The sequence below is a fragment of the Streptomyces sp. NPDC055140 genome, from assembly GCF_053607285.1.
Genome location: NZ_JBSGTG010000001.1, coordinates 780709 through 865213 on the forward strand (window position 1 = coordinate 780709; position 84505 = coordinate 865213).

The 84505-nt window shown below is 71.4% G+C and carries 64 protein-coding genes, 3 tRNA genes, 1 rRNA gene and 1 pseudogene (1 of these 69 cut by a window edge); 37 read left to right on the top strand and 32 right to left on the bottom strand.

Features of this window, described 5'->3' with window-relative positions; genetic code table 11:
- The 5 genes in view from ACWFR4_RS03650 to ACWFR4_RS03670 are tightly spaced (at most 23 nt apart) and all read left to right on the top strand, a layout consistent with a single transcriptional unit that may run on beyond the window.
- Positions 1 to 1168, top strand: the 3' portion of a protein-coding gene (locus ACWFR4_RS03650) for a condensation protein (protein ID WP_453650560.1). It extends 131 nt beyond the left edge of the window; 1168 of the gene's 1299 nt are visible here — the last part of the coding sequence; the start codon falls outside the window, past its left edge; its stop codon occupies positions 1166 to 1168.
- Complete coding sequence (locus ACWFR4_RS03655; protein ID WP_453457715.1) at positions 1165 to 1896, top strand: class I SAM-dependent methyltransferase; 732 nt, start codon at positions 1165 to 1167, stop codon at positions 1894 to 1896. Before ACWFR4_RS03650 ends, ACWFR4_RS03655 begins: the two co-directional genes overlap by 4 nt.
- A gap of 14 nt (positions 1897 to 1910) precedes the next feature.
- Positions 1911 to 2840: a hypothetical protein gene (locus tag ACWFR4_RS03660; RefSeq protein ID WP_382998196.1), complete on the top strand. Its 930-nt coding sequence runs from the start codon at positions 1911 to 1913 to the stop codon at positions 2838 to 2840.
- The gene (locus ACWFR4_RS03665) at positions 2827 to 3057 is read left to right on the top strand and encodes a Trm112 family protein (RefSeq protein ID WP_356272668.1); all 231 of its coding nucleotides are present in this window, start codon (positions 2827 to 2829) and stop codon (positions 3055 to 3057) included. The genes ACWFR4_RS03660 and ACWFR4_RS03665 overlap by 14 nt, the downstream gene beginning before the upstream one ends.
- Positions 3058 to 3080: 23 nt before the next feature.
- A complete protein-coding gene (locus tag ACWFR4_RS03670) occupies positions 3081 to 3689 on the top strand; it encodes a hypothetical protein (protein WP_453650562.1) in 609 nt (202 codons plus the stop codon).
- Here the strand turns inward: ACWFR4_RS03670 and ACWFR4_RS03675 are convergent.
- Together ACWFR4_RS03675 and ACWFR4_RS03680 are read right to left on the bottom strand one after the other, a co-directional pair.
- On the bottom strand, positions 3679 to 4581 hold the full coding sequence (locus ACWFR4_RS03675; protein ID WP_453457719.1) for an ATP-grasp domain-containing protein: 903 nt from the start codon (positions 4579 to 4581) through the stop codon (positions 3679 to 3681). The genes ACWFR4_RS03670 and ACWFR4_RS03675 overlap by 11 nt on opposite strands.
- A gap of 71 nt (positions 4582 to 4652) precedes the next feature.
- Complete coding sequence (locus tag ACWFR4_RS03680) at positions 4653 to 5363, bottom strand: FadR/GntR family transcriptional regulator (RefSeq protein ID WP_382997973.1); 711 nt, start codon at positions 5361 to 5363, stop codon at positions 4653 to 4655.
- Between the two features lie 168 nt (positions 5364 to 5531).
- Between ACWFR4_RS03680 and ACWFR4_RS03685 the strand changes: the two genes are divergently transcribed.
- Complete coding sequence (locus tag ACWFR4_RS03685; protein WP_453650564.1) at positions 5532 to 6980, top strand: acyl-CoA synthetase; 1449 nt, start codon at positions 5532 to 5534, stop codon at positions 6978 to 6980.
- The gene (locus ACWFR4_RS03690; RefSeq protein WP_453650566.1) at positions 6973 to 8325 is read left to right on the top strand and encodes a carboxyl transferase domain-containing protein; all 1353 of its coding nucleotides are present in this window, start codon (positions 6973 to 6975) and stop codon (positions 8323 to 8325) included. The genes ACWFR4_RS03685 and ACWFR4_RS03690 overlap by 8 nt, the downstream gene beginning before the upstream one ends.
- Positions 8326 to 8704: 379 nt before the next feature.
- On the opposite strand, the gene ACWFR4_RS03695 is transcribed toward ACWFR4_RS03690, so the two are convergent.
- Both ACWFR4_RS03695 and ACWFR4_RS03700 read right to left on the bottom strand, forming a co-directional pair.
- A complete protein-coding gene (locus ACWFR4_RS03695) occupies positions 8705 to 9577 on the bottom strand; it encodes an LLM class flavin-dependent oxidoreductase (RefSeq protein WP_453457727.1) in 873 nt (290 codons plus the stop codon).
- A 433-nt stretch (positions 9578 to 10010) separates the two neighbouring features.
- A complete protein-coding gene (locus ACWFR4_RS03700; protein ID WP_453650567.1) occupies positions 10011 to 13685 on the bottom strand; it encodes a S8 family serine peptidase in 3675 nt (1224 codons plus the stop codon).
- 257 nt (positions 13686 to 13942) lie between these two features.
- Between ACWFR4_RS03700 and ACWFR4_RS03705 the strand changes: the two genes are divergently transcribed.
- The 4 genes from ACWFR4_RS03705 to ACWFR4_RS03720 are packed head-to-tail and all read left to right on the top strand — an operon-like array spanning position 13943 to position 21678.
- Positions 13943 to 14287 (top strand): CU044_2847 family protein, encoded by a 345-nt coding sequence (locus tag ACWFR4_RS03705; protein ID WP_382997967.1) that lies wholly within the window; start codon positions 13943 to 13945, stop codon positions 14285 to 14287.
- Positions 14284 to 15996, top strand: a complete 1713-nt coding sequence (locus ACWFR4_RS03710; RefSeq protein WP_453650569.1) for a VMAP-C domain-containing protein — start codon at positions 14284 to 14286, stop codon at positions 15994 to 15996. The genes ACWFR4_RS03705 and ACWFR4_RS03710 overlap by 4 nt, the downstream gene beginning before the upstream one ends.
- Before the next feature lie 41 nt (positions 15997 to 16037).
- Positions 16038 to 17069, top strand: a complete 1032-nt coding sequence (locus ACWFR4_RS03715) for an AAA family ATPase (protein WP_453457735.1) — start codon at positions 16038 to 16040, stop codon at positions 17067 to 17069.
- On the top strand, positions 17059 to 21678 hold the full coding sequence (locus tag ACWFR4_RS03720) for an SAV_2336 N-terminal domain-related protein (RefSeq protein WP_453650571.1): 4620 nt from the start codon (positions 17059 to 17061) through the stop codon (positions 21676 to 21678). Before ACWFR4_RS03715 ends, ACWFR4_RS03720 begins: the two co-directional genes overlap by 11 nt.
- 131 nt (positions 21679 to 21809) lie before the next feature.
- Here ACWFR4_RS03720 and ACWFR4_RS03725 read toward each other — a convergent pair whose 3' ends face one another.
- On the bottom strand, positions 21810 to 23087 hold the full coding sequence (locus ACWFR4_RS03725) for an MFS transporter (protein WP_453457750.1): 1278 nt from the start codon (positions 23085 to 23087) through the stop codon (positions 21810 to 21812).
- Positions 23088 to 23293: 206 nt separating this feature from the next.
- On the opposite strand from ACWFR4_RS03725, the gene ACWFR4_RS03730 reads away from it, so the two are divergent.
- Positions 23294 to 24331, top strand: coding sequence for a rod shape-determining protein (locus ACWFR4_RS03730; RefSeq protein WP_453457741.1), 1038 nt, complete (start codon positions 23294 to 23296; stop codon positions 24329 to 24331).
- Between the two features lie 315 nt (positions 24332 to 24646).
- Here ACWFR4_RS03730 and ACWFR4_RS03735 read toward each other — a convergent pair whose 3' ends face one another.
- The 4 genes from ACWFR4_RS03735 to ACWFR4_RS03750 all read right to left on the bottom strand — a co-directional run bounded on the left by ACWFR4_RS03735 (position 24647) and on the right by ACWFR4_RS03750 (position 28357).
- Positions 24647 to 24859, bottom strand: a complete 213-nt coding sequence (locus ACWFR4_RS03735; protein ID WP_453650573.1) for a hypothetical protein — start codon at positions 24857 to 24859, stop codon at positions 24647 to 24649.
- An 837-nt stretch (positions 24860 to 25696) separates the two neighbouring features.
- Complete coding sequence (locus tag ACWFR4_RS03740) at positions 25697 to 26611, bottom strand: hypothetical protein (protein ID WP_453650575.1); 915 nt, start codon at positions 26609 to 26611, stop codon at positions 25697 to 25699.
- 562 nt (positions 26612 to 27173) lie between these two features.
- Positions 27174 to 27761, bottom strand: coding sequence for a hypothetical protein (locus tag ACWFR4_RS03745; RefSeq protein ID WP_382997956.1), 588 nt, complete (start codon positions 27759 to 27761; stop codon positions 27174 to 27176).
- Between the two features lie 362 nt (positions 27762 to 28123).
- Positions 28124 to 28357: a hypothetical protein gene (locus ACWFR4_RS03750; RefSeq protein WP_453458004.1), complete on the bottom strand. Its 234-nt coding sequence runs from the start codon at positions 28355 to 28357 to the stop codon at positions 28124 to 28126.
- An 859-nt stretch (positions 28358 to 29216) separates the two neighbouring features.
- Between ACWFR4_RS03750 and ACWFR4_RS03755 the strand changes: the two are divergent.
- Positions 29217 to 30051, top strand: a pseudogene (locus ACWFR4_RS03755) (IS5 family transposase).
- An 814-nt stretch (positions 30052 to 30865) separates the two neighbouring features.
- Here ACWFR4_RS03755 and ACWFR4_RS03760 read toward each other — a convergent pair.
- Positions 30866 to 31414 (bottom strand): hypothetical protein, encoded by a 549-nt coding sequence (locus ACWFR4_RS03760; RefSeq protein WP_453650577.1) that lies wholly within the window; start codon positions 31412 to 31414, stop codon positions 30866 to 30868.
- A gap of 133 nt (positions 31415 to 31547) precedes the next feature.
- Here ACWFR4_RS03760 and ACWFR4_RS03765 point away from each other — a divergent pair, with 133 nt between their 5' ends.
- Positions 31548 to 31820, top strand: a complete 273-nt coding sequence (locus ACWFR4_RS03765; RefSeq protein ID WP_383005256.1) for a chaplin — start codon at positions 31548 to 31550, stop codon at positions 31818 to 31820.
- Positions 31821 to 32095: 275 nt separating this feature from the next.
- Here the strand turns inward: ACWFR4_RS03765 and ACWFR4_RS03770 are convergent, their stop codons facing one another.
- The 5 genes from ACWFR4_RS03770 to ACWFR4_RS03790 all read right to left on the bottom strand — a co-directional run bounded on the left by ACWFR4_RS03770 (position 32096) and on the right by ACWFR4_RS03790 (position 33584).
- Positions 32096 to 32593, bottom strand: a complete 498-nt coding sequence (locus ACWFR4_RS03770; protein WP_453458009.1) for a tyrosine-type recombinase/integrase — start codon at positions 32591 to 32593, stop codon at positions 32096 to 32098.
- On the bottom strand, positions 32496 to 32897 hold the full coding sequence (locus tag ACWFR4_RS03775) for a hypothetical protein (protein ID WP_355685758.1): 402 nt from the start codon (positions 32895 to 32897) through the stop codon (positions 32496 to 32498). The genes ACWFR4_RS03770 and ACWFR4_RS03775 overlap by 98 nt, the downstream gene beginning before the upstream one ends.
- Positions 32898 to 33174: 277 nt before the next feature.
- A tRNA-Ile gene (locus ACWFR4_RS03780) sits at positions 33175 to 33248 on the bottom strand.
- A gap of 185 nt (positions 33249 to 33433) precedes the next feature.
- Positions 33434 to 33506, bottom strand: a tRNA-Asn gene (locus ACWFR4_RS03785).
- Between the two features lie 5 nt (positions 33507 to 33511).
- Positions 33512 to 33584: transfer RNA gene (locus tag ACWFR4_RS03790), tRNA-Asn, on the bottom strand.
- A gap of 136 nt (positions 33585 to 33720) precedes the next feature.
- On the opposite strand from ACWFR4_RS03790, the gene ACWFR4_RS03795 reads away from it, so the two are divergent.
- The 4 genes from ACWFR4_RS03795 to ACWFR4_RS03810 all read left to right on the top strand — a co-directional run bounded on the left by ACWFR4_RS03795 (position 33721) and on the right by ACWFR4_RS03810 (position 39351).
- Positions 33721 to 34029: a YtxH domain-containing protein gene (locus ACWFR4_RS03795; protein ID WP_453458012.1), complete on the top strand. Its 309-nt coding sequence runs from the start codon at positions 33721 to 33723 to the stop codon at positions 34027 to 34029.
- 85 nt (positions 34030 to 34114) lie between these two features.
- Entirely contained in the window at positions 34115 to 35554 is a 1440-nt protein-coding gene (locus ACWFR4_RS03800) for a xylulokinase (protein ID WP_453458014.1), read from the top strand.
- Positions 35555 to 35689: 135 nt separating this feature from the next.
- On the top strand, positions 35690 to 37423 hold the full coding sequence (locus tag ACWFR4_RS03805) for an ABC transporter ATP-binding protein (RefSeq protein WP_453650579.1): 1734 nt from the start codon (positions 35690 to 35692) through the stop codon (positions 37421 to 37423).
- A complete protein-coding gene (locus ACWFR4_RS03810; RefSeq protein ID WP_453458019.1) occupies positions 37423 to 39351 on the top strand; it encodes an ABC transporter ATP-binding protein in 1929 nt (642 codons plus the stop codon). Before ACWFR4_RS03805 ends, ACWFR4_RS03810 begins: the two co-directional genes overlap by 1 nt.
- Before the next feature lie 134 nt (positions 39352 to 39485).
- Here the strand turns inward: ACWFR4_RS03810 and ACWFR4_RS03815 are convergent, their stop codons facing one another.
- The 3 genes from ACWFR4_RS03815 to ACWFR4_RS03825 all read right to left on the bottom strand — a co-directional run bounded on the left by ACWFR4_RS03815 (position 39486) and on the right by ACWFR4_RS03825 (position 44247).
- Positions 39486 to 40877 carry a sigma-70 family RNA polymerase sigma factor gene (locus ACWFR4_RS03815; protein WP_453650581.1) on the bottom strand — a complete coding sequence of 464 codons (1392 nt, stop codon included), beginning with the start codon at positions 40875 to 40877 and terminating at the stop codon, positions 39486 to 39488.
- Between the two features lie 162 nt (positions 40878 to 41039).
- Positions 41040 to 42938 (bottom strand): DNA primase, encoded by a 1899-nt coding sequence (gene dnaG / locus ACWFR4_RS03820; RefSeq protein ID WP_453458025.1) that lies wholly within the window; start codon positions 42936 to 42938, stop codon positions 41040 to 41042.
- Positions 42939 to 42972: 34 nt separating this feature from the next.
- The gene (locus ACWFR4_RS03825; protein WP_453458027.1) at positions 42973 to 44247 is read right to left on the bottom strand and encodes an NAD(P)/FAD-dependent oxidoreductase; all 1275 of its coding nucleotides are present in this window, start codon (positions 44245 to 44247) and stop codon (positions 42973 to 42975) included.
- A 251-nt stretch (positions 44248 to 44498) separates the two neighbouring features.
- Here ACWFR4_RS03825 and ACWFR4_RS03830 point away from each other — a divergent pair, with 251 nt between their 5' ends.
- Complete coding sequence (locus ACWFR4_RS03830; RefSeq protein ID WP_453650583.1) at positions 44499 to 44723, top strand: ArsR/SmtB family transcription factor; 225 nt, start codon at positions 44499 to 44501, stop codon at positions 44721 to 44723.
- Here the strand turns inward: ACWFR4_RS03830 and ACWFR4_RS03835 are convergent.
- Both ACWFR4_RS03835 and ACWFR4_RS03840 read right to left on the bottom strand, forming a co-directional pair.
- Positions 44704 to 46074 (bottom strand): deoxyguanosinetriphosphate triphosphohydrolase, encoded by a 1371-nt coding sequence (locus ACWFR4_RS03835; RefSeq protein ID WP_453650585.1) that lies wholly within the window; start codon positions 46072 to 46074, stop codon positions 44704 to 44706. The genes ACWFR4_RS03830 and ACWFR4_RS03835 overlap by 20 nt on opposite strands.
- Before the next feature lie 33 nt (positions 46075 to 46107).
- Complete coding sequence (locus ACWFR4_RS03840; protein ID WP_453650587.1) at positions 46108 to 47010, bottom strand: sirohydrochlorin chelatase; 903 nt, start codon at positions 47008 to 47010, stop codon at positions 46108 to 46110.
- A 240-nt stretch (positions 47011 to 47250) separates the two neighbouring features.
- On the opposite strand from ACWFR4_RS03840, the gene ACWFR4_RS03845 reads away from it, so the two are divergent.
- The 3 genes from ACWFR4_RS03845 (at position 47251) to ACWFR4_RS03855 (ending at position 51121) form a co-directional block, all read left to right on the top strand.
- The gene (locus ACWFR4_RS03845; RefSeq protein ID WP_453650652.1) at positions 47251 to 47865 is read left to right on the top strand and encodes a SanA/YdcF family protein; all 615 of its coding nucleotides are present in this window, start codon (positions 47251 to 47253) and stop codon (positions 47863 to 47865) included.
- Positions 47866 to 48385: 520 nt separating this feature from the next.
- Positions 48386 to 50491, top strand: coding sequence for a molybdopterin oxidoreductase family protein (locus tag ACWFR4_RS03850; protein WP_453650589.1), 2106 nt, complete (start codon positions 48386 to 48388; stop codon positions 50489 to 50491).
- A gap of 78 nt (positions 50492 to 50569) precedes the next feature.
- On the top strand, positions 50570 to 51121 hold the full coding sequence (locus ACWFR4_RS03855) for a DoxX family protein (RefSeq protein ID WP_453458041.1): 552 nt from the start codon (positions 50570 to 50572) through the stop codon (positions 51119 to 51121).
- Positions 51122 to 51375: 254 nt separating this feature from the next.
- On the opposite strand, the gene cutA is transcribed toward ACWFR4_RS03855, so the two are convergent.
- A complete protein-coding gene (gene cutA, locus ACWFR4_RS03860) occupies positions 51376 to 51702 on the bottom strand; it encodes a divalent-cation tolerance protein CutA (RefSeq protein WP_453650591.1) in 327 nt (108 codons plus the stop codon).
- Between the two features lie 165 nt (positions 51703 to 51867).
- On the opposite strand from cutA, the gene ACWFR4_RS03865 reads away from it, so the two are divergent.
- A complete protein-coding gene (locus ACWFR4_RS03865) occupies positions 51868 to 53508 on the top strand; it encodes a M4 family metallopeptidase (protein WP_453650592.1) in 1641 nt (546 codons plus the stop codon).
- 65 nt (positions 53509 to 53573) lie between these two features.
- Here ACWFR4_RS03865 and ACWFR4_RS03870 read toward each other — a convergent pair whose 3' ends face one another.
- Positions 53574 to 54200 (bottom strand): NADPH-dependent FMN reductase, encoded by a 627-nt coding sequence (locus ACWFR4_RS03870; protein ID WP_453458050.1) that lies wholly within the window; start codon positions 54198 to 54200, stop codon positions 53574 to 53576.
- Positions 54201 to 54492: 292 nt separating this feature from the next.
- Between ACWFR4_RS03870 and ACWFR4_RS03875 the strand changes: the two genes are divergently transcribed.
- The 7 genes from ACWFR4_RS03875 to ACWFR4_RS03905 all read left to right on the top strand — a co-directional run bounded on the left by ACWFR4_RS03875 (position 54493) and on the right by ACWFR4_RS03905 (position 61540).
- Positions 54493 to 55005, top strand: a complete 513-nt coding sequence (locus ACWFR4_RS03875; RefSeq protein ID WP_453650594.1) for a hypothetical protein — start codon at positions 54493 to 54495, stop codon at positions 55003 to 55005.
- Between the two features lie 134 nt (positions 55006 to 55139).
- Positions 55140 to 55784 carry a class F sortase gene (locus ACWFR4_RS03880; RefSeq protein WP_453650596.1) on the top strand — a complete coding sequence of 215 codons (645 nt, stop codon included), beginning with the start codon at positions 55140 to 55142 and terminating at the stop codon, positions 55782 to 55784.
- Positions 55785 to 55882: 98 nt separating this feature from the next.
- Positions 55883 to 57106, top strand: a complete 1224-nt coding sequence (locus ACWFR4_RS03885) for an NAD(P)/FAD-dependent oxidoreductase (RefSeq protein WP_453650598.1) — start codon at positions 55883 to 55885, stop codon at positions 57104 to 57106.
- A gap of 1 nt (position 57107) precedes the next feature.
- Complete coding sequence (nirB, locus tag ACWFR4_RS03890; protein ID WP_453650600.1) at positions 57108 to 59654, top strand: nitrite reductase large subunit NirB; 2547 nt, start codon at positions 57108 to 57110, stop codon at positions 59652 to 59654.
- Positions 59651 to 60013, top strand: a complete 363-nt coding sequence (gene nirD, locus ACWFR4_RS03895; RefSeq protein WP_453458065.1) for a nitrite reductase small subunit NirD — start codon at positions 59651 to 59653, stop codon at positions 60011 to 60013. Before nirB ends, nirD begins: the two co-directional genes overlap by 4 nt.
- A gap of 54 nt (positions 60014 to 60067) precedes the next feature.
- Positions 60068 to 60652, top strand: coding sequence for a TetR/AcrR family transcriptional regulator (locus ACWFR4_RS03900; protein ID WP_453650602.1), 585 nt, complete (start codon positions 60068 to 60070; stop codon positions 60650 to 60652).
- A gap of 120 nt (positions 60653 to 60772) precedes the next feature.
- A complete protein-coding gene (locus ACWFR4_RS03905; RefSeq protein ID WP_453458070.1) occupies positions 60773 to 61540 on the top strand; it encodes an SDR family NAD(P)-dependent oxidoreductase in 768 nt (255 codons plus the stop codon).
- 20 nt (positions 61541 to 61560) lie between these two features.
- On the opposite strand, the gene ACWFR4_RS03910 is transcribed toward ACWFR4_RS03905, so the two are convergent.
- From ACWFR4_RS03910 to ACWFR4_RS03920, 3 genes are all read right to left on the bottom strand, one after another.
- Complete coding sequence (locus tag ACWFR4_RS03910) at positions 61561 to 62400, bottom strand: carbohydrate ABC transporter permease (RefSeq protein WP_453650604.1); 840 nt, start codon at positions 62398 to 62400, stop codon at positions 61561 to 61563.
- Entirely contained in the window at positions 62397 to 63266 is an 870-nt protein-coding gene (locus tag ACWFR4_RS03915) for a carbohydrate ABC transporter permease (RefSeq protein WP_453458111.1), read from the bottom strand. Before ACWFR4_RS03915 ends, ACWFR4_RS03910 begins: the two co-directional genes overlap by 4 nt.
- Positions 63267 to 63376: 110 nt before the next feature.
- Entirely contained in the window at positions 63377 to 64624 is a 1248-nt protein-coding gene (locus ACWFR4_RS03920) for an ABC transporter substrate-binding protein (RefSeq protein ID WP_453650606.1), read from the bottom strand.
- A gap of 211 nt (positions 64625 to 64835) precedes the next feature.
- Between ACWFR4_RS03920 and ACWFR4_RS03925 the strand changes: the two genes are divergently transcribed.
- On the top strand, positions 64836 to 65393 hold the full coding sequence (locus tag ACWFR4_RS03925; protein ID WP_453650608.1) for a hypothetical protein: 558 nt from the start codon (positions 64836 to 64838) through the stop codon (positions 65391 to 65393).
- An 11-nt stretch (positions 65394 to 65404) separates the two neighbouring features.
- On the opposite strand, the gene ACWFR4_RS03930 is transcribed toward ACWFR4_RS03925, so the two are convergent.
- The 4 genes from ACWFR4_RS03930 to ACWFR4_RS03945 form a co-directional block, all read right to left on the bottom strand.
- Positions 65405 to 66319, bottom strand: coding sequence for an oxidoreductase (locus ACWFR4_RS03930; RefSeq protein WP_453650610.1), 915 nt, complete (start codon positions 66317 to 66319; stop codon positions 65405 to 65407).
- A 106-nt stretch (positions 66320 to 66425) separates the two neighbouring features.
- Entirely contained in the window at positions 66426 to 68810 is a 2385-nt protein-coding gene (locus ACWFR4_RS03935) for a galactose-binding domain-containing protein (RefSeq protein ID WP_453650612.1), read from the bottom strand.
- Positions 68811 to 69008: 198 nt separating this feature from the next.
- A complete protein-coding gene (gene ppdK / locus ACWFR4_RS03940; protein WP_453458087.1) occupies positions 69009 to 71726 on the bottom strand; it encodes a pyruvate, phosphate dikinase in 2718 nt (905 codons plus the stop codon).
- A gap of 394 nt (positions 71727 to 72120) precedes the next feature.
- A complete protein-coding gene (locus tag ACWFR4_RS03945; RefSeq protein WP_453458090.1) occupies positions 72121 to 73374 on the bottom strand; it encodes an ROK family protein in 1254 nt (417 codons plus the stop codon).
- A 108-nt stretch (positions 73375 to 73482) separates the two neighbouring features.
- Between ACWFR4_RS03945 and ACWFR4_RS03950 the strand changes: the two genes are divergently transcribed.
- Positions 73483 to 74958, top strand: a complete 1476-nt coding sequence (locus tag ACWFR4_RS03950) for an MGH1-like glycoside hydrolase domain-containing protein (RefSeq protein ID WP_453650614.1) — start codon at positions 73483 to 73485, stop codon at positions 74956 to 74958.
- Entirely contained in the window at positions 74955 to 76922 is a 1968-nt protein-coding gene (locus ACWFR4_RS03955; protein ID WP_453650616.1) for an amylo-alpha-1,6-glucosidase, read from the top strand. The genes ACWFR4_RS03950 and ACWFR4_RS03955 overlap by 4 nt, the downstream gene beginning before the upstream one ends.
- 104 nt (positions 76923 to 77026) lie before the next feature.
- Here the strand turns inward: ACWFR4_RS03955 and dusB are convergent, their stop codons facing one another.
- A complete protein-coding gene (dusB, locus tag ACWFR4_RS03960) occupies positions 77027 to 78157 on the bottom strand; it encodes a tRNA dihydrouridine synthase DusB (RefSeq protein ID WP_453458098.1) in 1131 nt (376 codons plus the stop codon).
- Positions 78158 to 78259: 102 nt separating this feature from the next.
- Here dusB and ACWFR4_RS03965 point away from each other — a divergent pair, with 102 nt between their 5' ends.
- Positions 78260 to 79729 carry an MFS transporter gene (locus ACWFR4_RS03965; protein ID WP_453650618.1) on the top strand — a complete coding sequence of 490 codons (1470 nt, stop codon included), beginning with the start codon at positions 78260 to 78262 and terminating at the stop codon, positions 79727 to 79729.
- Here ACWFR4_RS03965 and ACWFR4_RS03970 read toward each other — a convergent pair.
- Positions 79699 to 80595 carry a helix-turn-helix transcriptional regulator gene (locus ACWFR4_RS03970; protein ID WP_453458114.1) on the bottom strand — a complete coding sequence of 299 codons (897 nt, stop codon included), beginning with the start codon at positions 80593 to 80595 and terminating at the stop codon, positions 79699 to 79701. The two genes, ACWFR4_RS03965 and ACWFR4_RS03970, sit on opposite strands and share 31 nt — an antisense overlap.
- Before the next feature lie 191 nt (positions 80596 to 80786).
- On the opposite strand from ACWFR4_RS03970, the gene ACWFR4_RS03975 reads away from it, so the two are divergent.
- The 3 genes from ACWFR4_RS03975 to ACWFR4_RS03985 all read left to right on the top strand — a co-directional run bounded on the left by ACWFR4_RS03975 (position 80787) and on the right by ACWFR4_RS03985 (position 84091).
- Entirely contained in the window at positions 80787 to 82229 is a 1443-nt protein-coding gene (locus tag ACWFR4_RS03975; protein ID WP_453458103.1) for an MFS transporter, read from the top strand.
- A gap of 221 nt (positions 82230 to 82450) precedes the next feature.
- Positions 82451 to 83476 (top strand): aldo/keto reductase, encoded by a 1026-nt coding sequence (locus tag ACWFR4_RS03980; RefSeq protein WP_453650620.1) that lies wholly within the window; start codon positions 82451 to 82453, stop codon positions 83474 to 83476.
- A gap of 24 nt (positions 83477 to 83500) precedes the next feature.
- Positions 83501 to 84091 carry a TetR family transcriptional regulator gene (locus ACWFR4_RS03985; RefSeq protein WP_327577577.1) on the top strand — a complete coding sequence of 197 codons (591 nt, stop codon included), beginning with the start codon at positions 83501 to 83503 and terminating at the stop codon, positions 84089 to 84091.
- Positions 84092 to 84226: 135 nt separating this feature from the next.
- On the opposite strand, the gene rrf is transcribed toward ACWFR4_RS03985, so the two are convergent.
- Positions 84227 to 84343: ribosomal RNA gene (rrf, locus tag ACWFR4_RS03990) — 5S ribosomal RNA — on the bottom strand.
- Positions 84344 to 84505: the final 162 nt, after the last annotated feature.

Consider the following 84505-nt stretch of genomic DNA (forward strand, 5'->3'; position numbering starts at 1 on the left):
CCCCGCTCGGCTGACGACCGCCTTCGCCGAGGCGCTGCGCCGCCATCCGCGCATCCTGATGCGGGAGGCGGCGGGCCCCTGGTACCGGCGGCGCTACGAGTGGGAGCTGACCCGTGGCCCCGATGTGGACGTGGTCACCTTCCCGCCGCCGGGACCGGACGCGCTCAAGGAAGCCCGGACGCGCGCGCTGACGCACGCCCCGCCGCTGACCGCGTCGCCGCCGATCCGTCTGGAGGTGGTGCGGGAGCGGAAGGACGGTGCCGCGGTCCTCTTCCTCACCATCAACCACACCGCTCTGGACGGCCCGGCCTGTCTGCGCGTCCTCGCGACGGCGGCCGAGATCTACGGGGGCCACGACGACGCCCCCGGCGCGCCTGCGCCACACCGGGCGCCGCCGGGGGCGCCGGGGCCCGCCCTGCGCGGACCCTCGCCGTGGACCCCGCCGGCCCGCGTCGCCCCCGGCACCCCCGACACCTCTCCCGCCGTCCCGCCCGGCAACGGCCTCCTGGTCGCGGACCTGCCCGTGCCGCACCGGCCCGCCGGCGCCCCGTACACCGTCAACGACCAGCTCATGGCCGCCACCGCCCTGATGATCACGCACTGGAACCGGGAGCACGGCGCGCGCCCGCGCCCCCTGCGCATCACGATGCCGGTGGACGACCGGCCCCGGGGCGCGGACATGCCCATCGGCAACGGCACCCGTCTCGTCGAAGTCACCTTCGAACCACAGGAGTTGACCTCCACGGGCATTCCGCTCCTGCTGCACCGCACCTCGGTCCGCACGCGCGCGCTCAAGGCCCTCGACCGGCCCCAGCTCGGTCACGGCGCCGCCCTCCTCACCGCTCCGCTCGCCCCGGTCGCCTGGCGCGCCGCGGTCACCCGCGGGCTGCGCAGGGCAGCCGCACCCTGGACGTCGACCACGCTGCTCAGCAACATCGGCCGCGTCCCCTACCCGCTCGACTTCGGCGACGCGGGCCGCGCCCGCGCCGTCTGGTTCTCGGCCCCCGCGCGCATGCCGCGCGGCCTGACCGTGACGACCGCGTCCACGGCGGGCCGGCTGCACCTCGCCCTGCGCTGGTCGCGCACCCTGCTCGGACCGGGCGACGGCGACCGGCTGCGAGACCTGTTCGAGCACTACCTGCACGCGACGCAGGAGGCGACGCCATGACCACCACGTCCGCCCCGCCCGGGCTGCGGGACTTCTACGAGGACCCGGCAACCCCGGTCGCCTCCGGCGAACAGCGCTCCCACCGCCAGGCCCGCGCGCTCGCCGCCGCGCTCGGCCGGCCCGCGCCCTTCCCCGCCACGGTCGTCGACATCGGCTGCGGCGACGGACAGGCCGCGGCCACCGCGGCACCGCTCCTCGGGGGCCACCGCATCGTCGGCGTCGACTGGTCACAGGACGCCCTCAAGCGGGCCAGGGCCCGTATCCCGGACGTGGTGCGCGGTGAACTCACCGCGAGCGGGCTGCCGTTCGCGGCGGGATCCGCCGACGCCGTCCTGTTCAGCGAGGTGATCGAGCACCTCGTCGACCCCGATGCCGCGCTCGACGAGATCCGCCGGATCCTGCGCCCGGGCGGCCATCTCATGCTGTCCACGCCGAACCTCGCCGCCTGGTACAACCGGGCGCTGCTGCTCGCCGGGGTGCAGCCCGTCTTCTCCGAGGTCAGCCTGCGCGCCGTGCACGGCCGCCCGGGCAGCGAGGTCGTGGGCCATCTGCGGCTGTACACGGCCCGCGCGCTGCGCTCGTTCGTCGCCGCGGCGGGCTTCGACGTCGTACGGGTCACGGGCGCGCCCTTCCACGGGGTGCCGCGCCCGCTGCGCCCCCTGGACCGGCTGGCCTGCGCGGCGCCGTCCCTCTCCTCGATCCTCCTGCTGCACGCCAGGAAGTCGTGAGCGGGATGACCGCCATGTGGTGGGGCGTCGGCGCGGCGCTGCTCGCGAACGTCCTCTACAGCACCGGGTTCGTCCTGGAGAAGCGGGCACTCGCCGCGCTGCCTCAGGTGAGCGTGCGCCGCCCGGCCCACCTGGTGCGCCTCGTCGCCGGCAGCCCCCTGTGGCTCGGCGGCTCCCTGGCCCTGGCCGCCGGGTTCGGGGCACAGCTCGCGGTCTACCGAACGCTTCCCATCGCTGCCGCACAGGCCATCTTCGTCTCCGGCCTCGTCCTCCTGCTGCTCCTGTCCTCGGCGCTCCTCGGGGAGCGCACGACGGGCCGGGAGCGGTACGCGATCGGAGCGATCCTCGCCGCGCTCCTGATGGTCGTACTCTCCCTGCGCCAGGGCAGCGACACGGTCAGCAAGGGCGCACCCGCCGCGCTGATCCTCGGGGTGTGCGTGCCGACGCTCGCGGCGGGGCTCCTCCTGTACGGCCTCGCCGAGCGCAGAACGCGCCGCCGGCACCGCCTCCCGACGACCGGCGTCGAGTACGGGGTCGCGGTGGGCCTGCTCTACGGCGTGAGCTCACTGGCCATCAAGGGGGTGGCGGGGTATCTGACCACGGACCGGCTCGGCGCGGCCGCGCTGCACCTGCTGACCTCGCCGTACCCCTATCTCCTGCTGTGCACGGGCGGGTTCGGGCTCGTCATGTCGCAGGCGGCGCTCCAGCGGTGCCGCGCCTCCCTGATCGTGCCGGTGTGCTCGACGGTCACGTGCCTGTTCACGGCCGTGCTCGGCACGCTCGCGTTCGGCGAGTCACTGCCGCGCGAGCCGGTGCCCCTGGCCCTGCGCCTGACCGGCACGGTCCTCGCCGTGTCCGTACTGCTCCTCATGCCGAAGCACGACGACCAGCCGCCCCCACCACCCTCGCCCACCAAGGAGTTGGCCCACCGTGAAGCCCGATGACCCGCTGCTGAGGATCCTGGCCTGCCCGCTCGACAAGGGCCCGCTGCACCTCCTCCCGCCCGAGGAGGACGCCCTCTTGTCGGGCGAGGCGCTCTACAACCCCCGGCTGCGGCGCCGCTACCCGATCGTCGACGGCATCCCCCAGCTCCTGCCCTCGTCGGGCGAGCAGATCCCGGAGGACGAGCACGAGCGGCTGCTCGATCGGATGTCGCCCTGACGGCGCGGCCGCCGTGCGCGACCATGGGCCGTATGTCAGCGCGACGCGGGCCCGCCCCCACCGGTGAGCCCTTCACGGTCACCGACTTCCAGCTGGTCCTGCTGCGCCGCATGGCGGACCACAACCCGGGGCTGGTGGAGGAAGCGCGCCGGGAACTCGGCGCGTCGGTGGCGCAGATGCGGGAGGCGAACCGCCGCTACCAGGCCAGGCGCCACGTGAGGGGCCCGCTCACCACCCGGTCCCTGTACCGCTCACTCCTCGGCACCCCCGAACAGACCGTCACCCGGCAGATCGGGGACCTGACCTGCGAGGCCCTCCAGTGGCGAGTGCCGCTCTGGCCCGGTCTGCTCTTCGAGGCCCTGGCCGGCCCGAACGGCGTGGTGTGGAACGAGTGGCTGGTCCGGGCCCCCGGCGCGCCCGCGCCCACGCTCCGCACCCTCGACGACCTCGTCCCCTGGTCCTGCACCGTGGACGAGGTGTCCGAGGCGTTCCCGCCCGCCCGCCCGCTGGAGGGCTCGGCGCCCACGCGCTGGGGCCTCGCCTTCGCGGCGCCGGACGCGCAGGGGACGCTTCGGGAGGTCAGGGCGGAGTTCACCTACGGGCTGCTCCAGCGCTGGACGCTCAGCGGCTGACGCCGGCGGCCACCTCGATGATCGCGTCGGCGACGACCGGCAGGGAGCCGGGGTGGACCGTGCCGAGGAACAGGTTGGGTTCGACGAGCTCCAGCTCCATGACGCACGGCTTCCCGTCGTTCCCGTCGACCAGGTCGACGCGCGCGTAGAGCAGGTCGGGGGCGCCCGGCACGGCGGCCAGCGCCCGCTCCGCCACGTCGAGTTCGGCGGCCGTGGGCTCCCAGGGCTCCAGCGCCGGGTGGGGCGTCTTGTGCGCGTCGTAGGCCACACCCTCGGCGAGGACGGCGCCCTTGCGGATGGCGTGCAGGAAGCGTCCGCCGCAGAAGACGACGGCGCGCTCGCCGGTGACGTCGATGTTCGTGACGTAGGGCTGCACCATCGCGGTGAGGCCTTCACCGTGCATGCGGTCGAGCTGGCGCAGGGCGGTGTCGCTCTCTTCGGGCCGGTAGCGGCCCGCGAGCCGGGCGCCCGCGCCCGCGGTCGGCTTGATCACGTACTCGCGGTCGGCGGGCAGCTCGGGGGTGTCGCCCGGCGCGAAGTAGCGGGTGGGGACGACGGGCACCCCGCGTCCGGCCAGTTCACCCAGGTACCGCTTGTCGGTGTTCCAGCGCACGACGTCCGCCGGGTTGGCGAGCCGGGTGAGTGTCGAGCACCGGTCGGCCCACGCGACGAACTCGGCGGTGCGCCAGCTGTAGTCCCAGGTGGAGCGGATGACGGCGAGGTCGAACGAGGCCCAGTCGACCTCGGGGTCGTCCCAGAACACGGTCTCGGCCTCGGCGCCCCGCTCACTCAGCGCCTTCACGAGCGGCGGCAGGTCCCCGTCGATCTCGATGCCGGGCCGGCTGGTCACCAGAGCGATCCGGCTCGTGCTGTCGTCGGGGGCGTCTGCCACGGGAACTCCATGCGTCGGTGGGGTCGTACGAATAGCGCTCCGCACGCTAACAACCCCCTGGCGGGTACCGGCTACTCGCCCTCGTCCGGGTCCCAGTCCAGGAGCCGCACCTTCGCCACGGTCCGTACATGGCGGCGCATCGCCGCCGCGGCCTGTGCGGGGCGGCCCGTCTCGATCGCTTCGAGGATCGCCCGGTGCTGGGCGAGGGAGCGGGCGGGGCGGCGCGGCTGGCGCAGGGACTCGGTGCGGGACTCGGTGACCTGGTCGGCGATGGACCGCATGAACTCGGCGAGGAGCGCGCTGTGGGCGGCCGCGGTGACGGCCGCGTGGAAGAGCCGGTCGCCCTCGACGCCGTGGCCGCCCTCCTCGATGTCGGCGGCCATGCGGTCGAGCGCCTTGTGCAGGGCGGCGAGGTCCTCGTCGGTGCGGCGTTCGGCGGCCAGTTCGGCGAGCTTGGTCTCCAGGGCCTCGCGGGCCTCCAGGACGTCGGGCAGCCGGCGCCTGCGTTCCACCATGTGCTCGACGGGCTCCGCGTCGAGGCTGTCGCGCATGAGGTACGTGCCGCCGCCGTGCCGGGCCTCCACCAGGCCCTGGACCTCCAGGACGACGATGGCCTGCTTCACGGAGGCGCGGCTCACGCCGAGGCGGGCGGCCAGGTCGCGCTCGGGCGGGAGGCGGTCACCGGCGCGCAGGCCGCCCTCGGCGACGTAGGCGCGCAGCCGGTCGAGGACCTGCTCGTACAGGCGCGGTCTGGCCGTCATCGGCCGCAGTGCGTCGGTCATGGGGCCCTCCTCCCTGGGGTTCCGCAGCGTAACAGCGGACCGAAGAAATGGCCCAGTGGCTGAACCAATCTTCTGGCGCGTCCTTGACGTACGGGCAACGCCACCCCCACATTGGTTCAGCCACTTGGCCACTGCCGTCACTGTCGACCGCCGCTAGGAGCGCCACCCGTGTCCAGTCTCTTCCCCGCCCTGGCCCACGACCCCGACCGCCCCGCCCTGCGCTTCGGCGACCGTTCCCTCACCTACGGGGAGCTGGCCTCGGCGGCCGGAGCCCTGGCCGCGCGCCTCGACGGCGCGAGCCGGGCCGCCGTGTGGGCGACGCCCACCCTGGAGACCGCCGTCGGCGTCGTCGCGGCGCTGCTCGCGGGCGTGCCCGCCGTGCCGCTCAACCCGAAGTCCGGCAGCGGCGAACTGGCGCACATCGTGGCCGACAGCGCCCCGGACGTCGTGCTCGCCGCGCCGGGGACCGAACTCCCGGACGCGCTCGACGACCTGCGGTTCGTCGCCATCGACGTGGACGCGTCGGGTCCGGCCGGCGAGTGGCCCGAGCCGGACGCGTCGGCGCCCGCGTTCGTCGTCTACACCTCCGGCACGACGGGCCCGCCCAAGGGCGCGGTCCTGCCGCGCCGCGCGGTCACCTCGACCCTGGACGCGCTCCGGGACGCCTGGGAGTGGACCGGCGACGACGTCCTGGTGCACGGTCTGCCGCTGTTCCACGTGCACGGCCTGATCCTGGGGATCCTCGGCCCGCTGCGCCGCGGCGGATCGGTGCGCCACCTGGGCCGGTTCAGCACGGAGGGTGTGGCGCGCGAGCTCGGCAGCGGGGCGACCATGCTGTTCGGGGTGCCGACGATGTACCACCGCATCGCCGAGGCACTGCCCGCCGAGCCGGAGCTGGTGAAGGCCCTGTCCGGGGCGCGGCTCCTGGTGTCCGGTTCCGCGGCGCTGCCCGTGCACGACCACGAGCGGATCGCCGCCGCGACGGGCCGCCGCGTCATCGAGCGGTACGGGATGACGGAGACCCTGATGAACACGAGCGTGCGGGCGGACGGCGAGGCGCGGGCGGGCACGGTCGGCGTGCCGCTGCCGGGCGTCTCGGTGCGGCTCGTGGAGGAGGACGGCGTCACGGAGATCCCGGCCGGCGACCCGGAGGCGGTCGGCGAGATCCAGGTCAGGGGCCCGAACCTCTTCACCGAGTACCTGAACCGGCCCGACGCGACGGCCGGCGCGTTCGCCGAGGGCGGCTGGTTCCGCACCGGCGACATGGCGGTCCGCGACCCGGACGGCTATGTCCGCATCGTGGGCCGCAAGGCCACCGACCTCATCAAGAGCGGTGGCTACAAGATCGGCGCGGGCGAGATCGAGAACGCGCTCCTGGAGCACCCCGGGGTGAGCGAGGCCGCCGTCACCGGCGAGCCCGACGACGACCTCGGCGAGCGCATCGTGGCCTGGATCGTCCCGGCCGACGCCGAACAACCCCCGGCTGCCGACGAGTTGGCCTCCCATGTCGCAGACCGTCTCGCCCCGCACAAGCGCCCGCGCGTGGTGCGCTACCTGGAGGCGCTGCCCCGCAACGACATGGGCAAGATCATGAAGCGGGCGCTCCCCCGTGGCTGACACCGTGAGACTCTCCGCCCGCGAGGCCCTCGCCGCGGTCACCGACCCGGGCACCTTCACCGAACTGCCCGCCCCCGACGGCACGTACGCGCCCGACGGGCCGCTCTCCTGGGACGGCTACGACGCGGCGCGGGCACGGGCCACCGCCCGCACCGGCGAGGCCGAGTCCGTCGTGTGCGGGACGGCGTCGGTCGGCGGGACCAGGGCCGTACTGGTCTCCTTCGAGTTCGGCTTCCTCGGCGGCTCGCTCGGCGAGCGCACCGGCGACCGCATAGAGGCCGCGTACACGTTCGCCCGCGCACACCGGCTCCCTGTCGTGCCGCTGGTCGCGACGGGCGGCAGCCGGATGCAGGAGGGCATGCGGGCGCTGGTCCAACTCCAGCGCGTGGCACGGCAGTCGGCTCTCACCCGGGAGGCCGGCCTGGCGCAGGTGGCGGTGCTGCGCGACCCGACGACGGGCGGCGGCTGGGCGACGCTCGGCGCGGGCGCCGATGTGATCCTGGCGCTCGAGTCGGCGCAGGTGGGCTTCGCGGGCTCGCGGGTCAGGCCGGCGGACGCGGACCCGGCGGCGTACTCGGCACACGGCCAGTTCGCGGCCGGCGCCGTCGACGCGGTGGTGCGCCAGGACGACCTGGCGGGGACCCTCGCCGGGTGGCTGCGGCTGCTCACGCGCCCGTCCGACGACCCCGCCCCGGTCCCGTACGCGCTCGGCCGTGGCGATCTGCCCGCCACGGGCCGCGACGCCGTACGCCGCGCCCGGGCCACCGAACGGCCCCGCGCGGACGCCTACTTGGACGCCTACTTCACATCCCGGGCCACGGTCGGCGGCGACCGCTGCGGCGGTACCGACGACGGCGTGCTGTGCGGTTTCGGGGAGAGCGCGCGGGACGGCAGGACGGTCGCATACGCCGCGCAGCTCGGCACGGCGACGCGTCCGGCCGGCTACCGGACAGCGGCGCGTCTGGTGCGGCTAGCCGGGCGGCTCGGTGTGCCCGTGCTGACGCTGGTGGACACGCCGGGCGCGGCCAACGACGCGGAGGCGGAGCGGTCCGGGGCAGGCGCTGCCATCGCGGACCTGTTCACGGCGCTCGCCGCGTCTCCGGTCCCGGTCACCACGCTGGTCGTGGGCGAGGGCGGCTCGGGCGGGGCGCTCGCCCTGGCAGCGCCGGAGAACACCTGGGCGACGCCGGACAGCTACTTCTCCGTCATCGCGCCCGAACTCGCCGCCGCGATCCTCAAGCGCGACCCGGGCGAGACGGACGCGACGGCCGACCAACTCCATCTCAGGCCGCAGGACTTGGTGGAGCTGGGCGTGGTGCGCGGCATCGCGGAGACGGCACCGTGAGCATCTCCGCACGGCATGACGAGGCATCATGAGGCCTCGCAAATACGAACAGGGGAGCAGTTGTTCCCTGGAACAGGTGATCGTGCCGCCAGGAATTGCATGAGACATCGGTGACCAACAATGCTTACGGTGCGCAACCAACGGGCTGCAGACCGTAATTGCGAACCCGGCCCATGTCCCATACGTGGCCGGGAAGTTGGTCCCACACATGCAACACCGCTAGGAGAAAGCGCCACCATGAACCTGATCACCGACATCCTCGCCGGCCTCGCCCACTTCATCGGCTGGCTCGTCTGACGCCAGACCGCGCAGGTCACGCGGAGTCAACCGCGGCGGCGCCGTCTCCCCCGGTCCCACGGGGAGGCGGCGCCGCCGCGCGTCACGCCCCGCACACCGCGGCCGCGTCCGTGAGGGCACGCAGCCGCGGAAGGATCTCACCGGCGACGCGGGCCGGCTCGCCGGGACCCGTACAGCCGTAGAGGACGAACTCGTCGATGCCGAGCTGCCGGTAGGCGAACAGCCGCCGCGCCACCTCGTCGTACGTACCGACGACCGCGTCCCCCGCCGGTCCGCTCCTGCCGTCGTCCAGGATCCGGTCCGCCGCGTCCCGCGCCTCGGACACCTCGGCGCGGCCCACCAGGCGCAGGCGGAGCCCGTACCGCAGCCGCGGATTCCGGTCCCGCGAGCGGGCCACGCGCTCCGCGACGACGGCCGGCGGCGCGCTCCTCACCAGCCGCACATCGGCCCGCCGGGCCGCGATGCCGTCGGCAGCCTTGGATTCACCCCCGAAGTAGAGCGGCACCGGATGCTCGACGGCCGGGTCGCTCAACTGGGCGCCCTCGACCTGCACATGCTCGCCCTGGAAGTCGATACGCCTGCCGTCGAGCAGGTCGCGCACGACGGCCATCACCTCGTCGGTGCGCCCGTAACGCTGGTCGTGGGTCAGCCCGGCGCCGTGCGCGCCGACGTCGAGCCTGAGGCGGCCGCCCGCGAACCGGCGGAACGCGTCGGCCTGCTGGGCGATGACGGTGGGGCCCGCGCTGCCGGTGGGCAGCGCGACGAGGAAGCCGATCCGCTCGGTGCGTCGACAGAGCCCGGACGCGAGCGCCCACGGGTCGGGGCCGCCGGCCGGCATCGAGAGCGAGTCGAACCCGGCGCGCTCCGCGGCCAGGGCCGTGGGGGCCAGCGAGTCGATGTCGGCCGGCCGCCGGGCCGGCAGGTACCAGTGCAGCAGAGGGTGGTTCTCGGGCATGACGACACCTCGGGAATCGCGCGGGGGCGTGGACTACTGCGGGAACGGACACGGGGCCGCGGGAGCGGCATACGGGACAGGGACGCGGGCGGACCGGGCGAGGGGATGCCTCGCCGGAGTGCCTCAGGAAAGGGCGTCGGTGCCGGAAGCGGCCGGACAGAGCATCGTCGACACACGCAGAAGATCCACGTGGCGGCGCGAGACGAGCACGCGCGAGACGAGTACCGGAGCCATGCACGCATCCTGTCCGCGGCCACAGCGCCCCCACAAGGGCGTTCCCGCATGGCGGACAGCGGCGTATCACTGGGTGGACGGAAAGGGGGCTGAGACGCACGCGAAGGCCCGGCGCAGCTGGCTGCCGCACCGGGCCTTCGGTCAGACATCCGTACAGGTCAGTACACCCGTACAGGTCAGAACATCCTTACCGGAAGGGCTACTTCACCCCCACCGCCCGGATGATCTCCTGGGTGACCTTGCCACCCCGGTCGTCGCTCGCCGAGGCGCGCAGGGACACGTACTCCGCGTCGCCCGGGACCTTCAGCGTGCCCTTCCAGGACGCGCCGTGCCCGTCGAGCGCGACCTTCGTCCAGGTCTTGCCGTCGTCGTACGAGGCCTCGAGGGAGCCGCCGCCGATCTTCCCGGTGTCCGGGGCGCCCTTGACGTACTCGGAGCTGATCCCGACGGAGACCTGGTGTCCGCCGCGGACATTGCCCGCGAGGTCGGTGTCGACGTCGAAGCCGAGGTTGAGCAGCGGCAGGAACGTCCACCGGTCGTCGGGGGTCTCGGCGGACTTGAACGTCCACTCGGAGTGGCCCTTCGTGGCCAGCTTCCAGCGCGCGGGGTCGAGAGTCGTGTCGGTGACGACCTTGTAGGTGTGCTCGGCCGGGTCGGCGTCCCGCACGTACACGGCGGAGCTCTTCTTGCGGTCCTTGAGCACCCCGTCGACGTACGCCTCGGAGGTCTGCGTCTGAGTGCTGTCGCTCCACACGTCGCCGAAGCCGGTGTGGTCGGGACCGGAGTCGCCCCAGCCGGGCACGTTGAACTGGAGGTTGTTGCCGGCACGCTGCTGGCCCCAGCCGAGACCGGTACCGAGCCACGGGTGCCAGACCGGCTTGAACCAGTCGAGCTCCTTGTGGGTGCCGCCCTTGTAGGTGACGAGGCCGCCGCGCTGCTCCAGGTCGGTCGGGCCCGTCTGGACGGACTCGTGCCACTTCTGACCGGTACCGGTGGAGACGTAGTCGGTGCGCTCGGCCGGGTAGTCGATCTTCTGCAGGAAGCCGAGGCCGATGCGGAAGGTGTCGGTGATGGAGTAGCGGAACTCGCCGCCCGCCTGGGGCTTCACCGCGTGGAACTTGGCGTCGATGACGGCCAGGTCGGACTTGCCGGGCCGGTAGGTCAGGTCGCCGCTCGGGACGGCTCCCTTGTGCTCGTCGGTGAGGTCGTACACCCAGGGCGTGTTGCCGGTGCCGGTCATCGTGACGCTGCGGCCCGCCTTCGCGGCCGCGGCGAGCTTCGCGCCGTCCGCGGCGTCGACCGTGGCGATCTGGAGCGGCCGGTCGGTGTAGTCGTCCGTGCCGAACCAGGCGTTGAGCCGGCCCGCGGCGCCGTCGGTGACGAACAGCGCCTTGGCGCCCGCGTCCTGCGCGGCCTGGGCGAGCTGGGCCGGGGAGAGCGCGTCGGTGCGCCGTACGAGGACGGCCTTGCCGCGCACGTCCTTGCCCGCGTAGTCGGCGGGCGCGCCGGCCCCGGCATCCACGACCGCGAGCCTGCTGCGGCCCTCGGTGAGGCTGCTGCCGGGCTGGACGACTGCCTCGCGCAGGCCGTCCACCTGGAGCGTGGGCTTCCCGAGGCGCCACACGGTGCGGTACTCGAAGGACCCGTCGGTGACCTTGTGGGTCGGGGCCGCGAAGATGCTGTCGTACTTGACGGGCAGCTGGACCGCGCTCATGTAGTCGGCGCCGCCCGCCTTCCGGTCGGCCTCCATGAGCAGGTGGCGGGTCTCGGTGGTCCGGCCGACGTCGGCCTTGACCTCCTTCAACTGCCGCCCGTCGAGGGTGATCTCGCGGTCCCGGTCGAGCTTGATCTCGGGGTCGGCGAGGTAGCCGAGTCCGAGGGAGTCCTTGCCGTGGCTGCCGTGCACGTCGAGGTAGGACTCGACGTAGTACGAGCCGGGCTTCAGGCGCAGCTGGAGGGTGCCGGAGTCACCGACCGTGGCGGGGAACGGATCGGTGTTCCCGACGAGCCGCTGCACGCCGAGATACGCGGCCGTCGCGGCGCCGTCCCGGTCCTTCACATGGACGGTGAGCGTGTACCGCTCCTCCTCCTTGACCAGGCCGAACGCCGTGTGCGCGACGGGCTTCCCGGCCACGGACGCGACGATGCGCCCGCTGGTGTTCCCGACGGCGGCCTTGGCGCCGTCACCGGTCACGGTCGTGGAGGCGGTGCCGTGCGCCGGCACGGTCAGCTTGCTGTCGGCGAGCGAGACGACGCCGTCGGCCGCGCCCTCCGCGGCCAGCGTCAGCTCCACCGCGCTGTCCGAGGAGTTGCTGTAGGTGACCGTCTTCGTGACCGGCTTGTTGCTCTCGTACGGCCACTTGTAGTAGCCGAGGTCGGCGCTGCCGGTCGCGGTGACGTCCGCGGTCACGGCGTCGGGCACGCTGACGCGCCCCGAGCCCAGGTCGTAGGCGGAGTCGGCGAGCTCCTTGGACGTCGACATCAGCGCGTCCTTGAGCTGCGCGCCCGTCCAGTCGGGGTGCTTCTGGGCGAGCAGGGCCGCGACACCGGCGACGTGCGGCGTCGCCATCGACGTACCGCTCATGCTGGTGTACGCGCCACTGCCGGGGACCAGCGAGGAGCGGGCGGCGAGGATGCCGACGCCGGGCGCGGACAGGTCGGGCTTGAGCCCGTTGTCCCCGAAGCGGGGGCCCTTGCTGGTGAAGTAGGCGGCCTCGTCGGCGGAGTCGACGGCGCCGATGGTGAGAGCGGAGTCGGCGGCGCCGGGCGAGCCGATGGAGCCGGGGGCGCCGGAGTTGCCCGCGGCGATGACGAAGAGGGCGCCGGTCTCCTTGGACAGGGAGTTCACGGCGGCGGCCATCGGGTCGGTGCCGTCGCTGGCCTCGGACGAACCGAGGCTCATCGAGACGACCTTGGCGTGGATGTCCTTGGCGGCCCACTCCATACCGGCGATGATCTGCGACTCGCTGCCGGATCCCTGGTTGCTGAGGACCTTGCCGACGGCGAGGGTCGCGTCGGGGGCGACGCCCTTCTCCTTGCCGTCGGAGGCTGCTCCGCTGCCGCCCACGGTCGAGGTGACGTGGGTGCCGTGGCCGTTGCCGTCCGCGACCTCCTGGCCCTCGATGAAGGACTTGGACTCGGTGACGCGGGACGCGAGGTCGGGGTGCGTGGCGTCGTAGCCGGTGTCGAGGACGGCGACCTTGACGCCCTTGCCGGTGAGCCCGGCCTCCCAGGCCTTCGGGGTGCCGATCTGCTCGTTGCTCTCGGCCATGTCGGCCTTGACGCGGCCGTCGAGCCAGATCTTGCCGATGCCGTCGGCGAAGTCCTTGCCCTCGGGGGCGGTCACGGCGTTCCAGAACGTGCGGCCCTTGCCGGCGTCCACGGCGGCGCCGCCGATGCTGGCGAGAGCGCGGGTCCGGTCGGCGCCCTTCGGGGTGCGCGCCGCGGAACGGGCGCTCTTCCCGCTGTACGACACGATGAGCGGGGTCGCGTCGGCCTTGCTGTCGGCAAGCCCCTGACGTATCAGCTCACTCACGTCGAAGAGCCGGGCGTCCAGCGTTCCGGCCGCGAGGTAGGGGCGCGCCTCGTCCGGTACGACGCTGATCTTCCCGTCGTTCACCTGGGTCCTGACGGCGCCGGTCGCGCCCTTCGCGCGGTCGACGGTGACGGCCTTCTTGTCGCCGCCGAGGTCGGTGACGGTCACCTTGTCGCCGGTCACCAGGGTCACTGTGTGAGCGGCGCGGGCGGCGGGCGTGGTGGCACGGGCCGCCGGGGTGGTGGTGTCACCGGCGACGGCCTGTCCGCCCGGAAGCAGCGCTAGCGCGAGCCCGGCCGACAGCAGGGCCGCGCCCCGTCTCGCTGGTCCTCTGGTCATCGTTGCCTCTCTTCGTAAGCCTCGGGTCGGGGTGTTACCCGAGCACTGCGAAGAGTGTGAAGTGCCCACTGTTACGGCGACATTGACGGGACCTGGCGGGAAGCTGCCCTGGCGCCTTCCCGCCAGGAAGCGATCCGGACACGATCCGGCCGGCATCCCGATGCCGGCGTCCGGGTGCGGCTGACAGCCCCAACGCCCCTCGGCCACAATGGCGTTAGGCATGTGCCACACGTTTCGACCGGTTTCACGGGGGCGGCATGGACGGTTTGGTGGAGTTCGAGACCGAGGACGGCGCGCCCGTCGTCTTCGAGGCGTCCGACGAGACGGGGTCCGGGGTACGGCTCGTCTCGCGCGGGGGCCTTCCCACGGCGCAGGCCGTCGGCACGTTCGAGTCGGCGCTCGACGGGGCGCGCTCGGCGGCCGAGTCGGCGCTGCGGGTCTTTCGCGAGGGGCCGCTCAAGCCGGACGGCGTGGAGATCGAGTTCGGCGTGAAGATGTCCGCCGAGGCGGGCGCGGTGATCGCCAAGGGCACGGCCGAGGGCCATCTGGTGGTGAAGCTCAGCTGGTCCGCGACGGACCGCGCCGCCACGGACGGCGCGTGAACAGCGCGCGCTGGCACGCCAGGATCGAGTGCGGGCGCCAGATCGGGGCCGGCTTCCTGGTGACCGGCCGCAACATCGTGACCTGCGCCCATGTGATCGCGGACAGCGGCGCCGCACCCGTCACGGTCACGTTCCCGCACGAGGCGGGCGCGGCGGCCGTACCGGCGCGGGTCGTGTCGCACGGCGGCTGGGGCGGCCGCCCCACCGACCCCGGCGACCTCGCCGTCCTCGAACTCGACGAGGACGCGCCGGTCGACCCGGCCGCCTTCGCCCCGGCCGACGCCGCGTTCGGCGAGCCGCCACGCAAGCTCGTCGCGTACGGCTTCCCGCGCGGCTACGACGAGGGGACGCTCGCCGAATACCGGGCCACCGCCGCCCAGTTGATCGGCGGCGAGTGGATCCAGCTGGAGGCGTGGAACGGGCACGGCCAGCCCCTGGAGGCCGGGTTCAGCGGCGCCGCGGTCGCGCTCGCCGGCACCGGCGAGGTCGTCGGAATGGTCACGGCCACCGGCGGCCGCGGCGTGCGCAACGGCCGGATGCTGCCCACCCACGTCATGGCCCGCTACTGGCCCGAGCTCGGCGAGCGCCTCCCCACCCCGGCCCACGAGGACGCGGACCGGGACCGGCTGCGCGTCCTCGTCGCGAAGGCGGCGCGCGCGGGCCTCGAGTGCTCGCCGCAGCGCCTCTACCTGGACGCGGCCGGCCCGTTCGGCCCGCCGGTGCCGCCCGACGGCTTCGACTCCCTGTGGGCCGCGGCCTGGTACGTCCTGTGCGAGCTCGACGACCCGGAGTCGGTGACCCGCTTCGCGGACCGGGTCGAGGCCCTCCTCGACGCGCCGCGGACGGGTGCGACCGCGCGCCACGCCCTGCCCGACTGGTCGCCGATCCTCGTCGAGATCGACCGCAGCGGGGCGGGCGGCGACCAGGTGGTGGTCGAGGTGTCGGCGTACAGCGCGGGCCGCCGCCACCCGGTGGACTCGTGCACCCTGGCGCACCGCGAGCTGCGCCCGTACGTCCGCGAGCGCATCGACGAGGCCTTCTCCCATCTCACCCCGGACACCGACGAGTTGATCGCGTTCGCGCTGCCCCGCGAGTGGCTGAACTGGGACGTCGACCAGTGGGAGAGCGGCCCCGACGACCCCACGCCGCTCGGCTGCTCGTACCCGCTCGTCGTCACCGACCACGCGCGGCGCAGGGGCGGCCTGCGGCACCGGCTCACCCGCCGGTGGCAGGGGATCGACGCGGGCGCGAACGCACTGGTGCACCGCGTCGAGTGCGACAGCGGCGAGGACCCGAGGAAGCTGCGGCTGCGGCTGCGCGCGGCCGACGTCGCCGGGTTCGCGGCGCCGCCCGCTGCCGAGCACTCCCGCCCCCGCTTCGACACGGCGCTGACCAAGCCGGTGCCGGTCCTGCTGTGGCCGCGCTCGGGGTGCGGCGGCGAGCACACGGGGGCATGGACGGACGAGGCGGCGGGCAAGGGGCACGGCGGCTGCGCGGGCTCGGCGTTCCTCGACGCGATCGGCCCGTACGTCGCCGGGGTGACGCCCGCCGAACTACCGCGCCACATCCTCTCGTTGCGCGAGACGGCCGACGCGGCGGACGACCCGGACGGACACTGGGCGAGGGACGTCCAGCTCCTGTGGGACGACCCGCGCTGCTTCCCGGACCCGCACGCCACGACCACCCACCTCCACTCACCCGTCGCCTGAACACGCCTGACCGACCCGCCCCCCTTACGGAGATCCGGATCATGCCCCTGTGGCCCGTCTACACCGGTACGACCGAGCCGCACGACGGCATCGACCAGCTCCCCGCTCCCCCGCCGTGGCGCGCCTTCGACGGCGGCCCCGCCCTGCCCGCCCCGGCCGACGGCGACGACACGGCGGCGGTCTCCCCGGACCGCGTGCACCGCGCCCACACCTACCGGGCCACCCCCGAGAGCGTCCAGCTCGTCAACGCCGCGCTCTACTTGCGCCGCCCCCTCCTCGTCACGGGCCCGCCCGGCACCGGCAAGTCGTCCCTCGCGTACGCGGTCGCCCGCGAGCTGTGCCTCGGCCCGGTCCTGCGCTGGAACATCACGAGCCGCAGCACACTCGCCGACGGCCTCTACCAGTACGACCCGCTGTCACGCCTGTACGCCGCCCGGGGCACGGACCGGCCCCGGCCCGGCAGAGACAGCTACGGCGACAGCGGCGTCGAGGACCATCTGCGCCTCGGCCCCCTCGGCACGGCGCTCCTCCCCTACACGCGCCCCCGGACGCTGCTCATCGACGAGATCGACAAGAGCGACCTCGACCTGCCCAACGACCTCCTGAACATCCTGGAGGAGGGCCAGTACGAGATCCCGGAGCTGGCCCGCGCCGCACGGCACACTCCGGACGCCGGCGCCGAGGTGATGGCGCACGGCACGGACGCCCGGGTCCCGGTCGTGCGCGGCAGGGTCCGCTGCCGCGCGTTCCCGTTCGTCGTCCTGACCAGCAACGGCGAACGCGAGTTCCCGCCGGCGTTCCTGCGCCGCTGCGTCACGCTGCGCCTGCGCCGCCCCGACGAGGCCCACCTCGCCGAGATCGTCCGCGCCCACCTCGGCGAGCCCGACGAGCACGCCCGGCCCCTGATCGCCCGCTTCCTGGCCCGCGCGGGCAGCGGCGAACTCGCCACGGACCAGCTCCTCAACGCGATCTACCTGACGGGCGCGGCGGGCCTGGACGAGACCTCCCGCGATGAGCTGGCGGAGCGCCTGATGCCGTATCTGAGCCGGGCGGCCGACCCCGATGCGCACTGAACTCGCCCAACTCGCCGACCTCGCAGCCGCCCTGACAGCGGCGTCGGGCGGCACCGCACCGACACCGGTGGAACTGGCGGAACTGCTGTGGCTGGCGGGGCGGATGGAGGAGGCCGACCGCCACTCCGGCCCGCCGGCCGATCCCCCGCCCGAAAGCCCGCCACCGGATCCGGCGACCGGGGACGCACCGGTCCCACACCCCCAGCCGCCCACCCCCCGTACACCCCCGAAGGCACCCGCGCCCTCGCACCGCACACCCCGAAGCCGCGACCGGGTCCCCCTGTACATGGACCAGCAGGACGATCCCGCAGGGGCCACCCCCGCCTCCCTGCTCGCCCCGGCACCCCCGATGCTGCGTCACCCGCTCCCCCTCCAACGGGCGCTGCGCCCCCTGAAGCGCAGCGTCCCGTCGCTCACGGGCGGGCGCGTCCTGGACGAGCGGGCCACGGCCGACCGCATCGCCCGCCTCGGCGCGCACCCCTCGTCCTGGGTGCCCGTCCTGCGCCCCGCCCCCGAACGGTGGCTGCGCCTGATCCTGCTCCACGACACCGGTCCGACGATGCCGGTGTGGCGGCCGCTGGTCCGCGAACTGCACGCCGCGCTCGCCCAGTCGGGCATCTTCCGCACGGTCACCGTGCACCGCGCGACCCCCGACGGCCGCGTCGAGCATCTGGCCGTCCCGCACGACGGCCGCACGGTCGCCCTCCTGCTGAGCGACTGCACGGGCCCGCAGTGGCGGCAGGGCGCGGCGGGCAGGCGCTGGTTCCGCACGCTTCACACCCTCGCGTCGCGCATGCCTGTGGCCGTGATCCAGCCGCTGCCCGAACACCTCTGGCGCACCACGGCGCTCCCGGCCCGCCCGGGGCGCCTCACCGCGCCGCACGCCGCGGCCCCGCTCTCCTCTCTCGGCTTCACCCCGTACGACGGCGGCGAACCCGGCCCGCCCCGGCACCCGGACGCGGTCCCCCTGCCGGTGCTCGAACCCGCCCCGGCCTGGCTGGCGAACTGGTCCCGCCTGACCGCGACCGCGGGAGGCGTCCACGTCCCGGGCGCGGCCGCCTGGCTGGCCCCGTCACCGGTCATGGACGAGCCCCGCGAGGACATCGCGTCGCTCACCCCCGAGGACCTCGTCCTGCGGTTTCGCGCGACGGCGTCCCCGCAGGCCTTCCGCCTTGCGGGCCACCTGGCGGTCGGGGTCCCGCACCTGCCGGTGATGCGCCTGGTCCACGCGGCCCTGGAACCCGAACCGCGCCCGCAGCATCTGGCCGAAGTGATCCTCAGCGGCATGCTCGCGACGACTCCGGGGCCCCCGGGCTCGTACGTGTTCCGGGACGGCGTACGGGACCTGCTGCTGCGCTCCCTGCCCCGTACCGCCCGCGGCCGCACGTCCGAACTCCTCGGCCGGGTGGGCGCGTTGATCGACGAGCGGGCCGGCGTGGCGGCCGGGGAGTTCCGGGCGGCGACGCGGGGGGCGGACGGGGAGGCGTTCGCGACGGTCAGCGAGGAGAGCGTACGGAGGCTGTCGGGCGGGACACCCTCGCCCGGACTCGGCAGCCGGTACCGGTTGCTGCGGCGGCTCCGGCCCGCCGGAACGGTGTGGGAGGCCAGGGACGAGGAGCTGGACCGTGTCGTGGCGGTGAAGCTGTACGGGCAGATGCCGGCGCGACAGCGCCGCGCGTTCCTCGACGCCTCGCGCGTGCTGACCCGCATCGACCACCCGAACGTGGCGAAGGTCCACGACTTCGGCGTCGAGGAGGACGGCACGGCGTTCACGGTCATGGAGTTCCTGGAGGGTGTCGCGCTCAACACCCTCTACTCGATCGGGGGTTACCTCTTCCCGGCGCCTCTGCGCGCCTCCGTCGTGATCCAGCTCGCCCGCGCCGTCGAAGCCGTGCACGCCGCCGGAATCACCCACGGCGCAATCGGCATGCCCAAGGTCGCCCTGCTGCCGGACGGCACGGTCAAACTCACGCCGTTCGCCTCGGGGTCGAGCCGCCCCGACGGCATCGCGGATGACCTGCACCAACTGGGGGTCGTTCTCAACCTGTTGAACATCGGTGCGGCAGTCGACGACGACGGCCTGATGCAGCTTCATGTCCTCGCCGCGGAGGGCCTCATGTCAGGGGACGCCGCCCGCCAGCGAGAAGCTCTCGAGGTACTGCTCGGGAACCTGCCGTCCGACGACCTCGAACCCACCCCCGCGGACCGACGCCACTACCGCCTGCTCGGCCCCCTGACCGTCACCCGCAACGGCGCGCCCCTCACCCCGTCCGCCCCCGCGCTCCAGTCCATGCTCGCCATGCTGCTGCTCAGGCACGGCAACCCCGTCAGCCGCTTCGAGCTGACGGAAGGACTGTGGGCCGCCGGCAAACGCCCGGACCGTTCCGACGCCCTCCTCGGCACCTACGCCTCCCGCCTGCGCAACGCTCTCGGCCCCGGCACCCTCGCCACCCTCTCCGACGGTTACGCCCTGCACACCAGCACCGACACCCTCGACATCCTCCAGTGCCAGGAGCTGGTCACCCTCGCCGAGTCCGAACGCGCGGCGGGCCATCTGCACACGGCCCGCACCCACATCGCGGCGGCGCTCTCCCTATGGCGGGGCACCCCCCTGGACGGAGTCCGCGGCCCCGCCGCCCGCGCCGCCCGCACGCGCCTCACCCAGCTCCACCTCACGCTCCACCGCACCCGCGCCGAACTGGACCTGGACCTGGGCGACTTCGAGCGCGCCGCCGCCGATCTGGCGGACCTCGTCCGCGACCACCCCTCCCGCGAGGACTTCCGCCGCCTCCAGATGATCGCCCTGCGCCAACTGGGCCGTATCGACGAGGCGTTGGAGGCGTACGAGGAATACGAGGCGGTCGGCGGCCGTACGGGGCCCGCCCTGGAGGAGCTGCACCGCGACCTGCGCGAGGCCCAGGGCGACGCGCGGGCGGCGGCCCGCGCCCATACGTCGGTCATGTTCCGGTTCGCCGAGGATCCCGTGCACCCGGACGCGCACACCGCGCTCGGCCGGGCCGTGGCGCTCCTGATCACCGAGGCGGGTCTGGGCGCCCGCGAGCACGGCCTGCAGCCGCGCCCGGACGGCCACGAGGTCCTGGTGAAGACGGAGGACGCCACGCGCCGGCTGCTGACCGCGACCGTGGGCCACTTGCAGGCCCGCCTGTGGGAGGTGCCGGGCTGCCCGCGTCTGCTCGTGACGTTCTGGCCCGCCACCGGGCCGGACCGGCCGGACGCCGACACCCTGCGCGCGGACCTCGACGCCGACGACGCGGACGCCGTGGTCGTCGTCTCCCCCGCGCTGCGCGCCACGCTCCCCGAGAACGCCTCCACCGGCGCCGCGGGCACGTACTGGCGCTGGTTCCAGTATCTGTCGCAGACCGTCGTCGAGGAGAGCACGCAGAACCCCGTACGCGGCCCGCTGTCCATGCCCCCCGACGGCGAACCACCGCGCCCCGCCCACGCACACACCGTCGTCGTCTACCGCCGCCCGGACCGCAGCCTCACGTTCACCCCGCCCGACGAGACCGAACTGACGTGGGAGTACTACGAGGTCGACGTCAGGCAGCAGAGCCTGTTCATCGACGTGGGCCCCGGTGCCCGGGCCTCCGTCCGCGTCGCGGACCCCCAGGAGGCCGTGCTCCACACCGGCCTGGACCTGACGGACGAACTGACCCACCGCCTGGACACGGAGATCAGGCGCCTGCCCACCCCACTGGACCGGGCGGAACTCGAACGCCGCCTCGCGAGCCGCCCCCTGCCCGGCTACGCGGTCCGCTGGCACCTGCTCGACGCCGAGCCACCGCCCTCCTCCCGCGGTCTGAGCTTCACCGAGGCACTCGATGTCGCGGAGTCCGAGGACGTCCACGCGCTCGACCTGACCCTCGGCATGCAGACGCGCCGCCCGCCGTCCCTCGCCGACACACTCGCCACCGCCGAGGCGTTCCTCCTGGGCTTCGACGGCCCGCTCCTCCAGCTCTACGCCGGTGCCCGGGCTGCCCGGGACGCTGCCAGGGAACTCACCGAACTGGCCACCGAACTCCGCCACCCGGACGAGGCGCTGTCCGGCGACCCCCTGCGCGCCGTCGACACACCCATGGAGGTCGACATCCACCCCCTGGACGTCCTGCGCACCTTCGCCGGCCATCGCCGCCTCGCCCAGCCCCTGCGCGAGCGCCTCGACGCCATCGAACTGCGCGCCCTGCGCACGGCCCGGCCCACCCGCGACGCGGACCTCCTGATCCGCACGCTCAACTCCACCGGCCGCCCGGTGTCCGTGGTCAGCGACGTGTCACCGCACGTCGTCTCGGCCCACCTCCAGAACCGTGCCCTCGCCGTCAGCGCGGGCGTCCACGGCCGCTCCGAAGACCCCCGCCTCCTCATGCCGAACCCGGACGCCCTGCACCGCGCCCTGCATCAGCCGGGCTCCCCCACCCCGCACGGCGTACTCATCGGCTCGTCCCCCGGGGAGCTGGCGGCGGCCCGGACGACAGGCCTCCCTTTCATCGGCTACGCCCCGAACCGCCGCACAGCCACCCGCCTGACCGACGCCGGCGCCCGCCACCTGGTCCACAACCTGACCGACCTCCTCGACGCCCTGCACCGCTGACGCCCCTCAGGCCCCGGGCGGCGCCACCGGCAAGTGACTGATCCCCGGCTCGAAGTGCGACCGCACGTAGATCCGCGTCCGCTCGTCGGAGTACCGATGCGCGATCCGCCTCCGTAACTCCCCGACCGCCTTCACGCCGTCGGCTTCCTGGCGTCGTAGCTCAGGAACTTGCGCCATTTCAGGGCGAGGAGCAGGACCGCCACCACGCAGGCCGTGCCGCCACCCGTGACCGCCACCGTGGGGGACGCGAGGTCGGCTGTCGAGCCTGCGACGAAGTCGCCGAGGCGGGGGCCGCCCGCCACGACCACGATGAAGACGCCCTGGAGGCGGCCGCGCATCTCGTCGGGGGCCGCGACCTGGAGCATCGTGCCGCGGAAGACCATCGAGACCGTGTCCGCGCAGCCGGCGAGCGCGAGGAAGAAGAGGCCGAGCCAGAGGTTTCTGGTGAGGCCGAAGACGGCGATGGCGAGGCCCCACCCGCACACGGCGATCACGATCGCCAGGCCGTGCCGGTGCACGCGGCCGAGCCAGCCGGAGAACACCCCGCCCAGCAGCGCGCCCACCGCGGGAGCGGCGACGAGCAGGCCGGTGGTCCGGGCGTCGCCGCCGTACCAGAGCAGCGCGACAGCCGGGTACAGCGCCCGTGGATACGCGAGGACCATCGCGCACATGTCCGTGAAGAAGGTCATCCGGAGGTTGGGCCGCCCGGCCAGGAACCGCAGGCCGTCCACCACGGAGGCCCGCTTGCGCCGCTCCCCCTCCGGCCCGTCCGGCAACATCGCCGGCAGCCGCCACATCGCGTACAGAGCCGCCGAGAAGGCGACCGCGTCGATCAGGTACGCCGTCTGGTAGCCCCACAGACCGACCACGACGCCACCCACCATGGGGCCGATGAGGGTGCCGGCCGTGGTCGTCATGGAGCCGAGCGCGTTCGCCGCCGGCAGGTGTTCCGGCGGCAGCAGGCGGGGGATCATCGACGTGCGCGCCGGGGAGTTGAGCGCCCCGCACACCGCTTGGAGGGACACGACCGCGTAGAGCAGCCACACCCGGTGATAGCCGGCGAGCGCCGCGACGGCCAGTGCCACGGACAGCGCGCACGAGCCGGACGCGCTGTACAGGCCGAGCTTGCGCCGGTCCATCGTGTCCGCGATGGCGCCCCCGTAGAGGCCGAAGACGACCAGCGGGACCAGCGAGAACAGGCCGACGAGGCCCACGGAGAAGCTGGAGCGCGTGATGTCGTACACCTGGAGGGACACCGCGAGCGCGGTCATCGCCTGGCCCGTCCAGGACACCGTGTTGCCGACCCACAGGCGCCGGTAGTCGACGGAGATACGCAGCGGGGTGAGATCGGCGAGAATCCGGCGGCGACCACCCGGCGCGGGGTCCTTCACCGGTGCGGGGGCGGATATCGCGGGGGGATCGGAAGCGTCTGCCTGGTCCGGCGAGGAGGGGGTGCTGGTCACACGGGATGCTAACAACGCCCGGCAAGACCACCCGTCCGGCGGAACCCCGCCCGGCTCATTCCAGCGCGCGCCCGGAGCCGCCCCGCCGCAGGATTCCAGGAGGGCCGTTATTTGACGACCCGTCACGGTCTGCGCTCTCGGGAGGATCTGCCATGACCGTCAGTCTGGAGCAGTTGCGCCGCTGCCATCTCGCCGTCGACCTGGGGGCCGCGCGGACCCGGGTGTTCGTGAAGGGCGCGGGCCTCGTCGTCGACGAGCCGAGCGCCGCCGCCGTCAACACCCGCACCGGCGCCCTGATCGCGGTCGGTGAGCTCGCCGAGAAGATGACGGGCCGCACCCCTGACTTCATCCGCGTCATGCGCCCCGTCTCCGGCGGCACCGTCGTCGACATCGACATGGCCCAGCGCATGCTGCGCCACCTCATCGGCGAGAAGCTGCGCCGCACGCTGCGCCGCAAGCCCCGGCTGCGCGCCGCCGCCTGCACCCCGCACGACGCCGACCCGCTCGCGCAGCGCGCCGCCGTCGAGACCCTGGTCGGACTCGGCGCGCGCCGCGTCGAACTCGTCGACACCCTCATCGCCGCCGCCGTCGGCTGCGGCCTGCCCGTCGAGCGCCCCGAAGGCACGATGATCATCGTGTGCGGGGCGGCCACGACGCAGATCGCCGTCCTCTCCCTGGGCTCGATCGTGACCGCCGTGCGCATCCCGGTCGGCGGCGACGCCATCGACCACGCGGTGGTCCAGCACCTGCGCCAGTACCACGAACTGATGCTCCCGTCGCAGTCCGTACGTCCCCTGCAGATCGCCCTCAGCGGCAACGGCCTCACCCCGTACGGCCCGGAGTCGACGGAGATCCACGGCCGGGACGTGGCGACGGGCCTGGCCCGCTCGGTGCACGTCGACACGGCGGCCGTGCGCCACGCGATCCACACACCGCTGACCGCCGTCCTCGACGGCATCGGCAAGGTCCTGCGGGACTGCCCGCCCGACCTGGTGGCCGACCTCGCGGACCGCGGCATCATGATGGTCGGCGGCAGCGCGCTGCTGCCAGGTTTCGACCAGATGCTGCGCGACGCCACGGGAGTGCCGGTCCATATCGCCGAACGCCCGGACATCTGCGCGGTCCTCGGCCTCGGCGCGATGCTGGAGGGCAAGGTCCAGCCCCTCACCCTCACCCCGGTGGCCGGCTGATTCCGGCGACCGGGTTCGACGCGGCGCGGGGACGTCCTTTGATGTTGCGTGTCACGGTCCTCGGTCACGTCGTCCGTGCACAGCAGGAGTTGATCCCCCCCCGGCGCGGAGTCGACCTGATGCGGGCGAGCCGGTTCACCGCCGTGCGCACCGAGCCCCAGAGCCGGTGCGCAGGCGGGCGAGCTCGGGCAGCCCACGGAGGCGTCGCGACGCACGAACATCGGGGCCGGCACGGGACGGCTCACCTCCGCACACGCGGAGAGTCATGGCTGAGGAGGCCGGAAGACTCGCTTGCCCTCGGCGGGTCCACGATGTTCATCGTGCCGCGTAGTGGTGGGCTCGCCCTCCCCGCCACTTCACCCATGTCTCGTCATCGAGAAGAGCGCTGTGAACCGTCACGCCGGCCTGCCAGAGGAATTCGACGAGGTCGGCATCACTCCGGGCGATCCCGGCGACGTGCCCCTGGATTGCTACCCGCCGGCCCCCGGTGGGGGTGGGCGGGTGCACGACGATCGGAGTGGAGTCCATACGGCGAACGGTGCTACGGACCCGCCGATTCCGCGCGCGTGGGCTCCGGTGGGAACGATGCGCTGTTCGCGTGACTGGACACGTCAACAGTGACGCGAGGCCGCGCCGCGACCGGTGTCGGGGAACGGCCTGTCCCGGGGGCCGGCGGACTGCGGCGGCGTCCGGCCGTCCCGTCGCACGCCCCCATGCGCCTTGCCCACCAGGCGGGTTCGCCCACGGACACAGCTCCCGGGACCGCCTCATCACCTGGTGGCTCGCCAGGCCGCTTGCACCGCTCAGTTCGGCCGGGCCGAGCCCCTGTGCGTGACGGACGCAAGGGCTCGCCGAGCACTTCCGCTCAGCCGATCGGCTGACTGCGTCCCCTCGATGCGCGAGTGCTGCCGGTTCAGCCGCGAGGCAGCCAGGGGCGGGTGAGGTGATCCGCTCGGTCTCCGGGGCCCACGTCGATGAACAGGCTCCGCTGCCCGACGTCGACCTCGTGGTACTCCCACGTCGGTTCGGTCTCGTCGGCCGGGGTGGAACGGTTTCGGTGCCAGGGCCGGGCAGCCGGCCTTGCGGCGGATGTGCCGAAAGTCGCGGCGGACCCGGGCGGGGTGCCGGCGGATCCTGCCGGGCGTCGTGATCCAGCAGACTCACCCTCACGGGCTTCGTGCTGGACATGTGTGTTCCTTGGTCGGAGCACAGGTTCAGCCGAAGGCCGTCTCCGCGTACGCCGGTTACCGAACCGAGTGATCAAGTTCGACTGCCGTTGGACGACGGGCGTAAAAGCTCAAGCTCAGGAGAGGGCAGCCATTCGGCCGGCCCCGCACGACTCGTCGTTCGTGCCCGGACACACCGTCATGAACGGCTGAATCGTCGCAGTGGCCCCGCCGGACCGGACAGCTTCGAGAGAAGCGCCTGAGATGTTGCCGTGAGGCGGTTTTCGTCACGCCTTCCCGAGTCCGAACTCCGTGAGGTGTCGAATGGCAAGGCGGGCTGCCAATGCTGTTCGAGGCGCCCTGTCGAACCCTGCTCGCAGATCTCGGGCTGAAACGAAGACGGGCGACAAGCGAACTCCGCTGTCGAATCCTGATTCTGCGACGCCACCTGATTCGCCACGAGGTAGATGAGCGTGGCGACCGCGTCCTGATCCACGACCACTGTACGACCGCTGCCCACCGGAGCCGCGGGTGCCGAATTCCTTGCATACCTTCTCGGTCCGATCGGAACGGCCGGCTCTCGCCGCCCGAACTCGCCGGCCAGCGGAACACCGAATGTGCTCACCCTTGAGGGAATGGGGCGAATTCCGAGGGAGTCTCTGCGTTCCTCGATGTAGTCGAACTGTTGGTAGAACCCGGACAGTTGAGACGTGTTCTGCGCGAGTCCCTCGGCGATCTGCTCTCTGCCGCGCAGGAGTTCGCGATGCATTTCCCCGTACGCACTGCCCAGCTTGATGGAGTCCTCGCCGCGATCGCTCAGGCCGCTCGCATAGGGGGCGGCAACGGCCAGCGCCGCCAGGCCCGACAGCCCGGAGATGAGAACCTGCGCCGTGAGCATCGAGGACTCGGCGACCAAAGGCCAGGCCAGAAGGCCGGTGAGGAGGCTGACGCCTCCTGCGGCGACGCCGTAGAGGCGCTCCTTGCGCACCAGGCGGACGGCTTCGCGCGGCATCCTTCTTGCCCAGTACTCGGAACTTTCGATGGTCTCTTCAAATCTTTGCGAGATTGCTGCGGCGGCCGGAGTCTTCGATTTTCTCAGCGAGCTGTGCGGCATTTTCATGCATCCCTCGAGTCCAAAGGGGCAGATTCGGCGTCACGGATCGACGGAGCAAGGCGGTCCGCGGAGGTCGGCCATGACGCCGTTTCGTATACCCCCGTCCGTATACGAAATGTGCAACATGACCGACGACAGCCGACGTGACTTTGACAGTTAACTTTCCGAAGATCCGAACGTAAGTGTGGGCGTACAGCTCACCCGCGCTTACGACTTCCTGAAGACTCTGCACGTTTCCGGCGAACGAGTCGGCATGGAAAGGTGCGAAGCCCTTCAGGGGGCCGGACCCCTGTGAGGCATCCCGATTCGGAAGGCTCGATCGAGGCCCTTTGTCAGGCCTCGATCGAGCCGGAAGAACTGGACATACCTCGGCGCGCCTTCGACGAAGCGCGACATGCCCATGGGAGCGCCCGAAATCACCTTCATGCGGGCACGGACGTAAGGCCATCCGTGCAAGCATTAAGCCATCTCGGGCGCGGCGTGCCCGGCTGGGTTAAACTTTCGTTGACCGCCCCGGCCCGATTCCGACGGGCCGGGGCCTCAACTATTCCGGCGGCAGGTACTACCACTTGCCGCCGTCGTCGCCGCCGCCGTAGCCGCCGCCGCCGTAGCCGCCGCCGCCGTAGCCGCCGCCGCCGTGGCCGCCGCGGAACTCGTGGACTACACGGAAGCTGCCTACGACGCCGTGCTTGACGAAGACGCCACCACGGACCCGGTGGGGAGAGACGCTGTTGCTGGTGCTCCACGGTCCGACCGTGGCCACGGGAGCCCCGTTGTCGCAGGTCGCACCGCGGAAGACCTCAACCGTCTTCCAGCTGTCGTTGCGGACGTTGAAGCTGTTCGCACCCAGGCCGCTGACCACGGTGATGCAGCCGTCCGAGCCGGCCGAGTAGGACCGCTCGTTGATCTGGATCCGACCCTCGTACCTGTAGTGGTCGTTGCCCCCCTTGTTGTAGTCGTTGTCCTTCTCCTTGCCCTGGCCGGAGTCGCCACCGAGGGGCGCCGCCGCGGGAGCAGCCGCCTGACGAACAGCCGGAGCAGCAGCCGGGGCCGCCTCCGTGCCGGCAGCAGCGGCGTAGTTGATGCCGGTGGCAGCAAGGGCTGCAGCACCCGCGATGGCGGCGGTGACAGCAATGGAACGCTTGCTCATGTCAGTTTCTTCCTTCTCGGAGAGATCGGCCGGACAGCCGCTCTATGAAGAAGATACAGAAATCACACCATTCGTCACTTATCAGACGGGCTGAAAATGCGAGAAATAAGCCGTGTGGCCGTATGGCCGCAAAGACGCCAGTCGGCAGCGGCATCCGCATCGGCTCCCAATTGCCACCATTTGTAGGGCAGTTGACGCCTCGTAAGCCCCACCCGGCGACCCGCTGACAGCTGCTCAAAATTTCTGATGCCGTGTCGCAGTCACCGCGTGGCGCGCCGTCGCTCGCGGCTCCTGCCGGTCGGGGCGAGGCTCGCCGACGCCACAGAGACCGCGCTTGAGGGCGGCAGCCTCGTCCCAGACCTTCAGTTCGACGACACGCGAAGCCGGCACCTGGCCCCCGCACCGTCGCCGTGGTCACCGGCGTTGCCACCGTCGCCGCCCGAGATCCTCAGGGCGTCCGGAGCGTCCCGGACATGCCGGGCGCCTTCGACGGCCAGGGCCATCACCACGTAGACCGACCCTGTTCGCGACACGCCGTCCCCGATGCCGACGTTGACGGTGCCCTTCTCCCCAGGTGAGGGAGAACGCCGCCTCACCCGATCCGCCGCTCTTCGGACACCCGCTGTGGCGCGCGAAGCCCCGTCCGGGCAGGCGCAGCACTCGGCGGCGAACCCGCTGCGGGGCGACCGCCGGGAAGCCGCGGCGAAGCAGGGCAGCCGACGCGTGGGCCGACGGGACCGACAGCGCGGAAGGAACTGAACGAACTGAAGGAGCGAGAAGGGGGGAGGAAGGGGCGGATCGGTCAGATCACCGAGTGCACACCAGCCCGGCGCACCCTTGAACACACCCTTGAACACACCCTTGAACACACCCTCCCCAACAGTGACGGGGCGGCGGCCCGCCCAAGGCCTCAAGCCCTAGCCCTCTCCCCCTGAGGCGCCGGAGGCCATCGTCATTGATGACCCGCTCGACCGGCTCGGAGGCCTCCCCCGAGCCGGGTGACGGAGGTTGCACCCAACGGCTTGATCGCCGGCCGCTCGGGCCGGCAGCGGGTGACTGACGGACCACCTGACGGGTCATCATGTCCGCCGAACGACGGACGCTCCGTTGTGTCGCAGGTCAAAACGTTCCTGCATCGGAAACCCTGGGTGGGGCGGGTGGAACTCGAACCCACATCAGTGATGCACCTCAGCACCCCACATCGGCACCCACGAGAGGGATCGTGACGGGACCCTCCTCCTGGCGCTCCAGAACCCGCCGAATCCGGCTACGCTGCGTGACGACGGAGAGCGGCGGCTCGGCGATGCGGTCACGAGCACCCCATCTGACACCCGTTGCGGCCGAACCAAGTCGCAGCCCGCCCCCACGAAGGGCGTCCGGCCTGGATCCACGGCATGACCGCCACCGACCCGGCCTAGGCGGTTTTCGTTCAGATCATCTGATCGTTGGTCCGGTGTGTTGACTGATGCCCAGTGGGCACGGATCGAGCTGTTGCTCCCGTACCGGACACCGAAGCGTGGTGGCCGGTGGCGTGACCACCGGGAGGCAATCGACGCGATCGCCTTCAAGTCAAGGGGCTGCACCCGGTTGCGAATGTGTGCCGTGGACACCTGGGAGCGGGTCTTCACTGCGCCGATGGCTCAGGCCGACGTCGACGGGGACCTCGACTGGGCCGTCTCGGTGGACTCGACGATCGTGCGCGCTCACCAGTATTCGGCCGGGGCCCACAAAAAAAGGGCCCCGGTCGACGAACCCGACGCCCACGCCATCGGCCGATCCCGCGCCGGACCGACCACGAAGATCCACCTCGCCGCCGGCGGCCGCTGCGACCACTGGCATTCGTTCTCACCGCCGGACAGGCTGGCGATGCGCCCGTCCCTACCGACGTCATTCGCCGCCTACGCGCGCCCTGGCAGCAGGGGCGGCCCCGCACAAGACCGGACATCATCTTGGCCAACAAGGCATACTTTCCCGCGCGATCCGCGATCACCTGCGCAAACGCGGCATCCAGACGGTGATCCCGGTACCGGCGGATCAGCGTGGCCATAGACTGCGTCGCGGCAGCCATGGCGCAGGCCACCTGCCTTCGACCGCGAGGCGTACAAGGAGCGCAACACCGTCGAACGGTGTATCAACCGGCTCGGGCAATGACGCGGCATCGCCACCCGCCATGAGAACAGCCACGATCTACCCGGCCGGGCTCCACATTGCAGGCGTCCTCCTCTGGTCCGCCAGGTGCGGTGGTGCTGCGCTCAACCGGAGATGCCGCTCATCCTGGCGGCAGCTTTGACTGAGTCACCAGTCCGGATGGGCTGGTCCACTTCAAAGTCATGGCCGGTCAGGCCACTCTCTCTTCCTCAACGATGCGAGCGATGAGACAGGCCAAGTCCATTACGGGCCAACGCTGCTGACCCCGAGTGGTGGTACGTCACCTCGATGTTGGCCGTGTCCCCGCATCAGTCGAGCTGCACGCGCCCCGGCGGCCCCACCGTCTCAAGGATCGGGCTGTACAGGTACTGCTCGGACTCGCCAGATCCGATCTCCCGCGAGACTTGGTCCAGGATGCGATCCCGGTCAGCACTGCTCGTCGGTAAGTCGGAGCTGGGGAAGGTCCGCATCGGGATCGAAGCCGGCGTTGAGGTGGTCAAGCGTCTGCTGAAGCGTCAGTCCCGGCTGGACTCGCACGAACGTGATGTCGTAGGGCGCCGAGTGAACCTACGAAACTTCCGACTCCGCGGCGACAGCATCGGCTCAGCCTCAGAGCGCACTCTCCAACGAGCATGTCACCGAAGAGGCGATCCAGACGAAACTGCCCAGTCGGGTCTGCGAGGGGAGATCCGACTCCGGGCAGGCAGAGTTCCGGGACCGCCCACGAGCCCATCTCGAGTCAGTGCCGCGAACCGGCACTGCCTCGACGCGTCTTCGATGAAGCGCGGCGCGGCCCGGGGAGCGCCCGAAATGACCTTCATGCGGGCACGGGGCGCGAGGCGAACCGTGCAAGCATTAAGCCATTTCGGGCGCGGCGTGCCCGGCTGGGTTAAGCTAGTTGACTGCCCCGGCCCGATTCCGACGGGCCGGGGCCTCAACTATTCCGGCGGCAGGTACTACCACTTGCCGCCGTCGTCGCCGCCGCCGTAGCCGCCGTAGCCGTAGCCGCCGCCATGGCCGCCGCGGAACTCGTGGACTACACGGAAGCTGCCCACGACGCCGTGCTTGACGAACACGCCACCACGGACCCGGTGGGTAGAGACGCTGGTGCTGCTGCTCCACGGTCCGACCGTGGCCACGGGAGCCCCGTTGTCGCAGGTCGCACCGCGGAAGACCTCAACCGTCTTCCAGCTGTCGTTGCGGACGTTGAAGCTGCGCGCACCCAGGCCGCTCACCACGGTGATGCAGCCATCCGTCTCGGCCGAGTAGGACCGCTCGTTGAACTGGATCCGACCCTTGTAGTAGTGGTGGTTGTTGTTGCCCTTCTCCTTGCCCTGGCCGGAGTCGCCACCGAGGGGCGCCGCCGCGGGAGCAGCCGCCTGACGAACAGCCGGAGCAGCCGGAGCCGCCTCCGTGCCGGCAGCAGCGGCGTAGTTGATGCCGGTGGCGGCAAGAGCTGCAGCGCCCGCGATGGCGGCGGTGACAGCAATGGAACGCTTGCTCATGTCAGCTTCTTCCTTCCGGAGAGATCGGCCGGACAGCCGCTCTGTGAAAGAAGATACAGAAACCACACCATTCGTCACTTATCGGACGTGCTGAAAATCCGAAAATTAAGCCGTGTAGCCGTATCCGGCAGAGATGCCCGTCGATTACGACGTGCTCTTTGACTCTCAATTGCCGTCATTTACAGAGCAGTTGACGCCTCGTGAGCCCTGCCCGGCGACTCGCCGTCAGCTGCTCAAAATTTCCGATGCCGTGTCGCAGGTTCCGCGTGGCGCGCCGTTGCCCACGGCCCTGACCGGTCGGGGCGAGGCTCGCCGACGTCATGTCGACTGCGGCAACACCGTCAACGTCATCGGCCTGCTCGACCCGGCCTTCGGCAACAGCTGCTCCAACGGATCGGGCAACTGAGGCGACCGCCCCTCGAACAAGGGCCTCATGGGCCAGCACGGCTCCATGAACCACGGTGGCGACAGGGGCTACAGCGACGACATGGGCATGTGAAGGTAGCCCTCTGCTCCCCCACGAGATCCACGAGCTCGTCACGGGCAGAGACGTCATCCGTGTTGTCCTCACTCAAGCCCTCCATGGCCTCGAACAGTCAGACCCTTTTGAGGCCATGGAGGCGTGCCCACGTCCCTGTCATAGGCGAGGGTTCGTCGTGAGTATGCAACTACCTCTTGTGGTCAGCCCCGTTCTGAAGCACATCCGTCAGGCTGCCTCGGAGAGTTCACACGGACGACGACAGCACCCATCGCCCACTGGACAGCTGCGACCACCTCGTCATCCGAGGCTTCCAGCAGGTCTCCGTACCGGTCGACGGTCGTGGCAATCGACTCGCGCCCGAGACGCGTCCGAATGACGGGCACCGGAACCCTGCCGGCGATCAGCCAGGACGCGTGAGCATGGCGGAGTTCGTGAGTTCTTGGACGCTTCGTCAGACCGGCGGCGTCGGCAGCGCCCAAGGCAGGCTTCCACCGGTGGGCGTGGACGACGCCTGAGTGCCACGCCCCGCCCTCCGGTGCAGTGAGGACCAGGTCCGTGGGCTGCTTGCCCTTGCACAGGCGCTGGAAGAGCTCGACCTGCTCAGGTGTGAGGACCAGAGTGCGGCGGGACTTCTTGGTCTTGGGGCACACCGAGGAAGGTCCCGCCCTCGCCACGTCGTTTCCAAGCGCGCTGCACACGGGGAGCGGGCCGCTTCGAGACGAAGGTGAAGTCCCGCGGTTGCAGCGCGGTCGCTTCACCCCACCTCAGGCCAGTGCTCACAAGGGCAACGATGATGTCGACCGCGTCGACGCGCACCCGCGCTTTCAGCAGCGCGTACTCCTCGGGCTCCAGGAAGCCCTCGTCGTCCTCGGTGTCGCTGGCTTTGGGCAGTCGCGTGTGCGCGCACGGATTGGAGTCACTCAGGGCCGGAACAGCATCAACAGCCGACTGCACGATGCTGTGGAGCAGGCCATGCAGGTTGGCGATCGTCCCTTGCCCCACCCCGGGGACCACGCACGTCCGCGACCATTGACGAGGTGGCGAAAGCGCTCCGCCTGCGTCTCATCGTCGAACGTCTCGCGGCACCAGTCGCCCGTCCGGGAGCCGCCACTACGCCGAACGACTGTGTACGAGGGGTGTCCGGTCTTCCTGGGGTTCGTCTTGATCGAAGCCATGGAGGAGAGCGCACGGCTCCACGGTGTGGCGTTCGCGTGGCGAACACCCCATCACGCTACCGTGAGATGTGGCGTTTCCTCTGGCCACATCGTTTTTGCTGAGGTGGGGCGGGTGGGACTCGAACCCACGGCCGACGGATTATGAGTCCGCTGCTCTAACCGGCTGAGCTACCGCCCCGTTTCGGCGTGGCGCGTACATGTGTGCGCGCCGTCTGCCGCAGCATAGCCGCTCATACGATCTCCTGCTCCGGATGGTCGGCCTTGCTCGGGGTAGAGGACTCCGCGCGCCCGCGTACGGTTCCACCTGGCGAACAAGACGACACGAAAAGACCCCCGGGAGTTCCCGGGGGTCTTGTCAGTCAGCTCTCCCGACTGGACTCGAACCAGTAACCTGCCGGTTAACAGCCGGCTGCTCTGCCAATTGAGCTACAGGAGATCGAGCTCCCCCGACTGGACTCGAACCAGTAACCTGCCGATTAACAGTCGGCTGCTCTGCCAATTGAGCTACAGGGGAATGTCTCGTGCATCGAACGCACCTACCTTGGCACTCGCCAGGGGGCGTGCGCTCGCTGCGACACATACATTAGCGCAAGCAGGGGGGTGCTCCGCCAATCGGTTCCCCCGGTGATCACAAGGGAAGGGTGGCAGCCATGCGCTACCGGCTCACATTCATCGCCGGTCTGGCCCTGGGGTACGTGCTCGGGACCCGGGCCGGACGCGAGCGATACGAGCAGCTGAAGAAGTCCGCCCGCGAGTTCACGCAGAACCCTGCCGTCCGGAACACGGCGGAGTCGGCGGCGCAGCAGACGCGTCACTTCGCGGGCAAGGCGCTGCACACGGTGAGCGTGAAGGTCGAGAGCCGGGTCCCCGACTCGGTGGCCGGCCGGGTGCGCTCGCTGCGGGAGCGCGGCCAGGGCGGCGACGGTTTCGAGGACGACTGGGGCACCAGCAACACCTGAGCCCCGCGGTCCTGGCGAAAGCGGGTCCTCGGCCCGGCCCCGGCCCGCGGGACGGGGCCGCCGCGGAGTACGGCAGAATTCAGTCATGGGGATAGTCGCCGGGCTGGACAGTTCGCCCGATTTCACTCGGATCGTGGTCTGTGACGCGGACTCCGGTGCCGTGCTCAAGCAGGGCTATGCCCCGCACCCGCTCGAATCCGGCGAGGGCGGTGGCCGTCCCGCCGATGTCGATCCACAGGCGTGGCTCCTCTCGCTCGGCGAGGCCGCGGGCGGCGGGCTGCTCGAAGGCGTGCAGGCCATCGGGGTCTCCGCACAGCAGAACGCGCTGGTGCCGCTCGACTCGCAGGGCAACACCGTGCGGCCCGCGATGCCCGGGGGCGACAGGCGGACGCAGGCCGCGGCCGCGGATCTCATCGACCGGCTCGGCGGGCGTGAGGCGTGGGCGCAGGCCGTCGGGTGTGTGCCGCAGGCCATGCATCCGGTGACGAAACTGCGGTGGCTGGCGAAGAACGAGCCGGAGGCCGCACAGCGGGTCGCGCTCGTGCTCCAGGCCCACGACTGGCTGGTGTGGCAGCTCCTCGGCCGGCCCTCGCGACGGACCACCGACCGGGGCGGGGCCTCGGGCACCGGCTACTGGTCGGCGGCGAGCGGCTCGTACCGTCCTGACCTGGTCGAGCTGGCGCTCGGGCACCAGACGATGCTGCCGGAGGTGCTCGGTCCGGGGGACGCGGCGGGCACCACTCCGGAGGGGCTGATCATCTCGGCCGGTACGGGCGAGACGATGGCCGCGGCGTTCGGGCTCGGGGTGCGCCAGGGCGACGCCGTGGTCTCGCTCGGCGCCTCGGGGTCGATCATGGCGGTGCACCACGAAGCCCTGGTCGATCCGTCCGGGATGATCACCTCGCTCGCCGACGCGACCGGCATGCATCTGCCCGTCGTCCATACGCTCAATGCGGTTCGCACCCTTCGCGGTACGGCCGACATGCTCGGGCTCTCCGGGATCGAGGAGCTGTCCGACCTGGCGATGAAGTCGACTCCCGGGTCGCACGGCCTGGTCATGCTGCCGTATCTGGAGGGCGAGAAGACGCCGAATCTGCCGCACACCGCGGGCACCCTGAGCGGGCTGCGGCGGGAGTCGATGAAGCCGGAGCATCTCGCGCGGGCCGCGTTCGAGGGCATGCTGTGCGGGCTCGGGGACGCCATGGACGTACTGCGCGCGCGGGGAGTCGAGGTGCGGCGGATTTTCCTGCTCGGGGCGGCGGCCGAGCTGCCGGCGGTGCAGGCCGCGGCGCCGATGCTGTTCGGGACACAGGTCGTGGTGCCGCAACCCGCGGACTACGCGGCGCTCGGTGCGGCGCGGCAGGCCGCCTGGGCGCTGAACGGGCAGTTGCCGCAGTGGCAGGGCGCGGCGGCGCAGGTTCTGGAGCCGGGCGAGGAGCTGCCCGTCGGGCAGGCGGTGCGGCAGCAGTTCACCGCCGTACGGGAGCAGACCCACCCCGGAGCGTTCGATTCCGTGGGGGCGTGACCGTTTCATCCCGCTCCACGTGGGTTTCTTGGCGGGCTCTTGGCTAAATCGGTTGAGGTAACGCGGGTGGAGTGTCGGACGATGGGGGTCGTGCACCACTGACCCCTCATGACGGCCGACTTCGAGAGACCGAGCGTGCTCATACGACTCCTGCGGACCTACCTCGGTCCGTACAAGAAACCCATCGGCGTGCTGGTGCTGCTGCAGTTCCTGCAGACCTGCGCCTCGCTCTATCTGCCCACCCTCAACGCGGACATCATTGACAACGGTGTCGTGAAGGGGGACACGGGCTACATCCTGACTTCCGGCGCCATCATGATCGCGATCACCGTGATCCAGATGGTCTGCAACATCGGCGCCGTGTTCTACGGCGCCCGCACCGCGTCCGCGCTCGGACGGGACGTCCGGGCCTCCGTGTTCGACCGCGTGCAGTCCTTCTCGGCGCGCGAGATGGGCCAGTTCGGGGCGCCGTCCCTGATAACCCGCACGACGAACGACGTGCAGCAGGTCCAGATGCTCACGCTCATGACGTTCACGCTGATGGTGTCGGCGCCGATCATGTGCGTCGGCGGCATCGTCATGGCGCTGGGCCAGGACGTGCCCCTGTCGGGCGTGCTGCTCGCCGTGGTCCCGGTCCTCGGGATCAGCGTCAGCCTGATCGTGCGCCGCCTGCGGCCGCTGTTCCGCACCATGCAGGTGCGGCTCGACACGGTGAACCGGGTGCTGCGCGAGCAGATCACCGGCAACCGCGTCATCCGCGCCTTCGTGCGCGACGACTACGAGAAGGAGCGCTTCCGCGAGGCCAACGCCGATCTGACCGAGGTCTCCCTCGGCACCGGCAAGCTCCTCGCGCTGATGTTCCCGATCGTCATGACCGTGGTCAACATCTCGTCGATCGCCGTCGTCTGGTTCGGCGCGCACCGCATCGACAGCGGCGGCATGCAGATCGGCGCGCTCACCGCGTTCCTCGCCTATCTGATGCAGATCGTGATGAGCGTCATGATGGCCACCTTCATGTTCATGATGGTGCCGCGCGCCGAGGTCTGCGCCGAGCGCATCCAGGAGGTCCTGGCCACCGAGTCCAGCGTCGTGCCGCCGTCCTCGCCGGTGCGGGAACTGCGCAGCCACGGCCACCTGGAGATCCGGGACGCGGGCTTCCGCTACCCGGGCGCGGAGGAGCCCGTACTCAAGGCCATCCAGGTAACCGCGCGCCCCGGCGAGACGACCGCCGTCATCGGCTCGACCGGCAGCGGCAAGTCCACCCTTCTCGGCCTGGTGCCGCGCCTGTTCGACGCGACCGACGGCGAGGTCCTGGTGAACGGCGTCGACGTGCGCACCATCGAGCCGGCGCTCCTTGCCAGGACCGTCGGGCTCGTGCCGCAGAAGCCGTACCTCTTCGCGGGGACGGTCGCGACGAATCTGCGGTACGGCAATCCGGACGCGACCGACGAAGAGCTGTGGCAGGCCCTGGAGGTGGCGCAGGCCAAGGACTTCGTGGAGAAGCTGGAGAACGGGCTCGACTCCCCGATCTCGCAGGGCGGCACCAATGTGTCCGGTGGTCAGCGCCAGCGGCTCGCGATCGCACGGACGCTGGTACAGCGGCCCGAGATCTATCTCTTCGACGACTCGTTCTCCGCGCTCGACTACGCGACGGACGCCGCGCTGCGGGCCGCGCTGGGTCACGAGACGTCCGAGGCGACCGTGGTGATCGTGGCCCAGCGGGTCTCCACCATCCGCGACGCGGACCGCATCGTGGTCCTCGACGAGGGCCATGTCGTGGGCATGGGCACCCATCACGAGCTGATGGACGGCAATGAGACGTACCGGGAGATCGTTCTCTCCCAGCTGACGGAAGCGGAGGCGGCCTGATGGCGGGGCCAGGCGGGCGGATGATGGCCGGGGGCGGCCCCGACCAGCGTTCGATGGACTTCAAGGGCTCGGGCAAGCGGCTCATCAGGCAGTTCAAGCCCGAGAAGACGACGATGTACGCGATGGTCGCGTGTGTCGTCCTGAGTGTGGGCCTGTCGGTGGTGGGCCCGAAGATCCTGGGCCGGGCGACCGACCTGGTCTTCGCGGGCATCATCGGGCGTCAGATGCCCGCCGGGAGCAGCAAGGCGCAGGTCATCGAGGGGATGCGGGCCAAGGGTGACTCCGGGGTCGCCGACATGCTCTCCGGGATCGACTTCACGCCCGGGCAGGGCATCGACTTCGGGGCCGTGGGCTCCGTGCTCGGGATCGCCCTGTGTACGTTCCTGGGGGCCGGGCTGCTGATGGCCGTGGCGACGCGGCTGTCCAACCGGGCGCTCAACAAGACCGTCTTCCGGATGCGCGCGGACATCCAGGCGAAGCTGTCACGTCTTCCGCTGTCGTACTTCGACAAGCGGCAGCGCGGTGAGGTCCTCAGCCGCGCCACGAACGACATCGACAACATCGGGCAGACGCTCCAGCAGACGATGGGCCAGCTCATCAACTCGCTGCTCACCATCATCGGCGTGCTGGTAATGATGTTCTGGATCTCGCCGCTGCTCGCGCTCGTGGCGCTGGTGACGGTGCCGCTGTCGTTCCTGATCGCGACGCGGGTCGGCAAGCGGTCGCAGCCGCAGTTCGTGCAGCAGTGGAAGACCACCGGCAAGCTGAACGCGCACATCGAGGAGATGTACACCGGCCACAGCCTGGTGAAGGTCTTCGGGCGTCAGGAGGAGTCTGCGAAGGCGTTCGCCGAGCAGAACGACGCGCTCTACGAGGCCGGGTTCAAGGCGCAGTTCAACAGCGGGATGATGCAGCCGCTGATGTTCTTCGTGTCGAACCTGAACTATGTGCTGGTCGCCGTGGTGGGTGGCCTGCGGGTCGCCTCGGGTTCGCTGTCGATCGGTGACGTCCAGGCGTTCATCCAGTACTCGCGGCAGTTCTCCATGCCGCTGACGCAGGTCGCCTCGATGGCGAACCTGGTGCAGTCGGGCGTCGCCTCGGCCGAGCGGATCTTCGAACTGCTCGACGCGGACGAGCAGGAGGCCGACCCGGTGCCGGGCGAGAAGCCCGATCTGCTGCGCGGGCTCGTCGAGTTCGAGAACGTGTCCTTCCGCTACGAGCAGGACAAGCCGCTCATCGAGGACCTGTCGCTCGCCGTGGAGCCGGGGCACACCGTCGCCATCGTCGGCCCGACGGGCGCCGGCAAGACGACGCTGGTCAATCTGCTGCTCCGCTTCTACGAGGTCACCGGCGGGCGCATCACCCTCGACGGGGTCGACGTGGCGAAGATGTCGCGCGACGAACTCCGTTCCGGGATCGGCATGGTGCTCCAGGACACGTGGCTGTTCGGCGGCACGATCGCGGACAACATCGCGTACGGCGCGGCGAAGGACGTCACCCGGGAGCAGATCGAGGAGGCGGCGCGGGCCGCCCACGCGGACCGGTTCATCCGGACGCTGCCCGAGGGCTACGACACCGTAATCGACGACGAGGGGTCGGGGGTCAGCGCCGGTGAGAAGCAGCTCATCACCATCGCGCGCGCGTTCCTCTCGGACCCGGTGATACTCGTCCTCGACGAGGCGACGAGCTCCGTCGACACCCGTACCGAGGTGCTCATCCAGAAGGCCATGGCGCGGCTCGCGCACGGGCGGACCAGCTTCGTCATCGCCCACCGGCTGTCCACGATCCGCGACGCCGACACCATCCTGGTGATGGAGAACGGGGACATCGTGGAGCAGGGCACGCACGGGGCGCTGCGCGCTGCCGGTGGGGCGTACGAGCGGCTGTACAACGCCCAGTTCGCGCAGGCTGTTGCCGAGGTGGACTAGGCGCGTCATGGGGGGCGGGGTTCTGTGTGCGGGTCGTTCGTGGCTTGTTTGCGCAGTTCCCCGCGCCCCTTACGGGGCGCTCTTCGTCGCGCCCACGCCGCGGAGCCGCACATGTCACAGCCCCGCGCCCCCCATCAGTCCAGATAGCCCCGCAGTTGGTCGGCGAACGCGTGGTCGCGCAGCTTGTTGAGGGTCTTGGACTCGATCTGGCGGATGCGTTCCCGGGTCACCCCGAATATGCGGCCGATCTCCTCCAGTGTGCGGGGGCGGCCGTCTGCCAGGCCGTAGCGGAGCTGGACCACCTTGCGTTCGCGTTCGCCGAGGGTGGAGAGGACCACCTCCAGGTGTTCGCGCAGGAGGAGGAACGCGGCCGACTCGACGGGGGACGTCGCGTCGCCGTCCTCGATCAGGTCGCCCAGCGCGACGTCGTCCTCCTCGCCCACGGGCGCGTGCAGCGACACCGGTTCCTGGGCCAGGCGCAGGACTTCGCTGACCCGCTCCGGCGGCAGTTCGAGGTGGGCGGCGACCTCTTCGGGCGTGGGTTCGTAGCCGCGTTCCTGAAGCATGCGGCGCTGGACGCGCACGACCCGGTTGATCAGCTCGACGACGTGCACCGGGACGCGGATCGTTCGGGCCTGGTCGGCGAGGGCGCGTGACATGGCCTGCCGGATCCACCAGGTCGCGTACGTCGAGAACTTGTAGCCGCGGGCGTAGTCGAACTTCTCGACCGCCCTGATCAGGCCGAGGTTTCCCTCCTGGACCAGGTCCAGCATGGTCAGGCCGCGGCCCACGTAGCGCTTGGCGACCGAGACGACGAGGCGCAGGTTGGCCTCGATGAGGCGGCGCTTGGCCATCCGGCCCATCACGACGAGTTTGTCGAGGTCGATGGCGAGCTGGGAGTCCGGGTCGGGGGTGCCCGTCAGTTTCTCCTCGGCGAAGAGACCGGCCTCGACCCTGCGGGCCAGATCGACCTCCTCCGCGGCCGTGAGCAGCGGGATCCGTCCGATCTCGCGCAGGTACTGGCGGAACAGGTCCGAGGAGGGACCGCCGGTGTCGGTGCGGCCGCGCGAGGGCGGGGGCTCGGGAGTCTCGGCGTCCACGGTGTCGAGCAGGAGGGCGACGGGCGGGCGGGGGCCGGCTTCCCTCGGTTCCGGATCCGAATCCGACTCCGGCTCGGGCAGCTCGGTCGTATCGGCCGGTTGTGGGGTGTCGGCGGGATCGCCGGGCGGGTCGGAGTCCGGATGGTTCTCCGGTCCCCGCTGCTGGGGGACGGCCGGGAGTGCCTCCCCTTCCGTGTCCGGCGCGGGGGCGCCCTGGGCGCTCTGACGCGCGGCACCGGTCTGGCTGAGGGTCTGGGTCTGCACGGGGGCGACCTCCAAGGTGATCGCTGCTGAGGCGTGCGGCAGGGGTACACCGGGATCGGCGACGGCGGCCACACCGCTGTCCGTCCCGTACGCGTTAGGCGGAACCGCGGGGGTGTCGGACCCGTTGTCGGGGTTCCGGCCGCGCTCCGAGGACTCAGGCACCGGACCCAGTGTGCTGTACGACACAACGCCGCCACGAGGGGCGTGCGGTGACTTTTTGAGTCCGGTGCGTGACCGTTCGGTTACCGTGCACGACGCCTGCCCCGCGGGGCGGGACGAAACCGGCCGGGCCGACCTCGTCCCGGGCCGTCGGGGGCGCAGCGGTCAGAGCGCCTGCGCGCCGAGGTCCTGCAGTGCCCTGTCGTAGCGCTGGAGGACCATCAGCTCCTCCTGGACGGCGGACAGGCGCGCCGGTTCGCTGTGCGTGCCCAGCCGGGTCAGGGAGCCCTGTACGTCCCGGATGCGCCGGTCGACGGCGCGGCGGCGCACGGCGACGAGCTGCTGGCCCGCATAGACCTCGTCGACGGATCTGCGCAGGATGGCCTCGACGGCGAGCTCGGTGACCATGGCGCGCACCGCGTCGTCGGGGGCCGCCTCCCGTACCCGTACGAGATATGCCTGCGGGTCCTGGGTGCCGAGGTCGGCGCCGCCCGCCTCGATGATCGCCTCGCGCACCGCGGCGTACGGGGCGGCGGTGAACTCGTCCACGCCGTACGCGTCGAAGGCCGGGGAGACCAACTCGGGCCGCTGGAGGGCGAGTTTGAGCAGCTCGCGCTCGGTGGCGTACACGGGGTTGCGCAGAGTGAGGGCGGGGCCCGCGGCGGACGCGCGGGTGGCCGCGGCCTCGTAGGGCTGCTGCGGGCGGGCCGGGGCGGGGCCGCGGCCGCCACGGTCACGGGCCCAGCGGGCGAGCTGCGAGACGCGCTTGACGACGAACTGGGTGTCGAGGATGCCGAGCATGCCGGCGAGCTGGACGGCGACCTCGTGCTGCGCGCCGCTGTTCTTGATCCGGGCGACAACGGGGGCTGCCTCGTCGAGCGCGGCTGCGCGGCCTGCGGGGGTCTCCAGGTCGTAGCGGGAGACGATGTGGCGCAGGGCGAACTCGAAGAGGGGGGTGCGGGGTTCGACCAGGTCGGCGACCGCCTCGTCGCCCTTGGCCAGGCGCAGGTCGCAGGGGTCCATGCCGTCGGGGGCGACGGCGATGTACGTCTCGGCGGCGAACTTCTGGTCGTCCTCGAAGGCGCGCAGGGCGGCCTTCTGGCCCGCCGAGTCGCCGTCGAAGGTGAAGATCACGCGGGCGCTGCCGTTGTCCATGAGGAGGCGGCGAAGGATCTTGATGTGGTCGCCGCCGAAGGCGGTGCCGCAGGTCGCGATGGCGGTCGTGATGCCGGCCAGGTGGCAGGCCATGACGTCCGTGTAGCCCTCGACGACGACCGCTCGGCTCGACTTGGCGATCTCTTTCTTGGCGAGGTCGATGCCGTAGAGGACCTGGGACTTCCGGTAGATCGGCGTCTCGGGCGTGTTCAGGTACTTCGGGCCGTTGTCGTCCTCGCGCAGGCGGCGGGCGCCGAAGCCGACGACCTCGCCGCCGATGTCGCGGATGGGCCACATGAGGCGGCCGCGGAAGCGGTCGATGGGCCCGCGGCGGCCCTCCTGGGAGATCCCGGAGGTGATGAGTTCCTTGTCGGTGAAGCCCTTGCCGCGCAGGAAGCGCGTGAGGTGGTCCCAGCCGGCCGGGCTGTAGCCGACGCCGAAGTGCGCGGCGGCCGCCTGGTCGAAGCCGCGCTCGGCGAGGAACTTGCGGCCGATCTCCGCCTCGGCGCTCTCCAGCTGGTCCATGTAGAACTGGGCGGCGACCTTGTGCGCCTCGACCAGGCGGATGCGCTCACCGCGCTGGTGCGAGGGGTTGTAGCCGCCCTCCTCGTACCGCAGGGTGATGCCCGCCTGGCCGGCGAGGCGCTCGACGACCTCGGAGAAGGAGAGGTGGTCGACCTTCATCACGAACGTGATGGTGTCGCCGCCCTCCTGGCAGCCGAAGCAATGGAAGAGGCCCTTGCTGGGGCTGACCTGGAAGGACGGCGACTTTTCGTCGTGGAAGGGGCACAGGCCCTTCAGGTTCCCGCCGCCCGCGTTGCGCAGTTGCAGGTACTCGGACACCACGGCGTCGATCGGGACCGCGTCCCGGACCGCCTTCACGTCCTCGTCATTGATCCTGCCTGCCACGCAAGGATTCTACGGCGACCCGCCGACACTCACGTCACCCGTCCTCCCCCTCGAGGAGCGCAGTGAGCGAGACGGACGGATCCGACAGGCGTTCCGCCCCGGGCCTGACCCCGGCGCGGATGAGGGCCTGGATGGTTTCCGTGACGTCCCACACGTTCACGTTCATCCCGGCGAGCACCCGCCCGTCCTTGAGCCAGAACGCGATGAACTGCCGCTTGCCCGCGTCCCCGCGGATGACGACCTGGTCGTACGAGCCCGGGGGCGCCCAGCCCGAGTACTCGAGGCCGACGTCGTACTGGTCGGAGAAGAAGTACGGCACACGGTCGTACGTCACCTCCTGGCCCAGCATGGCGCGGGCGGCCGCCGGGCCGCCGTTGAGCGCGTTGGCCCAGTGCTCGACGCGCAGCCGGGTCCCGAAGAGGGGGTGCTGCACGGCCGCCACGTCACCGGCCGCGTAGATGTCCGGGTCGGAGGTGCGCAGCGAGGCGTCCACGGCGATGCCGCCGCCGTGCGACCGGTCGACGAGTTCGATCCCGGCGGACTCGGCGAGCGAGGTGCGCGGGGCGGCACCGATCGCGGCGAGCACGTCGTGGGCCGGGTGCTCGTCGCCGTCGTCGGTGAGGGCGGCGAGGACCATGCCGTCCTGGCCGGTGATGCCGGTGAGGCGGGTCCCGAAGTGGAAGCGGACGCCGTGCTCGGCGTGCAGGTCGGCGAAGATCTGGCCGATCTCTGGGCCGAGCACCGCGTGCAGCGGGGTCGCCTCGGGCTCGACGACGGTGACCTCGGCGCCGTACTCGCGGGCCGCCGCGGCGACCTCCAGGCCGATCCAGCCCGCTCCCGCGATCACGATGTGGCCGTTGTCCCGGCCGAGGGAGGCGAGGACGCCCTTGAGGCGCTCCGCGTGGGCGAGGCGGCGCAGGTGGTGCACGCCGGCGAGCTCGGTACCCGGGATGTCCATGCGGCGCGGCTCCGCGCCGGTGACCAGGAGCAGCTTGTCGTAGTGGACGACCGTGCCGTCGCCCAGCCGGACGTTCTTCACGGCCGGGTCGACCGCGACGACGGTCTGGCCGAGGTGCAGCTCGATGTCGTTCTGTGCGTACCAGGCCGGTTCGTGGACGAAGACGCTGTCCCGTTCCTCCTTGCCCTGGAGATAGCCCTTGGACAGGGGTGGGCGTTCGTACGGATGATCTCCCTCGTCCCCGATGAGGATCACTCTGCCGTTGAAGCCCTCGGAGCGCAGCGTCTCGGCCGCTTTCGCTCCGGCGAGCCCGCCTCCGACAATGACGAACGTCTGATCCGCGTCGACCACGTGATGCCTCCTCTTTGCCATGGCGCCATATGCGAGCGTCCCGCACGGAGCGTGATGCGGGAAGGGGGCATGGCCCGAACAGGGCATCTTTTCGTCACGCCCAGTGGTCGATGGCCGGTTTCGCGACGAGGACGACGACCGTGCCCAGGAACGCGACCCGCACGAGCCCCGCTCCGCGGCGCAGGCCCTGACCTGACGGAGATCTCGCGGGGAGCGGCGGGTGCGCGGCGGGCCTGCCGGTGGGTCAGCCGGTGGGCCAGCTGATCGGGCCGACCCGGGCACTGGTGCTCGACACCCTCGAACATCCTCGTACGACAACGCAGTTGGCCCGGCTGGTGCGGCTCACCGCGTCCACGGCGAGCCGGCACGCCACGGTCCTGCGAGAGGCGGGCCTCGTCTATTCGCTGCGGCGCGGCAACACCGTCCTGCACCGCCGCACCCCGCTGGGCGACGCCCTCATGCACGGGGCCCTGTGAGCCGCGCGTGCAGCTCGCGGGCCGAGGCGTCGGTGAGGGAGGCGATCTGGTCGACGACCACGCGCTTGCGGGCGCGGTCGTCGCCCGCCGTGTCGAACACGGCGCGGAACTGCGGGTCGAGACCGTCGGGCGCGCGGCGGGTGAGCGCCTCGGCGAGCTCCGCCACGACGATGCGCTGGTCGGCGCGGAGCCGCTCCTGCTGCGGGCGCTGCATCACGTACCGGTCGGCGACCGCCTTGAGGACCGCGCATTCGTACCGGGCCTCGCGCGGCACCACCAGTTCGGCCTCGTAGCGCGTGAGGCGGCCCGTGCCGTGGCGGGCGCGGGTGGCGCCCTCCGCGGCGAGGCAGAAGCGGCCGATGAGCTGGCTCGTCGCGTCCTTGAGGCGGGCCTGGGCAACGGCCGTGCCGTCGTAGCCGTGCGGCCACCACTCCTGGTCGAGGAGCCGGTCGAGCGCCGCCGCGAGCTCTTCGGGGTCCGTGTCCGCCGGTACGTAACGGCCGATCGCGACCGCGTAGATGTCACGGCGCTCGGGCTCCGCGTGCAGCATGTTCGGGTCGAGGTGGCCTGCGTGCAGCCCGTCCTCCAGGTCGTGCACCGAGTACGCGACGTCGTCCGACCAGTCCATGACCTGCGCCTCGAAGCAGGTCCTGCGCTCGGGTGACTCCTTGCGGATCCAGTCGAACACCGGGCGGTCGTCCTCGTACACACCGAACTTGGGCGAGGCCGGGTCGGTGGGGTGGCCGCCGCGAGGCCACGGGTACTTCGTCGCGGCGTCGAGCGCGGCGCGCGTGAGGTTCAGTCCTACGCTGACCAGCTCGTCCGCGTCGGCGCTGTGGACGAAGCGCTTGGGTTCGATACGTGTCAGCAGGCGCAGCGACTGCGCGTTCCCCTCGAAGCCGCCGCAGTCCTGCGCCACCTCGTTCAGCGCCTGTTCGCCGTTGTGCCCGAAGGGCGGGTGGCCCATGTCGTGCGAGAGGCAGGCCGTCTCGACGAGGTCCGGGTCGCAGCCGAGTGCCGCGCCGAGCTCCCGGCCCACCTGCGCGCATTCCAGGGAGTGCGTCAGCCGGGTGCGGGGGCTGGCGTCCCAGGCGCGGTTCATCGTGCCCGGGGTGACGACCTGGGTCTTGCCCGCGAGGCGGCGCAGCGCCGAGGAGTGCAGGACGCGGGCGCGGTCGCGCTGGAAGGCGGTGCGGCCGGGGCGTTTGTCGGGCTCGGGTGCCCAGCGCTCCACCGAGGCGGCGTCGTAGCCGGACGGGTCGATGGCGTGGGTCGGCGCGGTCGGAGCGGTCGGGTTCTTTGTTGTGGGTGTTTCGTGTTTCGCTGCGGGTGTCTCGTGCGTGCCTTCCATGGACTGACAGTAAGGGCATGCGGTGACAAACGGTCAGGCCGACGTGAGCTGCCTCAGTACGGGGGCGGTCGCCGGGAAGGCGAGGCTCCCGTCGTAGCGGTGGAGGAGGAGGCGGGCCATCGCCGTGTGCGCGCCGAGCGGGGCGGCGGCTATCCAGGGGGCGGCCTGCGCGCACTGGGTGGCGAAGCGGCCCGGCGCCGTGAAGTACGCGGCGACGGCGGCGCGGTGCCTTCCTCTGACGGCGAGGGCGCGCAGCGCGGCCGGGACGGTGGGGGCGGCGGCACTCGCGTAGGCGGGCACGACCGGGACGCCCAGCCGGTCGGCCAGGAGCGCGGCCGTGCGGGCCGTGTCGGCGGCCGAGTCGGGGTCGCGGGAGCCCGCCGCCGCGAGGACCACACCGCTGGTCCTGCGCGTGCGGGCGTCGGGGCGCGGGTCCCAGCCGGCCTCCACCAGGCGGGCGTACAGCGTTTCCACCAGGAGCGGGTGGGGGCCCAGCGGCGGGGCGACGCGGGCCGTCACGTGCGGGGCCGTGGACAGGGCTGCCGGGATGTCCTGCTTGACGTGGTAGCCGCGCGACAGGAGCAGCGGGACGAGGACGGCCCGGCCGGGGGCGAGGCCCGCGAGGGTGTCGGTCAGGAGCGGTTCGTTCAGCTCTATGTGGCCGAGGTGGACGGGGAGTCCCGGACGTTCCTCGCGCACCTTGTCGAGCAGGGCGTGGACCGTGGCGAGCGCCCTCGGGTCGCGGCTGCCGTGCGCCACGACGACCAGGGCGGGCGGGGCGGGCGGTGCCTGCGCGGGTGTGCGGCGGCTGCCGTCGAGCCGGACGTGGCTGAGCTGGGTGCCGAGCTGGCTGGTGATCCTGGTCATGAGTTGCGCCGTACTGTCGAGGTGGGCCGTGCCGGTGGGCTCGTCGCGCTGATGTTTCGACGCCGTCATGAATTGATCCTGGACGGGGGAGGTTGCGGCGTCGTTGCGGGGCGGTGACGGGTCGCTTCCCCGGGGCTCACCGGGTGTTCGGGCGGATGTGAGGTGGTCGGGGTCTCCGCTCGCCGCGTGAACCGGCCGGCGGAAACGTGCGTCCAGTCGTGCGACGACGTTTTCGAGCAGGGGTGGTCAGTGGTGCGGATCCGGTTGCCGCGTACGCGGCGGGAGTGGCGGCGGTTCGTACAGGGCGCGATGGCCGTGTGTGTGCTGGCGCTGTTGCCGGCGACGTGGCTGTTCGTCGTGACCGGGGACCGGCTGCGTACGGTCGACGATGCGCCGCGCACCGATGTCGCCGTGGTGTTCGGGGCCGGGCTGTGGGAGGGCGAGCCGTCGCCCTATCTCGCGCACCGGCTCGACGCGGCGGCCCAGCTCTACCGCGACGGGCGGATCCGGGTGGTTCTCGTGACCGGCGACAACAGCCGCGAGGACTACGACGAGCCCGACGCGATGCGGGCCTATCTGACCCGGCACGGGGTGCCCGGCAAGGCTGTCGTCAGCGACTACGCCGGGTTCGACACCTGGGACTCGTGCGTGCGGGCCAAGAAGATCTTCGGGGTCGACCGGGCCGTTCTGATCAGCCAGGACTTCCACATCCGGCGCGCGGTCGCCCTGTGCGAGGCCGCGGGCGTCTCGTCGTACGGCGTCGGTGTCGACGACCGGCACGACGTGACCTGGTATTACGGCGGGGCCCGGGAGGTGTTCGCGGCGGGTAAGGCCGTGGTCGATTCCGTGTTCCGGCCCGATCCCCGGTTTCTGGGCGACCGGGAGCCTGGGGTTCGGGAGGCTCTGGGGGTGGGGCGTCGCTGAGCGTCGCTCTGGGGTGCGGCGTCGCTGAGCGTCGCTCTGGGGGTACGGCCTCGCTGAGCGTCGCTCTGGGGGTACGGCCTCGCTGAGCGTCGCTCTGGGGGTACGGCCTCGCTGAGCGTCGCTCTGGGGTGCGGCGTCGCTGATGCGCCTCGTGTGTGGTGGGGCGGGGCCGCGGGGGTGTGTCCGTCCTCGCCATCGCGGCGCCTCCGCCCTGTGTCCCTTGACCGGCGCCCGCACCTCCGTGCTCCGGGCGGACACACCCCCACGTCCCCTCGCGACGGTTTCGCGGCTGATCCGCTGTGTCCTCACCCGCCCACCGGTACGGCGTCCGCTCGCGGCGGTTTCGCGGCTCATCCGCCGTTGTCCTCACCCGCCCACCGGTACGGCGTCCCCTCGCGACGGTTTCGCGGCTCATCCGCCGTTGTTCTCACTCGCCCGCCGGTGGCGCTAAGAGGGCGTCGTGTCTTGCGTGTAATCGGGCGTGGGCTGTCGCGTAACAGCGTGCGCGCAGGGTGAGCCCATGCTCACTGTCACGCCCACCCACTGCCCCTACTGCTCCCTCCAGTGCGGGATGAATCTCGTCCCTGCTGCCTCTGGTGCTGTCGAGGTCGAGGAGCGTGCCGGGTTTCCCGTCAACCGGGGCGCCCTGTGCGGGAAGGGGCGTACGGCCGCTGCCGTGCTGGCCCCCGGCGTGCGGCTGACCGGGCCGCTGGTCCGCAGGGGCGGCGCGCTGGAGCCGGCCTCGTGGGACGAGGCGCTCGGCCTGGTCGCCGAGGGGCTTTCCCGTACGCGTTCGGCTCATGGCCCAAACGCGTGCGGGGTCTTCGGCGGGGGCGGGCTCACCAACGAGAAGGCGTACGGGCTCGGGAAGTTCGCCCGGGTCGTGCTCGGGACCTCCCAGATCGACTACAACGGTCGGTTCTGCATGTCGTCCGCCGCGGCGGGGCAGCTCGCCGCGTTCGGGCTCGACCGCGGGCTGCCGTTCCCCCTGGAAGACATTCCGCGTACGGGATGTGTGGTCCTCGTCGGGTCGAACATGGCCGAGACCATGCCCCCCGCGGTCCGCTATCTGAACGAACTGCGGGAGAACGGCGGCACACTGGTCGTCATCGACCCCCGCCGCACGCGCACCGCCGAGCTCGCCGACCTCCATCTCGCGCCCCGGCCCGGGACCGATCTCGCCCTGGCCCTCGGGATGCTGCATTTGGTGGTGACCGAGGGGCGGGTCGACGAGGAGTTCGTGCGCGCCCGGACGCAGGGCTGGGAGGACGCGCGGGCCGCCGTGATGGCGCACTGGCCCGAGTACGTGGAGCGCGTGACCGGGGTCGCCGTGCCTCAACTGCGCGAGGCCGTGCGGATGTTCTGCGAGCCCGAGGCCGCCATGGTGCTCACCGCGCGCGGGCCCGAGCAGCAGTCCAAGGGCACCGACACCGTGAGCGCCTGGATCAACCTGTGCCTCGCGACCGGGCGCGCCGGGCGGCCCCTCTCCGGGTACGGGTGCCTGACCGGGCAGGGCAACGGGCAGGGCGGGCGCGAGCACGGGCAGAAGGCCGACCAGCTGCCCGGGTACCGCAAGCTGACCGACCCGGCGGCGCGTGCGCATGTGGCCGGCGTGTGGGGCGTGGACCCCGACTCCCTTCCCGGCCCCGGCCGTTCCGCGTACGAGCTGCTCGACGCTCTGGGGCGGGATGTACGGGCGCTGCTGGTCATGGGGTCGAACCCGGTCGTGTCCGCGCCGCGCGCCGCGCATGTGGAGGAGCGGTTGCGGTCGCTCGACTTCCTGGCCGTGGCGGATGTGGTGCTTTCCGAGACCGCCGCTCTCGCCGATGTGGTGCTGCCCGTGACCCAGTGGGCCGAGGAGACGGGGACGGTGACCAGTCTGGAGGGGCGCGTGCTGCTGCGCCGCCGGGCGCTCGCGCCGCCGGATGGCGTGAAGACCGATCTGGAGGTGCTGCGCGAGCTGTCCTGCCTGCTGGGGGTGGAGAAAGGCTTCCCGTCCGATCCGGAGGAGGTCTTCGATGAGCTGCGGCGAGCCTCGGAGGGGGGAGCTGCGGATTACGCGGGGATCTCCTATCGGCGGCTCGTCGAGGAGGACGGGGTGTTCTGGCCCTGTCCGGAAGAGGAACATCCCGGGACGCCCCGGCTCTTCCTGGAACGGTTCGCCACCGAGGACGGGCGGGCCCGCTTCGCCGCCGTCTCGCATCGTGCGGCCGCCGAGGAGCCGGACGCCGAGTTCCCGGTCCATCTGACGACGGGGCGCGTCGTGTCGCAGTACCAGTCGGGTGCGCAGACCCGGCGCGTGGCCGAACTGAACGCCGCCGCGCCCGGCCCCTTCGTGGAGCTGCATCCGCGGCTCGCCGCGCGGATCGGAGTGGCGGAGGGCGAGCCTGTCGCCGTCGTCTCCCGGCGCGGGCGGGCCGAGGCGCCCGCCCGTATCACCGCGGGCATCCGGCCCGACACGGTGTTCATGCCGTTCCACTGGCCAGGCGCCGGGCGCGCCAATAACCTGACCAACCCCGCGCTCGATCCGACGTCCCGGATGCCGGAGTTCAAGGTGTGCGCGGTACGGGTCGAGGCGGCCGGCACCGGCTCCGGTGACCGCCCTGGCGGTGTGGTTCAAGTTTGAAACATGGCGGCCGGGCGGTTAGCTTGAGGGTAGCTTGAAAGTTCAAGCATATCGATTTCCGAGTCAGGAGACCCCCACGTGACCTCTCTCGCGAACCAGCTCGGCCCGCTCCGCGCGCCCGGCACCCCCACCCCTGCCGCGCCCGCCCACGCCTATGACCTCGGCCTTCTCGTACTGCGCCTCGCCCTCGGCCTGACCATGGCCGCGCACGGCGCACAGAAGCTCTTCGGCTGGTTCGGCGGGGGCGGGATCGACGGCACCGGGCAGTTCTTCGCCGCCTCCGGCTACCCGTCACCGAAGGCGTTCGCCGCGGTCGCCGGGCTCAGCGAGACCCTCGGCGGGCTCGGCCTCGCGCTCGGCCTGCTCACCCCGCTGGCCGCCGCGGCCGTGGCCGGCACCCTGGTCAACGCCATCGCCGTGAAGTGGGGCGGCGGATTCTTCGCGCCGCAGGGCATCGAGTACGAGCTCCTGATCGCACTCGGCGCGGTGGCGCTCGCCCTGACCGGCCCCGGGCGCATCGCCGTCGACCGCTTCCTGCCGGGGCTGCGGTCCCACCGCCTCGGATACGGCGTCGGCGCCGTGGCGCTCGGTGTGGTGGTGGCGGTGATCACTCTGCTGCTGCGTAAGTGAGGCCGTGAATCGGTGAGTTGGTCAGCCGGTTGGGCGGTTGCTGGTCAGCCGGTTGGCTGGTCAGCTGGTTGGCCGGTCAGCTGGTTGGCCGGTTGGCCGGTTGGCCGGTTGGCCGGTTGGCCGGTTGGCCGGTTGGCCGGTTGGCCGGTTGATTGTGGGCCGGCCAGCTGGCGCGCTGGTCGGTTGTGAGCCGGTGAGTCATGGTGGCCCGGGTGCTGACGCGCTCGGGCCGTCGGGCTTTCCGGCTCATGCCATCAGGCCCCGCCCGTCTCCCCCTCGATCCACGCGAGGTACGCGGCGCTCCCCCGTACCACCGGTGTCGCGATGATCTCCGGAGTGTCGTAGTCGTGCGCCTCCAACAGCCATGACTCCAGAGCCTCGTAGCCGTCGGCCGTGGTCTTGAGGAGCACCTGCCATTCCTGGGCGGTCTCCGTGTTGCCCTGCCAGCGGTAGACCGAGGTGACCGGGCCCGCGATCTGGGCGCAGGCCGCCAGGCGCGCTTCGACCGCTCCCGCGGCCAGGGTGCGGGCCTTGGCCTCGTCGTCGGTCGTGGTGAGGACCGTCAGGGCCAGTGCGTTCATGTCCGTTCCTTTCGCGGGCCGTGCACTCCTGATTCTGCACGTGAACACCTATTCACAGCTCCGCCACAGAGGCGCTATGGACATGACATGTCATGGACCCTTAAACCTGAGACGTCATCAGCGTGACCCCCCTCAGCGCGCCCGCGCGCCGTCACTAGGAGCCCGATGAGACCTTCCCGGACCACATCGCGACTCACCACCGCCGGCATAGCCACGGCGACCGCCACCCTGCTGGCCGCCGCCCTCGCCCCCACCGCGGGCGCCGACACCGCCCCGCCCACCCGGGCCGACGCCGTCCGGAACGCCGCGGCCGTGCTGGACTCGGTGGCCGGAGACCTCGGGCTCACCTCGGCTCAGGGCACCTCCGTGCGGGACGTCGTCGTCGACCCGGACGGCACCCAGCACGTGCGCTACAACCGCACCTTCCGCAAGCTCCCCGTTCTCGGCGGCGACTTCGTCGTCCACCTGAACCGCGCCGGCGGCTACCGCTCGGCGAACCGCGCGGTCCGCGGCGACCTCGCCGTGCCGAGCGTGACGCCGGCGCTCCCCGCCCCGAAGGCCGCCGACCTCGCCGCCTCCGCGCTGCGTGCCGCCAACCCGGGCGAGCTCCTGCGCAAGGTCGTCGCCAAGCCCGCGCTCGTCGTGGACGCGCTGCACGGCGCGCCGAAGCTGGCCTGGCGCACCGACGCCGCCGGCAAGGACTCGCTCGGCAACCCGGTCGCCCGTGTCGTCCTCACCGACGCCACCACCGGCAAGCAGATCGACGCCTGGGACAGCATCGAGACCGCGACCGGCGACGGGAAGTCCCTCTACGCGGGCACGGTGCCGCTGGAGACGACCCAGTCCGGGTCGACGTACCAGCTCAAGGACCCGACGCGGGGCGGCACCTACTCGGGTGACGCGCAGAACAAGACCGACGGCTGCATCCTGACCATCTGCTGGAGCCGCGCTCCCGCGGTGGTGTTCACCGACGCCGACAACCACTGGGGCACCGGCGCGAACGCCGACCGCTCGTCCGCCGCCGTGGACGCCCAGTACGGGACCGACACGACGTGGGACTACTACAAGAACGTCCACGGCCGTAACGGCATCGGCGGCGACGGCAAGGGCTCGTACAACCGCGTCCACTACGGCAGCAACTACAACAACGCCTTCTGGGACGACACCTGCTTCTGCATGACGTACGGCGACGGTGACGGCTCGACGTTCGGGCCGCTCGTGGCGCTCGACGTCGCCGGGCACGAGATGTCGCACGGTGTCACGTCGAAGACGGCGGGGCTCACCTACTCGGGCGAGTCCGGCGGCCTGAACGAGGCGACGTCCGACATCTTCGGCACGCTCGTCGAGTTCTACGCGAACAACGCGTCCGACCCGGGCGACTGGCTCATCGGCGAGAAGATCGTGAAGCCCGGCTTCGGTCAGCCGGCGCTGCGCTTCATGGACAAGCCCAGCAAGGACGGCAACTCCGCGGACTGCTGGAGCTCGTCGGTCGGCAACCTCGACGTGCACTACTCGTCCGGGGTCGCCAACCACTTCGCGTACCTGCTCGCCGAGGGCAGCGGGCCGAAGGTCATCGGCGGCGTCCAGCACAACAGCACGACGTGCAACGGTTCGACGCTGAGCGGCATCGGCAAGGACAAGCTCGGCAAGATCTGGTACCGGGCCCTGACCGTCTACATGACGTCCTCGACGAACTACGCGGGCGCCCGCACGGCGACGCTCAGCGCGGCGAAGGACCTGTACGGGGCCGGCAGCGCGGAGTACGCCGCCGTGGCCGCGACCTGGTCGGCCGTGTCCGTGGGCTGACATCGCACCTGTGTGAGTGAGGGTCCCCGCCGCCGACGGCCGCGGGGACCTTCGTCCGTCCGGTCTCAACCGCCGTACGGGCGCACTTCCTTCGCCTCCCGTAGGGCCTTCGCCCACCACGCCAGCTGGTCGAGCATCGACTTCGCCGCGGCGGCCGGCGCCTCGGGGTCGCGATGGGCGCCGGACGCGTCGAAGTGGCTGCCCGCGTTGGCGAAGGAGACGGTGTCCCTGACCGTGACGGCATGCAGCTCGGCGAAGACGGTGCGCAGGTGCTCGACCGCGCGCAGACCGCCGGAGATCCCGCCGTAGGAGACGAAGCCGACGGGCTTGGCCTGCCATTCGGCGTGGTGCCAGTCGACGACGTTCTTGAGGGACGCCGGGTAGGAGTGGTTGTACTCGGGCGTGAGGACGACGAAGGCGTCGGCCGCGGCCAGCTTCGGGGTGACCTTGGCCAGCTCGGCCCGCACCTCGGCGGACGGGTCGTAGGAGAGCGCGGTGGGCAGGTCGGTGGCGGCTACGTCGATCACGTCGACGGCGAAGTCGGGGCGCTCCCCGAGCAGGGACATGAGCCAGTCGGCGACGACAGGGCCGAAGCGGCCCTCGCGGTTGCTGCCGATGACGACGGCGACCCTGACGGGGGCCTCGGTGGGGGCGGAAACGGGGGCGGCGGACGGTGCGGCTGTGGTGTTCATGGGGTAAGCCTCGTACCTGAAGTTTGGTTGAGGTCAAGCGGACGCCACGAGGGTCCTGTCACCCGTTCACCGGCGCCGGCCCTCCCTGCGGGTTCTTTTCTTCGACACGCCGGTGACCTGCTGGAACATCCCTGCCGGAGTGATAGGTGACGCCCTTTCACCAGTTTTCTGATGGTGCATCAGGAGGCGTTCCGGGGCGAGTGCCACTTACCTCGGTAGGGCAGGGGCGTGACCGACGCAGCGGCACTTGGGGGTGCCGCGGGCCGTGCCCCCCTCGGAGGAGCACGACACGATGCGCACATCCCGCCTGCTGACCGCTGCCGCGCTCGCCGCGGCCGCCGCGGCAGTGACCACCGCGCCCGCGTACGCCGGCCCGGGCGGCCTCGCGGTGTACCCGGCGAGCGCCACCGCGGGCGCCACGGTCACCGTCAACACCACCGCGTGCGGCGCGACCCGCATCGCCGCCGGGGACGCGAGCGCGGTCGGCGCGGGCACCTTCATGCTCGCCCCGGGCACGCATACGAAGGACGCCGAGGGGCGGTTCCAGGTGCCTCCGTCGGCGCCGCCCGGAACGTACGAGATCGTCGCGAAGTGCTCCGGCGGCGGGCAGGTGACGGGCGATCTGATCGTCGCGCTCGCCTCCTCACCGGACCAGGTCCATCCGATGGGCCATGTGAAGACGGGGGTCGGCGGCGCACTCGGCACCGACCCCGTGAAGACCGCGGCGGGAGTGGCAGCGCTTGCCGTCGCCGCCGCGGGCGGTACCTGGCTCCTGCATCGCCGGGCGAGAGGCGAAGGAATCTGACGGGCGCCGGACGGACGACCTCCGCTGTCCCTCCGGCCCTCTGGTACCGCTGTCCTCTCCTCCCCCGGCCTCTCACCCCCTCGCGCGGCCGGGGGAGGAAGGCGACCGCCACCCACTTCGACCTGGAGAAGCCGATGCCGCAGGCGCCCCGCCGAAGAGTCAGTAGCGGACTCATAGCCGCGGTCACCGCTCTCGCCCTGTGTCTGGGCGCCTGGCTGCTGCACCAGGGCACCGAGACGCAAGGACCGCCGCAGCCGTCCGCCGCGCAGGCCGCGTCCGCGCACCCCGGCACCGGCCACGAGCCGCCCGGCGCGGCCCCCCTCTCCTCCTCGCCGCCCGACCGCATCCGCATCCCCTCGATCCAGGTGGACGCGCCACTCATGGGACTCGGCCTGACCCCGCAGGGCAGCCTGGACGTCCCGCCGCCGCAGGAGAAGAACCTGGCCGGCTGGTACGAGGCCGGGACCGCGCCCGGCGTCCGCGGCACGGCGGTCGTGGCCGGCCACGTCGACAACACCGACGGTCCCGCCGTCTTCTACGACCTGGGCGCCCTCACCAAGGGCCGCACCATCGAGGTCGACCGCCGCGACGGCTCCGTCGCCTTGTTCACCGTCGACGCCGTCGAGGTCTACGACGCCAGCGCCTTCCCCGATCAGAAGGTGTACGGCGCTGCAGACCGGCCCGAGCTGCGCGTCATCACCTGTGGCGGCGGCTACTCGAAGCAGACCGGCTACCGGGGCAACGTCGTGGTGTTCGCACATCTGACAGGCAGCCGCTGAGCCCTCACACCGACGCCCCTCGCGCGCTGAGCGCAGCGTTCCCCGCGGGAAACGGGAGGGATGCGGCCGGGTAACACCGGCCCCGCAGGCTGCCGTGCATGACCTTTTCGACGGACACCGGACGTGTGGTGGTGATCGGCACCGGCCTCGCCGGTACCCGGCTCGCCCGGCGCCTGGGCTCGGCCGCCGTACTCATCGGCGAGGAGGCGCACACCCCGTACAACAGGGTGCTGCTCGCCGAGGTCCTCGCGGGCAGCTACGGCGCCGACGTCATCGCGCTGCCCCGCCACACCGGAACCCACCTGCGGACCCGCGCTGTCCGCATCGACCGCGCCGAGCGTGTGGTGCGCTGCGAGGACGGCTCCGACGTCCCGTACGACACCCTCGTGCTCGCCACCGGATCGAACCCGGTCCTGCCGCCCCTGCGCGGCCTGTTCGCGCCGGGCGCGGCGGAGCTGCCGGGCGGGGTGCACGCCTTCCGCACCCTGGACGACTGTCTGGCCCTGTCGCGGGCGGTGGCTCCCGGTGTGCGCGCCGTCGTCGTCGGCGGCGGGCTCCTCGGGGTGTCCGCGGCCCGTGCGCTCGCCCTTCGCGGCGCCCAGGTGGTGCTCACACAGCAGTCCGAGCGCCTGATGGAGCGCCAGCTCGACCCGCGGTCCTCGCACCTGGTGCACGAGCACCTCACCGCGCTCGGCGTCGAGGTGCACACGCAGTGCCGGGTACGGGGCGTGGGCGTCGTCGACGGGGCGGTCCGCCGCGTCGAGCTCGCCGACGGCTATGTCCTCGGCACGGATCTGACGGTCCTCGCGTGCGGGGTGCGCCCCCGGACCGGCCTCGCGGCGGCGGCCGGGCTCGACGTGCGCGAGGGGATCGTCGTCGACGACGAGCTGCGCACGTCGGACCCCCGCGTCCGCGCGATCGGGGACTGTGCCCAGCACGCGGGCCGCGTCTACGGGCTCGCGACCCCGGCCGTCGAACAGGCAGACGCGCTCGCCGAGAACCTGCTGTCCGGGCGGCGGCGCCCCTACGCGGGCACCCGCACCCTCACCCGGCTGACCCTGCCGCACGAGGCCGGGCCGCTCGACCTCGCGGCGTTCGGCGAGCCCGAGGCGCTGCCCGGTGACGACGTCGTGCAGCTCGCCGACGCCACCCGCGGCACGTACCGCAAGGTCGTCGTCCGCGGTGACCGGCTCGTCGGCGGTGTCCTGGTCGGCGAGCTCGGCACGGTCGGGGCGCTGGCCCGGGCCTGGGAGGCCGACGACCCGCTGCCCGACGACGGCGCACCCCTGCTCCACCTGCTCACTCACGACGGAGGCCTCTGAGATGCCCACCATGCCCACACTCGTACTCGTCGGCCACGGCATGGTCGGCCAGCGCTTCCTCGAGGCCCTGGCCGAGCGCGGTCTCACGGACACGCACCGCGTCGTCGTGCTGTGCGAGGAGCCGCGCCCCGCCTACGACCGGGTCCAGCTCACCTCGTACTTCTCGGGCCGCACCCCGGACGAACTCTCACTCACGGACGCCGGGTTCATCGCCCGGCACGGCATCGAGCTGCGCCTCGGGGACCCGGCCGAGCACATCGACCGCGCAACGCGGACGGTCACGGCACGCTCGGGTCTCCAGGTCACGTACGACACCCTCGTCCTCGCGACCGGCTCCTACCCGTTCGTGCCGCCCGTGCCCGGCAAGGACGCGACGGGCTGTTTCGTGTACCGCACGATCGAGGACCTCCTCGCGATCGAGGAGTACGCGAAGCGGCGCGCCACGACCGGCGCGGTGGTGGGCGGCGGGCTGCTCGGCCTGGAGGCGGCCGGCGCCCTGCGCGGCCTCGGCCTCGACACGCACGTCGTGGAGTTCGCGCCGCGTCTGATGCCGGTGCAGGTCGACGAGGGCGGCGGCGCTGCCCTCCTGCGCACCATCACGGGCATGGGCCTGAGCGTCCACACGGGCGTCGGCACGCAGGAGATCCTGACCGGCGGCGAGGACGGCGCGGTGCGCGCCATGAAGCTGTCGGACGGCTCGGAGCTCGCGACGGACCTGGTGGTGTTCTCGGCGGGTGTACGGCCGCGCGACCAGCTCGCCCGCGACATGGGGCTCACGGTCGGTGAGCGTGGCGGCATCACCGTCGACGAGCGGTGCCGCACCAGCGACCCGGCCGTCTACGCGATCGGCGAGTGCGCGCAGGCCGTGGACGGCCGCGTGTACGGCCTGGTCGCGCCGGGCTACGAGATGGCGCAGACGGTGGCCGCCTCGATCGCCTCGCAGGACGGGCGGTTCACCGGTGCCGATCTGTCGACGAAGCTGAAGCTGCTCGGCGTGGACGTGGCGTCGTTCGGCGACGCGCACGGCGCGGCCGACGGCTGCCTCGACGTCGTCTACTCGGACTCGCGCTCGGGCACGTACAAGAAGCTCGTCGTGGGCCCGGAGGGGGAGCTGCTCGGCGGGATCCTGGTCGGGGACGCGGAGACGTACGGGATGCTGCGCGCGCTGACCGGTTCGGTGCCGCCCGTGGCGCCCGAGCAGCTGGTGCTGCCCGCCGGTGCGGGGGCGCCGGTGGCGCTCGGCCCGGAGGCACTGCCCGGCGACGCGGTGATCTGCTCCTGCCACAACGTCACCAAGGAGGCGATCCAGGCACACGCCACGCTGCCCGAGGTGAAGAAGTGCACCAAGGCCGGTACGGGCTGCGGCAGTTGCGTGAAGCTGATCGGCCAGCTCCTCCCGCAGAGCGGCGACAAGGGCCTGTGCGGCTGCTTCCCGCACACCCGCGCCGAGCTGTACGAGATCGTCCGGGTCAAGCGGATCGCGTCGTACGCGGAGCTGCTCGACGCGCACGGGCGGGACGGCGCGCGCGGCGGCGAGGGGTGCGAGGTGTGCAAGCCGACTGTCGGCTCGATCATCGCTTCGCTCGCCCCGACGATCGGCGCCGAGGGCCATGTCCTCGACGGCGAGCAGGCGGCGCTCCAGGACACGAACGACCACTTCCTCGCCAACCTCCAGAAGAACGGCTCCTATTCGGTCGTGCCCCGCATCCCCGGCGGCGAGGTCACCCCGGAGAAACTGATCGTGATCGGCGAGGTGGCGCGCGACTTCGGCCTCTACACAAAGATCACCGGGGGTCAGCGGATCGACCTGTTCGGTGCGCGGGTCGAGCAACTGCCGCTGATCTGGGCTCGATTGGTGGACGCCGGTTTCGAGTCGGGCCACGCGTACGGCAAGGCACTGCGGACGGTGAAGTCGTGCGTGGGTCAGACGTGGTGCCGCTACGGCGTCCAGGACTCGGTACGCATGGCGATCGACCTGGAGCTGCGCTACCGCGGTCTGCGGGCGCCGCACAAGCTGAAGTCGGCCGTGTCGGGCTGCGGGCGCGAGTGCGCGGAGGCCCAGTCGAAGGACTTCGGGGTGATCGCCACGGCCAACGGCTGGAACCTGTACGTGGGCGGCAACGGCGGCGCGACCCCACGCCACGCGGACCTCCTCGCGCAGGACCTGTCCGACGCCGAGCTGATCCGGCTGATCGACCGGTTCCTGATGTTCTACATCCGCACGGCCGACCGTCTGGAGCGTACGGCGGGCTGGCTGGAGCGGATCGAGGGCGGCCTCGATCACGTACGGGACGTCGTCGTGCACGACTCCCTCGGCCTCTGCGACGAGCTGGAGGCCCTGATGGCCGACCACGTCGCGCACTACCGCGACGAGTGGGCCGACACCATCAACGACCCGGAGCGCCTGGAGCGCTTCGTGTCCTTCGTGAACGCGCCCGACGCGCCGGACCCGCTGGTGCGGTTCGTCCCGGAGCGCGACCAGATCAAGCCCGACCTGCCCCTGCTGTCCATCGGCTCCCGCCCCCTGGAAGGATCGGTGACGTCATGACCGTCGCTCCCGAGAAGACCGCCGTGATGGTGCAACTCCACCTGGAGGACGCCTGGTTCACGGTCTGCGAACTGGCCCGGCTGACCCCGGGCCGCGGGGTCGCGGCGCTGCTCCCCGACGGCCGGCAGGCCGCCGTGTTCCTGGACCGCACGGGCCGCCTCTACGCGGTCGGCAACCGTGACCCGTTCACGGGCGCCGCGGTCCTCTCGCGCGGCCTGATCGGCTCGGCCGAGGGCCGCCCGTTCGTCGCGTCGCCGCTGCTCAAGCAGCGGTTCGACCTGGAGAGCGGCGCGTGCCTCGACGACGAGGCGTACGCCGTCGCCACGTACGCCGTGCAGACCACGCCGGGCATCAACTGACGCACGCCGAGCATTTCTTGACCGATCGTTCCGCTTACGCTTAGTCTCCTCATCGTGGCCAGGACCAAGGAATTCGATCCGGACGCCGCGCTCCAGTCGGCCCTAGAGCTGTTCTGGCGGCGCGGCTACGAGGCGACGTCGATGGCGGACCTCGTCGACCGTCTCGGCATCGGCCGCGCCAGCATCTACGCGACCTTCGGCAACAAGCACGAGCTGTACCTGAAGGCGATGGACCGGTACGCCGAGTCCGCCGACGCGGCCATCCTCGCGGACCTGTCGGCCGGCGGCCCCGCGCTGCCGGCCGTGCGCGCTCTCGTCCGGCGCTTCGCCGCCGAGGCGACGACCGACGAGCGACGCCTGACCGGCTGCTTCGCCACCAACACGGCGACGGAGCTGGCCCCGCACGACACGGCGGCGGCGCGCCGCGTGGAGCGCAGCTGGGAGCACGTCGAGACGCTGCTGCGCGCCACGCTCACGCGAGCCCAGGCCCAGGGCGAGCTGCCCGCCGACCGCGACCCGCGAGCACTGGCCCGTCTGCTGCTCGTCCTCATGCAGGGCATGCGCGTCGTCGGGAAGGCGTCACCGGACCCGGCGCGCGTACGGGACGCGGCCGAGCAGGCACTCGGCCTCCTGGACTGAGGGGCCGAGGGGACTGTTCCCCCGACTCGCCCGTCGGGCGCTTCTGCACGCCCACATACTGAACCGATCGTTCCAGAAATATCTGATCCGCCGATTGACCCACCCCCCAAGGAGCCCTTCATGTCCCGCAGTCGCTTCGCCGGCAAGAGCGTCCTCGTCACCGGAGCCGGAACCGGGCTCGGGCGGGCCATCGCGCTCGCCTTCGCCGCCGAGGGCGCGCGTGTCGTCGTCGCCGGGCGGACCCGCGCCACCCTCGACGCGACGGTGGACCTCATCGAGGCGGCGGGCGGCACGGCCGTCGCGCACACCGCCGACGTGAGCCGGGCCGGGGACCTCCAGGAGCTGGTGCGCGCCACCGTCGAGCGGTTCGGGTCGCTCGACGTCGCCGTGAACAACGCGGGCGTCTTCCGCGGCGCGGGCCCCGTCGCCGAACTCGCCGCCGACGACTGGCAGACGCTGCTCGACATCAACGTCACCGGCGTACTCCTCGCCCTCCAGGCCGAGGTCGCGCAGATGCGGACGCAGGAGCGCGGCGGCGCGATCGTCAACATCTCCTCCAACCTCGGTCCCCACAAGTCCCTGGCAGGCGTGACCGGTTACGCCGTGTCGAAGGCGGCCGTCTCCGCGCTGACCAGGGGCGCCGCCCTCGACCACATCGGTGACGGGGTCCGTGTCAACGCGGTCAGCCCGGGTCCCTCCGCGACCGCCATGTCCCTGCGCCCCGGCGAGACCGAGGCCGGGCGGGCCGTCCGCATGAAGCAGGAGTCGCCGCTCGGCCGGGTCGCGGCGGCGGACGAGGTGGCCGCCGCCGTGCTGTACCTGGCGTCCGAGGACGCCGCGGCCGTGGTCGGCGCCGACCTGGTGATCGACGGCGGCGCGGCGGCATAGCCCGTAGAGACGGGGTGGGGTCAGTCGTCGATGCCCGAGCGCTCCACCCCCGCCACGATCCACCGCTGGAAGAACAGGAACACCACGAGCAGCGGCACGATCGAGACGGCCGCCGCGATGAACAGTTCGTGGAGCCGCACCACTTGGGACGTGGTGAAGGACGAGAGAGCCACCTGGACGGTCCATGCTTTGCGGTCCTGGCCGATGACCAGGGGCCACAGGAAGGAGTTCCACGCGCCGATGAAGACGATCGTGCCGACGGCCGCGAAGACGGGCCGGGAGTTGGGCACGACCACCCGCCAGTACGTACGCCAGTGGCCGAGCCCGTCGACGCGCGCCGCGTCCTCCAGCTCCCCAGGAAATCCCAGGAAGTACTGCCGGAAGACGAAGCAGGCGAACGCGGAGAACAGGGTCGGGACGATCAGTCCGCGCAGTGTCGAGATCCAGCCCAGCGACGAGACGAGCACGAAGCTGGGCACGAAGGTGACCGCGGCCGGGACCATCAGGGTGCCGAGGATCACGTAGAAGACCTTGTTCGCGTGCCGGTACGGGATGCGGGCCAGGCCGTAGCCGGCGAGCGAGGCGAGGAGGAGGGTGCCGAGCGTCGTCGCGACGGCGATGAGAGCGGAGTTGAGCAGGGAGCGGGCGTAGGGGACGGACGTGTCGCCGAAGAGTTCCTTCACGTTCCCCCAGTGCAGGGAGGACGGGAAGAACGTCCACTCGGGCGAGGTGATGTCGCTCTCGGCGGCGAGCCCGTTGCGTACCAGGAGATAGAAGGGGATCAGGAACAGGAGCGCGAGCGCGATCAGCAGGGCGAGGCGCAGGGCGCGGCCCGCCCTGACCCGGGAGCCGTCCCTCACTGCGCCCCCTTCCGGCCCAGGCCGAACCACTTGGCCTGACCCACCGTCACCACCGCGATGATCAGGGCGAGCAGCACCGCGCCCGCGCTGCCGAGCCCGAGGTTCTGACCCTGGCCGAGCGCCGTGTAGTAGAGGTAGACGAGCGGGGGTCTGGCGTACGGCGGATAGCCGCGGGCGTCCGAGAGCAGGCTGTAGAACTCGTCGAAGGCCTGGAAGGCGTTGATGACGAGGAGCAGGACGACCGCCACGGAGGTGGCCCGCAGCTGCGGGAACGTGATGTGCCGGAAGACCTGCCAGCCGGGCCGCGCCCCGTCGACGGCCGCCGCCTCGTAGAGGGTGGGGCTGATGCGCTGGAGCCCCGCGAGGAACAGCACCATGTAGAAGCCGGCCTGGAGCCAGAGCCGTACGGTGACGATGACGGCCCAGTACCAGGGCGGGTCGGTCGTCGACAGCCAGGCGATCTGGTCGCCGCCGAACCAGCCGAGGACGGTGTTGGCGAGCCCGAACCGCACCCCGTTGAAGATCGACATCTTCCAGATCAGGGCGGCCACCACGTAACTGCAGGCGGCGGGCAGGAAGAAGACCGAACGGAAGAACGCCTGGGCGCGGCGCCGGCGGTTCACCATGAGGGCGAGGGCGAGCGACAGCGCGTAGGTCACGGGCACGATGAAGAGCGAGAAGACGAGGAAGGTCCACAGGCTGTCGGTGAACGCCTCGTTCTTCAGCATCGCCGTGTAGTTGCCGAGGCCGACGAAGTCGCTCGGGGTGACGGTGTTGTGGGCGTCGAAGAAGCTGAGGTAGACGCTCCAGCCGAGCGGGATGTACGTGAAGACACCGAGGCCGAGGAGGAAGGGCCCGACGAAGATCCAGAACCAGAGGGTGCGGTTCTGGACGCCGGCCCACTTCCGTGCCGTGCCGCCCTGCCCGCGGCCTCTCTGCCGAGGGATCGCCTGGCGGCGGCCCTCTTGCCGGAGGCTCACTTCTTCTTCACGCGGTCGAGCTCGGCCGACACCTTCCGCACGACCTTCTTCAGCTCGCTGTCCGGGCTCGCGCCGTCCTTGATGATGCGGCTGAGGGCGTCCTGGTAGGCGGTCCGGCTGGCAGGTGTCCAGCGGAGAGGCTGGGCGTAGCCGTGGTCGGTCGTGAAGCGGACCGCGTCGGCCGCCGCGCCCTTCCTGAGCTTCCCGGCCTTCTTCGCCAGCGAGATACGGGCCGGGATGTGGAAGCCGTACGAGAGGGCGAAGTCCTCCTGGTACTCGGTGCGGTCGATCCACAGCCACTTGAGGTAGTCCTTCGCGGCCTGCTGGTGCTTGCCTCGGGTGGAGACAGCCGCGCCGTACGCGCCGACCGGCACCGACGGCTCGCCCGCGCCGTCCTTCGGGAAGGGCAGCACGCCGAAGTCGTCGCCGAGTTCCTTCTGCACGGTGGGCAGCGCCCACAGGCCCGACCACTGCATGGCGGTCAGGCCCTGGACGAACGCCGACGGGTCGGACCAGTCGGAGGGCGCGCCCAGGAGCAGCGACTTGTCGGCGTACAGCTGGTGGATCTTGCCGAGGGCGCGGGCGGCGGCCGGGTCGTCGAAGCCGACCTTGCCGTCCTCGGTGACGAGTTCGAGGCCGGCCGCGTACAGAGGAGTACCGCCGAGGACGCCGGCGCCTCCGTCGTTGCCGAGGAAGAGGCCCTTCGTCTTCTTCGAGGTGAGTTTCTTCGCGGCGTCCACGAGCTCGTCGAGCGTCTTCGGCGGCTCGACGCCCGCGTCGGCGAGCAGGCTCTTGCGGTAGTAGAGCATCTGCATGTCGATGACCTGCGGGATCGCCCAGATCCTGCCGTCGTACGTCTTCGGGGCGAGGGCCGCCGGGTTGAAGTCGTCCTTGACCTCCTCGAACAGGCCGGTGAGGTCGGCGATCTGCTGGCCCTGGATCTGGTCGAGTGTGGGCCCGTTGACCTCGAAGACGTCGGGGCCCGAGTCGGTCAGGAGGGCGGCGGCGGTCTGCTCGTCGTAGTTGCCGGGCCGCCACTGGACGGTGACGTGCGCCTTGTCGTACGCGGCGGCGTACTTCTTCACGGCCTGCTCGGTGCCCTGCTCGCCGTACTGGTGGTACCACTGCGAGAGCTCCGGCCCGCCGCCCGAGCCTCCGTCGTCCCGGCCGGTGTTGGAGCCGCACGCGGTGAGCAGCCCCAGCGCGGCACCGGTCCCGAGCAGTCCCCTGCGGCTGATGGTCATTGATCGTCCTCCTGCTGTTCGTACGCCCGCTCTTTCGGCGTCCACGGATTCCGACGGCCCAACGATCAACCATGCAGCGGGATTACGACAGAGGGACTACAGCCGTATGTCGGCCCCTCCCGTCAGCACGGCGTCAACGTGCGCGGCGGGCGGATCAGCGACGCGTCAAGAGTGCTGACCTGGGGCGCCGCACGGGCTTACGGTGCGCTGCATGGGACGCGATACGAGGACGGGATCCCGCGGGCGGGCGGCGGCCCCGGCCGCGCAGGACGCGGTGGTGCGGGACCGGCGGTGGGCCGCCGATCTGCGGGCAGCGGTGTTCTGCGCGCTCACGCTGTTCTGCCTGATCCTGGTGATCGACACGGCCAACGGCACGCTGAGCGCGGCGCGGGTCGGGCTGTGGGCGGGGCTCGCGGTGCTGCTGCACGCCGTGCTGCATCCGCCGCTGGTCAGCGCGGGGCCCGGCTGGCTCGCCGTGCGCGGCGTCTGGGGCACGCGGCGGGTCTGCACGGACCTGCTGACGTCGGTGCGCCACAGCGACGGGGTGACGCCGCGGCTCGTGCTGCGCGACGCGCTCGGCGGCCGCGTGGAACTGGACCCGAAGGTGCTCGCCGACAACCCCGTCCTGTGGCACCGCCTGGAGACGGGCGCGCGCCGGGCCCGCGCGAACGGACTGCTCCGCTGCGGTAGCCCGGTCGTCGACCGCCTCGCGGCCCGCATCGACGGCGACGCGGCCCGCGCGGTCTTCGACGCCTCGGAACTGGACTAGCCGGTCGTCCCCTAGAACGTCACGCCCGTCAGCTGTTCCGACGCCGCCCACAGCCGCTCCCCCGCCGCGTCGTCGAGGGTCCGCCGGGCCCGCCACGACTTCGCGGGCGCCCCGCGCCACATCATCAGGGACGGGCCGGTGAACGAGTCCGGGAGCACCCCGGGAGCCGTCGCCGCGTAGAGCGTGGGCAGCGCGCCGGCCTCGGCGGACTGGGCGATGACCCGGTTGCCCAGCTCGATGACCCGCTCGACGGCCTTGCGGCCCTCCATGCGCACGCCCTGCGTCGCGAGGTTCGTGGAGGCGTATCCGGGGTGCGCGGACGCCGCGACGACGTCGGACCCGCGCGCCGCCAGCTTGCGCGCCAGCTCATGGATGAACAGCAGGTTCGCCGTCTTGGAGCGGCCGTACGCGATCCAGCGCCGGTAGCGGCGCTCGCTGTTGAGGTCCGCGATGTCGACGTCGGCGAGGGCGTGGAAGCCGCTGGAGACACTGACGACGCGGGCACCGGATGTGTCGAGGAGCCGGGGCAGGAGCAGGCCGGTCAGTGCGAAGTGGCCGAGGTGGTTGACGCCGAACTGCGTCTCGAAGCCGTCGGCGGTCCGCCCCTGGGGCAGCGCCATCACGCCCGCGTTGTTGATCAGCACGTCGAGCCGCTCGCCGCTGCCGTGGGATCCGGCGAACTTCCGCACGGACGACAGGTCACCCAGGTCGAGCTGCTTGAACTCGGCCTGTGCGCCCGGCACTTCGGAGCACAGCCGCTCCAGCGCGGCCGTGCCCCGCGCCTCGCTGCGGCAGGCGAGGACGACGCGGGCGCCCTTGCGGGCCAGCTCGCGTGCCGTGATGTAGCCGATGCCGCTGTTGGCGCCGGTGACCACGGCCGTGCGGCCGCTCTGGTCGGGGATGTCGCTCGCGTTCCAGCCGGTCATGGCTGTGCTCCCTGGACGAGGGGTACGGGGGTGCCCGACTGTACTTACCGGCCAGTAGATGCGGAACCCCGCACCCCCGTTTCCCCCGTACCCTCCGCCCCTGTGCTCAGCCCCGCACTTCGAACCGGTAGAGCGAGTACCCGTACGTCGTCTGCCGCTTCACGCCCAGCATCCGTACCCGCCGCGCCTCCACGGTGTCGAGGTCGACCGTGTCCACCCCGGCCGTGGTGCGGTCGCGGCGCGCGGCGACGGTGCTCCAGGACGAGCCGGTGGCGTCGGCGGAGACCTGGAGGTCGTAGTCCCGCCCGGCGGCCGTCTCCCAGTCCAGGACGATCCGCCGCACGGTCCGCGTCTGTTCCAGGTCGACCTCGATCCACTCGCCGTCCGTGTACTTCGACGCCCAGCGGGTGCCCGGGTCGCCGTCGGTGGCGTTGGGTGCGGTGAGCGTGGCCGTCTCGGCGGACGACGCGGTGGTGGGGCGGCCGAGCGCCAGGTCGGGGATGTCGTACACCTGGAGGCTCCACACCGCGTAGCGCGTGCTCGCGTGTTCCCGGCCGCGCAGGCGTACATGGCGGGCGGTGGTCGCCGGGAAGCCGAGTTCGTCCCAGCCCGCGCGGTCGCGGCCGGTGCGCTCGGCGACGGTGCGCCACGCGACGCCGTCGTCGGAGACCTCGACGGCGTACGTGGTGCCGTGATCCTGCCCCCATTCGACGCGCACCCGCTGTACGGGCCGGCTCTGCCCGAGGTCGACGGCCAGCCAGGGAGCCCGCTCGCGGCCGCTGGTCCACCGGGTGACCGGGCTGCCGTCGGTGGCGTACGCGGGGCGGGACCCCGCGGCCGTGGAGGAGGCGGTGGCCGGCGCGTCCAGGGAGATCTGGTCGGGTTCGGCGAGGGTGGGCGTGAGGGTGGTGAGCCCGGGTCCGGCGATCCCGCGCCGCAGCTCGGCGGTGAAGTCCCGGTAGCTCAGGCCCGCTCCGGACCCGCTCCACATCTTCTGGGCGAGCGTCCCGAAGGTCTTCTCGACCAGACCGTGGACGGCCTGCTGGGTGTACGTGGCGTGCACGAGGTCGTTCCACACGGCGGACATGGCGCCGCGCAGCTTCGGGTCGTGCGGCTGGAGGCTCTGATCGCCGGGGAAGACGTGCGGGGCCCAGCTCTCGTACAGATAGGGGCCGTCGAGGCCGAGCGGGTGGTAGTAGGTGGCGAACGGGACGATGTAGAGGAGCCCGTCGTTCGTGTTGACGATCTCGTAGCCGTCGGCCGTGGCCGCCTTGGGGCCGTACCAGCCGTTGTTCCAGCTGTGGATGGTGACGTCGCGGTCGTAGCCGGACGTGCCGGAGGGCGCCATCTCGGTGAGGCTGCCCCAGGCGCGGGGGTGTTTGCCGAGGGTGCGCAGGTGGGCGGCCATGGCGTTGAAGTAGCCGCGGTACTGCTCCTCGGGGCCGGTGTACTCGTCGGCGCCGTAGTGGATCTCGGGGCTGCGGAACCAGGGCGCGAACTCGTCGAAGACCTTCTTCATGAAGGCCGTCGTCTCCGGTTCGGCGAGGTCGAGGTGGTCGGAGTTGCCGCCCTTCAGGCCGAGCTCGGGGCGGAAGCGCACGAAGGAGCGGGCGTGTGCGGGCGCGTCGATCTCCGGGGTGAGCTGGACGGCGTGCGCGGCGGCGGTGTCCTCGAAGGAGTCCCAGTCCTCCCGCGAGTACGAACCGTCGGATGCGGCGAGCCCCTCCCATTCGGGCTTGTCGCTGCGCAGCCGGAACGCGTCGTAGGCCTTGGACCAGTCACCACCGGCCGGGCTGATCTCGTTGTCGTTCAGATGCAGTTGCAGGTCGTTGAGCTTGAACCAGCCCATCAGGCGCAGCTGGTCGCGGACGAAGCCCGGGGTGAAGTAGCGGCGGCCCGCGTCCAGCATGAAGCCGCGCAGCCGGTAGTCGGGCCAGTCGTGGGCGGTGCCGGTGGGCAGTTCGCGGCGCCCGTCGGAGCGCAGGAGGATCTGCAGGACCGAGCGGGTGCCGTAATAGAGGCCGGTGCGGGTGGGTGCGGTGACCGTGACGGCGGATTCGGTGACGGTGAGGGTGTAACCCTCCTCGGCGTACCGGTCGCCGCCGGGCGCGTGCCGGTCGGCCGGGTCGAGGACGAGCCGCAGGCCGCCCCGCACCCCGCGGCCGGCACGGGCCGCGCCGGGCCTGATGCCGGTGACCTCGTCGATCTCGTCGGCGAACTGCCGGGCGAGCGGCAGGAGCTCACCTGGTTCGGCGGTCTGCACGACGATCGGTGCGCCTGCTTCGAGGCGGTACCGCCCCGTGGATCCGGCCCAGGTCTGGAGGGCGGGGATGACGACGGGGCGCTCGTTGACCGCGCTCCTGCCGGCGGCCCGCGCGGCGGCGGGTCCGAGCCCGATCGGCAGTGCGGTGGCTGCCGAGGTCACCGCGAGGGCGGTGACGAACGAGCGGCGTGACAGACGCGGTGAAGTCGTACCGTTACTCGGAGGCATGAAATGGACTACACCACTTGCCTCCCGGGCCTCACAAGGGAACGGACATCACAGAACTTCCAAGAGCGCCCGTCGCACACGAAAGAGCGGCACCCCCCGCACAAGGGGTACCGCCCTCTCCTTCGGTGCACCGGAGCCGCTGCCTTTCGTGAGGGTCGGGCACCCAGACAACGGCTCCGGAGTCTTGCGGACCGGTTCCTACCGGTGGTCGCTGCCCGTCGACGTCGACGCGGCGCGGCCGGCCTCGAGGCGGGCGACCGGGATACGGAACGGCGAGCAGGAGACGTAGTCCAGGCCGACCTCGTGGAAGAAGTGGACCGACTCCGGGTCACCGCCGTGCTCGCCGCAGACGCCGAGCTTGAGGTCGGGCCGCGTGGCGCGGCCGGCCTCCACGGCGTTGCGTACGAGGCTGCCGACGCCGTCCTTGTCGATGGTCTCGAACGGCGAGACCCCGAAGATGCCCTTCTCCAGGTACGCCGTGAAGAACGAGGCCTCCACGTCGTCACGGGAGAAGCCCCAGACGGTCTGCGTCAGGTCGTTCGTGCCGAAGGAGAAGAACTCCGCGGCCTCGGCGATCTGCCCGGCCGTCAGCGCGGCGCGCGGCAGCTCGATCATCGTGCCGAGCGCCAGCTTCAGCTCGACGCCGGTCTGCTCCTGCACCTCGGCGATGACCTGCTCGGCCTCCTCGCGGACGATCTCCAGCTCTTGGACGGTGCCGACGAGCGGAATCATGATCTCGGCGCGCGGGTCACCCTTGGCGTTCTTGCGCTCGGCGGCGGCCTCGGCGATGGCCCGTACCTGCATGGCGAACAGGCCCGGGATCACGAGGCCGAGACGGACACCGCGCAGGCCCAGCATCGGGTTCTGCTCGTGCAGGCGGTGCACGGCCTGGAGGAGGCGCAGGTCGTTCTCGTTGGAGTCCTGGCGGGACTCGGCGAGCGCGACGCGCACCGACAGCTCGGTGATGTCGGGCAGGAACTCGTGCAGCGGCGGGTCGAGCAGGCGCACCGTCACCGGGAGCCCGTCCATCGCCTCGAACAGCTCGACGAAGTCCTTCTTCTGGAGCGGAAGGAGCTCCTTGAGGGCCTCCTCGCGCTCCGTGTCCGTGTCGGCGAGGATCAGGTGCTCGACCATCTCGCGACGCTCACCGAGGAACATGTGCTCGGTGCGGCACAGGCCGATGCCCTGCGCGCCGAAGCGGCGGGCGCGCAGCGCGTCCTCGGCGTTGTCCGCGTTGGCGCGCACCCGCAGCCGGCGGACGCGGTCCGCGTACGCCATGATCCGGTGCACGGCGCCGACGAGCTCGTCGGCGTCGTCGGCGCCGGCGTGCATGCGGCCCTCGAAGTACTCGACGACCGGGGACGGGACGACCGGCACCTCACCGAGGTAGACCTTGCCGGTGGAGCCGTCGATGGAGACGACGTCGCCCTCCTCGATGACCTGCCCGCCGACCGTCATCCGGCGGCGCTTGGTGTCGACCTCGAGGTCCTCGGCGCCGCAGACACAGGTCTTGCCCATGCCGCGGGCGACGACGGCGGCGTGCGACGTCTTGCCGCCACGCGAGGTGAGGATGCCCTCGGCGGCGATCATGCCGTCGAGGTCGTCGGGGTTGGTCTCGCGGCGGATCAGGATGACCTTCTCGCCCGAACGCGACCACTTGACGGCGGTGTACGAGTCGAAGACGGCCTTGCCGACCGCGGCGCCCGGCGAGGCGGCGATGCCGCGGCCGATCTTCTCGACCTTCGCGTTCTCGTCGAAGCGCGGGAACATCAGCTGCGCGAGCTGGGCGCCCGTGACGCGCTGGAGCGCCTCGGCCTCGTCGATGAGGCCCTGGTCGACGAGCTGCGTCGCGATGCGGAAGGCGGCACCGGCGGTGCGCTTGCCGACGCGGGTCTGCAGCATCCACAGCTGGCCGCGCTCGATCGTGAACTCGATGTCGCAGAGATCCCTGTAGTGGGTCTCGAGCGTCTCCATGATCTGCATGAGCTGGTCGTACGACTTCTTGTCGATCGACTCGAGCTCGGCGAGCGGCACGGTGTTGCGGATACCCGCGACGACGTCCTCGCCCTGCGCGTTCTGGAGGTAGTCGCCGTACACGCCCTGGTGGCCGGAGGCGGGGTCGCGGGTGAAGGCGACGCCGGTGCCGGAGTCGGGGCCGAGGTTGCCGAAGACCATGGAGCAGATGTTGACCGCGGTGCCGAGGTTGCCGGGGATGCGCTCCTGACGGCGGTAGAGCTTGGCGCGGTCGGTGTTCCAGGAGTCGAAGACCGCGTGGATGGCGAGGTCCATCTGCTCGCGCGGGTCCTGCGGGAAGTCCCGGCCGGCCTCGGTCTTCACGATCTTCTTGAAGCGGGTGACCAGCTTCTTGAGGTCGGAGGCGTCGAGGTCGGTGTCGACCGTGACCTTCTTGGCGGCCTTGGCCTTGTCGAGGGCGTCCTCGAAGAGCTCTCCGTCGACGTCCAGGACGGTCTTGCCGAACATCTGGATGAGGCGCCGGTAGGAGTCCCAGGCGAAGCGCTCGTCGCCGGACTGCTTGACCAGGCCGAGGACGGACTTGTCGGAGAGTCCGATGTTGAGGACGGTGTCCATCATGCCGGGCATGGAGAACTTCGCGCCCGAACGGACCGACACCAGAAGGGGGTTGTCGGCCTGGCCGAGCTTCTTGCCCATCTTCTGCTCAAGGGCGTCGAGGTGCGCACTCACCTCGTCACGCAGTGCCACCGGCTCATCGCCACTGTCGAGGTAGACCTTGCAAGCCTCAGTCGTGATGACGAACCCGGGAGGAACCGGCAGACCGAGATTGGTCATCTCGGCGAGGTTCGCACCCTTCCCGCCCAGGAGGTCCTTGAGGTCCTTGTTTCCCTCGGTGAAGTCGTAAACGAACTTCGCTACGTGGGGATCTTTGTTTTCCGACACGGGTCTCGACTCCTCGATGACTCGGTGGCTGCCCTGACGGCGAGGAACATACCCAGATCGAAGGCATCTGGGTACGTCCACTTGTGCGTCATGCGGCCGTAACCACCCGTCCGCCGCTAGATCGAAAGCAACTCATGGAGAGCGACACTCGAAGGCTTGTCTTCATTTCTTGAACACACAACCCCCGTAGACCCCGGATATCGCTCAGGTGAGCACGCTCTACACTCATGTGAGTTCAAGTCGTAAATGATCGAGCGATGGCACTCAGTGCCATGCCTTAGAAATGTACAACCGGCCTCAACATGCTCATCTGAGCGCTACCTCTATCAGAGGTGGCGAGAATCACGCCGTTTCAGGACCCCTCGATGTCAGCATCCGGACGGAAAGCGGGCGTTCACAGGCCGAGCGCGGCGAGCCGCTCCTCCGCCCGGTCCGGCGCGTAGAGGTGCTCCACGACCAGCGCACCCGCCCCGACCAGGGCAGACCGCTCACCGAGCCGCGCGGTGACCACGTCCAGATGAGCGGTGGAGCGCGGCAGGGCCCGCTGGTAGAGCAGTTCGCGTACGCCCGTGAGGAAGGGGGTTCCGGCCAGATCTCCCGCGATCATCAGGACCCCCGGGTTGAGCAGCGTCACCACCGTCGCCAGAACCTCGCCCACGCTGCGACCGGCCTCCCGTGCCAGGCGCACCGCTTCGGGGTGCCCCTCGGCGAGCAGCTCCCGCACATCCGATCCCGACTCCGCCGGCACCCCGGCCTCCGTGAGCCGCCGCGCAAGGGCGCGCCCGCTGGCCACCGCGGCCAGGCACCCGTACGAGCCGCACCGGCACAGCGTGCCCGCACCCTCGGGCACCCGGATATGCCCTATGTCGCCCGCTCCCCCGTCGATGCCCCGGTAGATCTGGCCGCCGACGACGACGCCCGCACCGATGCCGGTGGACACCTTGACGAGGGCGAAGGCCGCGCAGTCCGGGTGACCGGTGCGCTGCTCGCCGTAGGCCATCAGGTTGGCGTCGTTGTCGACGAGAACCGGGACGCCGGCCGCGTCACCTGGGCCACCCGAGCCACCCGCGCCGCCCGTCTGCTCGGCGAAGGCACGGCCCAGGCGGCCCCTGATGTCATAGCCGTCCCAGCCCGGCATGATCGGCGGCTGCACGACGCGGCCCGTGGCGGTGTCGACGGGACCCGGCACCCCGAGCCCGATGCCGCACACGGCGTCCGCACTCCGGCCCGCCTCCTTCAGGAGCCCGGCGAACCAGCCGCCGAGCGCGCCGAGCACCCGCTCCGGCCCCTCGTCGACGGAGAGGGCACCGGAGCGCTCGGCGAGCAGCTCCCCGGTGAGGGTGAGGACGGCGGCGCGCGCGTGCCGGGTGTCGAGGGAGACGGCGAGGACGACCGCGTGGGCGTCGTCGAACTCCAGGCGCAGGGAGGGCCGCCCGCCCGTCGGCGACCCTGCCGGACCGCCCGCGCCCTCACGCAGCCAGCCCGCCCGGAAGAGCCGGTCGAGGCGCTGGCCGACGGTGGCCCTGGAGAGCCCGGTGGCCTCCTGGAGCGCGCCGCGCGTGATCGCCCGGCCGCTGCGCACGAGGTGCAGCAGATCCCCGGCGCTCGCCTGGCTCCGCGGCCGCTCTCTCGTCCGGTCCCCGGCCATTCGCACCCCTTGCGTTCGTCAACTGCGCGTTACATATTAGGTTTTGCTGGTTAAGTAGACGTAACTCTATGCTGGAAACGGCTTAACTGACAGACCGTGGGAGTTCGTGTGGACCGCACAACCCGGCGGACCGGTGCGGCTCCGCGCCGCGCCTCCGATGCCGCCGCCGCTCCCCCGCGCGAGCGCGAGCGGGCCGCGCTGCACGACCGGGCCGCGCGGGTCCTGGAGACGAACTGGACGGGCACGTCCACGGTCCCGTCCCGCACCCTCTATCCGCACCAGTGGTCATGGGACTCCGCGTTCGTCGCCATCGGTTCACGCCATGTGTCGCCGCTGCGCGCCCAGTTGGAGCTGGAGACGCTGTTCGCCGCCCAGTGGGGCGACGGCCGGGTGCCGCACATCGTGTTCAACCCCTCCGTCCCTCTCGACGCCTACTTTCCCAGCCCCGACTTCTGGCGCTCCTCCACTTCGGGCCGGGCGGCCGGTGCGCCCCGCGCCGTGCAGACCTCCGGTATCGTGCAGCCGCCGGTGCACGCGCTGGCGGCATGGCTCGTGCACCGCGCCGACCCCGGGCTGTCCCGGTCCCGCTCGTTCCTGGCCCGCATCCATCCCAAGCTCGCGGCCTGGCACCGCTATCTCCTGCACCGCAGGGACCTGGGCGGCGGCGGCCTCGCCTCGGTGATCCACCCCTGGGAGCAGGGCATGGACAACAGCCCCTGCTGGGACACCCCGCTGAGCCGGATCGTCCCGGCCCCCGCGCGCGCGTTCCGCCGCGCCGACCTGGAGCACGGCGCGCCCGACGACCGGCCCACCGACCTCGACTACGGCCGGTACGTGCGCCTCGCGACGGACTACCGCGACGGCCAATACGTCGACGGACAGGGCGAGTTCGCCGTGGAGGACCCGTCCTTCAACGCCCTCCTGATCGCCTCCGAGCACGCCCTCGCCCGCATCGCCTGCGAACTCGGCGCCACGGGCACGGCCCGCCACACCCGAGCCGAACGCCTCACGGCAGCGCTGGTCGAGCGCCTGTGGGACCCGGCGACGGGCATGTTCTTCTGCCGCGACCTGCGCGCGACCGACAGCCACCACACATCCCGCGCACCGGGACACGACGCATCCCGGACGACCACCAGGCAGATGTCACCCCCGGCCCTGATCCCGGAGTACGGCGTCTCGGGCCTGATCCCGCTGATCCTGCCGACGCTCCCCCGGCACGTGACCGCCGGCCTGCTGCGCACCGCCCGCGGACCCCGCTTCGGCCTCGGCGCGGCGGTGCGGCTCGTGCCGAGTTACGACCTGACGGGACCGGCCTTCGACCCGCACCGCTACTGGCGCGGACCGGCCTGGTTCAACACGAACTGGCTGATCGAGCGCGGCCTGCGCCTCCACGGCGAGCACGCCGAGGCCGAGCGCCTGCGCACCGCGCTGCTCGGCACCGCGCTCGACACGGCCTTCGCCGAATACGTGGATCCGTACACGGGACGCGGCTGCGGCGCGCGCGGCTTCGCCTGGAGCGCCGCGCTCGCCCTGGATCTGCTGCAGGAGCCGCGGGAGCGGCACGAGGGAGGGACCTGGGGATGACGGACCGACAGCATCAACTGCTCGTGCGGGGTGCCACGTTCGCGGCGATCGGCCCGAGCGGTGACATCAGCGGCGTACGCGGATCCGGCTCGCCCGACGGCCTGTTCGTGCGCGACGGCAGGCACCTCAGCCGCTGGCAGCTCACCGCGGACGGCGCCGCGCCCGAGGTGCTCACGCCCGCCGGACCGCCGGGCGGGGACGCGTCCGGGCGGACCGGTGCCGGCGAGGGCGTGGCGCGCTGTGTGCTCGTGCCGCGCGGCGGCCGCCTGGAACCGCCCGCGTACACGCTCTTCCGCGAACAGGCCGTGGCGGACAGTGCGTTCGTCGAAACCCTGCGGGTCGTCTCCAACCGCGCGGCGCCGACGACGGTACGGCTCGCGCTGACCGTCGACGCCGACTTCACCGACCAGTTCGAGCTGCGAGCCGACCACCGCACCTACACGAAGACCGGCGCCGTTCGCTCCCGGTCTGCGCTGGAGGACGGCGTCCGGTTCGGCTACCGGCGGGGCGAGTGGCGCTCGTCGACCACGGTGACCGCAGAACCCGCGCCCGACGCCGTCGAGGAGACCGGCACCGGCGCCCGACGCCTCGTCTGGGCCCTCGAACTGGCCGGTCACGGAACGGCCGACCTGAGCCTGCGCGTCGCGGCCCGCCCGCACGGCGCCCCCGGCACCCCGGTCCCCGCGTCCCCCGCCGACGCGGCGGCCGAACTCGCCGCGCGCACCGAGGAGTTCACACGGGACATCACACTGCCCGCCGCCTGGCCCGGTCTCGCCGCAGCGTGCACGAGGGGCCTCGCCGACCTGGCCGTGCTCCAGGTGCCGGCCACCGGCCCGGACGGCGAGCGGCTGAGCGTGCCGGGCGCTGGCGTCCCCTGGTTCCTCACACTCCTCGGCCGGGACGCCCTCCTGACCTCCCTGTTCGCCCTCCCGTACCGGCCGGGCCTGGCCGCCGCGACGCTCCCGGTGCTTGCCGCGACGCAGGCCACGGAGTCCACCGAGGACGCCGTCGCCCAGCCCGGCAAAATCGTCCACGAGGTGCGGCACGGCGAGCTGGCGCACTTCGGACAGGTCCCGTTCGCCCGCTACTACGGCTCGGTCGACGCGACTCCCCTGTTCCTCGTCCTGCTCGGCGCGTACACGGACCGGACCGGCGACGTGGCGACGGCCCGCCGCCTCGAACCGCACGCGCGGGCCGCCGTCAGCTGGATGCTCGACCACGGCGGCCTCACCTCACGCGGCTACCTCGTCTACCGCGCCGACCGCGGCGGCCTCGCCAACCAGAACTGGAAGGACTCACCGGGCGCCATCTGTTCGGCCGACGGCAGTCGCCCCACGGGCCCCGTGACGGCGGCGGGCGCCCAGGGCTACGCCTACGACGCCCTGCGCCGTACCGCCGCGCTCGCCCGCACGGCCTGGGACGACCCGGTGTACGCGGACCTCCTGGAGCAGGCGGCGACCGATCTGCGGGACCGTTTCCAGCGGGACTTCTGGATGGCGGACCGCGCGTTCCCGGCGCTCGCCCTGGACGGCGACGGGCGGCACGTCGACGCGCTGGCGTCCGACGCGGGCCATCTCCTGTGGTCGGGCCTGCTCGACAAGGAGTACGGGGAGGTGGTCGGCCGGCGTCTCCTGGAGCCCGACTTCTTCTCCGGCTGGGGGGTGCGCACGCTCGCCGCCGGTCAGGGCGCGTACCACCCGCTCTCCTACCACCGGGGTTCGGTGTGGCCGCACGACAACGCCCTGATCGCGCTCGGGCTCGCCCGCTACGGGCTGCACGACGAGGCGCGGACGGTGGCGCACGCGCTGGTGGAGGCGGCCGCGGCCTCCGGCCACCGGCTGCCCGAGGTGCTCGCCGGGTACGCGCGGGAGGCGTACCCGGTGCCCGTCCCCTACCCGCACGCGTGCGAGCGCGAGTCACGCTCGGCGGCGGCACCGCTCGCGCTGCTCACGGCGGTCTATTAGGTCTTTCAGCCGGTCGCGGCGTTTGAGCGACCCGGGGTCCGGGGGCAGAGCCCCCGGTTTCGGGAAGGGGCGGGGTGGGGGAAGAACAACTCCCCCGCGACCCGTCACCCCCCGGACGTGTCCAGCTCCGCGTCCTCGCTGACGCCCGCGCAGTCCCACGGGTCCTTGAGCCAGCCGTCCGGCAGAACCACCCGGTTGTTGCCGGACGTACGGCCGCGAGGCCCGTCCGCGCCCACGGGCCACGCCTGGTCGAGGTCCAGCTCGTCGAGCCCCGCGCGCAGCTCGGCGAGCGACGACGTGACGGCGAGCCGCTTGCGCATCTCGGAACCGACCGAGAAGCCCTTCAGGTACCAGGCCACGTGCTTACGGAAGTCGATGACACCGCGCGCCTCGTCGCCGATCCACTCGCCGAGCAGCCCGGCGTGCCGCACCATCGCCTCGGCGACGTTGCGCAGGTCGGGCGCGGCGGGCGCGCCCGTGCCCTCGAAGGCGGCGACGAGATCCCCGAACAGCCACGGTCGGCCCAGGCAGCCACGCCCCACCACGACGCCGTCACAGCCGGTCTCGCGCATCATCCGCAACGCGTCGTCGGCGCACCAGATGTCGCCGTTGCCGAGAACGGGGATCTCCGGGACGTGCTCCTTCAGACGGGCGATGGCGTCCCAATCGGCGGTACCGCCGTAGTGCTGTGCCGCGGTGCGCCCGTGCAGGGCGATCGCCGTGACACCCTCCTCGACGGCGATCCGGCCCGCGTCGAGGAACGTGATGTGGTCGTCGTCGATGCCCTTGCGCATCTTCATCGTGACCGGCAGGTCCCCGGCCCCGCTGACGGCCTCCTTCAGGATGGCCCGCAGCAGATTCCGCTTGTACGGGAGCGCGGAGCCGCCGCCCTTGCGCGTCACCTTCGGGACCGGGCAGCCGAAGTTCAGGTCGATGTGATCGGCGAGATCCTCTTCGGCGATCATCCGGACGGCCTTGCCGACCGTCGCGGGATCGACGCCGTACAGCTGGATCGACCGGGGCTGCTCGCTCGCGTCGAAGCGGATGAGCTGCATGGTCTTCTCGTTGCGCTCGACCAGCGCCCGCGTCGTGATCATCTCGCTCACGAAGAGGCCCTTGCCGCCGGAATACTCCCGGCACAGGGTGCGGAAGGGCGCGTTCGTGATCCCCGCCATGGGCGCGAGGACCACGGGCGGCTGCACGAGGTGCGGACCGATGGTGAGCTGCTGGGACATCGGGCGGGCTCTCCGAAAACGTGGGGCGACGGGCAGGGGCAGTTCTCCATTGTCCCCCACCTGACGGGCGGCCCCGCCCGCGGTCGGGCTACCGTCGATTCCATGCCCCCTCCACTGACCCACCGCCGGCGGATGCTCGTCCTCGCGATCTGCTGCATGAGCCTGCTGATCGTCAGCCTCGACAACACCGTCCTGAACGTCGCGCTGCCGAGCATGCAGAAGGAGTTCGGCGCGAGCGTCTCCGGCATGCAGTGGACCATCGACGCGTACACGCTGGTCCTCGCCTCGCTCCTGATGCTGGCGGGCTCGACGGCCGACCGGATCGGACGCCGCCGGATATTCAAGGCCGGCCTGGTGATCTTCACCGTGGGCTCGGTGCTGTGTTCCGTGGCGCCCAACCTGGAGTCCCTCATCGCGTTCCGCATGGTCCAGGCGGTCGGCGGCTCGATGCTCAACCCCGTCGCCATGTCGATCATCACCAACACGTTCACCGAGCCCCGCGAACGCGCCCGGGCCATCGGCGTCTGGGGCGGCGTCGTCGGCATCTCCATGGCCGCGGGCCCCATCGTGGGCGGCGTCCTCGTCGACTCGGTCGGCTGGCGTTCCATCTTCTGGATCAACCTGCCGGTGGGCCTCGCAGCCCTCCTGCTGACCATGCGCTACGTCCCCGAGTCCCGCGCCCCCAAGCCGCGCCGCCCCGACCCGGTCGGCCAGCTCCTCGTCATGACGCTCCTCGGCTCCCTCACCTACGCGATCATCGAGGCCCCCGCCGCGGGCTGGACGTCCCCCGTCATCGTGACGTTCGCGTTGCTCGCCCTCGCGGCCCTCGTCGGCCTGATCGCCTACGAGCCACGCCGCGCCGAACCCCTCATCGACCTGCGCTTCTTCCGCTCGGCACCCTTCAGCGGCGCCACGGTGATCGCGATCAGCGCGTTCGCCTCGCTCGGCGGCTTCCTGTTCCTGTCGACGCTCTACCTGCAGAACGTACGCGGCCTCAACGCCCTCGACGCCGGCCTGTGGATGCTGCCGATGGCGGCCATGACCCTGGTGTGCGCCCCCATCTCCGGCCGCATCGTCGGCAGCCGCGGCCCCAGGATCCCGCTGCTCGTCGCGGGCATCGCGATGACGGCGAGCGGCGTCCTGTTCGCCGCGTTCGAGGCGGAGACGTCGAACGTGACCCGCTTCATCGGCTACGTCCTGTTCGGCCTCGGCTTCGGCTTCGTCAACGCCCCCATCACCAACACCGCCGTCTCGGGCATGCCCCGCGCGCAGGCCGGCGTCGCCGCCGCGGTCGCCTCCACCAGCCGGCAGATCGGCCAGACCCTCGGCGTCGCCGTCATCGGCGCGGTCCTCGCGTCGGGCATCGCGTCGGGCGTCGGCACGTCCTCGTACGCGACCACGTTCGTCGACGCGAGCCGCGGCGGCTGGTGGGTCATCGTGGGCTGCGGCGTCGCCGTCCTCCTGGTCGGCCTCCTCACCAGCGGCCGCTGGGCACGCGCCACCGCCCAGCGCACGGCCCGCTGCCTGGAACAGCCGGAAATTCAGGAGGCCACAGCGGGCGCCAGTTCCTGAAGCCGGTCGAGCCGCTCCCGGGACTCCTCGTCGGCGGGCGTGTACGTCACCAGACGGGCCCCCTGGTCCGGGCCGAGCCACAGATCGGTGTGGACCAGGGACAGCGGCCCGACGTGCGCGTTGCGGAAGTACTTCGTCTTGCTGCGGGTGCCCACCACCTCGTGCAGCTGCCACGCCTCACGGAACTCCGGCGACTCGTCCTCGAGCCGCTTGAGCAGCAACTCCCAGGCGGGCTCGCCCAGATGACCGGCCATCGACCCGCGGAACTTGGCCGCCATCAGCCGGATCGTGTCCTCCAGGAACACGAACGACTTCCGCCACTGCTCGTTCGTGCAGATCAGCACCATGCAGTTGCGGTCCTCGGGCGCCACCGTGTCCAGATCGCCCAGCAGCCGCCCGTACGTGCGGTTGTACGCGAGGATGTCGTACCGGCTGTTCTGGATGCACGCGGGCAGCGGCTCCAGCTTCTCCAGCATCAGCCGCAGCGCCGGCGTGACCGTCTGGCAGCTCGCCGCGGGCGACGGATCGACGGCCCCGGCAAGCTGGAAGAGATGTGCGCGCTCACTCGCGTCGAGGAGCAGCGTGCGGGCCAGCGCGTCCAGGACCTGCACCGACACCTGAATGTCCCGTGCCTGCTCGAGCCACGTGTACCAGGTGACCCCGACCGCGGACAGCTGCGCGATCTCCTCACGCCGCAGCCCGGGGGTACGCCGGCGCCGGCCACGCGGCAGCCCGACCTGCTCGGGGGTGATGCGGGCGCGACGGCTGCGCAGAAAGTCGGCGAGCTCATGCCGCCGGATCTCGGACTCCCGCTTGGGCGACTCGAGCGGGGACCCACCGGCCTGCCCCTGCCCCTGTGCCTGCATCTGTGCCTGCGCCTGCCCCTGCCCCTGTGCCTGCATCTGTGCCTGCGCCTGCGCCTGCGCCACAGTCCTCGTCCGCGCCATCGTGGTCATGCCTCCAGCCTGCCGCGCCACGGAGCCTGTTGCCAGGTAGTCCTTCTACCAGGATAAGAACACTCTGGTACCAGTCTGAGCGCCGGACGACGCTGGTACCCATGACCGGAACCGGGACCCGTTCCCTCTCTGTCTCCACCACAGCCCGCACCGCCACTGCCCCACCGGCACTCGGCGGGCTCGGGCTCTTCACCGTGCTGGTCGGCGCGGCGCTCCCCCTCATCGACTTCTTCATCGTCAATGTCGCCCTGCCCACCATCGGCCACGACCTGGCCGCGGGCGAGGCACTCCTCGAACTCGTCGTCGCGGGCTACGGACTCGCGTACGCCGTCCTGCTCGTCCTCGGCGGACGGCTCGGCGACCTTTTCGGCCGGCGCCGGCTGTTCCTCGGCGGCATGATCGCCTTCGGTCTGACCTCACTGGCCTGCGGCCTCGCCCCCGACGCCTGGACACTCGTGGCCGCGCGCGTCGCGCAGGGCGCCGCGTCGGCGGCGATGCTCCCGCAGGTCCTCGCCACCATCCAGTCGACGACGACGGGCCGGCGCCGTGCGAAGGCCATGGGTCTGTACGGGGCCACGGCGGGCCTCTCCATGGTCGTCGGCCAGATCCTGGGTGGCGTCCTCGTCGCAGCGGACGTCTTCGGGACCGGCTGGCGGTCGGTGTTCCTGGTGAACGTGCCCGTCGTCCTGGTCGGCCTCTTCCTGGCAGCCCGCACCGTCCCCGAAACCCGCTCCCCGCACCCCGAACCGGTCGACGGCCCCGGCACGGTACTCCTCGCCGCGTCCCTGCTCACGCTCCTCGCGCCCCTGACCGAGGGCCGGGCGGCCGGCTGGCCCCTGTGGACATGGCTCTCACTCGCGGTCTTCCCCTTCATCGCGTACGCCTTCTACCAGGTGGAACGCCGGGCAGACCGGCACGGCCGCACCCCACTGGTCCCGCCCAGCCTGTTCGCTCTCGTCTCACTGCGCCGCGGCCTGATCATGGTCGTGCCGTTCTCCATCGGGTTCAGCGGCTTCATGTTCGTGATCGCGGTGGCGCTCCAGCAGGGCGAACACCTCGGCCCCGTACCCGCGGGCCTGGCTCTCGCGCCGATGGCCGCGGTCTTCTTCGCCGTATCCCTCGCGGGCCCGCGCCTCATCGCCCGGTACGGCACCCGGATCGTCACCGCGGGCGGCATCATCCAGGGGGCCGGCGTGACCCTCATCGCTCTCGCGGCCTGGCGAACCTGGCCCGACCTGGGCGTCCTCGAACTGATGCCGGGCGCCGCACTCGCGGGCGCGGGCCAGGCACTCCAACTCCCCATACTCTTCCGGCTCATCCTGTCCGAGGTGCCGACGACGCGGGCGGGAGTGGGCAGCGGCGTCATGATCACCACGCAGCAGTCGGCCCTGGCCCTCGGCGTAGCCACACTCGGCTCCCTCTTCCTCACCCTGACCCCGAGCCTGGGCATGCGAGACGCACTGGTGACAACCCTGCTGGTGCAACTGACGGGCATAGCCCTGACGACAGCACTGAGCTTGAGGCTGCCACGGGCGGTGAACTGAGCCCGGGGCCGACCTGGGCCTCCCGCGACGGCCGGGGCTGACCGGCGCTCGCTCCCACCCCTGGCATGACAGGTGACAGGTGACAGGTGACAGGTGACAGGTGACGGATAGCAGACGACAGATGACAGATGACAGATATTGAAATCTGTCATCTGTCATGCCATCGTGGTTAGGGAGACACAGATCCATCGAACTGACGGCACCGATCTAAGGAGCGCCTGATGTCCCCCACCTCCCCCACTCTCCACCCCCGCCCTCTAGGCTCCACCGGTCCCGAGGTCTCCGCCATCGGGCTCGGCTGCATGGGGATGTCCGCGCTCTACGGCGAGGCCGACCGGGGCGAGTCCATCGCCACCATCCACGCAGCCCTCGACGCCGGCATCACCCTGCTCGACACCGGGGACTTCTACGCGATGGGGCACAACGAGATGCTCATCGGGGAAGCCCTGCGGACCGCCCCCGCCGCAGACCGCGAGAAGGCGCTGACCAGCGTGAAGTTCGGCGCTCTGCGAGACCCGGACGGCGGCTGGTCCAGCTACGACGGTCGGCCTGCCGCAGTGAAGAACTTCGCCGCGTACTCGCTCCAGCGCCTCGGCGTCGACCACATCGACGTATACCGGATCGCCCGTGTCGACCCCGGCGTACCGATCGAGGAGACCGTCGGCGCCATCGCCGAGCTCGTCGAGAAGGGACACGTCAGGCACATCGGCCTGAGCGAGGTCGGCGCCGACACGATCCGGCGGGCCGCCGCCACCGCCCCCATCTCCGATCTGCAGATCGAGTACTCGCTGATATCCCGAGGCATCGAGGAGGCGATCCTGCCGGTCACCCGCGAGCTGGGCATCGGCATCACGGCGTACGGGGTCCTGTCGCGCGGCCTGATCTCCGGGCACTTCGGCCGGGACCGCAAGCTCGCCGCGAACGACTTCCGCGGGATGAGCCCGCGCTTCCAGGGCGAGAACCTCCAGCACAACCTCGACCTCGTCGAGTCGCTGCGCAAGATCGCCGAGCAGCAGGGCGCCAGCGTCGCGCAGGTCGCCATCGCCTGGGTGCTCAGCCGTGGCGACGACATCGTGCCCCTGGTCGGCGCCCGTCGCAGGGACCGGCTGACGGAGGCCCTCGGCGCTCTCGACATCAACCTGGACGCGGCGGACCTCGCCGCGATCGAGGAGGCCATCCCGGCCGGTGCCGCCGCAGGTGACCGCTATCCGGAGGCACAGATGGCACACCTCGACAGCGAACGCTGATAACCGCCCGGTACGGTCGGCATCATGGCAACCGAGACCCTGACCACCGAGCGCATCCTCGAGGCGACCGAGGAGGTGCTGCGCCGGCATGGTCCCGCCAAGGCGAACGTCGTCGACGTGGCCCGGGCGCTCGGCGTCAGTCACGGCAGCGTCTACCGGCATTTCGGTACGAAGGCCCAGTTGCGCGAGGCGGTCACGAAGCGCTGGCTCGACCGCACCACGAACGAACTGCAACTGCTCATGACAGACGGCTCGCTGACGGCGCCCGCCATGTTGCGCCAATGGCTCGCGACGCTGTTCGCGGCCAAGCGCCGCAAGGCGGGCGACGATCCGCAGCTCTTCGCCACGTACCAAGTGCTGATCAGTGAGAACAGCCGGGTGGTCGAGCTCCACGTCGGTGAGCTGATCATGCAGCTCGACCACATCATTCAAGACGGCATCGCCAAGGGCCAGTTCAGCCTTCCTCACCCCGACCCTGCCCTGACGGCCCGCGCGGTATTCGACGCGACCAACCGCTTCCATGATCCGGCGTACGCGGGTGAGTGGCAGAAGGCCGGCATCGACGAGGAGTTCAGGGCCCTCACGGATCTCGTCCTCCGCGGCCTGAATTCCTGACCCCCACCCGCAGTATTCGGCCGGGCCCTGAACAGGGGGCCGGCCGGAAAAGGGGGCCGGCCTGCGACCGTCCCTGAACGCAGAAAACCCCCGTAACAGGATTCTCATCCGTTACGGGGGTTTTCTTCAAAAATAGTTCGGCGGCGTCCTACTCTCCCACAGGGTCCCCCCTGCAGTACCATCGGCGCTGTGAGGCTTAGCTTCCGGGTTCGGAATGTAACCGGGCGTTTCCCTCACGCTATGACCACCGAAACACTATGAAACTGTCAACCGCACCACGCTCTGTGACAAACGTGGGGTTGTTCGTGGTTTCAGAACCAACACAGTGGACGCGAGCAACTGAGGACAAGCCCTCGGCCTATTAGTACCAGTCACCTCCACCCGTTACCGGGCTTCCAGATCTGGCCTATCAAC

Excerpts from the sequence above, each read along its gene's own strand:
- ACWFR4_RS03655 (WP_453457715.1), top strand. The coding sequence starts at position 1,165 with ATGACCACCACGTCCGCCCCGCCCGGGCTGCGGGACTTCTACGAGGAC.
- ACWFR4_RS03660 (WP_382998196.1), top strand. The coding sequence starts at position 1,911 with ATGTGGTGGGGCGTCGGCGCGGCGCTGCTCGCGAACGTCCTCTACAGC.
- ACWFR4_RS03670 (WP_453650562.1), top strand. The coding sequence starts at position 3,081 with ATGGGCCGTATGTCAGCGCGACGCGGGCCCGCCCCCACCGGTGAGCCC.
- ACWFR4_RS03680 (WP_382997973.1), bottom strand. The coding sequence starts at position 5,363 with ATGACCGACGCACTGCGGCCGATGACGGCCAGACCGCGCCTGTACGAG.
- ACWFR4_RS03695 (WP_453457727.1), bottom strand. The coding sequence starts at position 9,577 with ATGCCCGAGAACCACCCTCTGCTGCACTGGTACCTGCCGGCCCGGCGG.
- ACWFR4_RS03700 (WP_453650567.1), bottom strand. The coding sequence starts at position 13,685 with ATGACCAGAGGACCAGCGAGACGGGGCGCGGCCCTGCTGTCGGCCGGG.
- ACWFR4_RS03705 (WP_382997967.1), top strand. The coding sequence starts at position 13,943 with ATGGACGGTTTGGTGGAGTTCGAGACCGAGGACGGCGCGCCCGTCGTC.
- ACWFR4_RS03715 (WP_453457735.1), top strand. The coding sequence starts at position 16,038 with ATGCCCCTGTGGCCCGTCTACACCGGTACGACCGAGCCGCACGACGGC.
- ACWFR4_RS03720 (WP_453650571.1), top strand. The coding sequence starts at position 17,059 with ATGCGCACTGAACTCGCCCAACTCGCCGACCTCGCAGCCGCCCTGACA.
- ACWFR4_RS03730 (WP_453457741.1), top strand. The coding sequence starts at position 23,294 with ATGACCGTCAGTCTGGAGCAGTTGCGCCGCTGCCATCTCGCCGTCGAC.
- ACWFR4_RS03735 (WP_453650573.1), bottom strand. The coding sequence starts at position 24,859 with ATGGACTCCACTCCGATCGTCGTGCACCCGCCCACCCCCACCGGGGGC.
- ACWFR4_RS03740 (WP_453650575.1), bottom strand. The coding sequence starts at position 26,611 with ATGCCGCACAGCTCGCTGAGAAAATCGAAGACTCCGGCCGCCGCAGCA.
- ACWFR4_RS03745 (WP_382997956.1), bottom strand. The coding sequence starts at position 27,761 with ATGAGCAAGCGTTCCATTGCTGTCACCGCCGCCATCGCGGGTGCTGCA.
- ACWFR4_RS03760 (WP_453650577.1), bottom strand. The coding sequence starts at position 31,414 with ATGAGCAAGCGTTCCATTGCTGTCACCGCCGCCATCGCGGGCGCTGCA.
- ACWFR4_RS03765 (WP_383005256.1), top strand. The coding sequence starts at position 31,548 with ATGCCCGTCGATTACGACGTGCTCTTTGACTCTCAATTGCCGTCATTT.
- ACWFR4_RS03795 (WP_453458012.1), top strand. The coding sequence starts at position 33,721 with ATGCGCTACCGGCTCACATTCATCGCCGGTCTGGCCCTGGGGTACGTG.
- ACWFR4_RS03800 (WP_453458014.1), top strand. The coding sequence starts at position 34,115 with ATGGGGATAGTCGCCGGGCTGGACAGTTCGCCCGATTTCACTCGGATC.
- ACWFR4_RS03810 (WP_453458019.1), top strand. The coding sequence starts at position 37,423 with ATGGCGGGGCCAGGCGGGCGGATGATGGCCGGGGGCGGCCCCGACCAG.
- ACWFR4_RS03835 (WP_453650585.1), bottom strand. The coding sequence starts at position 46,074 with ATGGAAGGCACGCACGAGACACCCGCAGCGAAACACGAAACACCCACA.
- ACWFR4_RS03840 (WP_453650587.1), bottom strand. The coding sequence starts at position 47,010 with ATGACGGCGTCGAAACATCAGCGCGACGAGCCCACCGGCACGGCCCAC.
- ACWFR4_RS03845 (WP_453650652.1), top strand. The coding sequence starts at position 47,251 with ATGGCCGTGTGTGTGCTGGCGCTGTTGCCGGCGACGTGGCTGTTCGTC.
- ACWFR4_RS03850 (WP_453650589.1), top strand. The coding sequence starts at position 48,386 with ATGCTCACTGTCACGCCCACCCACTGCCCCTACTGCTCCCTCCAGTGC.
- cutA (WP_453650591.1), bottom strand. The coding sequence starts at position 51,702 with ATGAACGCACTGGCCCTGACGGTCCTCACCACGACCGACGACGAGGCC.
- ACWFR4_RS03865 (WP_453650592.1), top strand. The coding sequence starts at position 51,868 with ATGAGACCTTCCCGGACCACATCGCGACTCACCACCGCCGGCATAGCC.
- ACWFR4_RS03870 (WP_453458050.1), bottom strand. The coding sequence starts at position 54,200 with ATGAACACCACAGCCGCACCGTCCGCCGCCCCCGTTTCCGCCCCCACC.
- ACWFR4_RS03875 (WP_453650594.1), top strand. The coding sequence starts at position 54,493 with ATGCGCACATCCCGCCTGCTGACCGCTGCCGCGCTCGCCGCGGCCGCC.
- ACWFR4_RS03880 (WP_453650596.1), top strand. The coding sequence starts at position 55,140 with ATGCCGCAGGCGCCCCGCCGAAGAGTCAGTAGCGGACTCATAGCCGCG.
- ACWFR4_RS03885 (WP_453650598.1), top strand. The coding sequence starts at position 55,883 with ATGACCTTTTCGACGGACACCGGACGTGTGGTGGTGATCGGCACCGGC.
- nirB (WP_453650600.1), top strand. The coding sequence starts at position 57,108 with ATGCCCACCATGCCCACACTCGTACTCGTCGGCCACGGCATGGTCGGC.
- nirD (WP_453458065.1), top strand. The coding sequence starts at position 59,651 with ATGACCGTCGCTCCCGAGAAGACCGCCGTGATGGTGCAACTCCACCTG.
- ACWFR4_RS03905 (WP_453458070.1), top strand. The coding sequence starts at position 60,773 with ATGTCCCGCAGTCGCTTCGCCGGCAAGAGCGTCCTCGTCACCGGAGCC.
- ACWFR4_RS03920 (WP_453650606.1), bottom strand. The coding sequence starts at position 64,624 with ATGACCATCAGCCGCAGGGGACTGCTCGGGACCGGTGCCGCGCTGGGG.
- ACWFR4_RS03925 (WP_453650608.1), top strand. The coding sequence starts at position 64,836 with ATGGGACGCGATACGAGGACGGGATCCCGCGGGCGGGCGGCGGCCCCG.
- ACWFR4_RS03930 (WP_453650610.1), bottom strand. The coding sequence starts at position 66,319 with ATGACCGGCTGGAACGCGAGCGACATCCCCGACCAGAGCGGCCGCACG.
- ACWFR4_RS03935 (WP_453650612.1), bottom strand. The coding sequence starts at position 68,810 with ATGCCTCCGAGTAACGGTACGACTTCACCGCGTCTGTCACGCCGCTCG.
- ACWFR4_RS03945 (WP_453458090.1), bottom strand. The coding sequence starts at position 73,374 with ATGGCCGGGGACCGGACGAGAGAGCGGCCGCGGAGCCAGGCGAGCGCC.
- ACWFR4_RS03955 (WP_453650616.1), top strand. The coding sequence starts at position 74,955 with ATGACGGACCGACAGCATCAACTGCTCGTGCGGGGTGCCACGTTCGCG.
- dusB (WP_453458098.1), bottom strand. The coding sequence starts at position 78,157 with ATGTCCCAGCAGCTCACCATCGGTCCGCACCTCGTGCAGCCGCCCGTG.
- ACWFR4_RS03965 (WP_453650618.1), top strand. The coding sequence starts at position 78,260 with ATGCCCCCTCCACTGACCCACCGCCGGCGGATGCTCGTCCTCGCGATC.
- ACWFR4_RS03970 (WP_453458114.1), bottom strand. The coding sequence starts at position 80,595 with ATGCAGGCACAGGGGCAGGGGCAGGCCGGTGGGTCCCCGCTCGAGTCG.
- ACWFR4_RS03975 (WP_453458103.1), top strand. The coding sequence starts at position 80,787 with ATGACCGGAACCGGGACCCGTTCCCTCTCTGTCTCCACCACAGCCCGC.
- ACWFR4_RS03980 (WP_453650620.1), top strand. The coding sequence starts at position 82,451 with ATGTCCCCCACCTCCCCCACTCTCCACCCCCGCCCTCTAGGCTCCACC.
- ACWFR4_RS03985 (WP_327577577.1), top strand. The coding sequence starts at position 83,501 with ATGGCAACCGAGACCCTGACCACCGAGCGCATCCTCGAGGCGACCGAG.